This window comes from Streptomyces sp. NPDC090442, assembly GCF_044769405.1.
GTDB lineage: Bacteria > Actinomycetota > Actinomycetes > Streptomycetales > Streptomycetaceae > Streptomyces.
In genome coordinates this window covers 1-112,846 of the sequence record NZ_JBIVXW010000022.1, presented here as the reverse complement: position 1 = coordinate 112,846, position 112,846 = coordinate 1, and the positions used below count along the sequence as shown (strand labels likewise).

General features: G+C 73.0%; 98 protein-coding genes and 1 tRNA gene (1 of these 99 cut by a window edge). 44 read left to right on the top strand and 55 right to left on the bottom strand.

The features are described from left to right. Positions 1-987 carry the 5' portion of an MFS transporter gene (locus ACIQU6_RS17825; RefSeq protein ID WP_403482556.1) on the bottom strand. The gene continues 273 nt to the left of window position 1, outside the view, so the window shows 987 of its 1,260 coding nt (coding positions 1-987); its start codon is at positions 985-987; the stop codon falls past the left edge of the window. A gap of 126 nt (positions 988-1,113) precedes the next feature. Between ACIQU6_RS17825 and ACIQU6_RS17820 the strand changes: the two genes are divergently transcribed. Further along, positions 1,114-2,190, top strand: a complete 1,077-nt coding sequence (locus ACIQU6_RS17820) for a LacI family DNA-binding transcriptional regulator (protein WP_403482555.1) — start codon at positions 1,114-1,116, stop codon at positions 2,188-2,190. Positions 2,191-2,246: 56 nt separating this feature from the next. Here ACIQU6_RS17820 and prcA read toward each other — a convergent pair whose 3' ends face one another. The 5 genes from prcA to arc form a co-directional block, all read right to left on the bottom strand. Then, complete coding sequence (gene prcA, locus ACIQU6_RS17815) at positions 2,247-3,086, bottom strand: proteasome subunit alpha (protein WP_403482554.1); 840 nt, start codon at positions 3,084-3,086, stop codon at positions 2,247-2,249. Positions 3,087-3,157: 71 nt separating this feature from the next. Beyond that, on the bottom strand, positions 3,158-4,003 hold the full coding sequence (gene prcB / locus ACIQU6_RS17810) for a proteasome subunit beta (protein ID WP_403482570.1): 846 nt from the start codon (positions 4,001-4,003) through the stop codon (positions 3,158-3,160). A gap of 271 nt (positions 4,004-4,274) precedes the next feature. Then, positions 4,275-4,493 (bottom strand): ubiquitin-like protein Pup, encoded by a 219-nt coding sequence (locus tag ACIQU6_RS17805; protein ID WP_274916712.1) that lies wholly within the window; start codon positions 4,491-4,493, stop codon positions 4,275-4,277. Positions 4,494-4,681: 188 nt separating this feature from the next. Further along, positions 4,682-6,193, bottom strand: a complete 1,512-nt coding sequence (gene dop / locus ACIQU6_RS17800) for a depupylase/deamidase Dop (protein WP_403482553.1) — start codon at positions 6,191-6,193, stop codon at positions 4,682-4,684. Positions 6,194-6,467: 274 nt separating this feature from the next. Then, on the bottom strand, positions 6,468-8,234 hold the full coding sequence (gene arc / locus ACIQU6_RS17795; protein WP_403482552.1) for a proteasome ATPase: 1,767 nt from the start codon (positions 8,232-8,234) through the stop codon (positions 6,468-6,470). Between the two features lie 249 nt (positions 8,235-8,483). Between arc and ACIQU6_RS17790 the strand changes: the two genes are divergently transcribed. After that, positions 8,484-8,774 (top strand): ferredoxin, encoded by a 291-nt coding sequence (locus ACIQU6_RS17790; protein WP_274916709.1) that lies wholly within the window; start codon positions 8,484-8,486, stop codon positions 8,772-8,774. 93 nt (positions 8,775-8,867) lie between these two features. Here ACIQU6_RS17790 and ACIQU6_RS17785 read toward each other — a convergent pair whose 3' ends face one another. From ACIQU6_RS17785 to ACIQU6_RS17775, 3 genes are all read right to left on the bottom strand, one after another. Next, the gene (locus ACIQU6_RS17785; RefSeq protein ID WP_403482551.1) at positions 8,868-9,455 is read right to left on the bottom strand and encodes a hypothetical protein; all 588 of its coding nucleotides are present in this window, start codon (positions 9,453-9,455) and stop codon (positions 8,868-8,870) included. A 214-nt stretch (positions 9,456-9,669) separates the two neighbouring features. Continuing rightward, positions 9,670-10,689: a tRNA (adenine-N1)-methyltransferase gene (locus ACIQU6_RS17780; RefSeq protein ID WP_403482550.1), complete on the bottom strand. Its 1,020-nt coding sequence runs from the start codon at positions 10,687-10,689 to the stop codon at positions 9,670-9,672. Between the two features lie 114 nt (positions 10,690-10,803). Next, the gene (locus tag ACIQU6_RS17775) at positions 10,804-12,105 is read right to left on the bottom strand and encodes a site-2 protease family protein (protein ID WP_403482549.1); all 1,302 of its coding nucleotides are present in this window, start codon (positions 12,103-12,105) and stop codon (positions 10,804-10,806) included. Between the two features lie 209 nt (positions 12,106-12,314). On the opposite strand from ACIQU6_RS17775, the gene ACIQU6_RS17770 reads away from it, so the two are divergent. Continuing rightward, on the top strand, positions 12,315-13,355 hold the full coding sequence (locus tag ACIQU6_RS17770) for a RecB family exonuclease (RefSeq protein ID WP_403482548.1): 1,041 nt from the start codon (positions 12,315-12,317) through the stop codon (positions 13,353-13,355). Between the two features lie 35 nt (positions 13,356-13,390). Beyond that, entirely contained in the window at positions 13,391-14,062 is a 672-nt protein-coding gene (locus ACIQU6_RS17765; RefSeq protein ID WP_274916703.1) for a response regulator transcription factor, read from the top strand. A 277-nt stretch (positions 14,063-14,339) separates the two neighbouring features. On the opposite strand, the gene ACIQU6_RS17760 is transcribed toward ACIQU6_RS17765, so the two are convergent. The 4 genes from ACIQU6_RS17760 to metH form a co-directional block, all read right to left on the bottom strand. Continuing rightward, a complete protein-coding gene (locus tag ACIQU6_RS17760; protein ID WP_403482547.1) occupies positions 14,340-15,935 on the bottom strand; it encodes an ABC transporter substrate-binding protein in 1,596 nt (531 codons plus the stop codon). Positions 15,936-16,014: 79 nt separating this feature from the next. Beyond that, positions 16,015-17,622: an ABC transporter substrate-binding protein gene (locus ACIQU6_RS17755; protein ID WP_403482546.1), complete on the bottom strand. Its 1,608-nt coding sequence runs from the start codon at positions 17,620-17,622 to the stop codon at positions 16,015-16,017. 359 nt (positions 17,623-17,981) lie between these two features. Next, positions 17,982-18,695: an HAD family hydrolase gene (locus ACIQU6_RS17750; protein WP_403482545.1), complete on the bottom strand. Its 714-nt coding sequence runs from the start codon at positions 18,693-18,695 to the stop codon at positions 17,982-17,984. A gap of 166 nt (positions 18,696-18,861) precedes the next feature. Then, the gene (gene metH / locus ACIQU6_RS17745; protein WP_403482544.1) at positions 18,862-22,371 is read right to left on the bottom strand and encodes a methionine synthase; all 3,510 of its coding nucleotides are present in this window, start codon (positions 22,369-22,371) and stop codon (positions 18,862-18,864) included. A 237-nt stretch (positions 22,372-22,608) separates the two neighbouring features. Between metH and ACIQU6_RS17740 the strand changes: the two genes are divergently transcribed. The 6 genes from ACIQU6_RS17740 (at position 22,609) to ACIQU6_RS17715 (ending at position 29,743) form a co-directional block, all read left to right on the top strand. Beyond that, a complete protein-coding gene (locus ACIQU6_RS17740) occupies positions 22,609-23,373 on the top strand; it encodes an IclR family transcriptional regulator (RefSeq protein ID WP_274916698.1) in 765 nt (254 codons plus the stop codon). Positions 23,374-23,600: 227 nt separating this feature from the next. Then, positions 23,601-24,389, top strand: coding sequence for an MIP/aquaporin family protein (locus tag ACIQU6_RS17735; protein ID WP_403482543.1), 789 nt, complete (start codon positions 23,601-23,603; stop codon positions 24,387-24,389). Positions 24,390-24,435: 46 nt separating this feature from the next. Further along, the gene (glpK, locus tag ACIQU6_RS17730; RefSeq protein WP_403482542.1) at positions 24,436-25,992 is read left to right on the top strand and encodes a glycerol kinase GlpK; all 1,557 of its coding nucleotides are present in this window, start codon (positions 24,436-24,438) and stop codon (positions 25,990-25,992) included. A gap of 14 nt (positions 25,993-26,006) precedes the next feature. Continuing rightward, a complete protein-coding gene (locus ACIQU6_RS17725) occupies positions 26,007-27,611 on the top strand; it encodes an FAD-dependent oxidoreductase (RefSeq protein ID WP_403482541.1) in 1,605 nt (534 codons plus the stop codon). A gap of 270 nt (positions 27,612-27,881) precedes the next feature. After that, positions 27,882-28,964 (top strand): LLM class flavin-dependent oxidoreductase, encoded by a 1,083-nt coding sequence (locus tag ACIQU6_RS17720; protein ID WP_403482540.1) that lies wholly within the window; start codon positions 27,882-27,884, stop codon positions 28,962-28,964. A gap of 107 nt (positions 28,965-29,071) precedes the next feature. Next, entirely contained in the window at positions 29,072-29,743 is a 672-nt protein-coding gene (locus ACIQU6_RS17715; RefSeq protein WP_403482539.1) for a FadR/GntR family transcriptional regulator, read from the top strand. A gap of 27 nt (positions 29,744-29,770) precedes the next feature. Here ACIQU6_RS17715 and ACIQU6_RS17710 read toward each other — a convergent pair whose 3' ends face one another. The 7 genes from ACIQU6_RS17710 to ACIQU6_RS17680 all read right to left on the bottom strand — a co-directional run bounded on the left by ACIQU6_RS17710 (position 29,771) and on the right by ACIQU6_RS17680 (position 37,497). Next, complete coding sequence (locus tag ACIQU6_RS17710) at positions 29,771-30,628, bottom strand: amidohydrolase family protein (protein ID WP_403482538.1); 858 nt, start codon at positions 30,626-30,628, stop codon at positions 29,771-29,773. A 30-nt stretch (positions 30,629-30,658) separates the two neighbouring features. Continuing rightward, entirely contained in the window at positions 30,659-31,660 is a 1,002-nt protein-coding gene (locus ACIQU6_RS17705; RefSeq protein ID WP_403482537.1) for an aldo/keto reductase, read from the bottom strand. A 13-nt stretch (positions 31,661-31,673) separates the two neighbouring features. Beyond that, positions 31,674-32,705, bottom strand: a complete 1,032-nt coding sequence (locus ACIQU6_RS17700; RefSeq protein ID WP_403482536.1) for an ABC transporter permease — start codon at positions 32,703-32,705, stop codon at positions 31,674-31,676. Then, on the bottom strand, positions 32,702-34,273 hold the full coding sequence (locus ACIQU6_RS17695; RefSeq protein ID WP_403482535.1) for a sugar ABC transporter ATP-binding protein: 1,572 nt from the start codon (positions 34,271-34,273) through the stop codon (positions 32,702-32,704). The genes ACIQU6_RS17700 and ACIQU6_RS17695 overlap by 4 nt, the downstream gene beginning before the upstream one ends. Then, positions 34,270-35,316, bottom strand: coding sequence for a sugar ABC transporter substrate-binding protein (locus ACIQU6_RS17690; protein WP_403482534.1), 1,047 nt, complete (start codon positions 35,314-35,316; stop codon positions 34,270-34,272). Before ACIQU6_RS17690 ends, ACIQU6_RS17695 begins: the two co-directional genes overlap by 4 nt. A 67-nt stretch (positions 35,317-35,383) precedes the next feature. Beyond that, entirely contained in the window at positions 35,384-36,169 is a 786-nt protein-coding gene (locus ACIQU6_RS17685) for an SDR family oxidoreductase (protein WP_403482533.1), read from the bottom strand. Next, positions 36,166-37,497 carry an enolase C-terminal domain-like protein gene (locus tag ACIQU6_RS17680; protein ID WP_403482532.1) on the bottom strand — a complete coding sequence of 444 codons (1,332 nt, stop codon included), beginning with the start codon at positions 37,495-37,497 and terminating at the stop codon, positions 36,166-36,168. Before ACIQU6_RS17680 ends, ACIQU6_RS17685 begins: the two co-directional genes overlap by 4 nt. Positions 37,498-37,795: 298 nt before the next feature. On the opposite strand from ACIQU6_RS17680, the gene ACIQU6_RS17675 reads away from it, so the two are divergent. Then, positions 37,796-38,896 carry a PAC2 family protein gene (locus ACIQU6_RS17675; RefSeq protein ID WP_403482531.1) on the top strand — a complete coding sequence of 367 codons (1,101 nt, stop codon included), beginning with the start codon at positions 37,796-37,798 and terminating at the stop codon, positions 38,894-38,896. A gap of 124 nt (positions 38,897-39,020) precedes the next feature. Here the strand turns inward: ACIQU6_RS17675 and mshC are convergent, their stop codons facing one another. The 4 genes from mshC to ACIQU6_RS17655 form a co-directional block, all read right to left on the bottom strand. Further along, on the bottom strand, positions 39,021-40,250 hold the full coding sequence (gene mshC / locus ACIQU6_RS17670; protein ID WP_403482530.1) for a cysteine--1-D-myo-inosityl 2-amino-2-deoxy-alpha-D-glucopyranoside ligase: 1,230 nt from the start codon (positions 40,248-40,250) through the stop codon (positions 39,021-39,023). A 132-nt stretch (positions 40,251-40,382) separates the two neighbouring features. Then, positions 40,383-41,297, bottom strand: coding sequence for an SCO1664 family protein (locus ACIQU6_RS17665; RefSeq protein WP_403482529.1), 915 nt, complete (start codon positions 41,295-41,297; stop codon positions 40,383-40,385). Beyond that, positions 41,261-41,851, bottom strand: a complete 591-nt coding sequence (locus ACIQU6_RS17660) for a DUF3090 domain-containing protein (RefSeq protein ID WP_403482528.1) — start codon at positions 41,849-41,851, stop codon at positions 41,261-41,263. Before ACIQU6_RS17660 ends, ACIQU6_RS17665 begins: the two co-directional genes overlap by 37 nt. A 122-nt stretch (positions 41,852-41,973) precedes the next feature. Continuing rightward, positions 41,974-42,672 (bottom strand): histidine phosphatase family protein, encoded by a 699-nt coding sequence (locus ACIQU6_RS17655; protein ID WP_376568200.1) that lies wholly within the window; start codon positions 42,670-42,672, stop codon positions 41,974-41,976. A 98-nt stretch (positions 42,673-42,770) separates the two neighbouring features. Between ACIQU6_RS17655 and corA the strand changes: the two genes are divergently transcribed. Next, a complete protein-coding gene (gene corA, locus ACIQU6_RS17650; RefSeq protein ID WP_403482527.1) occupies positions 42,771-43,754 on the top strand; it encodes a magnesium/cobalt transporter CorA in 984 nt (327 codons plus the stop codon). Between the two features lie 22 nt (positions 43,755-43,776). Here the strand turns inward: corA and ACIQU6_RS17645 are convergent, their stop codons facing one another. Together ACIQU6_RS17645 and ACIQU6_RS17640 are read right to left on the bottom strand one after the other, a co-directional pair. Next, entirely contained in the window at positions 43,777-44,565 is a 789-nt protein-coding gene (locus tag ACIQU6_RS17645; RefSeq protein ID WP_403482526.1) for a ferritin-like domain-containing protein, read from the bottom strand. 256 nt (positions 44,566-44,821) lie between these two features. Next, a complete protein-coding gene (locus tag ACIQU6_RS17640; protein WP_403482525.1) occupies positions 44,822-45,877 on the bottom strand; it encodes an LLM class F420-dependent oxidoreductase in 1,056 nt (351 codons plus the stop codon). A gap of 161 nt (positions 45,878-46,038) precedes the next feature. Between ACIQU6_RS17640 and ACIQU6_RS17635 the strand changes: the two genes are divergently transcribed. Then, on the top strand, positions 46,039-47,022 hold the full coding sequence (locus tag ACIQU6_RS17635) for an aldo/keto reductase (RefSeq protein ID WP_403482524.1): 984 nt from the start codon (positions 46,039-46,041) through the stop codon (positions 47,020-47,022). Continuing rightward, positions 47,019-49,310, top strand: coding sequence for a helix-hairpin-helix domain-containing protein (locus tag ACIQU6_RS17630; protein ID WP_403482523.1), 2,292 nt, complete (start codon positions 47,019-47,021; stop codon positions 49,308-49,310). Before ACIQU6_RS17635 ends, ACIQU6_RS17630 begins: the two co-directional genes overlap by 4 nt. A 79-nt stretch (positions 49,311-49,389) precedes the next feature. On the opposite strand, the gene ACIQU6_RS17625 is transcribed toward ACIQU6_RS17630, so the two are convergent. Further along, positions 49,390-50,073, bottom strand: coding sequence for a hypothetical protein (locus tag ACIQU6_RS17625; RefSeq protein ID WP_403482522.1), 684 nt, complete (start codon positions 50,071-50,073; stop codon positions 49,390-49,392). A 47-nt stretch (positions 50,074-50,120) separates the two neighbouring features. Between ACIQU6_RS17625 and ACIQU6_RS17620 the strand changes: the two genes are divergently transcribed. After that, complete coding sequence (locus ACIQU6_RS17620; protein ID WP_274916664.1) at positions 50,121-50,309, top strand: DUF5703 family protein; 189 nt, start codon at positions 50,121-50,123, stop codon at positions 50,307-50,309. 83 nt (positions 50,310-50,392) lie between these two features. Here ACIQU6_RS17620 and ACIQU6_RS17615 read toward each other — a convergent pair whose 3' ends face one another. The 3 genes from ACIQU6_RS17615 to ACIQU6_RS17605 all read right to left on the bottom strand — a co-directional run bounded on the left by ACIQU6_RS17615 (position 50,393) and on the right by ACIQU6_RS17605 (position 53,434). Next, entirely contained in the window at positions 50,393-51,343 is a 951-nt protein-coding gene (locus ACIQU6_RS17615) for a chaplin family protein (RefSeq protein ID WP_403482521.1), read from the bottom strand. A 188-nt stretch (positions 51,344-51,531) separates the two neighbouring features. After that, on the bottom strand, positions 51,532-51,765 hold the full coding sequence (locus tag ACIQU6_RS17610; protein WP_403482520.1) for a chaplin: 234 nt from the start codon (positions 51,763-51,765) through the stop codon (positions 51,532-51,534). 343 nt (positions 51,766-52,108) lie between these two features. Continuing rightward, complete coding sequence (locus tag ACIQU6_RS17605) at positions 52,109-53,434, bottom strand: M20/M25/M40 family metallo-hydrolase (RefSeq protein WP_403482519.1); 1,326 nt, start codon at positions 53,432-53,434, stop codon at positions 52,109-52,111. A gap of 329 nt (positions 53,435-53,763) precedes the next feature. Between ACIQU6_RS17605 and ACIQU6_RS17600 the strand changes: the two genes are divergently transcribed. The 3 genes from ACIQU6_RS17600 (at position 53,764) to ACIQU6_RS17590 (ending at position 56,254) form a co-directional block, all read left to right on the top strand. Next, a tRNA-Leu gene (locus ACIQU6_RS17600) sits at positions 53,764-53,848 on the top strand. A 130-nt stretch (positions 53,849-53,978) separates the two neighbouring features. Beyond that, the gene (locus ACIQU6_RS17595; protein ID WP_403482518.1) at positions 53,979-55,472 is read left to right on the top strand and encodes an HNH endonuclease; all 1,494 of its coding nucleotides are present in this window, start codon (positions 53,979-53,981) and stop codon (positions 55,470-55,472) included. A 107-nt stretch (positions 55,473-55,579) separates the two neighbouring features. Then, on the top strand, positions 55,580-56,254 hold the full coding sequence (locus ACIQU6_RS17590) for an HAD family hydrolase (protein WP_403482517.1): 675 nt from the start codon (positions 55,580-55,582) through the stop codon (positions 56,252-56,254). 51 nt (positions 56,255-56,305) lie between these two features. Here the strand turns inward: ACIQU6_RS17590 and ACIQU6_RS17585 are convergent, their stop codons facing one another. Next, positions 56,306-57,982, bottom strand: a complete 1,677-nt coding sequence (locus tag ACIQU6_RS17585) for an ABC-F family ATP-binding cassette domain-containing protein (protein ID WP_403482516.1) — start codon at positions 57,980-57,982, stop codon at positions 56,306-56,308. 374 nt (positions 57,983-58,356) lie between these two features. Continuing rightward, complete coding sequence (locus ACIQU6_RS17580; protein WP_403482515.1) at positions 58,357-59,742, bottom strand: cytochrome P450; 1,386 nt, start codon at positions 59,740-59,742, stop codon at positions 58,357-58,359. A 138-nt stretch (positions 59,743-59,880) separates the two neighbouring features. Here ACIQU6_RS17580 and ACIQU6_RS17575 point away from each other — a divergent pair, with 138 nt between their 5' ends. Then, complete coding sequence (locus ACIQU6_RS17575; protein ID WP_403482514.1) at positions 59,881-60,288, top strand: (2Fe-2S) ferredoxin domain-containing protein; 408 nt, start codon at positions 59,881-59,883, stop codon at positions 60,286-60,288. 95 nt (positions 60,289-60,383) lie between these two features. Then, the gene (locus ACIQU6_RS17570) at positions 60,384-61,115 is read left to right on the top strand and encodes a winged-helix domain-containing protein (RefSeq protein ID WP_403482513.1); all 732 of its coding nucleotides are present in this window, start codon (positions 60,384-60,386) and stop codon (positions 61,113-61,115) included. A 112-nt stretch (positions 61,116-61,227) separates the two neighbouring features. Here the strand turns inward: ACIQU6_RS17570 and ACIQU6_RS17565 are convergent, their stop codons facing one another. Continuing rightward, the gene (locus ACIQU6_RS17565; protein ID WP_403482512.1) at positions 61,228-62,517 is read right to left on the bottom strand and encodes an MFS transporter; all 1,290 of its coding nucleotides are present in this window, start codon (positions 62,515-62,517) and stop codon (positions 61,228-61,230) included. Continuing rightward, on the bottom strand, positions 62,514-63,140 hold the full coding sequence (locus tag ACIQU6_RS17560; protein WP_403482569.1) for a helix-turn-helix domain-containing protein: 627 nt from the start codon (positions 63,138-63,140) through the stop codon (positions 62,514-62,516). Before ACIQU6_RS17560 ends, ACIQU6_RS17565 begins: the two co-directional genes overlap by 4 nt. A 236-nt stretch (positions 63,141-63,376) precedes the next feature. On the opposite strand from ACIQU6_RS17560, the gene ACIQU6_RS17555 reads away from it, so the two are divergent. From ACIQU6_RS17555 to ACIQU6_RS17525, 7 genes are all read left to right on the top strand, one after another. Continuing rightward, a complete protein-coding gene (locus ACIQU6_RS17555; protein WP_403482511.1) occupies positions 63,377-64,273 on the top strand; it encodes a DMT family transporter in 897 nt (298 codons plus the stop codon). 87 nt (positions 64,274-64,360) lie between these two features. After that, a complete protein-coding gene (locus ACIQU6_RS17550; RefSeq protein WP_403482510.1) occupies positions 64,361-65,008 on the top strand; it encodes a TetR/AcrR family transcriptional regulator in 648 nt (215 codons plus the stop codon). After that, on the top strand, positions 65,005-65,790 hold the full coding sequence (locus ACIQU6_RS17545) for a glucose 1-dehydrogenase (protein WP_403482509.1): 786 nt from the start codon (positions 65,005-65,007) through the stop codon (positions 65,788-65,790). The genes ACIQU6_RS17550 and ACIQU6_RS17545 overlap by 4 nt, the downstream gene beginning before the upstream one ends. A 65-nt stretch (positions 65,791-65,855) precedes the next feature. After that, on the top strand, positions 65,856-66,407 hold the full coding sequence (locus ACIQU6_RS17540; RefSeq protein WP_403482508.1) for an NUDIX domain-containing protein: 552 nt from the start codon (positions 65,856-65,858) through the stop codon (positions 66,405-66,407). 176 nt (positions 66,408-66,583) lie between these two features. Next, the gene (locus tag ACIQU6_RS17535) at positions 66,584-67,531 is read left to right on the top strand and encodes an MBL fold metallo-hydrolase (protein ID WP_403482507.1); all 948 of its coding nucleotides are present in this window, start codon (positions 66,584-66,586) and stop codon (positions 67,529-67,531) included. A gap of 164 nt (positions 67,532-67,695) precedes the next feature. Then, the gene (locus ACIQU6_RS17530; protein WP_403482506.1) at positions 67,696-68,745 is read left to right on the top strand and encodes a phosphotransferase family protein; all 1,050 of its coding nucleotides are present in this window, start codon (positions 67,696-67,698) and stop codon (positions 68,743-68,745) included. A gap of 7 nt (positions 68,746-68,752) precedes the next feature. Further along, the gene (locus ACIQU6_RS17525; RefSeq protein WP_403482505.1) at positions 68,753-69,967 is read left to right on the top strand and encodes an acyl-CoA dehydrogenase family protein; all 1,215 of its coding nucleotides are present in this window, start codon (positions 68,753-68,755) and stop codon (positions 69,965-69,967) included. A gap of 94 nt (positions 69,968-70,061) precedes the next feature. Here the strand turns inward: ACIQU6_RS17525 and ACIQU6_RS17520 are convergent, their stop codons facing one another. After that, the gene (locus ACIQU6_RS17520) at positions 70,062-70,268 is read right to left on the bottom strand and encodes a DUF397 domain-containing protein (protein ID WP_403482504.1); all 207 of its coding nucleotides are present in this window, start codon (positions 70,266-70,268) and stop codon (positions 70,062-70,064) included. After that, positions 70,255-71,148 (bottom strand): helix-turn-helix domain-containing protein, encoded by an 894-nt coding sequence (locus ACIQU6_RS17515; protein ID WP_403482503.1) that lies wholly within the window; start codon positions 71,146-71,148, stop codon positions 70,255-70,257. Before ACIQU6_RS17515 ends, ACIQU6_RS17520 begins: the two co-directional genes overlap by 14 nt. Before the next feature lie 534 nt (positions 71,149-71,682). On the opposite strand from ACIQU6_RS17515, the gene ACIQU6_RS17510 reads away from it, so the two are divergent. Then, positions 71,683-71,919, top strand: coding sequence for a hypothetical protein (locus tag ACIQU6_RS17510; protein ID WP_403482502.1), 237 nt, complete (start codon positions 71,683-71,685; stop codon positions 71,917-71,919). A gap of 151 nt (positions 71,920-72,070) precedes the next feature. On the opposite strand, the gene ACIQU6_RS17505 is transcribed toward ACIQU6_RS17510, so the two are convergent. The 3 genes from ACIQU6_RS17505 to ACIQU6_RS17495 form a co-directional block, all read right to left on the bottom strand. Further along, positions 72,071-72,682: a TetR/AcrR family transcriptional regulator gene (locus ACIQU6_RS17505; protein ID WP_403482501.1), complete on the bottom strand. Its 612-nt coding sequence runs from the start codon at positions 72,680-72,682 to the stop codon at positions 72,071-72,073. Positions 72,683-72,758: 76 nt separating this feature from the next. After that, positions 72,759-74,411 (bottom strand): class I adenylate-forming enzyme family protein, encoded by a 1,653-nt coding sequence (locus ACIQU6_RS17500; RefSeq protein ID WP_403482500.1) that lies wholly within the window; start codon positions 74,409-74,411, stop codon positions 72,759-72,761. Beyond that, a complete protein-coding gene (locus ACIQU6_RS17495; protein ID WP_403482499.1) occupies positions 74,408-75,181 on the bottom strand; it encodes an SDR family oxidoreductase in 774 nt (257 codons plus the stop codon). The genes ACIQU6_RS17500 and ACIQU6_RS17495 overlap by 4 nt, the downstream gene beginning before the upstream one ends. A gap of 229 nt (positions 75,182-75,410) precedes the next feature. On the opposite strand from ACIQU6_RS17495, the gene ACIQU6_RS17490 reads away from it, so the two are divergent. Together ACIQU6_RS17490 and ACIQU6_RS17485 are read left to right on the top strand one after the other, a co-directional pair. After that, positions 75,411-76,673, top strand: coding sequence for an exo-beta-N-acetylmuramidase NamZ domain-containing protein (locus ACIQU6_RS17490; RefSeq protein ID WP_403482498.1), 1,263 nt, complete (start codon positions 75,411-75,413; stop codon positions 76,671-76,673). An 87-nt stretch (positions 76,674-76,760) separates the two neighbouring features. Continuing rightward, positions 76,761-78,089: an MFS transporter gene (locus tag ACIQU6_RS17485; RefSeq protein WP_403482497.1), complete on the top strand. Its 1,329-nt coding sequence runs from the start codon at positions 76,761-76,763 to the stop codon at positions 78,087-78,089. Positions 78,090-78,108: 19 nt separating this feature from the next. On the opposite strand, the gene ACIQU6_RS17480 is transcribed toward ACIQU6_RS17485, so the two are convergent. Further along, positions 78,109-79,149 (bottom strand): LysR family transcriptional regulator, encoded by a 1,041-nt coding sequence (locus ACIQU6_RS17480; protein ID WP_403482496.1) that lies wholly within the window; start codon positions 79,147-79,149, stop codon positions 78,109-78,111. A gap of 533 nt (positions 79,150-79,682) precedes the next feature. Here ACIQU6_RS17480 and ACIQU6_RS17475 point away from each other — a divergent pair. Continuing rightward, on the top strand, positions 79,683-79,907 hold the full coding sequence (locus ACIQU6_RS17475; RefSeq protein ID WP_403482495.1) for a hypothetical protein: 225 nt from the start codon (positions 79,683-79,685) through the stop codon (positions 79,905-79,907). Positions 79,908-79,979: 72 nt separating this feature from the next. On the opposite strand, the gene ACIQU6_RS17470 is transcribed toward ACIQU6_RS17475, so the two are convergent. Continuing rightward, positions 79,980-82,802: a penicillin acylase family protein gene (locus ACIQU6_RS17470; protein WP_403482494.1), complete on the bottom strand. Its 2,823-nt coding sequence runs from the start codon at positions 82,800-82,802 to the stop codon at positions 79,980-79,982. A 251-nt stretch (positions 82,803-83,053) separates the two neighbouring features. On the opposite strand from ACIQU6_RS17470, the gene ACIQU6_RS17465 reads away from it, so the two are divergent. From ACIQU6_RS17465 to ACIQU6_RS17455, 3 genes are all read left to right on the top strand, one after another. Continuing rightward, positions 83,054-83,668, top strand: a complete 615-nt coding sequence (locus ACIQU6_RS17465; RefSeq protein ID WP_403482493.1) for a hypothetical protein — start codon at positions 83,054-83,056, stop codon at positions 83,666-83,668. 80 nt (positions 83,669-83,748) lie between these two features. Beyond that, positions 83,749-84,480 (top strand): 3-keto-5-aminohexanoate cleavage protein, encoded by a 732-nt coding sequence (locus tag ACIQU6_RS17460; RefSeq protein ID WP_403482568.1) that lies wholly within the window; start codon positions 83,749-83,751, stop codon positions 84,478-84,480. An 851-nt stretch (positions 84,481-85,331) separates the two neighbouring features. Continuing rightward, entirely contained in the window at positions 85,332-86,774 is a 1,443-nt protein-coding gene (locus ACIQU6_RS17455) for an amidase (protein WP_403482492.1), read from the top strand. Between the two features lie 56 nt (positions 86,775-86,830). Here the strand turns inward: ACIQU6_RS17455 and soxR are convergent, their stop codons facing one another. Further along, on the bottom strand, positions 86,831-87,361 hold the full coding sequence (gene soxR / locus ACIQU6_RS17450; RefSeq protein ID WP_403482491.1) for a redox-sensitive transcriptional activator SoxR: 531 nt from the start codon (positions 87,359-87,361) through the stop codon (positions 86,831-86,833). 132 nt (positions 87,362-87,493) lie between these two features. Between soxR and ACIQU6_RS17445 the strand changes: the two genes are divergently transcribed. After that, positions 87,494-87,955, top strand: coding sequence for a MaoC family dehydratase (locus tag ACIQU6_RS17445; protein WP_403482490.1), 462 nt, complete (start codon positions 87,494-87,496; stop codon positions 87,953-87,955). Positions 87,956-87,976: 21 nt separating this feature from the next. On the opposite strand, the gene ACIQU6_RS17440 is transcribed toward ACIQU6_RS17445, so the two are convergent. Further along, a complete protein-coding gene (locus ACIQU6_RS17440; RefSeq protein ID WP_403482567.1) occupies positions 87,977-88,600 on the bottom strand; it encodes a TetR/AcrR family transcriptional regulator in 624 nt (207 codons plus the stop codon). 275 nt (positions 88,601-88,875) lie between these two features. Between ACIQU6_RS17440 and ACIQU6_RS17435 the strand changes: the two genes are divergently transcribed. Further along, positions 88,876-89,070 carry a DUF6191 domain-containing protein gene (locus tag ACIQU6_RS17435; protein ID WP_403482489.1) on the top strand — a complete coding sequence of 65 codons (195 nt, stop codon included), beginning with the start codon at positions 88,876-88,878 and terminating at the stop codon, positions 89,068-89,070. On the opposite strand, the gene ACIQU6_RS17430 is transcribed toward ACIQU6_RS17435, so the two are convergent. Further along, entirely contained in the window at positions 89,067-90,215 is a 1,149-nt protein-coding gene (locus ACIQU6_RS17430; RefSeq protein WP_403482488.1) for an acyl-CoA dehydrogenase family protein, read from the bottom strand. The two genes, ACIQU6_RS17435 and ACIQU6_RS17430, sit on opposite strands and share 4 nt — an antisense overlap. A 90-nt stretch (positions 90,216-90,305) precedes the next feature. Here ACIQU6_RS17430 and ACIQU6_RS17425 point away from each other — a divergent pair, with 90 nt between their 5' ends. Together ACIQU6_RS17425 and ACIQU6_RS17420 are read left to right on the top strand one after the other, a co-directional pair. Beyond that, the gene (locus tag ACIQU6_RS17425; RefSeq protein WP_383417619.1) at positions 90,306-90,944 is read left to right on the top strand and encodes a TetR/AcrR family transcriptional regulator; all 639 of its coding nucleotides are present in this window, start codon (positions 90,306-90,308) and stop codon (positions 90,942-90,944) included. A 76-nt stretch (positions 90,945-91,020) separates the two neighbouring features. Then, complete coding sequence (locus tag ACIQU6_RS17420) at positions 91,021-92,013, top strand: urea transporter (protein ID WP_403482487.1); 993 nt, start codon at positions 91,021-91,023, stop codon at positions 92,011-92,013. 46 nt (positions 92,014-92,059) lie between these two features. Here the strand turns inward: ACIQU6_RS17420 and ACIQU6_RS17415 are convergent, their stop codons facing one another. The 3 genes from ACIQU6_RS17415 to ACIQU6_RS17405 all read right to left on the bottom strand — a co-directional run bounded on the left by ACIQU6_RS17415 (position 92,060) and on the right by ACIQU6_RS17405 (position 95,578). Then, positions 92,060-93,160 carry a zinc-binding dehydrogenase gene (locus ACIQU6_RS17415; protein WP_403482486.1) on the bottom strand — a complete coding sequence of 367 codons (1,101 nt, stop codon included), beginning with the start codon at positions 93,158-93,160 and terminating at the stop codon, positions 92,060-92,062. Between the two features lie 106 nt (positions 93,161-93,266). Continuing rightward, positions 93,267-94,661, bottom strand: coding sequence for an aldehyde dehydrogenase family protein (locus ACIQU6_RS17410; protein WP_403482485.1), 1,395 nt, complete (start codon positions 94,659-94,661; stop codon positions 93,267-93,269). A 155-nt stretch (positions 94,662-94,816) separates the two neighbouring features. Further along, entirely contained in the window at positions 94,817-95,578 is a 762-nt protein-coding gene (locus ACIQU6_RS17405) for a TetR/AcrR family transcriptional regulator (RefSeq protein WP_403482484.1), read from the bottom strand. Between the two features lie 222 nt (positions 95,579-95,800). On the opposite strand from ACIQU6_RS17405, the gene hmgA reads away from it, so the two are divergent. Both hmgA and ACIQU6_RS17395 read left to right on the top strand, forming a co-directional pair. Further along, complete coding sequence (gene hmgA / locus ACIQU6_RS17400; protein ID WP_403482483.1) at positions 95,801-97,135, top strand: homogentisate 1,2-dioxygenase; 1,335 nt, start codon at positions 95,801-95,803, stop codon at positions 97,133-97,135. A 37-nt stretch (positions 97,136-97,172) separates the two neighbouring features. Beyond that, the gene (locus ACIQU6_RS17395; protein ID WP_403482482.1) at positions 97,173-97,922 is read left to right on the top strand and encodes a GntR family transcriptional regulator; all 750 of its coding nucleotides are present in this window, start codon (positions 97,173-97,175) and stop codon (positions 97,920-97,922) included. 19 nt (positions 97,923-97,941) lie between these two features. Here ACIQU6_RS17395 and ACIQU6_RS17390 read toward each other — a convergent pair whose 3' ends face one another. Beyond that, entirely contained in the window at positions 97,942-99,363 is a 1,422-nt protein-coding gene (locus ACIQU6_RS17390) for an MFS transporter (protein WP_403482481.1), read from the bottom strand. A gap of 168 nt (positions 99,364-99,531) precedes the next feature. On the opposite strand from ACIQU6_RS17390, the gene ACIQU6_RS17385 reads away from it, so the two are divergent. Then, positions 99,532-100,788: a type ISP restriction/modification enzyme gene (locus ACIQU6_RS17385; RefSeq protein ID WP_403482480.1), complete on the top strand. Its 1,257-nt coding sequence runs from the start codon at positions 99,532-99,534 to the stop codon at positions 100,786-100,788. A gap of 156 nt (positions 100,789-100,944) precedes the next feature. Here ACIQU6_RS17385 and ACIQU6_RS17380 read toward each other — a convergent pair whose 3' ends face one another. Then, complete coding sequence (locus ACIQU6_RS17380) at positions 100,945-101,214, bottom strand: hypothetical protein (protein ID WP_274916575.1); 270 nt, start codon at positions 101,212-101,214, stop codon at positions 100,945-100,947. A gap of 241 nt (positions 101,215-101,455) precedes the next feature. Continuing rightward, on the bottom strand, positions 101,456-102,262 hold the full coding sequence (locus ACIQU6_RS17375; RefSeq protein WP_403482479.1) for an SGNH/GDSL hydrolase family protein: 807 nt from the start codon (positions 102,260-102,262) through the stop codon (positions 101,456-101,458). 319 nt (positions 102,263-102,581) lie between these two features. On the opposite strand from ACIQU6_RS17375, the gene ACIQU6_RS17370 reads away from it, so the two are divergent. Continuing rightward, positions 102,582-103,820: a S8 family peptidase gene (locus tag ACIQU6_RS17370; protein ID WP_403482478.1), complete on the top strand. Its 1,239-nt coding sequence runs from the start codon at positions 102,582-102,584 to the stop codon at positions 103,818-103,820. Between the two features lie 112 nt (positions 103,821-103,932). On the opposite strand, the gene ACIQU6_RS17365 is transcribed toward ACIQU6_RS17370, so the two are convergent. Together ACIQU6_RS17365 and ACIQU6_RS17360 are read right to left on the bottom strand one after the other, a co-directional pair. Continuing rightward, positions 103,933-104,640, bottom strand: a complete 708-nt coding sequence (locus ACIQU6_RS17365) for a YoaK family protein (protein WP_403482477.1) — start codon at positions 104,638-104,640, stop codon at positions 103,933-103,935. Next, positions 104,613-104,996 (bottom strand): hypothetical protein, encoded by a 384-nt coding sequence (locus ACIQU6_RS17360; RefSeq protein ID WP_403482476.1) that lies wholly within the window; start codon positions 104,994-104,996, stop codon positions 104,613-104,615. The genes ACIQU6_RS17365 and ACIQU6_RS17360 overlap by 28 nt, the downstream gene beginning before the upstream one ends. A 150-nt stretch (positions 104,997-105,146) precedes the next feature. Here ACIQU6_RS17360 and ACIQU6_RS17355 point away from each other — a divergent pair, with 150 nt between their 5' ends. Beyond that, positions 105,147-106,259 carry a DUF5925 domain-containing protein gene (locus tag ACIQU6_RS17355; RefSeq protein ID WP_403482475.1) on the top strand — a complete coding sequence of 371 codons (1,113 nt, stop codon included), beginning with the start codon at positions 105,147-105,149 and terminating at the stop codon, positions 106,257-106,259. 42 nt (positions 106,260-106,301) lie between these two features. Here the strand turns inward: ACIQU6_RS17355 and ddaH are convergent, their stop codons facing one another. The 3 genes from ddaH to asnB all read right to left on the bottom strand — a co-directional run bounded on the left by ddaH (position 106,302) and on the right by asnB (position 109,501). Then, positions 106,302-107,078: a dimethylargininase gene (ddaH, locus tag ACIQU6_RS17350; RefSeq protein WP_403482474.1), complete on the bottom strand. Its 777-nt coding sequence runs from the start codon at positions 107,076-107,078 to the stop codon at positions 106,302-106,304. Positions 107,079-107,113: 35 nt separating this feature from the next. Further along, a complete protein-coding gene (locus ACIQU6_RS17345) occupies positions 107,114-107,503 on the bottom strand; it encodes a GntR family transcriptional regulator (RefSeq protein WP_403482473.1) in 390 nt (129 codons plus the stop codon). 147 nt (positions 107,504-107,650) lie between these two features. After that, entirely contained in the window at positions 107,651-109,501 is a 1,851-nt protein-coding gene (asnB, locus tag ACIQU6_RS17340) for an asparagine synthase (glutamine-hydrolyzing) (RefSeq protein ID WP_403482472.1), read from the bottom strand. A gap of 451 nt (positions 109,502-109,952) precedes the next feature. On the opposite strand from asnB, the gene ACIQU6_RS17335 reads away from it, so the two are divergent. Continuing rightward, the gene (locus ACIQU6_RS17335) at positions 109,953-112,472 is read left to right on the top strand and encodes a SpoIIE family protein phosphatase (RefSeq protein ID WP_403482471.1); all 2,520 of its coding nucleotides are present in this window, start codon (positions 109,953-109,955) and stop codon (positions 112,470-112,472) included. Positions 112,473-112,846 lie beyond the last annotated feature (374 nt).

Below are 112,846 nucleotides of genomic sequence, written 5' to 3'. Positions count from 1 at the left end.
CTTGGGCGCGTGCCGGTCCACCACCACGAACGCGCAGGCCAACGACGGCGCCAGGAACACCCCGGCGACCCCGGTCAACGCCGTCATCCCCACAACACCCGGCACCAGGAAGAGCGGTAGGTACCCGAGCGCCAACAGCGCGACGAGCAGCCGCAGCCGCGCCTCCGGCCGCCCCGGCCACTGGCGGGCGCCGTAGACCAGCCCCCCGGCCAACGCGCCCACCCCCAGCGCGGAGAGCAGATAGCTGGAGACCATCCCGCCGCCGTGCCGGTCGGCGTACGCCACCGCGGCCACCGCGATCGACCCCAGCGCCAGCCCGACGAAGAAGAACGCACCGATCAACACCAGCATCCCCGGCGAGCGGAGGGCGCCCAGCCAGTGCGCCTCCCGGGGCGCGCTGCGCCACTCCCGGGACGGCGCGGAGACCACGACGGAGAGCGCGCCCAGCACCCCGATCGCGTTGATCACCAGCAGCGCGGCCGCCGCCGACCAGGCCGCCACGCAGAGCGTGACCAACAACGGCCCCACCGCGAACATGACTTCCTGCGCCACCGCGTCCAGCGCGTACGCCGAGTGCACCCGGTCCGGCCGCTTGAGCACGTTCGGCCACAGCGCCCGCAGCCCGCCCTCCAGCGGCGGGGTGCACACCCCGGCGACCACCATGGCGAGCGCGGCGGGCCAGTGTGGCGCGACCCCCACGACGGTCAGCAGCGCCATGCCGAACGCGGAGCACGCCGCCGCGGGCAGCATCACCCTCGGCTGCCCGTACACGTCGACGGCGCGGCCGAGCAGCGGCTGGCCGATGGCGGTGCAGACGCCGTAGACGGCGGACAGCGCGCCGGCGAGCGCGTAACTGCCGCCCTGGTCCCGGACGTAGAGGACCACCGCCAGTCCGGCGGTGGCGTTCGGCAGCCTGCCGACCAGGGTCCCGGCCAGCAGCCGGGCGGCATATCGGGTCCTGAGCAATTCCGCATATCCCGTGGCCACGCCTGCCCCTCTCCGCCCGGTCCGGGTGCCGGGACGTGTTACGTATAACGTGCGGGGTCATACGTACCATGGCGGCAGTGAGCGGGTCCACCCCCGCAGCGCCGGCCCCAAGGAGTGACACACCCGGTGACCAGCAACGAGGCCACCGCGCCCGCCAGCCACCGGGCCGGCGCCCGGGCCACCAGCCGCGACGTCGCCCGCGCCGCCGGCGTCTCGCAGGCCGCGGTCTCCCTGGTCCTCGGCGACAAGTGGCGCGGCCGGGTCTCCGCCGGCAAGGCCGAGGCGGTCCGGGCGGCCGCCCGCGACCTGGGCTACCGCCCCAACCTCGCCGCCCGCAGCCTGCGCACCGGCCGCACCCGCACCGCGCTGCTCGTCGTCCCCGCACTGACCACCGAGTTCTTCGCTCGGGTCTTCACCGGCGCCGCCCGGATCGCCGCCGACCACGACTTCGGTGTGGTCCTCTACCCGTCCCCCCAAGGCACCGGCCCGGCACGCGACCCCTTCGACTCCGCCTCCGCCGCGCTGGACGGCGTCATCGCCTCCTCGATGGCGGCCGACGCCCTCGCCGCGCTGCGCACCGCCGGGCTGCCGCTGGTGATGCTCGACAGCGACCCCGACGACCGCGCCGCCTCCGCCGTCGTCAACCTCGACATCGCCGACGGCGTACGGCAGTTGGTCACCCACCTCACGGGCCTGGGCCACCGCCGGATCACCCATCTCGCGGCCGACGTGGACTCCTGGACCTTCGCCGTCCGCGCCCGGGCGCTGACCGATGCCCTGGCCGGCGTCCCCGACGCGGCGCTGCGCCGGCAGCCCACCGCGCTCAACGTGGACGCCGGCCTGCGCGCCGCGCACGCCGCGCTCACCGCCTCCGGCCCGCGCCCCACCGCGCTGCTGTGCGACGACGACATCATCGCCGCCGGCGCCTGCAAGGCGGTGCGCCGCCTCGGGCTGCGGATCCCCGAGGACATCTCCGTCACCGGCTTCGACGACCTGGCCCTCGCGCTCGCCGTGGAACCGGAGTTGACGACCGTCCGGCTCCCGGCCGAGGAGTTCGGCGAGGCCGGCATGCGGGCCCTGCTGGCCGTCCTCGACGGCACCCCGGCCGACGCCGCCACCCTGCCCGTCACCCTCGTCCCGCGCGGCTCCACGGCGCCGCCGCCGGACGGTGCGCACAACGCCGCGCGCCCCGGCGGGAGTTGACCCACCGGGGCGCGCGGCCCGCACGGCCGGCCGGCCGAACGGCCGGCCGCGAACGGCTACTCCTCCGTGGCGTCGGACTCCTCCGCGCCGTCGGCGCCCTTCTTCCCGGCGTCCTTGCCGCTGCCGCCGGCCCCGGCGGCGTCCGAGGACTCCCCCGCGCCCTCCCCGGACCCGTCCTTCTCCTTCTCCGCGGCGGCGTGCTCGTCCAGCAGACGGGACAGTTGACGCCCCAGGATGCGCTTGAACTTCCGCTTCTGCGGGCGAGTGCGGTCCAGCACCGCGACCTCAAGGTGCTCGGCGGTCAGCGTCCGCTCGCCGCCGTTGGTGTCCCGGGAGAGCGACTCCACCGCCAGCCGCAGCGCCTCGGCCAGGGTCATCCCGTCGCGGTGCCGCTGGTCGAGATAGCTGCTGATCTGGTCGGAGTTGCCGCCCACCGCGACCGAGCCGTGCTCGTCGACGATCGAGCCGTCGTGCGGCAGCCGGTAGATCTGGTCGTCCTCCGGGGCGTTGCCCACCTCGGCGACGATCAACTCGACCTCGTAGGGCTTCTCGGCCGCGCTGGAGAAGATCGTGCCGAGCGTCTGGGCGTAGACGTTGGCCAGCCCGCGGGCGGTCACGTCCTCGCGGTCGTAGGTGTAGCCGCGCAGGTCGGCGTAGCGGACGCCGCCGATCCGCAGGTTCTCGAACTCGTTGTACTTGCCGACCGCCGCGAAGGCGATCCGGTCGTAGATCTCGCTGACCTTGTGCAGGGCCCGGGAGGGATTCTCGGCGACGAAGAGCACGCCGTCGGTGTACTGCAGCACCACGACACTGCGGCCGCGCGCGATGCCCTTGCGGGCGTACTCGGCGCGGTCGGCCATGGCCTGCTGGGGTGAGACATAGAACGGCGTCGACACCGGCTATCCGTCCCTTCCTGTCAAAAGCTCTCTCGCTGTCTGGGGGCGCACCACTACAACCATCCGTCCCGTCAGAGCAGCGCGGCGCGCGGGCCGTCGGGCTGGTCGAGACGGCGTTCGTGCACGGCGCGGGCGATCTCCGAGACCTCCGCCTCGGTCAGCTTCCTGAAGCCCTCTTCGGTGATCACCGTGACGATGGGGTAGATCCGCCGCGCCATGTCGGGACCGCCGGTCGCCGAGTCGTCGTCGGCGGCGTCGTAGAGCGCCTGGACGACGGCGGTAGCGGCCTGGTGCTCCGTGAAGTCCTCCCGGAAGAGCTTCTTCAGCGCGCTGCGCGCGAAGACCGAGCCGGAGCCGGTGGCCGAGAAGCCGTGCTCCTCCGAGCGCCCGCCGGTGACGTCGTACGAGAAGATCCGGCCCTTCTCGCGGTCGAGGTCGTAACCGGCGAACAGTGGCACCACGGCGAGGCCCTGCATGGCCATCCCGAGGTTGCTGCGGATCATCGTCGAGAGCCGGTTCGCCTTGCCCTCCAGGGAGAGTTGGGCCCCCTCGACCTTCTCGAAGTGCTCCAGCTCCAGTTGGAACAGCTTGACCATCTCCACCGCGAGACCGGCCGTGCCCGCGATGCCGACCGCCGAGTACTCGTCGGCCGGGAAGACCTTCTCGATGTCGCGCTGCGCGATGACGTTGCCCATCGTGGCCCGCCGGTCGCCGGCGAGCACCACACCGCCGGGGAACGAGGCCGCCACGATGGTCGTTCCGTGCGGGGCCTCGAAGGCCCCCTGCACGGCCGGCACCGTGCGGTTGCCCGGCAACAGCCCGGGGGCGTGCTGCCCGAGGAAGTCCACGAACGACGAGGATCCAGGCGTCAGGAAGGCAGCCGGCAGACGCCCGGTGCTTGGAGTGTTGGCTTCCACACGTTTCCTTCCGGATTCTCGGCCGCCCGCCCGAGGTACGTCCGGCCGATCCTTGAATTGACCCGAGGCTGCGTTGCAGCCGAAGCAGAGTACGTCTCGGACCCTACCCGCCTTGGCGCCGTGATCCACATGTCGGGATCCGGTATCGGCGGGCCGGGCGGCACCTGCCCGAAGCCACGCTCGCCGGCCGGGCGCCGGGCGCGGGAATTCTCTTCGCACCGCGCACAGCGCGCCGACCGGCGAGCGTCAGAGATAAGCGCCCGATTTGCGCTTACTGTCCGCCTTTTTGGACAAATGACCGCACGAAATCCTCGGCATTTTCCTCAAGGACATCGTCAATCTCGTCCAGAACGGAATCGACGTCGTCCGACAATTTCTCCTGGCGCTCCTTGAGGTCCCCCGAGACCTCCGCGTCCTGGGCCTGCTCCTCGACCTCTTCGGTGGACCGGGTGGCCCGCTGCTGTCCGCCGCCGGTGTCCTTGGTCGCCATATCCCTCACCCCGCTCGGTTTGCCCCGCTCGATGTGACCTTCAAGATCCGACCCTACAAGCAGGGTCCGACATCGGCCCTGCACTTCCTGCAACGCCCGGGAGTCACCTCGATGATTCCCGCACCGCGCCCCTTTCAGCCGTCGAACGACCGTGGATCATGGCTGATTTGCCATGCACCTGCCCCGCCTCAGCGCCCGGACAACGTCCTGACCAGCTCCTCTGCCGTACGGCAACGATCCAGTAGCTCCTTGACGTGCTTACGGGTCCCGCGCAGCGGCTCCAGCGTGGGCACCCGCTGCAGGGAGTCGCGACCGGGCAGGTCGAAGATGACCGAATCCCACGAGGCCGCGGCCACGTCGTCCGCGTACTGCTCCAGGCAACGCCCCCGGAAATAGGCCCTGGTGTCCTCCGGAGGCTTCAGCTCGGCCTGCTCCACCGCGGGCTCGTCCAGCAGCCGCTGGATCCGGCCACGGGCCGCCAGGCGGTTGTACAGGCCCTTCTCGGCGCGCACGTCCGCGTACTGGAGGTCGATGAGGTGCAGCCGCGCGGCGTCCCAGTCCAGGCCGTCACGGCGGCGGTAGCCCTCCATGAGCTCCCGTTTGGCGACCCAGTCCAGCTCCCCGGCCAGGCTCATCGGGTCGTTCTCCAGCCGCCCCAGCACGTCCTCCCACCGGGAGAGCACGTCCCTGGTCTGCTCGTCCGCGTCCGCGCCGTAGCGGTCCTCGACGTACTTGCGGGCCAGCTCGAAGTACTCCATCTGGAGTTGCACCGCGGTCAGCGTGCGGCCGCTGCGGAGCGTGATCAGATGACCCAGCGACGGGTCGTGCGAGACCTGGTGCAGGGCGCGGACCGGCTGGTCGACGGCGAGATCGACGGCGATGAAGCCGTCCTCGATCATGGACAGCACCAGCGCGGTGGTGCCCAGCTTCAGGTACGTCGAGATCTCGGAGAGGTTGGCGTCGCCGATGATCACGTGCAGCCGGCGGTACTTCTCGGCGTCCGCGTGCGGCTCGTCGCGGGTGTTGATGATGGGCCGCTTGAGGGTCGTCTCCAGGCCCACCTCCACCTCGAAGTAGTCGGCGCGCTGGCTGATCTGGAAGCCGTGCTCGTGCCCGTCCTGGCCGATGCCGACCCGTCCGGCGCCGGTGACCACCTGCCGGGAGACGAAGAACGGCGTCAGGTGCCGCACGATGTCCGAAAACGGGGTCTCCCGTTTCATCAGGTAGTTCTCGTGCGTCCCGTAGGAGGCGCCCTTGTTGTCGGTGTTGTTCTTGTAGAGGTGGATGGGCTGGGCGCCGGGCACCTGGGACGCGCGCTCGGCGGCCTCGGCCATGATCCGCTCGCCGGCCTTGTCCCAGAGCACCGCGTCCCGTGGGTTGGTGACCTCGGGGGCGCTGTACTCGGGGTGGGCGTGGTCGACGTAGAGCCTGGCCCCGTTGGTGAGGATGACGTTGGCCAGGCCGATGTCCTCGTCCGTGAGCTGACTGGCGTCGGCGGCCTCGCGGGCGAGGTCGAAGCCGCGGGCGTCCCGCAGCGGGTTCTCCTCCTCGAAGTCCCAGCGAGCACGTCGTGCCCGGTGCATCGCGGCCGCGTAGGCGTTGACGACCTGGGACGAGGTGAGCATGGCATTGGCGTTCGGGTGGCCGGGGACGGAGATCCCGTACTCCGTCTCGATTCCCATTACTCGCCGTACGGTCATGCGGCCCTCCTTGCCCGGCGGCGCCCCCGGATGGGGCAGGCGCTCAAAAACCGCTGCACTTCCGGTCCGTGTGCGTTCCCCGCGTCCGCACAGCGAGACGCAGCGGTACCGAAGAGCCTAGAACGCCTTTGCGGCGCTGGGGAGATCATTACAGTCATTGCTCCAGTCCGGTTTTCCCTGATCCGTCGCTGGCTCACCCGGGCGGTGGGCACGCCCCGGAAAAGCGTCCGGCTGCGGACGCCCCGTGCAGGACATCCGCAGCCGGAGAGCGGTGTTACAGGTATTGGCCGGTATTCGCCACCGTGTCGATGGAGCGGCCGGTGTCCGCGCCCTGCTTTCCGGTGACCAGCGTGCGGATGTAGACGATCCGCTCGCCCTTCTTTCCGGAGATACGGGCCCAGTCGTCCGGGTTGGTGGTGTTGGGCAGGTCCTCGTTCTCCTTGAACTCGTCCACGCATGCCTGGAGGAGGTGGGAGACCCGCAGACCTTTCTGGTTGTGCTCAAGAAAAGCCTTGATGGCCATCTTCTTGGCACGTCCCACGATGTTCTCGATCATCGCGCCGGAGTTGAAGTCCTTGAAGTACAGGACTTCCTTGTCACCATTGGCGTAGGTGACCTCCAGGAAGCGATTTTCCTCGGATTCCGCGTACATCTGCTCGACGACCGACTGGATCATTCCGCTGACCGCCGCCTTACGGGAATTCCCGTGTTCGGCGAGATCGTCGGCGTGCAGCGGAAGCCTTTCGGTCAGGTACTTCGAGAAGATGTCCTTGGCCGCCTCGGCGTCCGGGCGCTCGATCTTGATCTTCACGTCGAGCCGGCCGGGGCGCAGGATCGCGGGGTCGATCATGTCCTCGCGGTTCGAGGCACCGATGACGATCACGTTCTCCAGGCCCTCGACGCCGTCGATCTCGGAGAGCAGCTGCGGGACGATGGTGTTCTCCACGTCCGAGCTGACGCCGGATCCGCGGGTGCGGAAGAGCGAGTCCATCTCGTCGAAGAAGACGATGACGGGCGTGCCCTCGCTCGCCTTCTCCCTGGCGCGTTGGAAGACCAGCCGGATGTGCCGCTCGGTCTCACCGACGTACTTGTTGAGCAGCTCGGGGCCCTTGATGTTCAGGAAGAAGCTCTTCCCCGCGGGCTGCCCGGTCACCTCGGCGACCTTCTTGGCAAGGGAGTTGGCGACCGCCTTGGCGATGAGGGTCTTGCCACAGCCGGGCGGGCCGTAGAGCAAGACGCCCTTGGGCGGGCGGAGTTCGTGCTCCTTGAAGAGGTCGGGGTAGAGGTAGGGGAGCTCGACCGCGTCCCGGATCTGCTCGATCTGACCGCTCAGACCGCCGATCTTGGTGTAGTCGATGTCCGGGACCTCTTCGAGGACCAGTTCCTCGACCTCGCTCTTGGGGATGACCTCGTAGACGTAGCCGGAGCGCGAGTCGAGCAGCAGGGCGTCGCCGGGGCGGATGGTGATGTCCAGCAGCGGCTCGGCGAGCCGCACCACCCGCTCCTCGTCGGTGTGCCCGATCACCAGTGCGCGCTCGCCGTCCTCAAGGATCTCCTTGAGCGTGACGATGTCGCCGGCGGACTCGAACTCCATCGCCGCGACCACGTTGAGCGCTTCGTTGAGCATCACCTCTTGGCCGCGCCGGAGGTCTTCGGCCTCGACGCTGGGGCTGACGTTCACCCGGAGCTTGCGGCCCCCGGTGAAGATGTCGACGGTGTCGTCGTCGTTCGCCTGCAGGAAGACGCCGAATCCTGCCGGCGGCTGCGCGAGTCGGTCGACCTCTTCCTTGAGGGCGACGATCTGATCGCGGGCCTCGCGGAGCGTATTGGCAAGGCGTTCGTTCTGGGCGGAAACGCCGGCCAGGTTGGTCTGCAACTCGACGATCCGCTCTTCGAGAATCCTCGTGTGCCGCGGAGAGTCGGCGAGCTTGCGTCGCAGGACGGCGATCTCCTGCTCAAGATAGGCAACCTGACCGGCTGGATCTTCAGACCCGCGCCCCGGCCGGATGCCGCGGTTGATGTCGTCGTCGTGGGCTGCCACGGTCCTCACCTCCTCCAAGGAGCTGGACGCTTCCAGACCCTACCTGGGCCGGTGCAGGTTGAAACCCCTAGATCGAAAAGACTGTCGGGGTGTGTCCGATCTTCACCCTTGCGCACGTCCTCACGCCAGGGGAATACCCACCCATCAACATCGGAAAGCGAGCGGTTGTATCGTCGAGACGGTCAACACCCGTCAGGGCTGGCGCCACTTAGACAAAAACGGTTCACGTAAGCAGGAACGGCAGGCGAGATGACCGCGCAGGACGAAGCACCGGAGCTCGAAGTCTGGATCGACCAGGATCTGTGCACCGGGGACGGGATCTGCGCGCAATACGCGCCCGAGGTCTTCGAGCTCGACATCGACGGCCTGGCCTACGTGAAGAGCCCCGCCGACGAACTGTTGCAGGAGCAGGGCGCCACAACGCCCGTACCGCTGCCGCTCCTCAACGACGTGCGGGACTCGGCCAACGAGTGCCCCGGCGACTGCATTCACGTGCGCCGGGTCTCGGACGGCGTCGAGGTCTACGGACCGGACGCCTGAGCAACAGGGTTGCTGACAGGGCGTAGACGCTTCGCGGACGCGGCGTAGGCGGGGCGTAGACGAGCCCCGGACGCACACACGTCGCGCGACGGATCAGGCACCCTCGGTCGCCGTAGTGGCGGGGAGTTCGCGCTGGACGAACTTCCCGCCCTGCCATTGCCACTTGAGGGTCCTGTGCACGTCCGGCAGGTAGCGCGGGACGTCGGGCGAGGAGTAGCCCTGGACGGTCGCGGAGACCACCCGGCCCTGGAGGTCGAGGCCCTGGACGGAGAGGCGTTGGGCGGGCGCCAGGAGCGTCGCCACGATGCGGGGCGCGGCCTTGGAACCGGAGGGCTGCGCAAGGACGTAGACGCCGCTGGGCGGGGTGCCGGCCTCGCTGTGACAGCGGACCACGACGACGGTCTCGGTGCTGCCGGCGCCGTCGAGGTCACCGGACACCTTCTCCACCACGTCCACGCGGTTGGGGCCGCAGTTGACCGGGAACGCCACCCGGCTCGGGTCGGGTGCCGCGGTCACCGGGGCGGACTTGGCGGGGGAGTTGCCGGCGGCGGTGGCGGTCGCGCCGACGGGCTGGAACAGGGACGAGACCGCGATCACCGCCGAGACGGCGGTGGCGGTGGCGAGCCAGTGCATGGGGTGGGGCTGGGTGTGCAACAGGTCCTGGCCTGCCAAGGGCTGCACGTGCGGTAACTCCTGTGAGGTGCTGTGGCGGTGGGAGTGCCCAGCATCGTTCCACAGGCGGGGGCGGCAAGGAACCGGCGGGGCGGAGTTCACGCACTTTCCGCACGCGTCCTTTGCACCGGTCTCTGAGGAGAACGAAACGGCGCCGCCGACGGTTCCCGCGCGGGGGAACTCGTCGGCGGCGCCGGTCGGTTCGGGTGGTCGGGCCCTGGCGTCAGTCGCGCTCGGGCGAACCGTCGGTGAGGTCGGTGGCGACGTCCGCGGTGGCGGTGCCGTCGGGCTTGCCGGTGGCGGTCTTCTCCCGCCCGCCCGGCGCAGCAGTCTCCCGCCCGCCCGGCGCAGCTTTCTCCCGCCCGCCCGGCCCGGTGTAGTCCTCCCCATAAGCGCCCTTGGCCGGTCGGCGGCGGCGCAGCGGGGGCTCCACGCCGTCGGCGAGCCGACGGGCGGTGAGCAGGAAGCCGGTGTGGCCGATCATGCGGTGGTCGGGGCGGACGGCGAGGCCCTCCACGTGCCAGGTGCGGACCATGGTCTCCCAGGCCGACGGCTCGTTGAAGGTGCCGTGTTCGCGGATCGCCTCGACGGTGCGGGCCAACTGCGTGGTGGTGGCCACGTAGGCGCACAGGATGCCGCCGGGCACCAGGGCCTTGGAGACGGCCTCCAGGCACTCCCAGGGGGCGAGCATGTCCAGGATGACGCGGTCGACGTCGGTGTCGGACAGGTTGTCCTGGAGGTCGCCGACGGTCAGCGTCCAGGCGGGGTGCGGTTCGCCGAAGTACCGCTCGACGTTCTGGGTGGCGATCTCCGCGAAGTCGGCGCGGCGCTCGTAGGAGTGCAGCATGCCGTGGTCGCCGATGGCGCGCAGCAGGAAGCTGCTCAGCGAGCCGGACCCCACCCCCGCCTCCACGACGCGGGCCCCGGGGAAGATGTCGGCCATCGCCAGGATCTGCCCCGCGTCCTTGGGGTAGACCACGGCGGCACCGCGGGGCATGGACAGGACGTAGTCGGGGAGCAGGGGACGCAGCGCGAGGTAGGCGACGTTTCCGGTGGTACGGACAACACTGCCCTCGGGCGCGCCGATCAGCTCGTCGTGGGGGAAGGCTCCCTTGTGGGTGTGGAAGCTCTTGCCCTCTTCGAGCGTGAACGTGTAGTGGCGTCCCTTGGGGTCGGTGAGCTGGACCTGGTCCCCGACCTTGAAGGGCCCGCGACGGCGGGCGGCACCGGTCGGTTCGGACATGTGACCAGCCTACCGGCCGTTGGCCGTCCTCCGTACCAGGGACGGTTGGCGGGGCGCCTGCCACGGGGGCCGGGGGCCTTCGCCAACCAGCCCCGGCCCCGGCCGCGGCGGCTCTCAGGAAGGCCGCGCCATGGCGGCCACGAAGGCGCGTTCCACGTCGGCGGCGGAGAGGACGCCGTAGATCGCGCCGGTCCGCTCGATGACGAGGTACTCGGTGGCGGGGGTGGCGCGGAGGTGGTCCAGGAGGTCCTCGCCGGCGAGTTCGGCACCGACCCGCATGCCGTCCTTGAGGTCCTGGGCCAGGCTGCCGACGGCTACCCAGGGGCGACGGTGCTCGGGGACACCGACGATGGCGGCCTCGCGGACCAGGGCGGTGGGGAAGCCCTGGCGGTCGACGACGACCAGGGCGCGGGCGCCGGCGTCGTTGGCGCGGCGCAGCGCCTCGGAGAGCGGGGTGTCGGTCTCGATCGGGATGGCGCGCCGGGTGAGCGTACGGGCGGTGAGGTCGGGGAGGCGTTCGCGCAGCCGGGCCATGCGGAGGCTGTTGCCGGCACCGGTCCAGATGATGGCGGCCAGGATGGCGGCGAGCAGCGCGTCGGTGAGCGAGTCGGCGCCGCCGATCTCCTCGGGGGCCCGGCCGAGGGCGCCGGTGTGGGTGAGCAGCGGCAGCCCGATGAGGACGGTGACGGCGAGCGCCCGGCCGACCCAGGCGGCGGCGACGGTGCCGCTCATCGGCCTGCCGGTGATCTTCCAGACGACGGCGCGCAGCATCCGGCCGCCGTCCAGGGGCAGGCCGGGCAGCAGGTTGAAGACCGCGACGATGAGGTTGGAGATCATCAGGCCGGCGAGCAGCACGCCCGGGACGGTGTCCGGTGCGACCAGGCGCATGCCCACGTAGAAGACGCCGGCGAGGACGAGGGAGAGGAGCGGGCCGACGAAGGCCAGCACGAACTCCCGGCCGGGGGTCTCGGATTCCTTCTCTATCTCGGAGACGCCGCCGAAGAACTGGAGCTGGATCCGGCGGACGGGCAGCTTGAAGCGGAGTGCCGCGACGGTGTGGGCGAGTTCGTGGACGAGCACGGAGGCGTAGAAGGCGACCGCGAAGAAGAGCGAGACCAGGTAGCGGGCGGCGCCCAACTCCGGCAGGACCCGCTCCAACTGGCCGCCGAACACCCAGGTGATGAGGGCGGCGACCAGGAACCAGCTGGGCGCCACGTAGACCGGCACGCCGAAGGGCCGGCCCATGAGGATGCCGCCGCCCGGGGCCTTGGGACCGGCGCTCTCCCGGTCGGCGCCCCGCGGGGCGCCCGTTGGGCGCGACGGCGCCCGGGGCCCCTCGGGTGCGCTCTCAGGCGGCTGGGGCGGCCGGTCCTGCCCGGACTCCTGGGGGTCCTGCGGCTTCCCGCTCTCGTCCACGGCGTCCCCTCGTCGAATACGGCTTCCACACCTGCACTGCCCTGCCTGACAACTCGATCATGCAGGGCAAAGGTGCTCGACGTCGATGGTATGCGGAGCTTCCGGCCGTGATCCGTTGCGGGGCGTGAGCGGCCCCGCGCGGGGCGGCGGTGACCTCACCGTTCGTGATCCGACGGCGATTGTCAGTGGTGGGCCGTAGGGTTCTGGGCATGGGATGGAGCACGGAGAAGACCGAGGCGGACGCGCCGGCCGACGGGCCGGGGGCGGCCGCGGTGCCGGCGCAGGGTGCGGCGCCGGCGGGGGCCGCGGTGCCGGTGCGGGGCGGGGCGCGGCCGCCGGAGGCGCTGTCGCCGTCGCGGGCGAGCGACTTCATGCAGTGCCCGCTGCTCTACCGCTTCCGCGTGATCGACAAGCTGCCGGAGAAGCCGAGCCCGGCGGCCACCCGCGGCACGGTCGTGCACGCGGTGCTGGAGCGGCTCTTCGACGCCCCCGCGGCGGAGCGCACCGCGGACGGCGCCCGCGCGCTGGTGCCGGTCGAGTGGGAGAAGCTGCTGGCCAAGCGCCCGGAGCTGGCCGAGCTGTTCGACGAGGACGCGGACGGCGCGCAGTTGGGGCAGTGGTTGACCCAGGCCGCCGAGCTGGTGGAGCGCTGGTTCACGCTGGAGGACCCGACGCGGCTGGAGCCGGCCGACCGCGAGCTGTTCGTGGAGACGGTGCTGGACTCCGGGCTGCGGCTGCGGGGGTTCATCGACCGGGTCGACGTGGCGCCGACGGGCGAGGTCCGCCTGGTCGACTACAAGACCGGGAAGGCGCCCCGGCCGCAGTACGCCGAGGGCGCGCTGTTCCAGATGAAGTTCTACGCGCTGGTGGTCTGGCGGCTGCGGGGCGTGGTGCCGCGCCGGCTCCAACTGGTCTATCTGGGCAGCGGCGACGTGCTCACGTACGACCCGGACGAGCGCGATCTGCGGGGCGTGGAGCGGAAGTTGCTGGCGCTGTGGGAGGCGATCCGACAGGCGACGGAGTCCGGCGACTGGCGGCCGCGGCCGACGAAGCTGTGCGGCTGGTGCGATCACCAGGCGCACTGCCCGGAGTTCGGCGGCACTCCCCCGGTGTACCCGTTGCCGGTGTGGGTGGCGACGGCCGGCCCGGACGGCGGCCCGGGAGCCGCTCCCCGGGAGACGCCCTCGTCGCCGGTGCGCCCGGCGGACGGCGCGGGCGACCCGCAAGGCAGAATGGAGCGGGTCGAATAGGTATCGCATGATCCCGCCCCGTCGAAGGAGAGCTTGTGGCCATCCGCGTCCTGCTGGTCGACGACCAGCCCCTGCTGCGTACGGGTTTCCGGATGATCCTGGAGGCCGAGCAGGATCTGGCGGTCGTCGGTGAGGCGGGCGACGGGCTCCAGGCACTGGAGCAAGTGCGGGCGCTGCAGCCCGATGTGGTGCTGATGGACATCCGGATGCCGCGGATGGACGGCGTCGAGGCGACCCGGCAGATCACCGGCCCGGAGAAGGACGGCCCGGCGAAGGTGCTGGTGCTGACCACCTTCGACCTCGACGAGTACGTCGTCGAGGCGCTGCGCGCCGGGGCCAGCGGCTTCCTGCTCAAGGACGCCCCGGCGGGCGAACTGGTGCAGGCGATCCGGGTGGTGGCGGCGGGCGAGGCGATGCTCGCGCCGAGCATCACCCGCCGGCTGCTGGACAAGTACGCCGGGCATCTGCCGTCCGGCGAGGAGCCGGTGCCGGACACCCTCCACACGCTCACCGAGCGGGAGGTGGAGGTGCTGAAGCTGGTGGCCCGCGGGCTGTCCAACGCCGAGATCGCCGCGGACCTGTTCGTCAGCGAGACGACGGTCAAGACGCACGTCGGTCATGTGCTGACGAAGCTGGGGCTGCGGGATCGGGTGCAGGCGGCGGTCTATGCGTATGAGAGTGGGTTGGTGCGGCCGGGCGCGCAATAGCTGCGCTGGGCTTGCTGCCCACGTTGTCGGCTCTCCCGCCACGGGTCCGCGGCCGGCTGTTCGCCACGTTGTCGGCTCTCCCGCCGTGGCGCCTGCGGCGGGCCGGGCCGCTGCGCGGGCTTCCGGGGGCGGTGACGGGCCTTCGGGGGTGGCATACCCGACTGCTTCGCTGCACCTCCGGCATGCCACCCCCTCCGGCCCGCCCCCTCCCGTTTGTTGGGTGGGGACGGGCCGGAGGGGGTTGCCGTGCTCGGTCGTCGCGGGGCTGGTAACTGGCCTACGCGCCGGCGGACTTGCTGATTTCCCAGAAGCGGAAGACGGTCGAGGAGTCCAGCGTCCATTCCAGGCCGGAGACGCCCTGGCGGGCCACCGCGTACTGCTTGCCCTGCCAGATCGGGATGACCGGCAGGTCCTTGGCGACGATGTCCTGGAGCTCGCGGAAGGCGGGCTTGGTGGCGGCGCGGTTGGGCTGGTCGGCGGTCTGGGGCAGCAGGCGGCCGGTGATGGCCGGGGAGTTGTAGTGGTTGGCCAGCACGCTGTCCCTGCCGAAGAACGGCTGGGTGAAGTTGTCCGGGTCCGGGTAGTCGGGGATCCAGCCCTTGACGTAGACACCGAACCTGCCGGCGGTCACGCCCCGGTCGTACGCGTCGGTGGGCACGCTGCGCACCTGGGCGTCGAACAGGCCGCTGGCGTTGAGCTGTTGGGCGATCTCCCGGACGGCGGGGACGGTGCCGGGGCCGAACCGGTCGGGGGTGGCCCACAGGGTCAGCGGCACCTTGCCCTGGATGCCGGCGTCGCGCAGGGCGGCGGCGGCCTGGTCGGGCTGCGGGCGGTCGCCGTAGGTGTTGAAGAAGGCGGTGTTGTGGCCGGTGATGCCGGCCGGGACGACCGAATAGAGCGGTTCGGCGGTGCGTTGGTAGACGTCCCGGACGAGGGTGGAGCGGTCCAGCAGGTAGGCGATGGCCTTGCGGACGCCCAGCTTGCCGGCGGTGGGGTCGTCGAGGTTGAAGACCAGGTGCATGACCTCGGCGCTGCCGCCCTGGACGACCTGGGTGCCGTGCTGCTGGTGCAGTGAGGCGCGGTCGAGGGCGGCGATGTCCTTCATGGTCAGGCCGCGGTAGGCGACGTCGACGCCGCCGCTCTCGACGGCCTTCTTGAGCTGCGCGCCGCCGGCGAAGAACTTCAGGGTCATCCCGGAGTTCCTGGCGGTGGCGGGGCCCTTGTAGGCGGTGTTGACGGAGAACGTGGCCTGTTCGCGGCCGTAGGAGTCCAGGGCGTAGACGCCGGAGCCGACGGCCTTGCCGTCGGTGCGCAGCCGGTCGGCGGGATAGGCGGCGTGGTCGACGATGGAGCCGGCGCCCGAGGCGATCTTCATGGGGAAGGTGGCGTCGGGCGCCTTGAGGCGGAACACCACGGTCCGGGCGTCCGGGGTCTCCACGGAGTCCAGGGCCGCGAACATCACGGCGGGGCCGTTCTTGTCCTTGATGCGCTGGATGCGGTCGAAGGAGAACTTGACGTCCTTGGAGGTGAGCTTGTCACCGTTGCTGAAGGTCAGGCCGTCCTTGAGGGTGCAGCGGTAGACCTTACTGTCACCGCCGGTGAAGCCGCAGCGCTCGGCTGCCTCCGGTTCGGGGGTGGTGCTGCCCTTGGGAAAACTGAGCAGCGACTGGAAGACGTTGTTGAACAGCAGCCAGGAGCCGGGGTCGTACCCCGACGCCGGGTCGGTGGCGATGACCTTGTCAGTCATCCCCATGACGACGGGTTCGCCGTGCCCGGACGACTCCGAGGCGTCCGTACTGCACCCGGCGACCGTGAGCAGGACGGTCGTGAGCCCCGCTCCGATCGGGGCGGCGAGCCACTGGTCACGCTTCACTCGGTGGTTCCTCACGTTCTGGTGGTGCCGGTCGTGCCGCGGCGGGACTACCGCGGCGGTGAACGGAACGGGACGCGCGTCAGCTTGCGACGCCGCGGCCCAGCTCCCAGATCTGCAGCGCCGAGGAGGAGTTGACGGCCCATTCGGCACCGGTGATGTTGTCACGGGCGGCGACGTACTGCTTGCCCTGCCACAGCGGGAGGAACGGGACGTCGTCGGCGAGGATGTCCTGAACCTGCTTGAAGCCGGCCGCGGCGGCGTTGCGGTCGCTCTGCTGGCGGGTGCCGGGGATGAGCTGGTTCTCGATCTTCTCGTTGTGGTAGGGGGAGTTGAGGAAGTTCCCCTTGCCGACGAACGGTGCGAGGTAGTTGTCCGCGTCCGGGAGGTCCGCGAACCAACCCATGCCGAACACGGCGTACTTGTGGTCCGACTCATCGGTGCGGAACTGCTGCCAGCGGTCGATGCCCTTGATGGTGACGTCGAACAGCTTGGTGCTGTTGAGCTGCTGTTGGAGGGCGGCGAACTCCTTGGCGGTGCTGGACCCGTAGTGGTTCTTGGAGTAGGTCAGCGTGAACTTCACCGGGGTGTTGATGCCGGCCTGCTGGAGGGTCTGGCGGGCGGCGGCGACGTTGGGGTTGCCGTACTTGGTGAAGAAGGAGTTGATGTGCCCGGTGACGCCGGTGGGCACCAGGGAGTAGAGCGGGTCGGCGGTGTAGGAGTAGACGTCGCGCACCAGTTGGGAGCGGTTGACGACCTGGGCTATCGCCTGCCGAACGGCCTTGTTGGAGACGGCCGGGTCGTTGGTGTTGAAGGCGAGGTAGCGGATCTCCTGGCCGGGCATCTCCTGGAGCATCAGGTGCTTGTCCCCGGAGTTCTGGAGGCCCTTGACCTGCTGGGGCGTCAGGCCGCGGCTCAGCAGGTCGATCTCGCCCTTGCGGAGCGCCTGTTCCATGTCCGCGGAGTCGTCGAAGAACCGCATCTCGACCTTGTCGTTCTTCACCGTCAGCCCGCCCTTGTACTCGGGGTTCTTGGTGAAGTCGGCCTTGCTGAGGCGGTCGCCGCTGTGCTCGGTCTTCAGGGTGTACGGGCCCGAACCGGCCGTCTCCCAGCCCTTGTAGAGGGCGTTCTTGGGGTACACCTGGCTGTCGACGATGGCCGCGGCGGGGGTGGCCAGCTTCTGCGGGAAGGTGGCGTCCGGCTTGGTGAGGTGGAAGACCACCTCGCGGTCGCTGGGCGTCTCGACCCGGTCGACGTCGTTGAGCAGCGACACCGGACCGTTGGTGTAGTTGATGGTCCGCAGCCGGTCGATGGAGAACTTCACGTCCTGTGCCGTCAGGGCATGGCCGTTGGAGAACTTCAGGCCGCTGCGCAGGGTGCACCGGTACTGCTCGTTCTGGGTGTCCCGGAAGCCGCAGGACTCGGCGGCCTCGGGCACCGGGGCGGTGCCGGAACGGGGCACCCGCATCAGCGTCTGGAACGTGCTGCGCAACACGTTCCAGGCGTCGATGTCGTACGCCGCCGCGGGGTCGAGCGGCGCGGGGGCCGCCTTGGTGGCCTCGATCTGCGAGGCGACGCCGACGACGATCGGCGAGCCGCCCGAGCCCGAGCCGCCACTGCTGCCACAAGCAGCGAGGGCCGGGGCGAGGAGTCCGGCCAGCGCCGGCAGCACCAAGGTCTTGCGATTCATCGTCGGCAGGTTCCTTATCAGCGCAGAGGTGTTGCTCGCGTCGAGATTAGTAGGCGTCGCCAGTCGGTCATCGACGCAAGGAAGTTACGGCGATATGGCGGAGCGATAACGGGAACAGGGTGATCGATATCCGGACCGCGGAACGTTTCGCACGTTGCTCCACCAATCCGGACACTTACCCCCGTAGAAACCACCGATGGGACCCCCTGGAACACCGACCGGCGCCGCTGTCGACGGCAGCACGCGTGAGAAACGTCACGCATCCTAGCTGCCCGGTGGCCAGCGAATTCCACCGGGTATTCGTCACGGAAAATGAGCGTATCGCTGCCGTGAGTTCCGAAGCATTCACCGCTGTACGCTCAGTGCACGCTTCCCTGGCTTTCCGTGATGAGGGCCTGCAGAAAAGGGAGATCGACTTCTTCGAGGGTCCGCACCACGCGCCGTCCCGGAGCCGGCGGGACCGGCGTCACGGACGGCACCGCCACCACCAGGCAGCCGGCGGCCTCCCCCGCGCGCACCCCGGTCAGGGTGTCCTCGACGACGGCGCACCGGGCCGGGTCCACGCCCAGCCGCGCGGCCGCGGTCAGGTACGGGTCCGGGTGCGGCTTGGTGCGCGCCAGGTCGTCGCCGGCGACGGTGAGGGCGAAGTTCTCCGGGCCGAGGGAGTGCAGCATCTGCTCGATGACGCTGCGGTGCGAGGCGGAGACCAGCGCGGTGGGCACGCGGTGCGCGGCCAGTTCGGACAGCAGGCGGCGGGCGCCGGGCATCAGCGCGACCCCGCGGCTGATCCGGGCCACGAACGCCTCGTTGAGCAGGGTGCTCAGCTCCGCCAGGCCGATGTCGGCGCCGGTCGCCCGGAGCAGATAGCCGGCGCTGCGGGACATCGGTCCGCCGACGACGACCTCCCGATGGCTGTCGTCGAGGACGTGGCCGAGTCCGGCGAAGACCTCCGCCTCGGCCTCCCACCAGAAACCCTCGGTGTCGACGAGGGTGCCGTCCAGATCGAGGAAGACGGCCTGGAGGGTCGCGGCTTCGGCCGTACGCGCACCGACTGCGGGGATGCTGCTGGTCATCCATCCACCTCCGTTGGGACGTCCCCTTGAGGGGCGAAAGGGCCGGCCGCCTCCCCGGGCTGGGGAAACGACCGGCCGCTACCGGACCGACCAGTGTACGACTGTGGCGCCCGGAGCGCCTGGGGTGCGTGCGGGGCGCTCCCCAGGGTCCCGGTGCACCGCCGCGCTACCGCGCGTTGAAGTACTTGGCCTCCGGGTGGTGGAGGACGATGGCGTCGGTGGACTGCTCCGGGTGGAGCTGGAACTCCTCGGAGAGCTGGACCCCGATCCGCTCCGGCTGGAGCAGATCGGCGATCTTGGCCCGGTCTTCGAGGTTGGGGCACGCCCCGTAGCCGAGGGAGAACCGCGCCCCCCGGTACTTCAAGGCGAACATGTCCTCGACGTCGGCCGGGTCCTCGCCGCCGAAGCCGAGCTCACCGCGGACGCGGGCGTGCCAGTACTCGGCCAGGGCCTCGGCCAACTGCACGGACAGGCCGTGGAGTTCGAGGTAGTCGCGGTAGGAGTTGGCCGCGAACAGTTCGGCGGTGGCCTCGCCGATCTTCGAGCCGACGGTGACGACCTGGAGCCCGACGACGTCCGTCTCCCCGCTCTCCTCCGGGCGGAAGAAGTCCGCCAGGCACAGGCGCCGCCCGCGGCGCTGCCGGGGGAAGGTGAACCGGGTGCGCTCCGTTCCGTCCTCGCCGAGCAGGATCAGGTCATCGCCCTTGGCGTGGCAGGGGAAGTAGCCGTAGACCACGGCGGCTTCCAGGAGGTTCTCGGTCTGGAGCTTGTCCAGCCAGCCGCGCAGCCGCGGCCGGCCCTCGCTCTCCACCAGCTCCTCGTAGCTGGGCCCCTCGCCCGTGCGCGTCTGCTTCAGCCCCCACTGCCCCTTGAACAGCGCCCCTTCGTCCAACCAGGAGGCGTAGTCGGCCAGTTGGATGCCCTTGATGACGCGGGTGCCCCAGAACGGCGGGGTGGGCAGCGGGTTGTCGACGGCGACGTCCGAGCGGACGGTGCCCTCCTCCGGCTCGGGCTCGGTGACCTGCGCCTCCCGCTTGGGCACCCGCCGCTGCTTCAGCTCGGGGAGCGTCGCGCCGGGCACGCCGCGCTTGACGGCAATCAGCGCGTCCATCAGGCGCAGGCCCTCGAAGGCGTCGCGGGCGTAGCGGACCTCGCCCTCGTAGATCTCGTGCAGGTCCTGTTCGACATAGGCGCGGGTGAGGGCGGCGCCGCCGAGGATGACGGGGTAGTCCGCCGCCATCTTGCGCTGGTTGAGCTCCTCCAGGTTCTCCTTCATGATCACCGTCGACTTCACCAACAGCCCCGACATCCCGATCACGTCGGCGCGGTGTTCCTCGGCGGCCTCCAGAATGGCGGAGACGGGTTGTTTGATGCCGAGGTTGACGACGTTGTAGCCGTTGTTGGACAGGATGATGTCGACGAGGTTCTTGCCGATGTCGTGCACGTCGCCGCGGACGGTGGCGAGCACGATCGTGCCCTTGCCCTCGTCGTCGGACTTCTCCATGTGCGGCTCCAGATACGCCACCGCACTCTTCATCACCTCGGCCGACTGCAACACGAACGGCAGTTGCATCTGCCCGGAGCCGAACAGCTCGCCCACGACCTTCATGCCCTCCAACAACGTCTCGTTGACGATGTCCAAGGCCGGGCGCTCCCCCAACGCCGTCTCCAGGTCGGCTTCCAGACCGTTCTTCTCGCCGTCGATGATCCGTCGCTGCAACCGCTCGTCCAGCGGCAACGCGGCCAGTTCCGCGGCCTTGTCGGCCTTGAGGGACTTGGCGGTGGCGCCTTCGAAGAGCTCCATGAGCCGTTGCAGCGGGTCGTACCCCTCGCTGCGACGGTCGTAGATCAGGTCCAGCGCGACGGTGACCTGCTCCTCGTCGAACCTCGCGATGGGCAGGATCTTCGACGCGTGGACGATGGCCGAATCGAGGCCCGCCTTCACGCACTCGTCCAGGAACACGGAGTTGAGGACGATGCGCGCGGCCGGGTTCAGGCCGAAGGAGATGTTCGACAGGCCGAGCGTCGTCTGCACGTCGGGATGGCGGCGCTTGAGTTCCCGGATGGCGTCGATGGTGGCGATACCGTCCTTGCGGGACTCCTCCTGCCCCGTGCAGATCGTGAACGTCAGGCAGTCCACGAGGACGTCGGACTCGCGGATGCCGTAGTTCTCCGAGAGATCGGCGATCAGGCGCTCGGCGATCTCCACCTTCTTCTCCGCCGTCCGCGCCTGGCCCTCCTCGTCGATCGTCAACGCGATCAGCGCGGCACCGTGCTCCGCCGCCAACCGCGTGACCTTCACGAAGCGGGATTCGGGGCCGTCGCCGTCCTCGTAGTTGACGGAGTTGATGACCGCACGGCCACCCAGCTTCTCCAACCCGGCCTCAAGGACGTCGAGTTCAGTGGAGTCCAGGACGATGGGGAGGGTGGAGGCGGTGGCGAACCGACCGGCCAGCTCCCGCATGTCGGCGACCCCGTCGCGGCCGACGTAGTCGACGCACAGGTCGAGCATGTGGGCGCCCTCGCGGATCTGGTCGCGCGCCATTTCCACACAGTCGTCCCACCGCCCCTCCAGCATCGCCTCGCGGAACTTCTTCGACCCGTTGGCGTTGGTCCGCTCGCCGATCGCCAGGTACGAGGTGTCCTGGCGGAACGGCACGGTCTGGTACAGCGACGCGGCGCCGGGCTCCGGCCGCGCCTCGCGGACGGGCGGGGTGAGGTCGCGGACGCGCTCGACGACCTGCCGCAGGTGCTCGGGGGTGGTGCCGCAGCAGCCACCGACCAGCGACAGGCCGTACTCGGTGACGAACGTCTGCTGGGCGTCGGCCAGTTCGCCGGCGGTCAGGGGGTAGTGGGCGCCGTCCTTGCCCAACACCGGCAGACCCGCGTTGGGCATGCACGCCAGCGGAATCCGGGAGTGCCGGGCGAGGTAGCGCAGGTGCTCGCTCATCTCGGCCGGGCCCGTGGCGCAGTTCAGCCCGATCATGTCGATGCCCAGCGGCTCCAGCGCCGTCAGCGCCGCACCGATCTCCGACCCCAGCAGCATGGTGCCCGTCGTCTCGACGGTGACCGAGCAGATGACGGGCAGGGCGGTGCCGGTGGCGTCCAGGGCGCGGCGGGCGCCCAGGACGGCGGCCTTGGTCTGGAGCAGGTCCTGGGTGGTCTCCACCAGCAGGGCGTCCGCGCCGCCGGCGATCATGCCCTCGGCGTTCTGCTGGTAGGCGTCGCGCAGGGTCAGGTAGTCGACGTGACCGAGGGTGGGGAGCTTGGTGCCGGGGCCCATCGAGCCGAGCACGTAGCGCTGCTGGCCGGTGGAGGCGGTGAACTCGTCGGCGACCTCGCGGGCGATGGCGGCGCCGGCCTGGGAGAGGTCGAAGACCCGGTCGGGGATGTCGTACTCGGCCAGGGCCGCGTAGTTGGCTCCGAAGGTGTTGGTCTCCACGCAGTCCACGCCGACCGCGAAGTACTCCTCGTGCACCGACCGCACGATGTCGGGGCGGGTGACGTTGAGGATCTCGTTGCAGCCCTCCAGCTGCTGGAAGTCCTCCATGGACGGATCCTGCGCCTGCAGCATCGTGCCCATCGCCCCGTCGGCCACCACCACCCGCGAGGCGAGCGCCTCACGGAATGCGGTGACGCGGGACGGGCTGGTGGACGATGGCGTGTTCGAAGCCATGGAGCTGCTCCCGTGGTTGCGACGGCTGTCGGCTTTGCACCCTCCTGGAGAGGGCGCACCAGGCCAGCGTAGCTAACGGGCCCGGGACAGGGGCTGCCCATTCCACGCCGTGGACACCGGTGCACGGAGCGGCCGGGTCCGCTATCCATGATCCTCGATGGCCCGGCCCCCTCCCTCTGGTCGGCATGGGCCGATATCGTTCAGCATTGTCGAACCAGATACTTCGGAGGTCGCCCGATGGCACGCACCATCCAGTCGCTGGAGCGAGCAGCCGCAATGTTGCGGTTGCTTGCGGGGGGAGAACGGCGGCTGGGCCTCTCCGACATCTCCTCCTCCCTTGGGTTGGCCAAGGGCACCGCCCACGGCATCCTGCGCACGCTCCAGCAGGAGGGCTTCGTGGAGCAGGACCAGACCTCGGGCCGCTACCAGCTCGGCGCCGAGCTGCTGCGCCTGGGCAACAGCTACCTGGACGTCCACGAGCTGCGGGCCCGCGCCCTGGTGTGGACCGACGACCTGGCACGCTCCAGCGGGGAGAGCGTCTACCTCGGCGTGCTGCACCAGCAGGGCGTGCTGATCGTGCACCACGTCTTCCGCCCCGACGACAGCCGGCAGGTGCTGGAGGTCGGCGCGATGCAGCCGCTGCACAGCACCGCGCTGGGGAAGGTGCTGTCGGCGTACGACCCGGTGGCGCACAGCGAGGTCGTGGAGGGCGAGCGGACGGCGTTCACCCCGAAGACCACGACCGGGCTGCCCGACTTCGAGACCCTGCTGGATCTCACCCGGGCCCGCGGCTGGGCCGCGGACGTGGAGGAGACCTGGGAGGGCGTGGCCTCGATCGCGGCGCCGATCCATGACCGGCGGCGGATGCCGGTGGGTGCGGTGGGGGTCACGGGGGCCGTGGAACGGGTGTGCCGGGACGGTGAGCTGCGGCCGGAAATCGTCGCTGCTGTGAGGGATTGCGCACGAGCGGTCTCCCGAGACCTCGGAGCAGGGCGGTTCTGACCGCGTTTGCCCCAAATGTTCACCTAAGTTTTTCGCCATAGAACCCTTGACGAGGTCTGGGAGGTGAAGAAAACTGCCGTTCGTCGGTCGGCATTGTCGAACACCAAACGGCTATACGCGTTAGGGTGTGCAGAGCCGCGGGCCGACCAACGCCCTCTCGGAGGGTGCGGACCACCGGAGGGACCCGGGGTTCGCCTTCCCCTGGACGAAGGACAAAGGAGTCGCGGGTGTCCAGCTCCGAAATCTTCATCAGCGAGACCATCGGTACCGCTGTTCTGATCTTGATGGGCGGCGGGGTCTGCGCCGCCGTTACCTTCAAGCGCTCCAAGGCGTTCAACGCCGGGTGGGTCGCCATCGCCTTCGGGTGGGGCTTCGCCGTCCTCACGGGCGCCTACATCGCCGCCAAGTCCGGCGCGCACCTGAACCCCGCCGTCACCATCGGCATCGCCCTCAAGGGCGGCATCCCCTGGAGCGAGGTCCCGGTGTACTTCGCCGGTGAGTTCCTCGGAGCCATGATCGGCGCGGTGCTGATGTGGCTTGTTTACTACGGGCAGTTCCGGGCGCACCTGACCGACCCGGAGGTGTTGGCCGGCCACAACGGCGAGGAGGGCATGGTCGACCCGGCCGCCGCTCCCAAGGCCGGCCCCGTGCTGGGCATCTTCTCCACCGGTCCGGAGATCCGGCACGCGGTGCAGAACGTTGTGACCGAGATCATCGCCACCACCGTGCTCGTGCTGGCGATCCTCACTCTCGGGCTCAGCGACAACGGCAAGGGCGTCGGCGTCATCGGCACGCTGCTGGTCGCACTGGTGGTCACCGGAATCGGCCTCTCGTTGGGCGGTCCGACCGGGTACGCCATCAACCCCGTCCGCGACCTCGGTCCGCGCATCGTGCACGCGCTGCTGCCGCTGCCGAACAAGGGTGGTTCCGATTGGGGCTACGCCTGGATCCCGGTCGTCGGCCCGCTGATCGGCGGCGCCCTCGCCGGGGGCATCTATCAGATGGCGTTCGCCTGAGCCGCCGGACCACCCAGCCCCCCGCACCGAATTCTTGGAGCACACCATGAGCGACACCCCCAGCACTTCCTCGCACGGGCACGGCCCGTTCATCGCCGCCATCGACCAGGGCACCACGTCCAGCCGCTGCATCGTCTTCGACCGGGACGGCCGGATCGTCTCGGTCGACCAGAAGGAACACGAGCAGATCTTCCCCAAGCCGGGTTGGGTCGAACACGACGCGACCGAGATCTGGTCCAACGTCCAGCGCGTCGTCGCGGGCGCCGTCGACAAGGCCGCGCAGAGCAACCCCGGCTTCACCGCGACCGACGTCAAGGCGATCGGCATCACCAACCAGCGTGAGACCACGCTGCTTTGGGACAAGAACACCGGCGAGCCGGTCTACAACGCCATCGTCTGGCAGGACACCCGCACCGACGGGCTCTGCCGCGAGCTGGGCCGCAACGTCGGCCAGGACCGCTTCCGCAGAGAGACCGGCCTGCCGCTGGCCTCGTACTTCGCCGGCCCGAAGATCCGCTGGCTGCTGGACAACGTCGAGGGCCTGCGCGAGCGCGCCGAGCGCGGCGACATCCTCTTCGGCACCATGGACTCCTGGGTCATCTGGAACCTCACCGGCGGCGTCAACGGCGGCAAGCACGTCACCGACGTCACCAACGCCTCGCGCACCCTCCTGATGAACCTGCACACCCTCCAGTGGGACGAGCGGATCCTGGACTCGCTGGGCATCCCGGCGGCCCTGCTGCCGGAGATCCGGTCCTCCGCCGAGATCTACGGCACCACCACCGCCGGTGCGCTCGCGGGCGTCCCGGTCGCCTCCGCCCTCGGTGACCAGCAGGCCGCGCTCTTCGGCCAGACCTGCTTCGACGAGGGCGAGGCCAAGTCCACCTACGGCACCGGCACCTTCATGCTGATGAACACCGGCCACCAGCCGGTGAACTCCTACAACGGGCTGCTGACCACGGTCGGTTACCGGATCGGCGACGAGCAGCCGGTCTACGCCCTGGAAGGCTCCATCGCCGTCACCGGCTCGCTCGTCCAGTGGATGCGCGACCAGATGGGGCTGATCAACAGCGCGGCCGAGATCGAGACGCTGGCCAGCACCGTCGAGGACAACGGCGGCGCGTACTTCGTGCCGGCCTTCTCCGGTCTGTTCGCCCCGTACTGGCGCTCCGACGCGCGCGGTGTCATCGCGGGCCTGACCCGTTACGTCACCAAGGCGCACATCGCCCGCGCCGTTCTCGAGGCCACCGCCTGGCAGACCCGCGAGATCACCGACGCCATGACCAAGGACTCCGGCGTCGACCTGACCGCGCTCAAGGTCGACGGCGGCATGACCTCCAACAACCTGCTGATGCAGACGATCTCGGACTTCCTGGACGCACCCGTGGTGCGCCCGATGGTCGCCGAGACCACCTGCCTCGGCGCTGCCTACGCGGCCGGACTGGCCGTCGGCTTCTGGTCCAGCACCGACGAGCTGCGCGCCAACTGGCGCCGGGCCGCCGAATGGACCCCCCGCATGGACGCGGCCACCCGTGACCGCGAGTACAAGAACTGGCTCAAGGCCGTGGAGCGGACCATGGGCTGGCTCGACGACGAGAGCTGACTGAGGAGCACATCATGAGCACCCTGCAGAGCGTCCCGGCCCTCGGGACGCACCCGGCCGCCGGTTCCCTGCCGAGCCGCGCCGAAACCCGGGAGCAGCTGTCCAAGGCGACGTACGACCTCCTGGTGATCGGCGGCGGCATCCTGGGCATCTCCACCGCCTGGCATGCCGCGCAGGCCGGACTGCGGGTTGCCCTGGTGGACGCCGGCGACTTCGCCGGCGCCACCTCCTCCGCGTCCTCCAAGCTGCTGCACGGCGGTCTGCGCTACCTGCAGACCGGTGCGGTCAAGCTGGTCGCGGAGAACCACTTCGAGCGGCGCGCGGTCTCCCGTGAGGTGGCCCCGCACCTGGCCAACCCGCTCACCTTCTACCTGCCGGTCTACAAGGGCGGCCCGCACGGCGCGGCCAAGCTGGGCGCGGGCGTCTTCGCCTACTCGGCGCTCTCCGCGTTCGGCGACGGCGTCGGCCACGTCATAACCCCGGCCAAGGCCCAGCGCGACGTCCCGGAGTTGCGGACCGACAACCTCAAGGCCGTTGCCGTGTACGGCGACGACCAGATGAACGACTCCCGGATGGCGCTGATGACCGTCCGCGCCGCGGTCGACGCCGGCGCCACGGTCCTCAACCACTCCGAGGTCACCGGCCTGCGCTTCACCCAGGGTCGGGTCACCGGCGCCGAGCTCCGGGACCGCCTGGACGGCGCCGAGTTCGGCGTCAACGCCCGCCTGGTGCTCAACGCCACCGGCCCGTGGGTGGACCACCTGCGCAAGATGGAGGACCCCAACGCGGCCCCCTCCATCCGCCTGTCCAAGGGCGCGCACCTGGTCCTCAAGCGCACCTCCCCCTGGAAGGCCGCGCTGGCGACCCCGATCGACAAGTACCGCATCACCTTCGCCCTCCCCTGGGAGGACATGCTGCTGCTCGGTACCACCGACGAGGAGTACGAGGGCGACCCGGCGGACGTCTCGGTCAACGAGAAGGACACCGCCCAGATCCTGGACGAGGCCGCCTTCTCCGTCCGTGACCAGCAGCTCTCCCGCGACCTGATCACCTACTCGTTCGCCGGTCTGCGGGTGCTGCCCGGCGGCCCCGGCGACACCTCCAAGGCCAAGCGCGAGACGGTCGTCACCGAGGGCAGCGGCGGGATGCTGTCGGTCGCCGGCGGCAAGTGGACCACTTTCCGCCACATCGGCCGCACGGTGATGAACAAGCTGGCCGCGCTGCCCGGTCACCCGCTGGCCGAGGACATGGAGCCGATCGCGCGGCTGCCGAAGAAGCTCCCGCTGCCCGGCATCGCCAACCCCAACGCGGTCGCCCACCGACTGCTGGTGGACGGCGGCGCCTCCGGCCCGCAGATGTCCACCGACACCGCGCGCCACCTGGCCACCCACTACGGCTCGCTCTCCTTCGACATCGCCCGGCTGGCGAACGAGGACCCCGCACTGGCCGAGCGGATCCACCCGGACGCCCCGGAGATCTGGGCGCAGGTCGCCTACGCCCGGGACCACGAGTGGGCCGAGACCGCGGACGACGTGCTGCGCCGCCGCACCACGCTGACCATCCGCGGGCTGGCCACGGACGACGTGCGGGCCCGGGTCGAGAAGATGCTGGAAGGCTGAGGCCGAGGCTTCGGCGAGATGGCCGACATTTCGTCAGTCAGCTGACAGGGCCACGGTTTCCGGGGCGGTCGATGCGGCCGCCCCGGTGCCGTTGCCGGCGGGCTGCGGCGCGCGTTCCCGGGACGGGGCGCGCGCCGCGGTCGTTCCCGGCGCCGTGCCATGCGGCCGACACACGGCGGCAACGTCCGGCGCGCAGAGTGGGAGGGGCCCCCGCCCTCCGACGCGTCGGAGGGCGGGGGCCTGGGTGGAACCCCACGCCGGAAGGACACCATGAAATTCTCCGTGCTCTCCCTGATCGGCCATGCCCCACACCCGCTCACCGGCCAACTGCCCACCGCCGCCGACCGGTTCGCCGAGGTCGTCGAAACCGGGGCGGTCACCGAGCGGCTCGGGTTCGACGCGTACGCGGTCGGCGAGCGGCACGCCGGGCCGTTCCTCTCCTCCAGCCCCTCGGTGGTGCTGGGCGCGCTGGCCGCCCGGACGTCCCGGATCCGGCTGCTGACCGGGGTCACCGTGGTGGCGATCCTCGACCCGGTGCGGGTCGCCGAGGACTACGCGACCCTCACCCACCTCGCCCGCGGCCGGCTCGAACTGGTCGTCGGCAAGGGCGCGGAGGCCGGCCACTTCGACCTCTTCGGCCTCGACGAGGGGCGGCAGTGGGACCTCCAGGCCGAGAAGTACGCGCTGCTGCGCCGGCTGTGGAGCGAGGAGAACGTCGACTGGGAGGGCGAGTTCCGGCCGCCCCTGAAGAACGTGACGACGGTGCCGCGCCCGTACGACGGGCCGCCGCGGATCTGGCACGGCTCGGCCACCAGCCGCAACTCCCCCGAGCTGGCCGCCAGGTACGGCGACCCGCTGTTCACCGCCAACGCCATCCAACCGCGGTCCGCCTACGCCGAGTTGGTCGCGCACTACCGCGAGCGGTTCGCCGCCCACGGGCACGACCCGGCGCGGGCGCGGGTGGCCGCCGGCTCCGGCGGGCTGCTGATCGCCGACTCCGAACGGGCGGCGATCGCCCGCTACAAGGACCTCTACGAGGCGAAGGTCGCACAGACCTTCAAACCGCACCTGGCGGGCAGGGCCGGCTACAACACCCCGTTCCGCACCATCGAGGACGCCATCGCGGACGGCCCGCAACTGATCGGCTCGCCCCAGCAGATCATCGACAAGCTGCTGGGCTTCCACGCGGCGTACGGGCACGACCTGCAGTCGATCACCGTCGACGGGTTCGGTCTGGAACACGCCGAACAGGTGGAGACGCTCCAGCGGTTCGCGGAGGAGATCGCCCCGGTGGTGCGCCGCGAGGCGCCCAGCACGCTGTGGGAGAACGAGGGGGCGGGGACGGCGCGTTGAACCGGACCGGCGGGTGATAATGGCGCAGACATCGGATGTCTGGGCGGCGTCCGCGGTACGTCGCGGCGCCCGAGGCGTCCGGGCGGGTCCGGACCGGGAGGGCGGCCATGGCGGTCACCGACGAGGCCATCGAGAAGATCAAGGGGATGATCGTCTCCGGTGCGCTGCGGCCGGGCGACCGGCTGCCCAAGGAGAGCGAACTGGCCGCCGAGTTGGGGCTGTCGCGCAATTCCCTGCGGGAGGCGGTGCGGGCGCTGGCGCTGATCCGGATCCTGGACGTCCGCCAGGGCGACGGCACCTATGTGACCAGCCTGGACCCGCAACTGCTGCTGGAGGCGCTGAGCTTCGTGGTGGACTTCCACCGCGACGACACCGTGCTGGAGTTCCTCGCCGTCCGCCGCATCCTGGAGCCGGCCGCCACGGGGATGGCGGCCGGTCGGATCACCGCCGCCGAACTGGACGGGCTCCAGGCCCAGTTGGACGCGCTCGGGACCGACCCGTCGGTCGAGGAGCTGGTCGCCTGCGACCTGGAGTTCCACCGGCGGATCGTGGCCGCGGCCGGCAACTCGGTGCTGTGCTCGCTGCTGGACGGCCTGTCCGGGCCGACCACCCGCGCCCGGGTCTGGCGCGGGCTGACCCAGAAGGACGCGGTGGCCCGCACCCTCACCGAGCACCGGGCGATCCTCGGCGCGCTGCGCGACGCGGACGCGGAGGCGGCCCGCGCCTGGGCGACGGTGCACATCGCCAGCGTGGAGCAGTGGCTGCGGACGTCGCTGTGAGCCCCCGGGGTGGGCCCACGGTGAGCCTCACCTGGGCGGCCGCCCCGTGGTCGGTCGGCCGTCGAGCCCGTACACCCGGAGCGCGGTGCCGCCGAAGACCGCCGCCCGCTCGGGGCCGGTGAGGTGGTCGGTGGCGGTCTCGGCGAGCGCGACCACCTCCGCGTAGGAGGCGGCCAGGGTGCAGACCGGCCAGTCGGAGCCGAACATCACCCGGTCCGGGCCGAAGGCGGCGAGCACGTGCCGGGCGTAGGGCAGGAGTTGCGGCGACCGCCAGGCGGACCAGTCGGCCTCGGTGACCAGGCCGGAGAGCTTGCAGGTGACGTTGGGGAGCCGGGCCAGGTCGGTGAGCGCATCCGCCCAGGGCTGCCAACGCCCGCCGGCGATCGGGGGCTTGGCCGCGTGGTCCAGCACGAAGGAGAGGTCCGGCAGGGCCCGCGCCACGGCGTGCGCGGCGGGCAGTTCGCGCGGGGTGACCAGCAGGTCGTAGACGAGCCCGCGGGCGGCGAGGGTGCGCAGGCCGCGCCGGACGTCGGGGCGGCCGAGCCAGTCCGGGTCGGGCTCGTCCTGGACCTGGTGGCGGAGGCCGACGAGGCCGGCGGGCAGGGCCGCCAGCGCGTCCTCCAGGGCGGCGGCGGTGAGGTCGGCCCAGCCGACGACGCCGCGCACCGGGCCGTCCCCGGCGGCGACGGCGAGGAGTTCGGCGGTCTCCTCGGCGGACGAGGAGGACTGGACGAGGACGGTGCCGGCGATGTCGTGCGCGGCGAGGTGCGGCGCGAGGTCGGCCGGGGCGTAGTTGCGGCGGATCGGGGCGGCCCAGGGGCCGGCCATCCAGGGCTGGTCACGGCGGGTCAGGTCCCACAGGTGGTGGTGGGCGTCGAGGCGCATCGGGCGGCTCCCGGGTCGTAACGGCGGGCGTCAACCGCCCGGCGGCAGCGGCAGATCGGGGTCGAGCAGGCCGCGGGCGACCAGGGCGTGCCACAGGCCGTCCGGGACCGGATGGCGGAAGAGGGCGGCGTTCTCGGCGGCCTCCTCGGGCGAGGCGGCGCCGACCACGGCCGCGGCGACGGCCGGGTGGCCGAACGGGAAGCGCAGCGCGGCCGCCTTGAGGGGGACGTCGAACGCGGCGCAGACCGCGGCCAGTTCGCGGGCCCGGGCCAGGACGGCCGGCGGGGCGGGGGCGTAGTCGTAGCGGGCGCCGGGGGACGGGTCGGCGAGCAGGCCGGAGTTGTAGACCCCGCCGACCACCACCGAGGTGCCGCGCCGGGCGCACACCGGCAGCAGGTCGGCCGCGGCGGTCCGGTCCAGCAGCGTCCAACGGCCGGCGCACAGCACCACGTCGACGTCCAACTCGGCGACCAGGTCGGCCAGTACGCCGCTGTGGTTCATGCCGAAGCCGATGGCGCGGACCGTGCCCTCGGCGCGGAGCTCGGCCAGCGCCGGGTAGCCGGTCTCGTGGACCTCGCGGAGGTGGTGCTCGACGTCGTGGAGGTAGACGATGTCCAGCGCGGGGACGCCGAGCCGTTCCAGGGACGCCTCCAGGGTGGCGCGGATGCCGTCGCGGGTGAGGTCCCAGGTGCGGGCCCGCGCGGGGGTGGCCACGAAGCCCTCGCCGGGCGGCCGTTCACCGGGCGCGAGCGGGCGGAGCCGGCGGCCGACCTTGGTGGAGAGCACGTAGTGCGCCCGGTCCACGCCGCGCAGCGCCCGGCCGAGGCGCTCCTCGGAGAGGCCGACGCCGTAGTGCGGGGCGGTGTCCAGATAGCGGGCGCCGGTGGCCAGGGCCGTGTGGACGACGGCGCGGGCGCGCTCCTCGGGGACGGCGCGGTAGAGGTTGCCCAGGGGCGCGCAGCCCAGGCCCAGCGGCGGGACGGTGACCCCGCTGCGGCCCAGCTCCCGCGGTCCGTCCGGCGGCATGCGCATCGTCGCGACCTCTTCAATCCTGCTTCTCGCCGCTGGTGAAGCGGGAGACGATCAACGCGAGCAGGATGATCGCGCCGTTGAGGAACTGGGTCCACAGCGGCGGCACCCCGCCCAACGTCATCACGTTGATGACGAGTTGCAGGGTCAGCACGCCGGTGAGCGCCCCGAAGAGGGTGCCGCGGCCGCCCTTGAGGCTGATGCCGCCGATCACCGCGGCGGCGAAGACCTGGAAGATCCAGCCGCTGCCCTGGCTGGCGGAGACCGCGCCGTAGTGGCCCGTGTAGAGGACGCCGGCGAAGGCCGCCAGGGTGCCGGCCAGGATCAGCACGACCCAGGTGAGCCGGTCGGTGCGGATGCCGGCCGCCCGGGCCGCCTCCGGGTTGCCGCCGAGCGCGTACAGGGCCCGGCCGTGCCGGAGGTAGCCGAGGGCGGCGCCGCCGAGCGCGTAGAGGGCCAGGCAGATCCAGACGGCGGCCGGGACGCCCAGCCAGGCGGTGCGGCCCAAGTAGGCGAAGGAATCCGGGACGTCGGCGAGCGAGCGGCCCTCGGAGAGGCCCACCTGGAGGCCGCGGAGCATGGTGAGCATGCCGAGGGTGGCGATGAAGCCGTTGACCCGCAGCCGGAGGATGAGGAAGCCGTTGACGGCGCCGACGGCCGCGCCCACGGCCAGGCAGAGCGGGACCGAGGTCCAGGTGGGCAGCAGCTCCAGGCCGGTGAAGCGGCCGCCGTGCGCGGGCAGGACGAGCCAGAGGGCGACCACCGGGGCCAGCCCGATGGTCGACTCCAGCGACAGGTCCATCCGCCCGCTGATCAGCACCAGCGCCTCGCCGAGCACCAACAGGCCTAGCTCGGTGGACTGTTGGACGACGCCGATGAGGTTGTCGCCGGTGAGGAAGGCGGGCGAGACGACGAAGCCGACGACGCCGAGGAGGAGGATCACCGGGACGAGGGAGAGGTCCCGCCAACGGCCCGGGACGCCGCGGGCGCGGCGCGCCGGGCCGGCCGGGGCCGCGTCGGCGGCCGAGGGTGCCGTGGTCTCGGTCATGGCGCGGTCCCTTCCGTCGTGGGGCTGTCCGGCGGGCCGGCGGCGACGCCCTCCATCGCGGCCACCAGCTCCGCGGTGCGCCAGCCGGCGCCGAACTCGGCCCGGACCCGGCCCCGGAAGACCGCCACCACCCGGTCGCAGATCCGCAGGTCGTCGGGTTCGTCGGAGACGATCAGGGCGCCCCGGCCGCCGTCCGCGACCCGCCGCACGATGCCCAACAGGGCCGCCTTCGCCCGCACGTCCACGCCGCCGGTCGGGCGGACCGCGACGAGCACCGCGGGGTCGCGGGCCAGCGCGCGGGCGACCACCACCTTCTGCTGGTTGCCGCCGGAGAGCGCGGCGACCGGCTGGCCGGGGCCGGCGGCCCTGATGTCCAGTTCGGCCATCGCCCGGCGGGCCAACTCCCGGGTCCGGGCCGGCAGTACGGTCCCCCACGGGCCCAGCTCGCCGGTGAGGGCCAGGGTGACGTTGTCGGCGAGGCTGCGCCCGGGTACCAGGCCCTGGCGGTGCCGGTCCTCGGGGACGTAGCCGATGCCGGCGTCCAGGGCGCCCGGGACGCTGCCGGGGCGCACCGGCCGGCCGCGGACGGTGAGCCGCCCGGCGTCCGGGGTGCGCAGCCCCGCCAGCACCTCGGCGAACGCGGTGGTCCCGCCCGCGGCGGCGCCCGCCAGGCCGACCACCTCGCCGGCCCGCACGGTCAGGTCGAGCGGCCCGAAGTGGCCGCCCAGGGCCAGCGCTTCGGCACGCAGCAGCGGCTCCCCGCCCGCGTCCGCGGCGGGCGGCGGCGCGGCGGCCACGGGGCCGGTGGCCCCGCTCCCCTCCCCCGCCATCGCCGTCACCAGGGCGTCCTCGGTCAGCCCGGCGACCGGGGCGGTCAGCACCTGGCGGGCGTCCCGCAGGACGGTGACGGTGTCGCAGCAGGCGAAGACCTCCTGGAGGTGGTGGGAGATGAACAGGAACGCCACGCCCCGGGAGCGCAGGTCCCGCAGCCGGTCGACGAGCCGGTCGATGCCGGCGGCGTCCAGCCGGGCGGTGGGCTCGTCCAGGACGATCAGCCGGGCGCCGCGCGACAGGGCGCGGGCGATCTCCACGAACTGGCGCTGTTCGACGCCCAGTTCGCCGAGGCGGGCGGCCGGGTCGACGTCCACGCCGTAGCCGGCGAGCAGTTCCCGGGCGCGGGCCCGCAGCGTGCGCCAGCGCAGGATGCGGCCGCCGGGGAAGTGGTTGAGGAAGAGGTTCTCGGCCACCGTCAGCCCGGGCACGGTCATCGGCCGCTGGTGGACGCAGGCGACCTCGCGCTGCCAGGCGGCGGGGTCGCCCCAACGGGGCGCGGGCCGGCCCCCGAAGGCGACCCGGCCGGCGTCCGGCCGGACCATCCCGGTCAGCACGGACACCAGGGTCGACTTGCCGGCACCGTTGCGGCCGACCAGGGCGTGCGCCTCGCCGGGCCGGACGGTCAACCGGACCCGGTCGAGGGCGAGGGTGGGGCCGTAGCGCTTGACGATGCCGTCGGCGTGCACCGCCGCCGGCTCCCCGGGCACGGGCCCGCCGGGCGGGGCGGCGCTCACTGCCCCTCCTTCGCGAGCTGATTGGCCCACAGGCGCGGGTCGTCGACGTTGTCCTTGGTGACCAGGGTGGCCGGCAGCTGGTCCTCCAACCCGTTCCTGATCCGCACGACGGTCGAGCCGTGGTCGGTGGGGCCGGGCCGGAAGGTCCGTCCCGCCAGGGCCGCGCGGGCGTAGTACAGGGCGTACTTGGCGTAGAGGTCGGCGGGTTGGGAGAGGGTGGCGTCGAGGGTGCCGGCCCGGATGGCGGTCAGCTCGTCGGGGATGCCGTCGTTGGAGACGAGGGTGAGGTGGCCGGGCGTCCCGGCGGGTGTGAGGAGGCCGCGCTGGCGCAGCAGGGCCAGCACCGGCTGGAGGAAGGCGCCGCCGGCCTGGAGGTAGACGCCGCCCAGGTCGTGGTGTTGGGCGAGCAGGCTCTGCAGCTTGGCGGAGGCGACCTCGCCCTTCCAGTCGGTGGTCAGCTCGTGGACGGTGATGCCCGGGAACCTCCGCTTCATGCAGACCGCGAACGCCTCCGAGCGGTCCCGGCCGTTGATCGAGCTGAGGTCCCCCTGGAGCTCGGCGACCCGGCCGCGGCCGCCGAGCCGTTTGCCGAGGAACTCGCAGGAGCGCTCCCCGTAGGCGCGGTTGTCGGCCCGGACGACCATGTAGACCGGGCCGTCGTCCGGGCGGGTGTCGACGCTGACGACCGGGATCCGCTTGCCGGCCAGCCGCTTGAGTTCGGCGGTGATGGCGCCGGTGTCCTGCGGCGCCATCACGATCGCCCGGGCGCCCTGACCGGTCAGCGCCTCGACGTCGGAGACGACCTTGGAGACGTCGTTCTGCGAGTTGGCCAACGGGAGCGCGGACGGGCGGCCGTGCGCCAGGTCCGCCTGGAGGTACTGCTGGTAGGAGTCCCAGAAGTCGGTGTCGGTGCGGGGCACGTCGATGCCGATCCGGCCCCTGGCGTCGGCGCCGCGGTTGCAGCCGGTCAGCACCAGCGGCACGATCAGCGCCAGCGCCGCGGCGCCGGCCGCCGCACCGGTGCGGCGCACGGGCGGTCTCATGGTGCTCCCTCGCGTGGGGTGGGTGGTTCCTCGGTCGTGGTGCCGTCGGCCCGTCGCACCGGTGCGCTCAGTCGGCCGGGCGCGGGCGCAGCCCCTGCATCCCGCCGTCGACGGCCAGCGCGGTGCCGGTGATGCCGGACGCGGCCGGGGACGCCAGGTGGACGATGGCGGCGGCGACTTCCGCGGCGGTGACCATCCGGCCCAGGGGCTGGCGGGCGTTGAGCGCGGCCCGTTCGGCGGCCGGGTCGGGGGCCCGGTCGAGCAGCCGGGCCACCCAAGGGGTGTCCGCGGTACCGGGGTTGACGCAGTTGACGCGGATGCCGTCCCGGAGGTGGTCGGTGGCCATCGCCAGGGTCAGCGCGAGCACCGCCCCCTTGCTGGCGCTGTAGAGGGCGCGCTGCGGCAGCCCGGCGGTGGCGGCGATGGAGCAGGTGTGGGTGATGGAGACGCTGCCGGGCGCGTCGGCCGCGGCCCGCCGCAGGTGCGGCAGCGCGACCCGGGCGGTGCGCACCAGCCCGAGCACGTTGACGTCCAGGACGTGCCCCCACTCCTCGTCGTCGTTGTCCTCGACGGTGCCCACCGCGCCGGTCCCGGCATTGCCCACGAGGGCGTGCAGGGCGCCCAGTTCGGCCACCGCCGCGGCGACCCCGGCCCGCACGCCGGCGCCGTCGGTGACGTCCGCGGCGATCCGCACCGCCCCGGCGGGCGCCCCGGAGGGATCGCGGTCCAGGACGGCGACGCGGGCGCCGCGGGCCAGCAGCAGCGCGGCGGTGGCCGCCCCGATGCCCGAGCCGCCGCCGGTGACCAGGGCGCCCAGGCCCGCGAAGTCGCCCGTTCCAACAGGCCCGTTCATGCCGGGACCCCGGTCGCCCGGTGCGGTCCGCGGGCCCGCCACACCGGCCCGTCGGGGAAGCGGTACGCGGCCAGCGACGCCGGCTCCATACGGGCCGAGAAGCCGGGCGCGGCGGGCGCCTGGTAGCGGCCGCGCACGACCACGGCCGGCTCGGTGAAGTGCTCGTGCAGGTCGTCGACGTACTCGATCACCCGGTCCTCCCAACTCCCGGACACCGCCACGTAGTCGAACATGGCCAGGTGCTGCACCAGCTCGCACAGCCCCACCCCGCCGGCGTGCGGACACACCGGCACCCCGTACTTCGCGGCCATCAGCAGGACCGCCAGGTTGTCCGGGACCCCGGCCACCCGGGCCGCGTCGATCTGCACGAAGTCCACCGCGCCGGCCTGCAACAACTGTTTGAACACCACCCGGTTGGCGACGTGCTCCCCGGTGGCGACCTTCACCGGCTGCCCGGCGCGCACCGCGGCGTGCCCCAGGACGTCGTCCGGGCTGGTCGGCTCCTCGATCCAGTACGGGGCGTGCGGCGCCAGCGCGGTCATCCACCGGACCGCCTCGGCCACGTCCCAGCGCTGGTTGGCGTCGACCGCGATCCGCACACCGGGCCCGACCGCGGCCCGGACCAGCCCCAACCGCCGCAGGTCGTCGTCGAGATCGGCGCCCACCTTCAGCTTGAGCTGCCCGAAGCCGTCGGCCACCGCCGCCTCGGCGAGCCGGACCACGGTCGCGTCGTCGTGGCCCAACCAGCCGGGCGAGGTGGTGTAGGCGGGGTAGCCCTCGGCCCGGAGACGGGCGGCACGGTCGGCCCGGCCGGGCTCGGCGGCGCGCAGCAGGGCCAGCGCCTCGTCGGGCGTGAGCGCGTCGGAGAGGTAGCGGAAGTCGACCAGCCCGACCAGCTCTTCGGGCGTCAGGCGGGCCAGGAACTCCCAGACGGGCCGCCCGGCGCGGCGTGCGGCGAGGTCGAAGGCGGCGTTGACCACCGCGCCCGCGGCCATCTGCGCCACGCCCTTCTCCGGCCCGAGCCAGCGGAGTTGGGAGTCGTGGGTGAGGGCGCGGTGCAGCGCGCCGAGCCGGGCGGCGGTGACCGGCGCGGGCCGGCCGACGACGTACGGGGCCAGTGCCCGGATCGCGGCGGCCATCACGTCGTTGCCGCGGCCGAGGGTGAAGCAGAAGCCGTGGCCGGCCGGCCCGTCGGCGGTGTGCAGGGTCACGTAGGCGGCGGAGTAGTCGGGGTCGGGGTGCATCGCGTCCGAGCCGTGCAGCCGGTCGGAGGTGGGGAAGCGGACGTCGTGGACCTCCAGCCCGGTGACGGTGTCGCTGACGGCCATGGGCAGGCTCCCTGGGCTGGCGGCGGATGTCACGGGAGAACATCGGACCTTTCCCGGTCCTCCGATGTATAGCCCCGCCCCGAAGTCGGCGTCCAGACCCCGGCACCCGATTCCGTCGCCCGCACCGGCCCCGGGGCCCGGATTCGGCCGTCCTTTGCCACCACAGCTCGGATGTATCCGCACGCACGCTCGTAAAGGGGCTGCAGAACGGCACCGCAGACGCCGTAGGCTGGGGGCGCACGCAACGGAACTGCAGCCGGTGGCCTCACACGCCCGACCGGCCGGAAGGAGGGGCTGGGTGATCGAGCTGGAGGGGGTGCCCGAGCTGATCGACCCGGTCATGGTGGCCGCGTTCGAGGGCTGGAACGACGCCGGCGATGCCGCCTCCGCCGCGGTCGCCCACCTGGACCGCGAGTGGAAGGGCGAGGTCTTCGCCGCGCTCGACGCCGAGGACTACTACGACTTCCAGGTGAACCGCCCGACGGTCTTCCTGGAGAACGGCGTCCGCAAGGTCACCTGGCCCACGACCCGGCTCTCGGTCGTCCGGATCGGCGACGCCGACGGCAAGGGGCGCGCCCGGGACCTGGTGCTGGTCCGCGGCATCGAGCCGAGCATGCGCTGGCGCTCGTTCTGCAACGAACTCCTGGGCTTCGCCCACGAGTTGGGCGTGGAGATGGTGGTGGTGCTGGGCTCGCTGCTGGGCGACACCCCGCACACCAGACCGGTCCCGGTCAGCGGCGTCAGCTCGGACGCGGACCTGGCCCGCCGGCTGGACCTGGAGGAGTCCCGCTACGAGGGCCCGACGGGCATCGTCGGCATCCTCCAGGAGGCGTGCACCCACGCCGGCGTCCCGGCGGTCAGCCTGTGGGCCGCGGTGCCGCACTACGTCTCCCAACCGCCCAACCCCAAGGCCACCCTGGCCCTCCTCAACCGCCTGGAGGACCTGCTCGACCTGCGGATCCCGCTCGGCGAGCTGACCGAGGACGCCCGCGCCTGGCAGTTGGGCGTGGACCAACTCGCCGCGGAGGACAGCGAGGTGGCCGAGTACGTCCAGTCGCTGGAGGAAGCCCGGGACACCGCCGACCTGCCGGAGGCGTCCGGCGAGGCCATCGCCCGCGAGTTCGAGCGGTACCTGCGCCGCCGCGACCCGCAGGCCGGTCCGGGGGTGGCGACCGAGGGCGGCCTCGCCGACGGCCGGGACGGCACCTACCTCCGCGACCCGGCCGGCGGCCGCACCCGGCACCCGCGGAGCACGCCCAAGGAGCCGCGCGAGCCGCGGCCGCCGGAGGAGTCCGGGCCCCCGAAGTCCTCCGGCCCGGAGACCGGCGAGGACGGCGGCGATCCGGGCGAGGGCCGCACCGACGGCGACGGCCCGGAGGAGACCGGCACCGACCGCTGACCCGCCGGCCCGACCCGCCGCGGGCCCCAACTCCCCGGCCTCACAGGGACGAAGGCACACGGCGGCAGAGACGACGAAGGGGCGCCCCCACCATCCGGCGGGGGCGCCCCTTGCGCTGGGTGCCCTACAGCGCGACGCCCAGCAGCGCGTTCACCGCGCGGGAGACGAGCCCGGGAGCGCCCTCGTCCGTGCCGCCGTCCACCTGCTGCTCGGCGGCCCAACGGTCCACCGCCGCCAGCGCGGTGGGCGCGTCGAGGTCGTCGGCCAGCGCGGCGCGGATCTCCGCCAGCAGCTCCTCGGCCGGCGGGCCGTCCGGGCGGGAGACCGCGGCCCGCCAACGGGCCAGCCGGTCCTGAGCCTCGGTCAGCACCGCGTCGGTCCACTCCCAGTTGCTGCGGTAGTGGTGGGCCAGCAGCGTCAGCCGGATCGCGGCCGGATCGACGCCGTCCCGCCGCAGCGCGGAGACGAAGACCAGGTTGCCCTTGGACTTCGACATCTTCTCGCCGTCCAGGGCGACCATCCCGGCGTGCACGTACGCCTTGGCGAAGGGGTGTTCACCGGTCAGCGACTGGGCGTGCGAGGCGCCCATCTCGTGGTGCGGGAAGGCGAGGTCGGAGCCGCCGCCCTGCACGTCGAAGCCCATGCCCAGGTGCTCCAGGGCGATGGCGACGCACTCGATGTGCCAGCCGGGCCGACCGGGGCCCAGCGAGCCGCCGTCCCAACTCGGCTCGCCGTCCCGGGCGGCCATCCACAGCATCGGGTCGAGCGGGTTCTTCTTGCCCTCCCGCTCCGGGTCGCCGCCGCGCTCCGCGGACAGCAGCCGCATGGTCTCGGCGTCCAGGCCGGAGACCCCGCCGAAGTGCGGGTCGGAGGCGACCGAGAAGTAGATGTCGCCGTCCAGTTCGTAGGCCGCACCGGCCTCGCGCAGCCGCTCCACCAGCGGGACGATCCGCGGTATGGCCTCGACGGCGCCGATGTAGTGGCGCGGCGGCAGCATCCGCAGCGCCGTCATGTCCTCGCGGAACAGGGCGGTCTCGCGCTCGGCGAGCGCGGTCCAGTCGACGCCGGTCGCCACCGCCCGCTCCAGCAGCGGGTCGTCGACGTCGGTGACGTTCTGCACGTAGTGCACCTGACGCTTCGTGTCGAGCCACACGCGCTGGACGAGGTCGAACGCGTTGTAGGTCGCCGCGTGTCCCATGTGGGTGGCGTCGTACGGCGTGATGCCGCAGACGTAGATACGGGCGACGGGACCGGGGTCGAGGGCCACCCGTCCGCCGGTCGCGGTGTCGTGGATCCTCAGGTCGCGGCCCTGACCAGGCAGGGCGGGGACCTCAGAAGCGGGCCATCCATGCATGCCTTGAGCGTAACCGGACGCATGTTCCGCATACGAACCGGAGGGGCCTCTCTGGCCGGAAAGGCGGTCTTGCACTCCGCGGCCGGATGTGCAAGAAGACAGCGGCGGTTGGGCGGCCGACGGCACCCCGGATCAGACCGGCGGCCAGGGAATCGCCGGCCACTCCCCGCTCGGCTCCGGGTGCCGCCCGCCGCGCAACAGCCCCTCGATCCGCGCCCGCAACGCCGTGAGCTCGGCGTCCGCGATCAGTTCGGCCATCCGGGCGGCGAGCGGCGCACCCTCGTCCAGCGCCGCCCGGAGGCCGCGCAGCACCCCCAGCGCCTCGTCGGTCAGCGGCTCGCCGGCCCAGCCCCACAGCAGGGTGCGCAGCTTGTCGGCCGAGTTGAACGTCACACCGTGGTCGATCGCGAAGAACGCGCCACCGGCGCCCGGCAACAGGTGCCCGCCCTTGCGGTCCCCGTTGTTGATCACCGCGTCCAGGACGGCGAGCCGGCGCAGCCGCGGGTGGTCGGCGTGGACCAGCAGCGCGGTGCGGCCCGCGCCGATGTCCGCGCGGCCGACCGCCTTCCACCCCGGCTCCGGCTCGTCCTCGGCCACCAGCGCCAGCAGTTCGGGCGCCTCGTCGCCGTCGCCGGGCGGGGCTATCCACTCCTGCACCATGCCGGTGCCGTACGGGCCGTCCCGCAGCACCGTGGTCGGGATCAGGTCCCAGCCGCAGGCCCGGGCGATCTCGTAGGCGGCGACCTCGCGCTGGGCGAGCGTGCCGTCCGGGAAGTCCCACAGCGGGCGCTCGCCGGCGACCGGCTTGTAGACACAGTCGGCGCTGCGCCCGTCGAGTTCGACGGTGCAGTAGAGGACGGCGTTGGAGGCGTCCGGAATCCGGCCGCGGACGGTCAGCTCGCCGTCGGCGAGCAGCGCCGGGGCCAGGCTCCCCACGGGCTCCCGGGCGGCCGCCGCGGCGGGCGGGTCCGCGGGGCCGGGCACCGGTTCGACGGTGGGCTCCATGGGGCTCAGGCGTCCCGCCGGTATCCGTTCTGACGCGGACATACATGTCCCTCCGGGTCGAGCGGCAGGCTGCACAACGGGCACGGCGGGCGGCCGGCGTTGACCACGTCCAGCGCCCGCTTGGCGAACGCCCGCGCCATGGTGCCGGTCAGTCGCACCCGCAGCATCGGCGGGCCGTTCTCGTCGTCCTGGAGCAGCCGCTCCTCGGCGTCGGCAAGGTCCTCGTCGCTGTCGGCCTCCAGCTCCACCAGCGCCTGGGCCTCGACGATCATGCGCTCGTCCTCGCCGTCCCAGGCCAGCGCCATGGTACCGACCCGGAACTCCTCCTCCACCGGCGTCTGGAGCGGCGCGGTGTCGGACATCTCGGTCGGGGAGACCGCGGGCACCGGGGCGCTGCCGCCGCTGCGCCGGACCACCTCGTCCAACAACTCGTCGATCCGCTCGGCGAGCGCCGCCACCTGGGTCTTCTCCAGCGCGACGCTGGTGATGCGGCCGGCCGCGGCGGCCTGGAGGAAGAAGCTACGGCGGCCAGGCAGCCCGACCGTACCGGCCACGAAGCGGTCCGGGAGGTCGTAGAAGAACACCTGACGGGACAACGTCCTGCTCCGATTGTCTCGACTGCTTGGGTCAGTGCGGTCGCTGCGTCCTCAAGGTCAACTGCGCGGATCACAGGGGCGTCGCGGGCAGCGCCGTCGCACCACCCTACTGCGCCCGCTGATCACGCTGCGCCCGCACCGCCCCCGATGGCCGCGTCCCGCTCGCTCCCGGCCCCGCCGCCGTCCTCGCGGGGCACCAGCGACGCGAGGTCACCGGTGTCGCCGAGCCGCACGAGGTAGGGGCGCAGCCGGGTGTAGCGGATCACGGTCACCGAGCACGGCTCCACGGAGATCCGCTGGAAGAGGTCGAGGTGCATGCCGAGGGCGTCGGCGACCAGGGACTTGATGATGTCACCGTGCGAGCACATCAGGTAGGTCGCCTCGGCACCGTCGGACTCCTCGACCCGGGCGTTCCAGTCCCGGACCGCGGCCACCGCCCGGTCCTGCATCTCCCGCATCGCCTCGCCACCGGGGAAGGCGGCCGCGGTGGGGTGCTGCTGGACGGCCTCCATCAGCGGCTCGTCGGCCAGTTCGGCCAACTTGCGGCCGGTCCAGTCGCCGTAGTCGCACTCGGAGATCCGCTCGTCGGGCGCCAGCCGCAGCCCGGGGCGGGCGTCGAGCAGCGGCCCCAGGGTCTCCCGGCAGCGCTGCAACGGGCTGGAGACGGCCACGGCCAGCGGGATCCCCGCGAGCCGGGCGGGCAGCGCCGCGGCCTGGGCGGCGCCCCGTTCGTCGAGGGCCACGTTGGGGGTCCGTCCGGCGAGCACCCCGGCGGTGTTGGCGGTGGAGCGGCCGTGCCGCACCAGGATCAGCGTGGGCATGCCCGCCACCCTAGGCCCTCCCGTCACCACCGTGCCCCCGGCCCCGCTCCGGGTCCGTTTCCCTGGCAAGGGCCCCCGCCGCGGGCGAGAATGCCGATGTGATCGTCGACTTCGCCCTCTACCGCGAGGGCCGCCGCCAGGAATGCCGGGCGGACGTCTCCCGCGCCCTGGACGCGGCGCGACGGACCGGTCGGGACTTCCTGTGGCTCGGCATGCACGAACCCACCCAGGACGAGTTCGACCAGGTCAGCAGCGATTTCGGGCTGCATCCGCTGGCCGTGGAGGACGCCTTGAAGGCGCACCAGCGGCCGAAGCTGGAGGTCTACGACGACTCGCTGTTCATGGTGCTCAAGCCGATCACCTACGACGTGGCGGCGGACACCGTGACCGCGTCGGAACTGATGGTCTTCGTCGGCGACTCGTTCGTGGTCACCGTCCGGCACGGTGCGGCCAGCCCGCTGGCGGCGGTCCGGCAACGGCTGGAGCGGCACCCGGAGATCATGCGGCACGGCCCGGGGGCGGTGCTGTACGCGGTGAGCGACGCGGTGGTGGACCACTACGTCGAGGTCGGCGCCGAACTCCAGGGGGACCTGGAGGAGTTGGAGGCCGAGGCGTTCGCGCCGGTCCGCCGGGAGTCCCGGAACACCGCCGCCCAGATCTACGCGTTCAAACGGGAGATCCTCGAATTCCGGCGCGCCACCGTCCCGTTGGCCGACCCCCTGTCCCGTCTCCAGGGCTCCGGCGTGCCGTTCGTGCACGATCACGCCCGGCCGTTCTTCCGGGACGTCGGCGACCATCTGACCCGCGTCAACGAGCAGGTGGAGGGCCTGGATCGGCTGCTGTCGGACATCCTGGCCGCCCATCTGGCGCAGATGGGGGTCCAACAGAACGACGACATGCGCAAGATCTCGTCGTGGGCGGCGCTGGCCGCGGTGCCGACGCTGATCGCGGGCATCTACGGCATGAACTTCGCCGACATGCCGGAGCTGAAGTGGCCGCTGGGCTATCCCGTGATCCTGCTGTTGATGGCCGCCATCGAGGTCTCGCTGTACCGGCTGTTCAAGCGCCGCGGCTGGCTCTGAGGGAGCGCGAGGGGCCGGTGCGTCAGGCGAACTCCGGTGCGGAGGCGGCCGGTCCGCCGAGCGCGTCGCGCCGCTCGGGCATCCGGAGGCTGACCATCCGCCGCCAGCCGAGCAGCCGCTCGTAGCCGTAGACCGCCAGGATGCCGACCCTGAGCAGCGCGGACCTGGCCGCCGGCCACCCCAGGATGCGGCCCATGTGCGCCATCACGGCCAGGCTGACGTCCCGGTGGACGGCGATCTCGGCCAGCGCGCACTCCCGCAGGGCCCGTTGGATGCGCCGCCCGTGACCGGCCCGGGCCAGCCGCAGCAACTCCTCGTGGCAGTAGGCGAGATGATTCTCCTCGTCCTGGCAGATCATCCGGACCGCCTTGCCGACCTCGGGGTGGTCGCCGAAGAACCGGCGCAGCAGCAGGAGCTGTTCGGCGGCGCGCTGCTCGGTGACCCGGCTGTGCGCGAGGTAGGTGACCACGTCCCGCTCGTCGAGCGGCTCGTCGCGGCGGAGCTTGTCGTGGGTCAGGCCGATGCCCCGCCGCTCCAGCAGCATGGTGTAGTCGGTGGCCGCGGGGACCTCGACGGGCGTCAGTCCGCGCCGGCGCAGCAGGGCGCGGAAGATCCGGCCGTGCTTGTCCTCGTCGGCGCCGTGCCGGGCGACCTTGGGCGCCAAGTCCCGCTGGGATTCCGGGAGCAGCGCGGCGATCCGACCGTTCTCCCACCCTCCCTGGGACTCCCCGCTGGCCGCGATGGAGCAGAACAGGCGGTAGGAGTCGTCGTGGTCGACGATCTCCTGGAACAGGCTCCTGGCCGAGAACATCAGCGTCACCTCCGAACGGACACACCCGTGAAGGGCAAGTCCAGTGCGGTGCTCGGCCGCCGGCAACCGGGGGCCCGGCCCGCTGCGCCCGTTCGCCTGATGCCGCCGGGGCGGGCCCCGTAACCCGCCCGTCCTTCGGGACGTTGAGTTCCGTGACGGCCGTGGCGGGGAAGACCCCCGAGCCCCCACCACGGCCGTAGAGCTCCCGCCCGGCGCCGATGCGCCGGGCTTTCGGCGTCCGCGGGGGCCCTGCGACCTACGCCAGTCCGGCCCGCTCCAGGGCCTCGGTGCCGGCGCGCAGCGAGGCCACCCGCTCCTCCAGGGTGAAGCCGGCCGGCGCCAGCGTCAGGGTGGTCACCCCGGCCGCCGCGTACGCCTGCATCCGCTCGGCGATCCGGTCGACCGAACCCAGCAGCGTGGTCTGGTCGATCAGCCGCTCCGGGATGGCCGCGGCCGCGCCGTTCTTGTCCCCGGACAGGTACTTGTCCTGGATCTCGGCGGCCTCCTTCTCGTATCCCATCCGCTGCGCGAGCTGGTTGTAGAAGTTCTGCTTGCGGCTGCCCATGCCGCCGACGTACAGCGCGGTGTACGGGCGGAACTGGTCGGCGAGGCCGCTGACGTCCTTGTCCTCGCCGACGGCCAGCGGGAGGGTCGGGCAGACGTCGAAGCCGTCCATGGTCTTCCCGGCCGCCTCCCGGCCCGCCCGCAGGTGGGAGAGGGCGGTCTCCTCCAGGTGGTCGGCGGAGGGGAAGATCAGCAGGGCGCCGTCGGCGATCTCGCCGGTCTGCTGGAGGTTCTTGGGGCCGATGGCGGCGATGTAGAGCGGGATGTGCTCGCGCTGCGGGTGGACGGTGAGCTTCAGCGGCTTGCCGGGACCGCCCGGCAGCGGCAGCGTCCAGTGCGCGCCCTCGTAGGAGAGCCGCTCGCGGGTCATCGCCTTGCGGACGATCTCCACGTACTCCCGCGTGCGGGCCAGCGGCTTGTCGAACTTCACGCCGTACCAGCCCTCGGAGACCTGCGGGCCGGAGACGCCCAGGCCGAGCCGGAAGCGGCCGCCGGAGAGCGAGTCCAGGGTCGCCGCGGTCATCGCGGTCATCGCGGGCGTGCGGGCCGGGATCTGGAAGATCGCCGAGCCGACGTCGATCCGCTCGGTCTGCGCGGCCACCCAGGAGAGCACCGTGGGGGCGTCGGAACCGTACGCCTCGGCCGCCCAACAGACCGCATAGCCGAGGCGGTCGGCCTCCTGCGCCACCGCGAGATTGTCGGAGTCCATCCCGGCGCCCCAGTAGCCGAGGTTGATACCAAGCCTCATGCCGCTCCCCTTACCGATCAGTAACGTCGCTGTTCCGGGGACTCTAGCGCGCGGGTGCGGTCGTCGTCACCGGCGGGCCGCGAGCTGTGGACAACGGCCGGCAGCCCGACCGTTGTCCACAGGTCCCCTGATCGCAGGGCACGGCGCGTAGTGTCGGGCCCATGGAGCAAAGGCACCTCGGCCGCACGGGTCTGCGCGTCTCCCGGCTCGGACTGGGCACGTTGAACTGGGCCCGCGACACCGGCGAGCAGGACGCCGCCGAGCAGCTCAAGACCTTCTGGGAAGCCGGCGGCACCCTCGTCGACACCGCCGACATCTACGCCGACGGCGGCGCCGAGTACCTCCTCGGCCGCCTCCTGGAGGGCCTGGTCCCGCGGCAGGACCTGGTGATCGCCACCAAGGCCGGCAGCGTCCTCGCGGCCGACCGCCGGGTCGACGGCTCGCGCCGCCATCTGCTCGCCGCCCTGGACGCCTCCCTGGCCCGTCTGGGCACCGACCACGTCGACCTCTGGCAGCTGCACTCCTTCGACCCGGGCACGCCGTTGGAGGAGACCCTCCAGGCGCTCGACCAGGCGGTGGCCACCGGCCGGGCGCGCTATGTGGGCGTCTCGAACTTCTCCGGCTGGCAGCTCGCCAAGGCCGCCACCTGGCAGTCGGCCGCCCCCGGCGTGCGCACCGCGCTGGCGAGCACGCAGATGGAATACTCCCTCCTCCAGCGCGGCGTCGAGCGCGAAGTGCTGCCCGCCGCCCGGGACTTGGGGCTGGGCCTGCTCCCGTCGTCCCCGCTGGGCCGCGGGGTGCTCACCGCCAAGTACCGCCACGCCACCCCGGCCGACTCCCGCGGCGCCTCGGAGCACCTCGCGGCCTTCGTGGCGCCGTATTTGGACGAGACCGCGAGCCGGGTCGTGGACGCGGTCGCCACCGCCGCCGACGGGTTGGCGGTCACGCCCCTCCACGTCGCGCTCGCCTGGGTCCGGGACCGCCCCGGCGTCAGCGCGCCGATCCTCGGCGCCCGCACGGTGCAGCAGCTCAGAGCCTCGTTGTCAGTGGAGGCGCTTAGTCTTCCTGACGAGATCCGCCGGGCGCTGGACGACGTGTCGGCCCCGGTGCACCACTATCCCGACCACGACTGGAGCACGCTGTGAGTACCGACCGCGCCGGCGACAACCCGCCCGAGCAGAAGGCAGCCGTCCCCGGCGGCCGGGCGGGCGACGGGGACGGCGGCGCGCCGCAGCCCGGCCCCGCCGCGTCCGTGGCGGCGCTGGCGGCGGCGGTGCGGGCCGTGGAGAGCGGGGAGCGTGCCGCCGCGTCGTTCTTCGCCGAGGCCCCGCGGGGCGGCGCGGCCCCGGCCGCCCGCCCGAAGCCGTCCGGCGCCGAGGGCTCCGGCCGGGCCCCGCAGCCCGCGCCGGCGGCCCCGGCACCCGCGGCGGCCGGGCAGCGACCTGACGGACCGTCCGGCGGGCCCGGCCCGTCCCGTCCCACCGGGCCCGACGCCGGCGCCCCGCAGCCCCCGGCCGGCCCCGCGGTCCCGGTGGCCCGTCCCGCCGTCCCGACGGGGCCCGGCGTCGAGGGCGTCCGTCGGGTGCTGGCCGCCGGCGGCGCCCCCGAGGCGCTGGCGGAGAAGGCCGCGGAGGCGCTCGGCCAGCAGGCCGCGGAGGCGCTGGCCGAGGATCCCTGGCAGTTGCTCGCGGTGCCCGGCGTCCGCCCCGAGCAGGCCGACGGCTTCGCCCGCGCGCTGCTCGGCGCCGCCTGCGGGCCGGGCGACGAGCGGCGCGCCCAGGCGCTGATCGGCTGGTTGCTGGAGCAGGCCGCGCTCGCCGGCCACTCCGCCCTGGAGGCGTCCGCGCTGCGCGCCGCCCTCGCCCAACGCTCCGTGCCCGACCCGGACGAGGCCCTCCAGAGCGCCATCGCGGACGGCGCGGTGCTGGTGTTCCAGGACGCGCTGGAGACCCCGGGCCGCCCCCGGAGCGCCGCGGACGAGGACGACGAGGAGGAGCGGCCGGTCCGCGTGCTGCTCGGCCTGGACCGGCTCGCCATGGCCGAGGAGAGCGTCGCCGACGGCCTGGCCCGGCTGCTCAACACCTTCGAGCCACCGGCGGACGAGGCGCCGGCCGGCACCGCTGACGACGCCACGGACGACGAGGCGCAGGACGCCGCGGACGACGGCGCGGAGGGCGACCGGCCCGAGGGCGGCGGCGCCGGCGCGCCGCCCCGTCCCTCCTCCGCCGCCTGGGAGACCGCCGCCGCGGCCGCCCCCTCGCCCTCCGCCGCGGAGCTGATCCGGGCCGCTGCCCAGAGCGGCCTGGTGGCCCACACCGGCGGCGAGGCGGCCCGCGCCGAGCCCGCCGCGCTGCTCGCCGCCGCCCGCGGCCTCGGTCTGCGGGCCGTCGGCGCCGCCCACACCCCCGACGGCCGCCGGCGGCTGGCCGATCAGCTCGCGGCGTCCGCCGCGGCGGACGCCGCGGTGACCGTCGCCGGCCTGCTGTCCGGCCAGGAGGGCCCGGGCCGGGACGCGGACGGCGCCCTCGCGCTCGATCTGCTGGTGGTCCTGGACGCCCCGCAGTTGGACCTGGAGACCGCCGCCCTGCTGGTGGAGTCGCTGGCCGACGGCGCCCGCCTGGTGCTCAGCGGCGACCCGGGCGTGCTCTGGTCCGCGGGCCCCGGGCGGCTCTTCGCGGACGTCCTCCAGGCGCGGTGCTGCCCCCAGGTCGCCTCCCGCACCCCGGACTTCGGCCCGATCGGCGAGCTGGTGTCGGGCATCGGCATCGGCGAGCTGAGCCCGCCCGAGGCGCCCGGCAAGGAGGTGGTGATCGTCCCCGTCCGGGACGCCGGCGAGGCGGTGCACCGCACGGTCCAGTTGGTCGCCGACTCGGTGCCCAGGGCACTGGGCGTCCCCGCGGAGCAGACGCAGGTCATCACGGTCGGCCACGGCGGCGCGGCCGGCACCCGCGCGCTCAACTCCGCGCTCAAGGAACGCCTCAACCCCGGCCCCGGCCGGTTCGGCGGCTTCGACCCGGGCGACCGCATCGCCTACTCCTCCGCGCTGGGCCGTACGCTCACGGGCACCGTCACCGGCGCCGACACCGACGGCCTGCACCTCGACTGCGACGGCACCGCCGTGGTCGTCCCGCGCGAGCAGGTCGGCTCCGGCGCGGTCCGGCACGGCTGGGCGCTCACCGCGCACCAGGCGGCCGGCCGGCGCTGGCCCGCCGCGGTGGTGGTGCTCCCCGGCGACGCCGCCGGCGGCCTGACCCGCTCCTGGGCCTACACCGCCTTCGGCCGCGGCGAGCGCCATCTGTCGGTCGTCCAGGGCGTGGAGCAGGCGCTGGCCCGCGCGGTCGCCGAGGTGCCCGCCAAGGAGCGCACCACCCGGCTGCGGACGCTGCTGCGGCTCCAGGCCGAGGAGCAGGCGGCGGACGGCGCGACGGACTGACCGCACCGCCCGCGGGGCGCCGGCCCGTTGGCCGTCGCCCCGCGGGCACGCCGCGCCGTGCCTCGGCGGCGGCCGTGCCTCACCGACTCCGGTCGGCCGGCTCCAACAGATCGTCGTCGCCGTCGTCGTCGAGCTCCTCGTCGAAGACCGAGCTGACGTCGAAGCGGCACACCACCCGCTGCGGATCGGCCTGGTCGAACGGCGCGGACAGCCACTCCCCCGGCTCGGTCGGCTCGTCGACGGCCGCCACCCACAGCGTGGAGTCGCCCTCCTCCAGGCCGAACTCCTTGTGCCGGGAGGCGATCTCGTCCGGTTCGTACTCCCCGAAGAGCACCCCGAGCGCGGCGTAGACGCTGCTGCCCACCAGCGCGGCGGCGTCCGGGGCGTTGCCCGTCGCGTCGTCGGCTGCGTCCGGGTCCAGGGCCGCGATGCGCTGTGCCTGATGCAGCAGGCGCTGCGGCTTGGCGACGGTGTAGTCGCGCCGGATGAGCACGCTCAGCGCGCTCGGCTCCTCGGGACCCGCATAGGCGGGCAGGGTGTCGTTCCCGGGGATCTCGAAGGGGGTGACCTCGTCGTAGGTGTCGTAGAGCAGCTCGTCATAGCGCTCGGCAGCCGCGGCGAGTTCGTCGAACGCGGCGTAGACGGCGGGATCGTCCGCCCCCGCGCGGCGTTCGACCGCGTCGAGGTGACGGTCCAGCGCGGCTTTGACCGCCTCAGCGGCGGCACGTACCTCGGCAGCGGAAGGCTGCGCAGCATCAGACATAGTGCAGACGCTATCCGTACCGGGGCCGGTCCCGCACAATAGATGCGATGCCGGAATACGAATTCTGCGATGTGTACGTGCCTCGGGGTGTCTCCCGCAAGGCCACCACCCGCCTGCTCACCGACCATGCCGAGTACGGACACTGGGAGTTGGACCGACTTCGGCTCAATCCCGACGGCAGTCGGCGGGTTCGGCTGCGCCGCCGGATCATCCGGCAGCCGCGTCCGACGTGGTGAGCACGGGCCGCGCGTGAGAACGGGAGAGCGGGCCCCGTCGGGGACGGGGCCCGCTCCGTCATGCGGTCACCGGACGCCGGCGATCACCTACCGGCAGTACGCGCCCGGCGGTAGAGGACCGCGCCGCCCAGCAGCATCCCGGCGCTGAGCGGAACCGCGTAACCCAGCGCCCCGGCACCGGTCTGGGCGAGCTGCGGCGCGTGCCGCTCACTCCGCCGCGGGGTGCTGACGACCTCGGTGTGCGGTGCGCGCCCGGTCTGCGTCCGCACCCCCGGGGCCTCCGGCACGGCAGACCGCGGCTCGTGCGGGCTGCCGGGGTGGTGCGGGCGCTCCGGCTGGACCGGGTGTGCCGGTTGGACCGGGTGTGCCGGGTGTGCCGGGTGTGCCGGGTGCGCCTGGTGAACCGGCTGCTCCGGCTTCCCGTTCTGCGGGTGCCCGGGGTGCTCCGGGGTGCCGTGGTCAGGGGGCTGGTGACCCCGCTCCGGCGGCTGCCCGGGCCCCGACGGGTGACCGGGGTGGTGCGGGTAACCCGGGCTCGTCGGCGAGACGTTGGCGCAGTCGTTGCCGAACGCGGGGTTCAGCGCGCCGACCACGTCGACGCTGTTGCCGCACACGTTGACCGGGACATCGATCGGTGCCTGGACGACGTTGCCGGAGCCGACGCCCGGCGAGTTGGTCGCCCCGCCCGCGGCGGTGGCGCCGCCGTGTCCGCCGGCCGTCCGCCGGTGCTTGCCCCCCTGGTCGTGTTCACGACCCTGTCCTGCGTGGTGACCGTGTCCGTGGTGCCCACCCGACACGTTCGCGCACGTGTTGCCGAACGCAGGGTTCAACAGCCCGACCACGTCGACGGTGTTGCCGCACACGTTGACCGGGACGTCGATCGGCGCCTGGACGACGTTGCCGGAGCCGACGCCCGGCGAATGCGCCGCGCCACCCGCGGCCACGGAGTCCGCGTGTGCGTACCCAGCGGCCATGGCGAGCACGCCGCCTGCGGCCGCCATGGTGATCAGGCCTTTTCTTGCGACCTGCCTCATACTTTTCCCCTGCCTTGTGCCTTGCCGGAATGCCGGCGGATGGCAGTCCGTGGAATCACTCTCCGCGGACCGTCTCGTGAGGAGGTTCACCCGCCCGCGAAAATACCCAGAGGCTCCGGAACGCCCAGGGGGCATTCCGGAGCCATACCGGGCCGGCCCTCACGGGGCCGGATACGCCATCGCTAACGTCAGCCGTTCGCGCAGGTGTTGCCGAAGGACGGGTTCAGCAGGCCGACCACGGAGACCGTGTTGCCGCAGATGTTCGCCGGAACGTGTACCGGCGCCTGAACGACGTTGCCGGAGAGCACACCCGGGGAGTGCACCGCGGCACCGTGGGCTCCGGAGTCGGCAACGGCCAGGCCGGCACCGGTGAGTACGAGACCACCGGCGACCGCAACGGCGGCGACGACCTTCTTGATCATGGTTCCTCCTTGTAGGCAATGCGGTCCCAGCCGCGGACCGCAACTACCTCAACGAAGCCGGGCCGTTGAAGCTACGAACACATCGCGACATTCACTCTTTCCGGCGAAGCCCACGCGAAAGGCAGGAAATTCGCGCCGACTTCGCTACTGCACGCCATGCGAAACTCGCCCGACCACCCCGGAAAACCGTTCCACCGCCGCCATTTGACGCCCGGGCACCCCGAACAGCCACACACCTCACGACGACACCCAACGGGCACCCAACGCGCACACGGCGACTCGCAACGCCCCACAACGACTCACACCGGCATCGCCAACTCGCCGACAGGCGCACGGAAAACGGTCAGCTCTGCTCGATGAACCGGTCGAGAACCCGCACGCCGAACTTCAACCCGTCCACCGGCACCCGCTCGTCCACACCGTGGAACATCCCCGCGAAGTCCAGCTCCGGCGGCAGCTTCAGCGGCGCGAAGCCGAACCCGCGGATGCCGAGGTCGTCGAAGGACTTGGCGTCCGTCCCCGCGGAGAGCATGTACGGCACGGCCCGCGCGATCGGGTCCTCGGCCTGGAGCGCCGACTGCATGGCGTCCACCAGGGCGCCGTCGAAGGTGGTCTCCAGCGCCTTGTCGGCGTGAACGTCCTCGCGCCTGACCCGCGGCCCCAGGATGCGGTCCAGGTCCGCCAGGAACTCCTCCTCGTAACCCGGCAGGAAGCGGCCGTCGACGTGCGCGGTGGCCTCGCCCGGGATCACGTTGACCTTGTAACCGGCGCCCAGCTGCGTGGGGTTGGCGGTGTTCCGCAGCGAGGCGCCGATCAGCTTGGCGATCCCGCCCAGCTTGGCCAGCGTCTCGTCCATGTTCTCCGGGTCCAGCTCGGTGCCCAGCGCGTCCCCGAGCTCGTCCAGGAAGGACCGCAGCGTCTTGGTCACCCGCACCGGGAAGTCGTACCGCCCCAACCGGCCGACCGCCTCGGACAGTTCGGTGATGGCGTTGTCCCGGTGGATCATCGAACCGTGCCCGGCCGTGCCGGCGACGGTCAGCTTCATCCAGTGCATGCCCTTCTGCGCGGTCTCCACCAGGTAGAGCCGGAGGTTCTCGTTGACGGTGAACGAGAACCCGCCGACCTCACTGATCGCCTCGGTCACCCCCTCGAACAGCTCGGGGTGGTTGTCGACGAGGTACCGCGCGCCGTAGGTGCCGCCGGCCTCCTCGTCCGCGAGGAACGCCAGCACGATGTCCCGCGGCGGCTTGCGCCCGGTGCGCAGCCGGTCCCGCACCACGGCCAGTGTCATCGCGTCCATGTCCTTCATGTCGACCGCGCCGCGGCCCCAGACGCACCCGTCCGCGATCTCCCCGGAGAACGGGTGGTGGGTCCAGTCGGCCGCGTTGGCCGGCACCACGTCGGTGTGCCCGTGGATCAACAGGGCCGGCCGCGAACGGTCCTCGCCCTCGATCCGCGCGACGGTCGAGGCGCGCCCCTTGTGCGACTCGAAGATCTGCGGCTCCAGGCCGACCTCGGCCAGCTTCTCGGCGACGTACTCGGCGGCGACCCGTTCCCCGGGCCCCGAGTGGTCGCCGTAGTTGCTGGTGTCCATCCTGATCAGGTCGCGGCACAGATCGACGACCTCGTCCTCGCCGGTGACCGTACGGGTCGGCTGCGACTGGCTCATGCTGAAACCTCGCTTCGCTCGGCCCCGCACGCGCGGGGCTCGCACCTCTCGATGGCTCTCCCCCGGCCCTCGGCCGGAGGGACCCCTCTGCCGCGCTCGCTCACAGTGCCTCCTCGTGCGTCACGACCGCGGTGCGCCCGAAAGTCTCCGCGGCGGGGTCCACCGCCATCCTCCACCCCGCGCCCGCTTCGCCCAAGGCCGCAATACTCCCGACATGCCCTGGTCACAGGCGTGCGTCCGCGTCCGGCCACCCGTGATCGACCACCCCCGAAGGTTTGCTATTGTTTTCCTCGTCGGAACGGCCCGGAGGCCGCAACGACAGACACCTTGTCCGGGTGGCGGAATGGCAGACGCGCTAGCTTGAGGTGCTAGTGCCCTTTATCGGGCGTGGGGGTTCAAGTCCCCCCTCGGACACTTACGCAGGTGCTGACTGATCCAGTCAGCACCTGCCGTGTTTTGTACGGACACATCGGCGCGGTCCGAGTTCGCCCTGCACCGGATGCCGCGAACGTCGACTGTCAGTGGCGGCGCTTACCGTGCGTCCATGAACGACGACCCACGAAAGCCGATCGCGGCTCAGCGCTCGATCCGTTCCGAAACCAGGGAGAACGCGACCCCTTCTGAGGGGTCGAGACCCAGGCCCCATGCGAAGCCGCAGGGCATCGCGCTGTATCACGACATGCGGGTCGAAGAGGACTTCACCAAGTGCGCCAACCGCCTCTTCTCGATCCTCAAGAAAGCCGCGGCAACGAGGCCCGGCGTCCCGCGCCTCCTCCACCTCGACGTCCAGGGGCACCGCAACGCCGCCGGCGGCTACGACGCCGATGCCTTGGAGATCATCCACGAGTTCCTGCTGGGATTTCTCGGCCCGTATCTCACGGAGATCAGCACGCCGCTCTACCAGGCGAGGAACCCCGAGCCACAGCGTGAGGACATCCCCGACGTCCTGAACATACGAGACCGCGAACGTGAACACGCTTACGACCACCGCGAGTTACGCGTGCGCAACCGGGAGAGCCAGCCCGACCAGCGCCGGACCAGGCCCTCGGCCCGGGCCATCGCCGACTACCTCGGTCTTGATGAGCCGATCTGCCTGGTCTGCTGGCAGGCGCCCGTGGAAAGGGCCCATGTGGTCCCGGAGTCGCTCGGCGGTTCCAACGATGTGCGCAACTTCGCCCTCCTCTGCCCGCACCACCACCGCGAGGCGCCCGATGTCGCGGACGCCGAGGCCTTCTGGTCCTGGGTCGACTACGCCTGTGAACGCGACGGTCATATGAAGTGGGAGGGCGTGAAGCCGGAGTTCCTGGCGACGGCGGAACGCGTCGGCCTCCGCATCGAGACGTCCGGACCGGCGCGGAAGAGCTTGCACCATTTCGACCAGGTCCGTGGCGAACTCGTGCGTCACTACGGCTGGCGCCTGGAGGACTTCGCCGGCGGCGACCACTGGGGAGCGCTGATGAAGGAGTTCCACACGGTGATGGACGCGGCGACCAGCACTCACTTCAACGTCGCCAAGAAGGCGTCTACCGAGGCATGGGCGTTCGAAGTGGCCCGCAGACGCCTGAGAGACGGAGTCGTGGAACACAAGGCCGGTGATGACCGGCCGGCGGCGGTGTCCAGTCGTCCGTCGGTTGAGTTGGCGGAACGAACGGTGCGGAAGTCGTCTGACAGCGGTGGTGCGCGGAGCCTGGTCGATGCCGCACGGCGTGCCGACATCGCGATCGAGGCGGCGGCGCTCGTGCGCGACCTCATCGGTTCGTCGGGGGTTTCCAGCGCCGAGGAGATACTGCGGGGTATCAAGGAGGAGGTGGCGGACCGTACCACGCAACTGGAGCGGCTGACTGATGAGTTGATGGGGCACACGGACTGCCGGCACCGCGGCCACGCCATCGCCAGGATCGGGGCCGCGCCCTGGCGCCACATCGCCGCGGAGCCCATGTCCCGTGGCTGTCGTGCCGCCAGTTTCGACCGCGACGGCACTTGGGACGATTCCCTCGACCGGGCGTGGAAAGCGAGCCCGCCGAAGGCGGGGCGGTGAGGCGTTGCCTCGTTGCGTGCGTACCGGCGGGCTGGGAATTTCCGGTGCGGGGGCCTCGGGTGCGTGCGTAGGGTGCCCCCGTTCGTGGACGGTGAGAGGGGCCTGGGGTGTTGATTTTCGATGCGGATGACACGTTGTGGGAGAACAACGTGATCTTTGAGCGGGTTATTGCGGAGTTCACGGGGTGGTTGGCGGGGCCGGGGATGGGGCGGGGGGCGGTGCGGGAGGTGTTGGACGGGATCGAGGCGGCGAACGCGGTGACGTTGGGGTACGGGAGCAAGGTGTTCCTGCGGAGCCTCGGGGAGTGTGTGGAGCGGGTGCGGGGGCGGGCGGTGACGGCGGCGGAGCGGGCGCGGATCGCCGGGTGGGGGGCGGCGTTCGCGGGGGATCGGGTGGAGTTGATCGCCGGGGTGGCGGAGACGCTGGCGGAGTTGGCGGGGCGGCACGAGTTGCTGTTGTTGACCAAGGGGGATCGGGAGGAGCAGCAGCGGAAGGTGGACGCGTCGGGGCTGACGGGGCACTTCCGGGGGGTGCACATCGTGCCGGAGAAGAACGTGGCCACGTATGCGGAGCTGACGCGGGCCTACGGGCTGGCGCCGGAGCGGACGTGGATGATCGGGAACTCCCCGAAGTCGGACATCCTGCCGGCCCGTTCGGCGGGGCTGAACGCGGTCTTCATCCCGCACGACCACACCTGGGTGCTGGAGCACGAGGAGTTGGATCCGGGGGACGAGAAGGTGTTGCGGTTGGGGGCGTTCGGGGAGTTGGTGCGGCACTTCTGAGGGCGGGGACGGGACGCGCCGGTCGGCCCGGAGGGGCCGACCGGCCGGCGGTCAGAGCGGGGTGGTGGCGGTGAGTTCGCCGGGGTCGAGGGTCAGCCAGCGGGTGAGGGAGAGCTCGCGGAGGAAGTGCGGGTCGTGGCTGACCACGAGGAGGGCGCCCTCGTAGGAGTGCAGGGCGGTCACCAGGCGGCGGACGGAGGACATGTCGAGGTTGTTGGTCGGTTCGTCGAGGAGCAGGAGTTGGGGGGCCGGCTCGGCGAGCATCAGGGCGCCCAGGGCGGCCCGGAAGCGTTCGCCGCCGGAGAGGGTGCCGGCCCGCTGGTCGGCGCGGGCGCCCTTGAAGAGGAAGCGGGCGAGGCGGGCGCGGATGCGGTTGTTGGTGGCGTCGGGGGCGTAGCGGGCGACGTTCTCGACGACGGTGAGGTCGTCGTCGAGGACCTCGTCGAGGCGCTGCGGCAGGAAGCGGTGCGGGACGTGGACCTCCGCGGTGCCGGCGGCCGGCGGCAGTTCGCCGGTGACGGTGCGCAGCAGGGTGGTCTTGCCGGAGCCGTTGCGGCCGGTGACGGCGATCCGTTCGGGGCCGCGCACGTCCAGGTCGGCGCGGGTGCCGTGGCGGGTGCGCAGGCCGGTGAGGGTGAGGACGGTGCGGCCCGGGGGGACGGCGGTGTGCGGGAGGTCGATGCGGATCTCGTCGTCGTCGCGGACCGCCTCGACGGCCTCGCCCAGCCGGTCCTTGGCCTCTTGGAGGCGTTCGGTGTGCAGGGCGCGGTGTTTGCCGGCCGAGACCTGGGCCTCCCGCTTGCGGAGGTTCATGACGATCTTGGGTTCGCGCTTCTGCGCGTACATCTTGTTGCCATAGCGGACCCGGCGGGCCAACTTGACCTGGGCCTCGGACAGTTCGCGCTGCTGGCGGGCGACATCGGCCTCGGCGGCGCGCACCGTCCGCTCGGCGGCCTCCTGCTCGACGGCGAGGGCCTGTTCGTAGGCGGTGAAGTTGCCGCCGTACCAGTGGACGCCCACCCGTCGCCCACCACCACCCTCGGCCGAGGCGCTGCGCGCCGCCCCTCCCGTCACGCGCAGGTCGGCGATCCGGTCGACGCGTTCGAGGAGTTCGCGGTCGTGGCTGACGACGAGGAGGACGCCGGACCAGGCGGCGACCGCGTCGTAGAGGCGACGGCGGGCGGGCCGGTCGAGGTTGTTGGTGGGCTCGTCGAGGAGCAGGACGTCGGGGCGGCGGAGCAGCAGGGCGGCCAGGCGGAGCAGGACGGACTCGCCGCCGGAGACCTCGCCGATGGTGCGGTCGAGTTCGAGGGCGGACAGGCCGAGTTGGTCGAGGGTGGCGCGGGCGCGCTCCTCGACGTCCCAGTCGTCGCCGACGGCGGTGAAGTGCTCCTCACCGGGGTCGCCGTTCTCGATGGCGTGCAGGGCGGCGCGGGTGGCGGCGATGCCGAGCGCCTCGTCGACCTTGAGGTGGGTGTCGAGGGAGGCGTGCTGCGGGAGGTAGCCGACCTCGCCGACGGCCTTGACGCTGCCGGCGGTCGGGGTCAGCTCGCCGGCGATCAGCTTCAACAGGGTCGACTTTCCCGACCCGTTGAGGCCGACCAGACCGGTGCGGCCGGGGCCGACGGAGAACTGGAAGCCGTCCAGGACGGGGGTGCCGTCGGGCCAGGCGAAGCCGGTGTCGGTGCAGACGACGGCCGCGGCGGGGCTGGTGGCGGGCTTTGACATGCGGGTCTCCTGGGAGGTGTGCGCGAGGTGGGGTGCGAACTGCGCAGAGGGAGACACCGCGACAGGGGCCGGGGTACGGGTACGCCGTGCGTACGCCGAGGTCACGGACGGGCCGCGCGGGGCTGGTTCGCTGGGCGAATCGCCGATCGCGGGCGCGGTGTCTTCCGGACCTCAGACGAGCAACGGCCTTCTCCTGTCGGGAGGGAACCCACCGGGACGCTGCCCGGGCGGGGTGGACGTCTACGACCGTAGAGGGTCGCGACCGGGAATGCAAACGCTATTTTCGTTGCGTTTGAGTCGGCGGAGGCTTGGCCGGGCCAGTTCGGCGCCTGCCCGTCGGGGGTGGGGCGGGCAGGCGCCGAGCCAGAAGCGCCCTAGAGCGCGCGAAGGCGGATGCGGGCGGGGCCGGTGGCCTGGAGGGTGATGCCGGCGGCGACCGGGACGTGCTGGTCGACGGCGGTCAGTTCGTAGGAGCGGAGCAGCGTCGCCAGGGCCAGGACGGACTCCAGCATCGAGAAGTGCTGGCCTATGCAGGCGCGCGGGCCGCCGCCGAACGGGAACCAGGCGTACCGGTGCCGCGCCGCCTCGCGTTCGGGGGTGAAGCGGTCCGGGTCGAACCGCTCGGGGTCCGTCCAGAGGCCCGGGTGGCGGTGGGTGACCCAGGGGGCGACGACGACGTCGGCGCCGGCCGGGAGGGGGAAGCCGGCGACCTCGGTGGCCGCCACGGCCCGCCGACTGACGATCGGCGCCGCCGGGTAGAGCCGCATGGACTCCTTCAACGCCCGGGTGAGCAGCGGCAGTTGGTCCAGGTCGGCGGCGGTGGGGGCGCGCTCGCCAAGGACCTCGGTCAACTCGGCGCGGACCCGGCCCTGTTCGTCGGGGTGGCGGGCGAGGAGGTGGAGGGCGAAGGCCATGGAGGTGGCGGTGGTCTCGTGGCCGGCCAGCAGGAATATCAGGACCTGTTCGCGGACCTCGGTGGCGTCCAGGGTGCCGTCCTCGTCGTTGCCGGCGGCGGCGAGCAGGGAGAGCAGGTCGTCGTGGTCGCCGGCCCCGGTGGCGCCGGCGGCCGTGCGGCGCTCGGCGACGATGCGGTCGCACAGCGCGTTGAGTTCGGCGGTGACCCGGCGGTTGTGGAGGTTCCTGGGGGTGGGCCAGTCGCGCGGGAACTTCAGGGGGGTGTAGGCGCGGCTGACGACGTAGTCGTTGATCACCGGGGCGCAGCGGTGGATGGCGTCGACCGCGGCCTCCACGTCGACGCCGAAGAGGATGCGGGCGACGGTGCGCAGGGCGAGCCGGTTCATCTCGGGGACGAGGTCGACCACGCCGTCCCCGACCGAGCGCCAGCGGGCGGTGACCGCGTCGGCCTCGGTGGTCACGGCCGAGGCGTAGCCGTCGACCCGGCGCTTGGTGAACAGCGGCTGCACCAGCCGGCGTTGCCGGAGGTAGTCGTCGTCCTGGCTGGTGAGCAGGCCGTTGCCGAACGACTGGCGGACCTCCTCGTAGAAGGGGTGGTCCTTGCGGAAGTTGGCGGCCTGGGTGGCGAGGATCTGCTGGGCGCCCTCGGGCGCGAAGACGGCGTAGAAGACGCTGCGGAGCCCGGGCGGGCCGGCCTCCAGCCGGACCACGTCGCCGTGTTCGCGCTGGGCGTCTAAGAAGGTGCTCAGGGGGTCGCGGCGCAGGTCGAGCAGGGAACCGATCACGGGCAGGCCGGCCGGGCCGGGGACCGTGGGTCGGACGGTGCTGGAGTTGGTCAGGGACATGCCCCGATCCCTATCCAGGAACGGCCGGGACATGTCGTGGCCCACCGTGGCGTGGGCAACGCGAGGGGCGGCGGGGACCTGAGGGGTGGATGGCCGGGAGCGGGCGGGCGGTGCGGCGCGGCCACGTAGCATGAACGCATGATCGAAAAGCGTTCCAGAGGGGCGGCGCGGGCCGCCGGGCGGCAGTGCCGGGTCACCGTCTGCCGCGGCTGCTGCTGCGGGGACGCGGCGAAGCTGCCGGGGGTCGACCACGCCGGGCAGATCCCCCGGCTGCGGGCGGCGCTTGAGGAGGCGGCGCCGGTCCGCGCCTCGGAGTGCCTGGACGTCTGCGACCAGGCGAACGTGGTCGTGGTGCAGCCGTCGCCGGCCGGGCGGGCCGCGGGCGGGCGGCCGGTGTGGCTGGGGCTGGTCAACGACGACGACGCGCTGGCGGACATCGCGGCCTGGATACGGGCCGGCGGGCCGGGGATCGCGGAGCCGCCCGGGGTGTTGGACCTCTATGCGTTCACGGTGTCGCGGCGGGTGCGGGAGCAGTTGGAGAAGTAGCGGGGCGGCCTCGCCGGGTGGCCGCACGGGGGCCTCTCCCCGGGCGGTGGTGGCTTCGGCGCGCGGGGGCGCGCGGGCGGGTGTTGGCTGGGGGTATGGGATCGCTCCTGCCGGGGCCGCCGCACCGCGTCCTGGTCGTCGCGGCCGACCCCGCGCGCGCCGCGGCCGTCGCCGACGGGCTGGCCCGCGCCGGCCACCCCACCGCCTGCGCCACCGACGCCTTCACCGCCCTCGACCTGGTCGCGGACTTCGCCCCGCACGCCGTCGTCCTCGATCCGGCGCTGCCCGGCATCGACGGGCTGGGGCTGCGCCGCCGGCTGGGGCGGGGTGACGGCAGACCGCCGGTCCCGGTGGTGCCGTTGACCGCGGAGGCCGAGGGGACCGCGGGGGTGCGGGAGTTGGTGGCACGGGTGAACGAGGCACTGGGCGGCGCCGGGGAGACGGGAGCGGCCGCCGGGGCCGGTGCCGTGCTGCGGATCGGGGAGCTGACCGTCGACCCCGGAGCCGGACGGGCGTCCCGCGGCGGCCGTGAACTCTCCCTGACCGCACACGAGTTGGCGCTGCTGGTGTTTCTGATGCGGCACCCAGGAAGGGTGTTCTCGCGGGAGCAACTGCTCAAGCGGGTCTGGGGGCGGGACTTCGGCGATCTGTCGGCGGTGGCCGCGCGGGTGGCGCGCCTCCAGGCCGAGCTCGCACCGGACCCGGCGGCGCCGCGGCTGCTGACGGAGGTGTGGGGGTCCGGTTACCGCCTCGATCCTGGGGGTGGCGAGGCGGCGGGGACGGGCATGACGGTCGGGGAGGCGATGGCGACGGATGGGGCGCCGTAGGACGCGGCGCGGGGTGGGTCGGGTCGGGTCGGGAGGCGCACGCGCACGCAGACCGAGCGGAATCGCAACTCCCCCGTATGCCAACGCCGTTGTGCCACCGGCGGCCAGGCGCTCACGGCGACGTGAGCAGGTCGTCGGCGGCCTCCGCGGCGTCCGGCCGTCGTGGCTGGTGGCGGGTCGGCAGGTCACGGGCGGTGCCAAGCGGCGAGGCGAGGAGGATCAGGGCGGCCAGCGGGACGCCGGCGGTGGTGATCCACATGGCCGTCCGGACGCCCAGTGCGGCGCCGAGGGCGCCGCCGAGCAGGGCGCCCAGCGGCAGCGTGCCGTAGTTGAGGAAGGCGGCACTGGCGGTCACCCGGCCGAGCAGTGCGGGCGGGCAGTACGCCTGTTGGAAGCCGGCCTTGAGGACGTTGCCGCCGACCACACCGACGGAGACGCCGAAGCTGCCGACGACGAACAGCGCGGCACCGGGCCCCGCGGTGGTGAGCGGGATGAGCAACGCCGTTGTCGGCAGGGCGAGTTCGAAGAGCAGGCTGGCGCGGGCGGTGCCGATCCGGGCGGCGGCGCGGCGGGCCGCGAAGGCGCCCGCGATGCCGCCGGTGCCGGCCACCGCCAGCAGGGTGCCGACGGTGCCCGGCGGCAGCCCGGCCTCGCGGACCAGGAAGACGGGCAGGATCGACTGGTATCCCATCAGGGCGAGGTTGGAGGCGGCGCCGAAGAGGGTCAGGGTGCGCAGCCAGACGTCCCCGGCCACCAGGCGCAGCCCCTCGGTGACCTCGGCGCGCAGCGGCCGCGCGGGGCGCTCGCCGGCGTCCGGGCGGGGTTCGCGGTGCCGGATGCCGAGCAGGCAGAGGACGGAGACCAGGAAGGTGGCGGCGTTGGCGAGCAACCCGTTGGCGGCGCCGGCGAGTTGGACCAGGAAACCGCCCGCGCCCTGGCCGACGAGTTGTGCCGCCGAGGCGCTGCCGTGCAGCTTGGCGTTGCCCTCGGGCTGGTCGGCGGGGGCCAGCAGCCCGGGGAGGTAGGCGCTGTAGGCGGTCTGGAAGACCACCGCGGCGGCGCCGCTCAGCAGGGCCGCGCCGGTCAACAGGCCGAGGCTCAGCCCGCCGCACCAGGCGACGACGGGGACGGCGGTGAACACCGCGGCCGACAGCGCGGCGGCGCCCAGCATCAGGGGCCGGCGGCGCGTCCGGTCCACCCAGACGCCGACCGGCAGCCCGATCAGCAGCCAGGGCAGCCAGCCGCAGGCGCTCAACAGCCCGACGGCGAAGGTGTCGGCGTGCAGGGCGGCGACGGCGGTCAGCGGCATCGCCACCCCGGTCACCGCGGCGCCAAACCTGCCCGCGGTCTCGCCGCACCACAGCAGCCGGAAGTCGCGGTGGCGCCGGAGCAGACCGCTCATCGCCCGGCCCGACCGGCGCCGTCCGGCCGGCCGGCATCGTCCGACCGGCCGTCGACGGCCGGTCCGTCGGTGCGGTCCGGGCGCGGCCTGCGGGGGAAGGACTGGAGTTGGACGATGACGGGCTGCGCGGCGCGGTCGACCGCGCCCGCGGCGGCGGCCCGGTGCCGGTTCACGACACTCTCCAACTCCGCGTTCAACGCGGTCAGTTGATCGGGCGTCAGGGTCAGGTCGTGCCACTGGGTGAGGGTGCCGGCGTCCCGCCACTGGGGTCCCCAGTCCTCGGCGAGGTAGTCGACGACCCGGTTGAAGTGCTGCTGGACGATCTCGTGGACGTAGACGGTGAGCGGGCCGCGGGCGTCCGGATCGTCGCGGAAGTCGGTGGTGTTGAGCTGGCGGGTGGCCGCCGCGGCCCGCCACCAGCGCTCGCGCCGGGTGCCGCGGCCGGCCTCCTCCTCGATGAAGTCGTGGTCGGCGAGGTGGCGCAGGTGCCAGCTCACCGTGCCGGTGTTCTCGCCGAGCCGGCGCGAGAGGCCGGTGGCGGTGTCCGGGCCGTCCAGCGTCAGCAGCTCCAGGATGCGCATCCGCAGCGGGTGGGCGAGTCCGCGCAGGCTGCGGGCGTCCATCCGTCGGACGGGGCGCGGCGCGGGGGTCGCGGGGGCGTCGGGCGCGGCCGACCGGTCGTCGTGCGGCACGTCGTCGTGGGGCATGGCCGTCAGCGTAGAGATGCAGAGAGTTCTCTGCAGAGGTTTCTCTGTAATCGGAGAAGTGGGATTCCGCGGCGGTGGCGCACCGGTTTCGGCCACCGTGGCTGACTATCCTCGGGCGCATCCCCCGCCCCGCGCGATACGAGGTGTGCGACGTGACGGTGATCCTGCTCGCCCTTGCCGCGGCATGCTGTCTGGGCACCGGGTTCGTCCTCCAGCAACTCGCGGCGCAGCACGCCCCGCCCCAGGACTACCTCTCGCTGCGGCTGCTGCTCGACCTGGTCCGGATGCCCCGCTGGGTGGCCGGGATCGCGTTGATGGTGGCGGGGATGGCGCTGGGCGCGGTGGCGCTGGGGATGGGCGACCTCACGCTGGTCGAGCCGCTGATGGCGACCAATCTGCTGTTCGCGATGGCGCTGGCGCGGCGGATCTCCCGGCAGCGGCTGGGCCGCACCGGCTGGGCCGGGTTGGCGCTGCTGGCCGGCGGGGTGACCCTGTTCATCGTGGCCGGGCAGCCGCACGGCGGGCGGAACAGCGAGGTGGGGCAGCTCGCCCAGTGGCTGATCATGGGCAGCGTGCTCTCGGTCGCCCTGGTGCTGGCGGCGGTCGCCAAGCGGGAACGGACGCACATCAGCCTGGAGGCCGCGCTGCTGGGGGTGGCGGCCGGACTGCTGTACGGGTTGCAGGACGCGCTGACCCGGATCAGCGGCCTCCGCTTCACCGCGGGCGGCTGGCGCGCACTCCTCACCAGTTGGCAGCCGTACGCGATCGTGGTGCTCGGGGTGGTGGCGCTGGTGATGGTGCAGAGCGCGTTCGAGTCGGCGCCGCTGCGGCTGTCGCTGCCGGCGCTGACCGCCGCCCAGCCGTTGGCCGGGATCATCTGCGGGGTGGGGTTTCTGGGCGACCGGCTGCGGGTGACACCGGGGGCGCTGGCCTTCGAGGCGGCCGGGATCGCCGCGGTGGTGACGGGGATCGTGCTGATCGGCAGCCATCCGCTGATGCCACCGGGGGCCAGGGGCGCCGAGGGCGCGCACGAGCTCCAGCCCCACTGAGGCCGCGGGCGCCGCGCGCGGACCGCCCGTACGGGGTGGGCCGCACCGCCCCTCCCGGTTGTTAATGCTTGGCATTACTATGGGGCCATGCCCAGGACATCAGGCCCCGAGACCCGCGAGAAGTTGATCCGCGCCGCCGAGCAGGTCTTCGCCGGGCACGGCGTGGACGGCGCCCAGCTCCGCGACGTCGTCGCGCTGGCCGGCCAGAGCAACCCGTCGGCGGTGCAGTACCACTTCGGCTCGCGGGCCGGGCTGTTGGACGCGGTGATGGCCGGCCGGCTGTCCCGTACGGAGGCGGCGCTGACGCCGCTGCTGACCGCGGCGGAGGCCGGCGAGCCGACGCTGCGGGAGCTGCTCGGGCTGCTGGTCACCGCGGAGGCGACCGAGCTGCGGACCGACCGGGGGCGGCGCTGCCTGCGGATCTCCGCCCAGCTCAGCCACGAGAGCGGGGTCCGCACCCGGGTCCCGCACCCGACCCTCGACGGGACCGCGTACTGGCGGCTGATCCGCCGGATCGAGGGCGCACTGGCGGCGGCCGGGTTGCCGGAGGCGGTGCGGCTGGAGCGGCTGGACCTCGCGCTGACGCTGATCGGCGCGGCCTTCGCCGACCGGGCCCGGCACTACCTCGACGGCGCCACACCCCTGACGGACGAGGAGCTGTTCCTCGTCGACCTCACCGGGACGACGACGGCGTTCCTGCTGGCCGCCGCCCCCGAACAAAGGAGTTCACCATGACCGCATCCACCCCCGCGACCGCGGAGCTGACCGGCAAGACCGTCGTCCTCACCGGCGCGGCCCGCGGGCTGGGCGCCGCGGCCGCCGAGCGGGCCGTCGCGGCCGGCGCCAACGTCGTCGTCACCGACGTCCTTGAGGAGGAGGGCACGGCGACCGCGGCCCGGCTCGGCGAGCGGGCCCGGTTCCTGGCCCACGACGTCACCTCCGAGGAGGACTGGCAGCGGGTCGCGGACTTCGCGGTGGCGGAGTTCGGCGGGCTCGACGGGCTGGTGAACAACGCCGGGATATCGAGCGGCGCGCCGCTGGAGACGCTCTCCGCCGACGCCTTCCGCAAGGTCCTCGACGTCAATCTCACCGGCGTCTTCATCGGCATGAAGACCGTGCTGCCGGCCATGAAGGAGCGCGGCGCCGGCTCGATCGTGAACATCTCCTCGGCGGCCGGGCTGATGGGGCTGGCGCTGACCGGCGGCTACGGCGCGTCGAAGTGGGGCGTCCGCGGCCTGACCAAGATCGGCGCGGTGGAGTGGGGCGCCGCGCGGGTGCGGGTGAACTCCGTCCACCCCGGCATGACCTACACCCCGATGACCGCGCAGGTCGGCATCGAGCGGGGCGAGGGCAGGTACCCCAACACCCCGATGGCCCGGGTCGGTGAGGCGCACGAGATCGCCGGCGCGGTGGTCTTCCTGCTCTCCGACGCCGCCTCCTACATCACCGGCGCCGAGCTGGCGGTGGACGGCGGCTGGACCACCGGGCCGACGGTGAAGTACGTCATGGGGCAGTGAGCCGACGGCCGTTGGACGACGTCCCCAACGGGTGCGCGCGCCGCGTCCGGTGGTTCCATGGCCCCATGACCGAGCAACGACCGGACCACGCGCCGGAGCCGCTCAACGCGGACGAGATCCTGGACGTCGTCGACGAGCACGACCGGGTGGTGGGGCAGGCCCCGCGAGCCGAGACCTACGCCCGCCGGCTGCGCACCCGGTGCGCGTTCGTCCTGGTCCGGGACGCCGAGGACCGGATCTTCGTGCACCGGCGGACGCCCCGGAAGCTGGTGTTCCCCTCGCACTACGACATGTTCGTCGGCGGTGTGGTGGGCGCCGGCGAGGGCTACGACGAGGCGGCGCTGCGGGAGGCGGAGGAGGAGCTGGGGGTGTCCGGACTGGCCCGCCCGGAGCCGCTGTTCCGCTTCCTGTACGAGACGCCGGAGCACACCTGGTGGTCTGCGGTATACCAAGTGCGCTGCACGCTGCCGGTGGCGCCCCAGGAGTCGGAGATCGACTGGCACGCCTTCCTGACCCAGGAGGAGCTGGACCGGCGGCTCGGCCAGTGGCCGTGGACGCCCGACGGGCTGGCCGCCTACCGGGAGTTGACGGCCCGGCGGGCGGCCGGGGAGCTCTGAGGCGGCGGGCGCGGGCCGGCCCGCGGAGTCGCTCGGCGGCGGTGACCTGCGGTGCGGTGCCGCGGCCGCCCGTCCGGTACGGCGCGGCCGGAGGTACCGTTGATCGGGTCCGCGCGGCCAGGGCCGGCGCGCCGGCCGGCCGTCGGACCGACCGAACCCCCACCCGAAAGCGGACCATGACGGACCACCAGCACCCCACGGGGAGCGACACCCACGCCCTCCCCGAGCCCTACCTCACCGAACTCGCCCCGGGCGTCCACGCGTTCATCCAGCCGGACGGCGGCTGGTGCCTGAACAACGCGGGCTTCGTCACCGACGGCACGGCGACCCTGGTGGTGGACACCGCCGCCACCGAGCGGCGGGCGCGACTGCTGCGCCGCCGGATCGAGGAGAGCGGCGCGCCCGCGCCCCGCACCGTCGTCAACACCCACCACCACGGCGACCACACCTACGGCAACGGCGTGTTCGCCCCCGAGGCCACCGTCATCGGGCACGCGGCCTGCCGCCGGGAGCTGCTGGCCGCCGGCTACCAACTGCACGCCGTGTGGCCCGAGGTGCCCTACGGCGAGATCGCGCTCACCCCGCCGGAGATCACCTTCGAGGACCGGCTGACCGTCCACGTGGGCGCGATCGAGGTGCAGCTGATCCACCCCGGCGTGGCGCACACGCCCGGCGACGCCATCGTCTGGCTGCCGGAGCAGCGGGTGGTCTTCACCGGCGACCTGATCTTCAACGGGGGCACCCCGTTCCTCTTCATGGGCTCGCTGAGCGGCTCGTTGCGGGCCATCGAGACACTGCGGTCGCTGGGCGCCACGACCGTGGTGCCCGGGCACGGCCCGGTGGCCGGCCCCGAGGTCTACGACGGCGTCGAGCGCTATCTGCGGTTCGTCCAGGAGCTGGCCCGCGAGGGGCGGGCGGCCGGGCGGACGCCGTTGGAGGTGGCCAGGGAGGCGGAGCTCGGCGAGTTCGCGGAGCTGGCCGAGCACGAGCGGCTGGTGGCCAACCTCCTGCGGGCGTACGCCGAGTTGGACGGGGCGGCGCCCGGTTCGCCGCTGGACGCGGTGGCCGGCTTCGGGGCGATGGCGGAGCTGAACGGCGGGGTGCCGCCGGCCTGTCACGCCTGAGGGCCGGTCCGGATCAGGGGCGTCGGTGGCGCAAACACGTCGGGTGACCGACGCCCCACCGCCGGGCACTGGACGCCATACCGACTAGTCGGCATGATCGGGCGGAACGGGCCCCGCCGGCCCCGGACCGTCCGACCGTCCACGCTCCCTACGGAGGAAGCACGATGAGCAACGGCACCCCGCCCTCGCCGGCCACCGGTGCGGCACCACCCGGTCTCGATCTGGCGCGCCTGCGGGAGCACCTGGACCGGGAACGGCCGGGCCTGGCGTCCGGGCCGCTGCGCGCGGAGCTGATCGAGGGCGGGCGGTCCAACCTCACCTACCGGGTCACCGACGGCGCCGCCTCCTGGGTCGTGCGCCGCCCGCCGCTCGGGCACGTCCTGGCCACCGCGCACGACATGCGGCGCGAGCACCGGGTGATCAGCGCGCTGCACGGCACCGCGGTGCCAGTGCCCGAGGCGCTGCTCCTGTGCGAGGACGAGGCGGTCATCGGCGCGCCGTTCTACGTGATGGAGCTGGTGGCGGGCACCCCCTACCGGAGCGCCGCGCAACTGGCGCCGCTCGGCGCGGAGCGGACCCGGGCGGTGGTGCTGTCCCTCGTCGACACACTGGTGGCGCTGCACGCGGTGGATCCGCAGGCGGCCGGGCTGGCCGACTTCGGCCGCCCGGACGGCTTCCTGGAGCGTCAACTGCGGCGCTGGGGCAAGCAGCTGGCGGCCTCCAAGAACCGCGACCTGCCGGGCGTCGACGCGCTCCACGAGGCGCTGGGCCGGGCGCTGCCCGCCTCCCCCGCGCCGACCGTGGTGCACGGCGACTACCGGCTGGACAACGTCCTGGTGGGCGAGGACGACGCCATCAACGCCGTGCTGGACTGGGAGATGTCCACCCTCGGCGACCCGCTGACCGACCTCGGGCTGCTGGCGATGTACTGCACCGACCTGGGGCTGCCGCGGTCGCCGGTCAGCACCACCTCCGGCGCGCCCGGCCACCCCGATCCGGACGAACTGATCGCCCGCTATGCCGAGCGCTCCGGCCGGGACGTCTCGGGGATCGCCTGGTACGCCGCGTTCGCGTGGTTCAAGCTCGCGGTGATCCTCGAAGGCATCCACTACCGCTACACGCTCGGCCAGACCGTCGGCGCCGGCTTCGACCGGATCGGCGAGCTGGTGCCCGTCTTCATCGACCGCGGACTGACCACTCTCAAGGAAGGCTGAGGCAGCGATGGACTTCGCATTCGACGCCCGTACCGAGGAACTGCGGGCGCGGCTCCAGGCGTTCATGGCCGAGCACGTGTACCCGGCCGAGCGCGTCGTCGAGGAGCAGCGGGCCGCGCTGGCCTCGCCGTGGGACACCCCGCCGGTGGTGGAGGAGCTCAAGGCCGAGGCCCGTCGGCAGGGGCTGTGGAACCTCTTCCTGCCCGACGCGGAGCACGGGGCGGGGCTGACCAACCTCCAGTACGCGCCGCTGGCCGAACTCACCGGCCACAGCCCCCAGTTGGCGCCGACCGCGCTGAACTGCGCGGCGCCGGACACCGGCAACATGGAGGTGCTCGCGCAGTTCGGCGACCCCGAGCAGCAGAAGCGGTGGCTGGAGCCGCTGTTGGCGGGCGAGATCCGGTCGGCGTTCGCGATGACCGAGCCGGAGGTGGCCTCGTCGGACGCCACCAACATCGAGACCCGGATCGAGCGGGACGGCGACCACTACGTCATCAACGGCCGCAAGTGGTACATCTCCGGGGCGATGAACCCGCTGTGCCGCATCTTCATCGTGATGGGCAAGACCGACCCGGACGGCCCGGACATCCGCCGCCAGCAGTCGATGGTGCTGGTGCCGCGGGACACCCCGGGCCTGACGGTCAGGCGCGCGATGCAGGTCTACGGCTACGAGGACCACTACCACGGCGGGCACGCGGAGGTGGTCTTCGAGGACGTCCGGGTGCCGGTGGGCAACCTGGTCGGCGAGGAGGGCGGCGGCTTCGCCATCGCGCAGGCGCGGTTGGGGCCCGGCCGGATCCACCACTGCATGCGGCTCATCGGGATGGCCGAGCGGGCGATCGAGCTGATGTGCCGGCGGGCGGTGGCCCGTACCGCGTTCGGGAAGCCGCTGGCCGGGCAGGGCGTGGTCCAGGAGTGGATCGCGGACGCCCGGGTGGCGGTGGAGCAGCTGCGGCTGCTGGTGCTGAAGACCGCCTGGCTGATGGACACCGTCGGCAACAAGGGCGCGCACACCGAGATCCAGGCCATCAAGATCGCCACCCCGCGCACGGTCGTGGACATCCTCGACAAGGCGGTGCAGTTGCACGGCGCCGGCGGGGTCAGCCAGGACTTCCCGCTGGCCGAACTGTGGGCCGGCGCCCGCACGCTGCGACTGGCGGACGGCCCCGACGAGGTCCACCAACGGTCGCTGGCCCGGCGGGAGATCAAGCGGTACCAGTAGGCGGGGCTGCACCCGTCCACCACTCCGACGCTCTCGGGCATACGAACGGCCACCCTCCGTGCTGCTATTGGGGGTGGCCGTTGCGCTTGTGGCCTCAGCGGTGGAACGCTCCGCCCTTGAGGGCGGTGACGAACGACGACCAGTCGTCGGCCGAGAACATCAGCGCCGGGCCGTGCGGGTCTTTGCTGTCACGGACGGGGACGGTTCCGGGGAAGCCGTCGGAGACTTCGACGCAGCTGGATTGCCCATTGCTGTAGCTGGACTTTCGCCACGCTACGCGGTTCAGGTCAGCCCTGTTCATAGTGTCCTGCCATTTCGAGTATCAGACGTCGTGACGCTTCTTCGGGCATTGCCTTGGCCCAGATGTCGCGGAACGCGTTGTCATAGCGTTCAACCTCTCGGGGCTTATCCAAGTAGAGGTCCCCCGTGTAGCCGTCTGCGTAGACGGTCGGGGGTTCCGTTTCTCTCCCATTACCGGTAAGCGGAAATCGGAGAATCTGGAACTGGCCCGACATGACGCCTCGGTGCAAGCCGGCACTGAACGGGACTACCTTGATGGTCACCGTGGGCAGGTGGCTCACCTTCCCCAGGTGTCGGAGTTGCCCCGCCATCGCGTTGTTCCCGCCGACGGGACGCCTCAATACAGCTTCGTTGAGAGCAACATTGAGCGTGGGTGGCTGCGTCACTCGGGTCAGAAGGGTCTGACGCTTGATGCGTACTTGAACCCGTCGAGCGGTCTCACCCGGTTCCTCGTCGGGGTTGTCGCCTTGAATGACCGCGTGGGCGTACTCGCCGGTTTGGAGCAGACCGGGGATCAACTCCGGTTCGTACCAGTCAAGGTGCGTCGCTGTCTCCTCCAATCCGATGTAGAGATCAAAACCTTCGGGGATCGCATCCCCGTACGCGTGCCACCATCCTTTTGCCTTCGTTTCGTGTGCGAGCCCCACAAGCGCCTCAGTGAGTGCTGGTGATGCGCCGTAAAGCTCGCACATGGCCTTCACCTCGACGGCGCGAGAAGAGACCTTCCCTTGTTCCACGCGCCACATGGTCGTTGGCGAACGCTCCAGCAGCTTGGCCGCTGCGTTCACCTTGAGTCCTGCGCGTTCGCGTAACTCGCCCAGAATTCGCCCTAGTTGTCGCCTCGGCACTGTTGATCCGGTCGGACCGTCCGGTTCAGCCACACCTACCCCCTCCGGTCGGAGTGAAAGACTCCCGCGCCCTGAATGAAAGCATCACTTGATGCCGACTGCAATGCACGTCAACTACCTGAAAAACCACTACATGAAAGGTTGCACACGGGCATGTGACCGGAGCATTCTGGCACCCCCGGTCCGCCCAACTGCTGTACGTGGAGCGGGAGAAGAGCGACCGATGACGCAGTCATGCACCGACCGCTGAAGACCACGCCACGTAAAGACCCCCGCGACGGGGCGAACGTCCGGGGGCGTGGCCATCAACCGCTTGGAGGTTGACGACAGTGCTGCACACTATCCGAACGATCTTCGAACCGCTGGCGCAGGCGTTACTGGCTTGAGCCACCCCGTCCACCTGTCGGACCCTACGGCGCGGCCTGATCCTCAGCCCGTTGCCGGGTGTGACGTGTGCGGGGCGCTGGACCGCCAGCGCACGCGTGCGCGAGCGACCGGGGACCACTCGAAGGCGACCGACTGCAATGTCGAGATGCGTGACCATCCCCACGGGCAGGCGGTGCGCTGATGGGCTGGGCGCGGTGGTGCTGGAAGGCAGCGGAATGGTGGAACCGGCACGTCAGGTATCGGGCGTTTTACCGCCAACTCGACGCCTGGCGGGAGGACTTCAAGGCCCGTACCGCATGGGTGGATGAGCTGACCGACGAGGAGCTGGAGGAGATGCAGCGCCGTCTCGACGCCTGCATCGATGCCGTACGAGGCGCGGCCGGCGAAGCGTCGGGGCGCGCGGACGGTGCGTCATGACGGTGCAGCGCGGGTCGCGGAAATGGGGGCTCCACGACCGTGGGGAGGGCGGCCTCCGGGCCCGTAGGGTGCGGTCGAACGGACCACCCCGTAGGGGTCGGGCGCGCCCCCTGCGGGGCCACAACGGGGGCTGGGGTGGGGGTATTCCCGCTTACGGTCGCAGGGCGCGCAGCAGGAGGTCGGCCAGGTGGTCGGCGACCTGGTGGGGGGTGAGGGGGCCGTTCTCGCGGTACCAGGTGCCCAGATGGTGGACCGAGCCGAAGTGGTAGTCGACGACCAGGTCGGCGGGGACGTCCGCGGTGAAGACGCCGGTGCGCTGGCCCTCTTCGACCAGGGCGCGGAACCGCTCGTGGTAGCGGCGCCGTTCGGCCCGCACCTGCTTGTCCTTCTCCGGGCTCAGGTGGTGCATCGAGCGGAAGAAGATCTTGGTGTCGTCGAGGTTCTGGAGAGTGGTGACCACCACGTCCGCGGCGGCGTCCCGCAGCCGCCGCTCCACCGGCGCGTCGGCGTCCGCGAAGTGGTCCAGCCGCTCCTGCTGGAGCCGCAGCACCCGCCCGTAGACCTCGTGCAGCAGGTCCTCCTTGGAGCCGAAGTAGTGGTACAGCGCGCCCTTGGTGACGCCCGCCGCGTCCACGATCTCCTGGACGGAGGTGCGGTCGTAGCCCTGCTCCGCGAAGAGCCGGGTGGCGGTGGCCAGCAGCCGCTGCGCCACCGGCTTCGCCGTGCCGTTGCCGCCACTGGTGCCGCCCTTGTTGCCGGCCATCGCCCTCACCCGTTCCTTACGTTCCTCAACCGCGTCGGCACTGCGCGCCGGCCGCCCGTCCGTCGTCCGCCGTCGGTCAGCCGCGCCCGCGCAGTTCCCGTCGGAGGATCTTGCCACTCGTGGTCTTGGGAAGCTCCGGCAGGACCTCCACCGCGCGGGGGTACTTGTACGCGGCGAGCCGTTCCCTGCAGTAGTCGGCCAACTCGTCGGGGGCGCAGTCTGCGCCCGGGCGCAGACTGACGTACGCCTTGACGGTCTCCCCGCGGTAGGGGTCCGGCACCCCGACCACGGCCGCCTCGCGCACCGCGGGGTGGGTGTAGAGGACGTCCTCGACCTCGCGCGGCCACACCTTGAAGCCGGACGCGTTGATCATGTCCTTCTTGCGGTCGACGACGTAGAGCCAGCCGTCGGGGTCCATGAACCCGATGTCGCCGGTGCGCAGTTCGCCGCCCGGGATGGCCTCGGCGGTGGCGTCCGGGCGGCGCCAGTAGCCGGGCACCACCTGGGGGCCGCGGACGGTGATCTCGCCCTGCGCGCCGAACGGCAGGGCGCGGCCGGCCTCGTCGACGATCCGCACGACGGTGTCGGGGGCGGGGACGCCGACCGCGAGGGTGCCGGAGGTCTCGTCGACCGGCGCCTCCCTCCCCGGCGGGACGGAGGCGCAGGGGGCGGTGCACTCGGTCAGGCCGTAGCCGTTGTGGAGGTAGCGGCCGAAGGCGGTGCGGAAGGCCTCGACGAGGGCGGGCGGCAGCGGGGCGCCGCCCGAGCTCAGCACCCGGAAGGAGGCGAAGTGCTCGGGGGTGACGTCGGGGTGGGCCATGAGCGCCATGAAGGCGGTGGAGGGACCCACGGTGAAGGCCGGGCGGTGCTCCCGGAAGGCGTCCAGGACGGTGCCGGCCTCGAAGCGGTAGGCCAGCGCGAGGGTGCCGGCGCCGGCCAGGCAGGCGGCCAGTTCGCAGACCATGCCGGTGATGTGGAAGAGCGGGGCGAGCGCGAAGTAGGCGGAACCTTCGGGGAGTTCGAGGCCGGTACGCTGCCGTTCGGCGTTGTGGCTGATGTTGCCGTGGGTGTTGGTGGCGCCCTTGGGGGTGCCGCTGGTGCCGGAGGTGTAGCTGATGAGGGCGATGTCGGAGGCGGCCGGTGCGGGGACGGCGGGGGCCGGGGCGCCGGCGCGGGCCGCGGTGAGCAGGTCGTCGGCGCCCTCCTGGGGGCCGGCCGGTTCGGCGGGCAGCACCCGGGGGTCGCCGCGGGTCTGCAGGCCGCGCTCGTCGGCGGTCAGCGCGACGGTGACGGAGGGCGCCTCGGCGGCGGTGGCCCGCAGGAACGCCGCCCAGGTGCGGTCCGCGCAGATCACCGCGGTGGCCTCGGCGTCGTCCAGGACGTGCCGGGTCTCGGCCGCCTTGTACATGGGGTTGACCGGGACGACCACGCCGCCGGCCTTCCAGACGGCGAGCACGGCGAGCACGTGGTGCGGGGTGTTCTGGAGCATCACCACGGCGCGGTCGCCGGGGCGCAGGCCGCGGGCGGCGAGGTGGCCGGCGAGGCCGTCGGAGAGCGCGTCGGTCTCGGCGTAGGTGAGGCGGCCGTCGAAGTAGGCGAGCGCGGTGCGGTCGGGGGCGCGGCGGACCGCGGCCCGGAAGGCGTGCAGGACGGAGGGCGGGGCCTGGACGGGGGCCCGTTGGGCGTCGGTGAGTTGGGCCAGCCACGGCTTGTCCTCGTAAGCGGTCACCGGGCCTCCTCCGTGCGCGCCTCCAGCTTCTGCTGGAGCTGGTTCATGCCGGTGAGCCAGCGGTCCGGGTCGGTGGACCGGGCGGTGTAGTAGTCGGCGACCTCGGGGTGCGGCAGGACCAGGAAGCGGCCGGCTTCCATGGCCGCGAAGAGGGCGTCGGCGACGGCGTCCGGTTCGATGGCGGTCGGGGTCAGCACGAGGTCGCCGGCGGCCCCGGTGGCGGCGAGCATGTCGGTGCGCACGCCCTGCGGACAGACGGCGTGCACCTCGATGCCGCGGTGGCGGTAGGTCAGCGACAGCCACTCGGCGAAGGCGTAGGCGCCGTGCTTGGTGACGCTGTAGGGGGCCGCGGCGACCATGGTGAGCAGGCCGGCGGCGGAGACCGTGGAGACGAACCGGCCGCTGCCGCGCGCCAGCCACTCCGGAAGCAGTTCGCGGGCCGCCCGGACGTGCGCCATGACGTTGACGTCCCAGGCCAACGCCCACTCGTCCTCGGGGGCTTCGGGTCCGCCGCCGGTGCCGACGCCGGCGTTGGCGCAGAAGACGTCGATGGTGCCGCCGAGCGCCTCACGGGCCGGGCCGACGACGGCGGAGGCGTCCCCGGGGACGGCGAGGGCCCCGATCTCCTCGGCGGTCTTGCGGGCCTTGGCCTCGTCCAGGTCGTTGACCACGACCCGGGCGCCCTCGGCGGCGAACCGGCGGGCCAGTGCGGCGCCGATCCCCCCGCCCGCTCCGGTCACGACAACGCCCTTGTCCCGTACGGCTGCCACGCTGCGTCTCCCTCGGTCGCCTGACTTCACCGGGTCACCGGCAGGGGCAGACTAACCAGTCGGTATGTCCGAGCGGAAGACTCCTTTTCGACGCGGAACCACCGGTGTTCGGCCGTCGGGCGGGGGACGCACGGGGCCGGTGCGGCCGGGCGCGTTCCGCACCGGGCCGGTGGGCGTTAGCGTGCGCACGACACGTATCCGGTCGGCGACCGATCACGGAGGTGTGCGGATGGCTCTGTCGAGACGCGTTCTGCTGGGGCGGTTGGCGGCGGGCGGGGCGGCCGCGGCGGCGGGCGGCGCGGGCCCCGCGCAGGCCGCGCCGCGGGTGGGCGGCCGGCGGGTGCGCACCGGCTTCGACCACCTGGCCGCGGACGGCTACCGGCTGTTGGACGGCCAACGGGTCGGCGTCGTCACCAATCCCACCGGCGTCACCCACGACGTGCGGCACATCGTGGACGTGATGCACGCCGACCCTCGGGTCCGTCTCACCGCGGTCTTCGGCCCGGAGCACGGCTTCCGGGGCACCGCGCAGGCCGGCGGCTCCGAGGGGCGCTACCGGGACCCGGCCACCGGCCTGACGGTCTACGACACCTACGACAAGACCGTCCGCGAACTGACCGGCATCTTCGCCCAATCCGGCGTGGACACCGTCCTGTTCGACATCCAGGACGTCGGCGCCCGCTTCTACACCTACATCTGGACGCTCTACGACTGCATGGTGGCGGCCGCCCTGGCGGGCCTGCGGTTCGTGGTGCTGGACCGCCCCAACCCGGTGACCGGGCAGGCCGCGACCGGACCCGTCCTGGACCGGCGCTGCGCCTCGTTCGTCGGCCGGGAGCCGATCGCGCAGGCGCACGGGATGACGGTGACGGAGCTGGCGCGGCTGTTCAACGGCGAGTTCGTGCCGCGGACCGCCGGGCGGCCGGTGGAGCTGGCGACGGTCGCGATGACGCACTGGCGGCGCGCGGACTTCTTCGACGCGACCGGGCTGCCCTGGGTGCCGCCCAGCCCCAACATGCCCACCCCCGACACCGCGCTGGCCTACGCCGGCACCGGCCTGTTCGAGGGCACCAACCTCTCCGAGGGCCGGGGCACCACCCGGCCCTTCGAACTCCTCGGCGCGGAGGGCCTGGACCGCCGGTGGGCGCAGGCCGCGGGCGAACTCGACCTGCCCGGCGTGCACTTCCGGGAGGCGTACTTCGTGCCGACCTTCTCCAAGTTCCAGGGCAAGACGGTCGGCGGCCTGCAACTGCACGTCCACGACCGGGCCGCGTTCGACCCGGTACGGACCGGCATCGGCCTGCTGGTCACCGCCAAGCGGCTCTGGCCGCACTTCGCCTGGCGCGCCGACCACTTCGACCACCTGGCGGGCACCACCACTGTCCGCACGATGATCGACGCCGGCGCCGGCGCGGACGAGGTGGTGGGGGCGTGGCGGGCGGAGCTGGCGCGCTTCCGGGCGGTGCGGGAGCGGTATCTGCGGTACCGGTAGGCGGGGACCCCGGCGCCCCATCTCGCCATCCGGGACACGCCGTTGCGTCTCTTGACTGCCCTCTCCACCGACCGTGAGAGTGCGCAGGTGCACACAGACACGACAGCAGCAGCGGAGGCGGCCGACGAGCCGACCGGGGAGCCGGCCGGCGGCGAGCGCCTGCGGCGGGTGGCGGTGGCCTCGTTCATCGGGACGGCCATCGAGTTCTACGACTTCTACATCTACGGGACCGCCGCCGCCCTGGTGCTCAACACGGCGTTCTTCCCGACCCTCGACCCGGTCAACGCCACCCTGGCGTCGTTCTCCACCTACGCGGTGGCGTTCGCCGCCCGGCCGTTGGGCTCGGTGGTCTTCGGGCACTTCGGCGACCGGGTCGGCCGGAAGTCGGTCCTGGTGGCCTCGCTGCTGCTGATGGGCCTGTCCACGGCGTGCGTCGGGCTGCTGCCCGGCTACGGCACGCTGGGCCTGTGGGCCCCGTTGCTGCTGATCCTGCTGCGCTTCCTCCAGGGCATCGGGCTCGGCGGCGAGTGGGGCGGGGCGGCGCTGCTGGCGGTCGAGCACGCGCCGCGCGGCCGCCGCGGGCTGTACGCCGCGTTCCCGCAACTCGGGCCGTCCGTGGGGTTCTTCGCGGCGACCGGGGTGTTCTGGCTGCTGTCGGAGGCGATGAGCGACGCGGCGTTTCGGTCGTGGGGCTGGCGGGTGCCGTTCCTGCTGTCGTTCCTGCTGGTGGGGGTGGGGCTGTTCGTCCGGCTGAAGATCAGCGAGACACCGGTCTTCGCGCGGGTGTTGGACGCGCAGGAGGCCAGCCGGGTCCCGGTACTGGACGTGCTGCGGCGCCATCCGCGCCAACTCCTGCTGGGGGCCGGCGGGATGGTGATCGCCTACGGCCTGTTCTACACCGCGACGACCTACTGCCTCTCCTACGCCACCGGCACCCTGGGCATCTCCCGCACCACCATGCTCGGACTGTCGCTGGTGGCCTGCCTGTTCCTGGCCGCGGGCACCTGGTTGGCGGCCACCCGCTCCGACGCGTGGGGCCGCCGGAAGCTGGTGCTGGGCGGCTCCGGGCTCGCGCTGGTGTGGGGGCTGGCCCTCTTCCCGCTGCTGGACACCCGGCAGCCGGTGCTGATCGCGCTGGGCATCGGCGGCGCGCTGTTCTGCATGGGCGTGGTCTACGGGCCGATGGGCGCCTATCTGCCGGAGCTGTTCGGGGCCACGGTGCGCTACTCGGGCGCCTCGCTCGCCTACAACCTCGGCGGGGTGCTGGGCGGGGCGGTCGCGCCGCTGGTCGCCACCCGGCTCCAGGCGGCGTTCGGCTCGGCGTCGGTGGGCTGGTACGTGAGCGCGATGGCGCTGGTGTCGCTGGCGTGCGTGCTGGCGCTGCCGGAGACCCGGGAGCGGGAACTGCTCGGCTGAGCCGGGACGTTGGATAGGGTCAGGGCCGCAGCCACCAGCGCTCGCTCTCCCAGGAGAGCGCCTCCCACAGCCGGTTGAGGGGGTGCTCGGGGCCGTAGGAGGCCCGTTCGCCGCGCCGGGTGAAGACGCCGACCAGGACCTCCGTGCGGGGGCCAACGTCGCCGGTGACCTCCAGGGTGCGCAGCCCGTCGGCCTCCGGGAGGTGCCCGTCCGACGCGGCCTCGCCCAGGCCCCGGGTGACCAGCATCGCGCCGCTGACCACGCCCGAGCGCAGCAGCTCGAAGCCGTAGTGCGCGGCCTCTATCTCGGCCGCGACGGTCAGCCGCTGGCGGTAGTCACTGCCGTACCAGGCGGTCAGGAAGCGGCCGATCAGCCCGCCGGTGGAGACCACCAGCGGAAGCCGCGGCAGGTCGCGGGCGTGCACGGTGCCGCCGGGCAGCCGTTCCGGCGGGAGGTTGGTGAGCAGGGCCAGTCCGGTGCGCCGCCACTCCAGCACCTCGAACGGGGCGAGTTGGGCGGCCTCCTCGCCCTCGGTGACTACCACGCTGCCGCAGACCAGGTCCAGTTCCTTGGAGCGGAGCTTGGTGAAGAGGTCGCCGGTGCGGACGTGGGTGATCTTCAGGTCGACGCCCTCGCGGTCGAAGTCCTCGCTGACGTACTCCACGGCGTCCAGGAGGAAGCCGAGGGTGTAGCGGGTGGTGCCGACGGAGAGCGTGCGGCCGAGCCGGCGGCGGGCGTCGTGGACGCCCTCGGTCCAGGCGCCGAGGGTGCGCCGGGCCAGCTCGACCAGTGCCTCGCCGGTGGCGGTGAAGAGGGCGTCGCGGCCGCGGCCCTGTTTGCGGACCAACTCCTCGCCGCACAGCGCCGCGAACGTGCGGTTCATGGTGTCGAGTTGCTTCTGCACGCTGGACTGCTCGCGGCCCAGCCGGCGGGCGGCCGCCAGCGCGGTGCCCGTCTCGTGCACCGTGATCAGCGTGCGCAACTGGTCCATCGTGGTGTCGAGCAGCCCGGACGGGTACTGCTGCGGAATCGGCTGTGGCTGCGGACCGGACACGACCATGGCCCTACTCGCTTTCCCTTCCCCCGAATTCAGGAATGAGCAGCATAGCCGCACCCGAAAACCGCTCCGGAGATCACCGGGGATTATCTGCGGATTTCTTCCGGAAAATACTGGATGCGTTAGCGGTACCCGTGGAATGGTCGAGGCAATCCCGAACCGCACAACCACGTTCTTCACAAGGGGAGTTACGCTCGTGAGTCATTCCCAGGCCGCCCTTCGGCGGCCCGGTGCCCTCGTCGCCGCCGTGGCCTGCTCGGTGGCGTCGGCGCTGGCCGCTTTCGCCGGTGCGCTCGTCGTCCTCACCCGGGGCCGCGGCCTCGCGGCCGAGAACATCGAGCAGCTCACCCGGGACGCCCCGGAAGAGGTCGGGCTGCGCGTCGGCACGACGCCGGCCGCGTTCAAGGCGATGTCCGGCCCCCTGTGGGACGGGCTGGTGGACGACCGCTACGGCACGTTGCTGGCCCGTGGCGTGCTGGCCGCGATCCTCGGGCTGTGCCTGCTGGTCCTCGGCCTGTACGCCGGGATGGGCGCGGGTGCTGGTGACCGTCTGCGCGGTGCTGGCGGCGCCGGCGCACGCCCTCGTCTGGTTCGACCACGCGCCGACCGCGCTCCTGGTGCCGACGCTGCTCGCACCGGTGGCCGCGCTGGCCGCGGTGGTGCTCGCCTGGTTGCCGTCCAACGGGCGTTATGCCGTGCAGCGCAGGGAACAGAAGCGGAATGCGGCGGTGCCACAGCCGACCGGGGCGGTTTCCGCTTAATCCGCGGAAAACGGAGGGGAATTGGCGCGGCCCCGGGGTGCGGACACCCCGGGGCCGGGCCCTTACCCGCTCCTACCTATGGGCGGGGAATTCCACCACCTGCTGATAGGTGGGGCGGTTCTGCCAGGTCATCTTGGCGTGGGTCAGGCCGCCCACCGCGCGGTGGACGATCGCGTCGGCGCACCACTGGTCGCCGGCCTTGCAGTTGTCGTCGCCCGGGTAAACCTGGGCGGCGGTCTTGGCGTTGGCCTGTTGGAGGGTGGCCAGCAGGGTGTCCCGGCAGGCGGACAGGTCGCCGTTGCCGCAGTAGCGGACGGCGAGCGGCCCCTGGACCCGGTCGCCGAGCACCGCGCGCAGGTCCTTGTCGACGTAGGACCACCAGCCGTACTGGAAGGCCGATCCGGCGTGCGCCCCGGTGGGGCCGTGGCCGGCGGACGGGGACTCGTCGATGGCGAGGTTGGCGCCCAGCGCGCCGTACAGGTCGGCACCCAGGCCCGGTCGGAAGACGCCCTTGACCATCAACGGCCACCAGGCGTCCATCAGTTGGACGGCGTCGGCGTGGGCGTAGCTGCCCGAGCCGGGGGTGGTCTCGCGGCGCTGAGCGCCGTCCTTGCGCCAGGCGTCCAGCCGCTGCACCGCGGTGCGCAGTGCGGGGTCGGCGATCGGCTTGCTGCCCAGGACCCGCAGCAGGTCGGGCAGCACGTCCTCGCCGCGCAGGTCGGTGAGGGCGGCGTCGGCCATCGCCCGGGTCAGGGCGGCGCGGGTGACGCCGCCGTCCTTGGTGAGCGCGCGGACCCGGTCGTCCAGGAGGTTGGCGCGGTGCACCGAGCCGTTGCCGAAGCCGGCCGAGTCGTAGTCCTTGGCCTGCTTGTTGTTCCAGGAGACGTAGTAGTCCTGGTCGATCGACTGCGGGTGCTGGGCCGGCGGGGTGTAGGCGGTGGTGTTGGTGGCGGGGTCGAAGTCCTTCCACTCGTAGGCCGGTTCGGCCCGGACGGGCAGCGCGGGGTCGACGTCGGGGTTGCGGACGGGGTTGAGGCCGCTGTTGAAGTACGCGATGTCGCGGGAGTCGGCGTAGAACCAGTTGAAGGCGTAGCCGATGTGCGCGGCGGCCCGTTGGAAGCTCTTGGCGTCGCGGACGTAGGAGGGGTCGTTGAGCATCTGGAAGCCGATGATGGAGTCGGCCTCGTGGCGGTAGGTGGAGCGCAGCGCGGCGTAGGCGACCGGCTTGCCGCCGACGGTGGCGCGGTGGGTGACGATGCCGTACTTGGTGCGGAAGACCTGCATCCGGTAGGAGCCGGCCGCGGTGGGGTCGGCGATGGTGGGCTTCCAGGAGGTGGTGCGCTCCAGCTTCTCCATCGGCAGGCACCGGCCGTGGTAGCGGTACGAGGTGGACTCCTTGGTGGGCGTGGAGCCGTCCGCGTTGCACAGGTCCAGGGCGTAGGTGTCGGTGATGTCCTGGCCGGCGGAGGTGGCGCTCCAGGCGTAGTCCTGGCCGCGGCCGAGCTGGACGTACATCCCGACGCCGGCGAACGAGGCGCCGCGGGCGCTGATGCCGGGCCCCTGGATCTCCTGGAGCATCAGCAGTTGGGGCGCGAAGTAGCCGGTCTGCGGGCCGAAGACGGCGACCGGGTGGCCGCTGGCGGTGTGCTTGCCGGAGACCAGCAGGGCGTTGGACATCCCGCGGTGCTGGGTCGGGTCGAAGCTCCCCTTGGGCAGCACGCCGTCCTTGAAGAGCCCCTCCAACTTCCGGTACTTCTCCGGGGCCTTGACCGGGTCCCGGGGCGGGGTGGCGCTCTTGGAGGCGGCGGCGCCGGTGCGGTCGAAGACCAGCGGCTCGGGGGTGACGCTGCCGGGGTCGGGCAGGGCGGTGCCCCGGGCCTTGGCGGGCTTGACGGCGTAGGGGAAACTCTGGCCGTCGTGCAGGGTCTTGACCGCCTCGGGGTCGTTCCGCTCGCGGAAGGACTCCCAGACCTCGGTGCCCTTCTCCAGGCCGTACTTGTGCTGGGCGGAGAGCAGGGCGAGGGCGGACGGCACCTCTCCCCCGCCGCCGTTGCCGAAGAGGCCGCCGACGACGGAGGCCAGGGCTATCAGGTCGGTGAGCTTGAACGGCTGGATCTCGCCGGCGTTGGTGAGCGCGTCGACGTGGCCGGTGACGACGTACTCGCCGGGGAAGTAGCGGCCCTTCTTGGACTGTTCGCGGTAGGAGTTGATGCCGTCCACATACGCCTGGGCGTCGGCCATGGCCTGTTTGCCGCGGGCGCCGTTGTCGTCGCGGATGGCGTCGACCTGTGCCTGGAGGTCGGCCTCGGTGTACGGGGCGGAGGGCCAGAACTGTTGCTCCAGGCCCTGGTTGGCGGGGGCGCCGCCGGCGAACGAGGTCAGCTCGCCGCGGCCGATGTGGCGGAAGAGGTCCATCAGCCACAGCCGGTCCTGGCCCGCGGCGTAGCCGGCGCCGTACTCGGTGCCGTAGCGGGTGGTGCCCTTGATGTGCGGGACGCCGGTCTTCTTGTCGCGGGTGATGGTGACGTCGGGGCGCGGTGTGGTCACCGAGCCGACCTGGTCCTTCGGGACGCCGAAGGAGGCGTCGTTGTAGAAGTCGGTGAGGGTGGCGTCGGTGAGCGAACGGTAGCCGCCGGCCAGGGCGTTGTAGGGGGCGATCTGGTCGGTGGTGTGCGGCGGGTGGGTGCCGAACAGTTTGTTGCCGAGGATCTGCACCAGGGTGGCGTTGCCCGTCGCGCCCGGCGGGAGGATGTCCGCGCACTGGCCCTGACAGTAGTCCTCGGAAGTCTGCGGTGCGGCCGCGGCCGCGGTGGGGGGCGGTGCCAAGAACGTGGCACCCAAGGCGAACAGGGCTGCCGTGGCGGCGGTCCTGAGCCTTCCGGTACGTCGTCGCATTCCTGCTCCTCGAAGGGGTCCCTGCTCGCCACGAGCTCGGGGAGGCTGCGCCGGACGTTACCGTCGGTTACCCGTTACCGGAAGATGAACAACAGTCACCTTTTCGTATTGCCCACCGTGGGCAGGAGGTTGGGGCCGGACACCCCGGCACATCGCCACCCAAAACCGCAAGAGAATTCGATGGATCCGGGTGGCGGCCGGTTACGTCCATTCCGTGTCCAGTCGGGATCCTCCTCGGAGGTGGAAGCATCATGGCCAGTTTCAGAGCCCTCGCAGAACAGGTCCGCAATCCGCGCCTCGCCACCGTTCGGCGACGCACCGCACTGCGCAAGTGCCTTGAGCGCTTCGCCCCTTACGGGCACCGCGCCACCTGGCACCACCTGTGTACCCGGGCCGGGTTCGCCACACAGGACCGCGATCCGGATCCGGCGCGGCTGGTGGCCGCGCTCGCCGAGCTGGAGGAGGCACGCGCCCTCTGGCTCGCCTACGAGCAGGAGTTCGCGGCCCGCCGCCGCCGCGAGAAGCACGAGGGCATCCGCCAGCCCAGCGCCCTCGACGACTGGCACCGCCGCACCTGGGGCGGCTGCGACATCGTGCCCTGCGCGTCCCCGCAGCGACACCCGGTGGCCCGCCTCTCCGAGGTGCTGCGCCGCATGATCGCGGCGATGGAGGCGGGCACCCCGCGCCACGACTGCCCGGTCTGCGGCGGCACCGGCTTCGCGTGGGTCCCCGGCCAGGACGGCTGCCCGGCGAACGGCCCGGCCTGCCGGGACTGCGGGGCACTCGCCCCGGCGTCCGTCCTGACCCCCGAGGCGCTGCACACCGCCGCCGCCCTGGCCGGCGGGCCGGCCTTCGCGGCGGCCTGATCCCCGCTCCCCGCGGCACCGCATCCCCCTCCCACCGCGGAGTGTCAGACCCGCCTGCCATCATCGGAACCATGCTCCAGATGCTTCAGGTCTGTCTCAACGGCCCCCGGACGGCGGCCGATTCCGGTGCGGTGCCACTGTCGCCGGCCGCGCTCGCCCAGGCGGCGCGGCGGGCGGTCGCGGCCGGCGCCCAGGACGTCCACGTCCACCCCAAGACCCCCTGCGGGCAGGACTCCCTCTCGCCGCGGGTGGTCGGCCCGGCCCTCGAAGCGATACGGGAGGCGGTGGACGTGCCGGTGGGCGTGACGACCGGCGCCTGGGCCGAGCCGGACCCCGAGCGCCGGGCGGAGCGGATCGCGTCCTGGACGGTCCTGCCCGACCATGCCTCGGTCAACTGGCACGAGCCGGGCGCCGATGCGGTCGCCGCCGCGCTGCTGGCGCGCGGCGTCGGCGTCGAGGCGGGCATCTGGGCCGGCACGGCGGCCGCCGCCCGCTTCGCCGCCTCCCCGCTGGCCCCGCGCGTGCTGCGGGTGCTGGCCGAGGTCATCGACGACACCGACCCCCGCTCCGCGCCCCGCACGGCCCGTCAGCTCCTCGCCGAGCTGGCCGAAATACCGCACGGCCGCCCGGTGTTGCTGCACGGCCAGAACGGCGGCGCCTGGCCGGTGCTGCGGCTGGCCGCCGAGCTGGGCCTGGCCAGCCGGATCGGCATCGAGGACGCCCTCGCCCTGCCGGACGGCTCACCGGCGCCCGACAACGCCGAACTGATACGCCACGCCATCGAGTTGGCGGGCCCCCTCCCGACCACCTGACCGGCCCGGCCCGTTCCGCCGCCCAGGACGGAGCCGCTGGCGCGCGACGGCCGCCGCCCCCGCGGCCCCACCTCGCCGTCGGCCGGGTGTGGGGCCGGAGCGCGTTCGGGCCGTCGCTGGAGGGGCGCGGGGGCGAGACTCCGGCGCGATCGGCCGGAAGCGCGTCCGCCGCCACCTCGCCGCCGGCGCCCTGCCGTGTGCACAGGGGCGCCGATCCCGGTGGCGGGCGGCGACGCTTCCCAGCCAATGTTCCTCGACTGCGCGGCGGTTGCCTTCCCTCTCAATGAGACGAATTCGCCACCATTCGGGTCTATTTGCGCGTCCTGTTCGGCGCCTCACGGGCCGGCGCGGTCCACGGCCGGCGGCTCACCGTCCGGCCCCCGCGTGCTCCGTCGCCCGGTCCGCCGACGGCGCTCTCGGCCCGCCGATCGTCGACGCCGTCGCGGGCGCACGCAGGGTCCGCCGGCCTCCGCGTCCGGGAGCTCGGCACCACCTCACTTCCTCACTTCGCCCGCGGGGTCGGCCCGTTGGTGGTGGGTTCGTCGCCACGGGGCCGACCCGCCCCGCCGCTCCCCGGTGCCACGAACCCCCGCGCCCGAGGGGCCGCCGGCCCGTCGACGCCGCCGGTGCCGGCCGGCGCGGCAGGCGCCGACCGGTGAACCCCGCCGCGCCGCCCCCGTGATCGTCGACTGGCCGTGGGGGGCCGTCCCGCGCGCGTACGGCCTTTACGGGCCGACCGGGAAGCTGACACAACTGTTCAGGGGCTGATCGTCGGCGGACCGCCCGGCGCCGGCCCGTTCCGCCGGTGCGGCACCCGGGCCGCGCCGGCACCGACGAGAGGGTGGCCCTCCATGGCCGAACTGCACGACCTGACCGCGCTCGAACAGGCCGCGGGGATCCGGTCGGGGGAGCTGTCCCCGGTCGAGCTCACCGAGCACTACCTCGCGCGGATCGAGCGGCTGGACGACACCCTGGGCGCCTTCCTCACCCGCACCCCGGAGCTCGCCCGCGAGCAGGCCGCCAGAGCCGAGGCCGAGGCCACCGCGGCCCGCCGCGAGGACCGCGCGCTGCCGCCGCTGCACGGCGTCCCGGTGCCCGTGAAGGACCTCAGCCGGGTCGCCGGGGTGCGCTGCACGATGGGCTCGGCCGCCCTGGCCGACCACGTCCCGGACACCGACGACCACGTCGTCACCGCGCTGCGCCGGGCCGGCACCGTCATGCTGGGCAAGACCAACACCCCCGAATTCGGGCTGCCTTGCTACACCGAGAACCGGCTCGCCCCGCCCGCCCGCACCCCCTGGGACCCGGAACGCTCGGCGGGCGGCTCCAGCGGCGGCGCGGCCGCGGCGGTCGCCGGCGGCCTGGCGCCGGTCGCGCACGCCAGCGACGGCGGCGGCTCGATCCGCATCCCGGCGTCCTCGTGCGGGCTCTACGGCATCAAGCCCAGCCGCGGCCGGATCAGCGGCGGCCCGCTGCTGCACGACGTGACGGGCCTGAGCACCTCGGGCCCGCTGGCCCGTACGGTCGCCGACGCGGCCGCGCTGCTGGACGCGATGGCCGGCACCCGGCCCGGCGACCCGTACACCGCGCCCCCGCTGCCGCCCGGCGAGACCTTCGTCGACCAGGCCCGCCGGGACCCGGGGCGGCTGCGGATCGGGGTGCTCACCCAGGCCCCGCTCCCGGACACCGCGGTGCACCCCGACTGCCGCACCGCGGTCGCCGAGACCGTCGCCCTGCTCGGCGAACTCGGCCACGAGACCGCGGAGTTGTCCCTGCCGGCGGACGACGAGATCCTGCACGCCTTCACCCGGGTCTGGTCGGTGATGGCCGCCAACCGGCCCGTCCCGCCGGGCGGCGAGGAGCTGCTGATGCCGCTCTCCCGCCATCTGCGGGCCCGCGGCCGGGAGGTCTCCGGCACCGCCTTCGCCAGCGCCCTGTACGCCTTCCGGGCGCTGGCGCAGACCCTCACCGACGACCTGCTGTCACCGGGCACCGGCTACGACGTGCTCCTCTCCCCCACCCTGGCCGCGCCGCCGGCGCCGGTCGGCGGACTGCGCAACGACGCCGATCCGCAGGCCGAGTTCGCCGCGGTCGGCCGCTTCACGCCGTTCACCGCCTTCTACAACGCCACCGGCCAGCCCGCGGTCAGCGTGCCGCTGCACTGGAACGACCAGGGGCTGCCGATCGGCGTCATGCTGGGCGGCCGCTACGGCGACGAGGCCACCCTGATCGCGCTCTCCGCCCAGTTGGAGGCGGCCCGCCCGTGGGCGCACCGCAAGCCGCCGGCGTGGTGAACGGCCGGCCGAAGGCCGGCTGGGGCGCGACGCCGCGGAGATCCGTCAGCAGCGCCCTAGCTCCGCTCGCCGGGGCGGCCCGTCCCGGTGCCGGCGCGCTTCTCCGGCGCCGGCACCGGGTCCGTGGCGCGCCGGTCCACCCGCAACCGGCGGGCGCCCGGGCCCTGTTGGCCGAGGCTGTCGTCGGGGTTGGACAGCGCGCAGCGCGACAGCGAGAGGCAGCCGCAGCCGATGCAGTCGGTCAAGTGGTCGCGCAGTTCGACGAGTTGCTTGATCCGCTCGTCGAGCTCGGTGCGCCAGACCTCGGAGAGCCGGGCCCAGTCCTCGCGGGTGGGGGTCCGCTCGTCCGGCAGCTCCGCCAGCGCGTCCCGGATCACCGCGAGCGGGATGCCGACCCGTTGGGCGGCCCGGATGAACGCGACCCGGCGCAGCGTCTCGCGGGTGTAGCGGCGCTGGTTGCCGGCGGTGCGGGTGCTGCCGATCAGTCCCTTGGACTCGTAGAAGTGCAGGGCCGACACGGCCGCACCGCTGCGCGCGGAGAGCTGGCCGACGGAGAGCTCATGGACCTTGAACGGGATCTGGGGCACGCCGTCAACCCTACGGCCCCGTGCGGCCGGTCCCCGGGGCGGTCCGTGGCGGGGCGTTGACAGCGGGCAGCCGCCCTCGCATGCTGAGCAAGCGCTTAGAAATCCTGCTGAGGCTGAGGAGGCGGACGACGAATGGCTGAGCCCCGGGTGTTCGGGTCGGTGGAGGAGCTGCGCGCGGCGGTCGGCGAGGAGCTGGGTCCCAGCGACTGGCTGGAGATCGACCAGCGGCGGATCGACCTGTTCGCGGACGCCACCGGCGACCACCAGTGGATCCACGTCGATCAGGAGAAGGCCGCCGCCGGCCCGTTCGGCACCACCATCGCGCACGGCTACCTCACGCTGTCGCTGCTGCTGGTCCTCGTCCCGCAGTTGCTGCGGGTGGACAACGTGAAGATGGGCATCAACTACGGCACCAACAAGGTGCGCTTCCCGGCCCCGGTCCCGGTCGGCTCGCGGCTGCGCGCCCGGGCCACGGTCGCGGAGGTCGCCGAGGTGACCGGCGGGGTGCAGCTCACCACGGTGGTGACGGTCGAGCGGGAGGGCGGCGAGAAGCCGGTCTGCGTGGCGGAGTCGGTCAGCCGCTTCCACCTGTAGCCCGGGGGCCGGGTCGAACGGTCAGGCCGGCCCGCCCACCATCCGCAGCACGAGGTCGGCGTAGAGCGCGCCGACCTCGTCGGGCGTGCGCGGGCCCGCCGCGGAGAACCAGCGGGCGACGTCCACGCACAGCGACAGCACCGCCAGGGTGGTGCCGGGGACGTCGTCCACGGAGAACTCCCCGCTGTCCGCGCCGTCCTGGATGATCTGGCGGAGCAGCCGGTCGGTGCGGCGGCGCAGCCCGGCGACCTCGGCGTAGTGCTCCTCGCTGAGCGCCTGGAGCTCGTACTGGATGACCCGGGCGGTGGTGTGGTGCTCGGCGTGCCAGCGGGCGAAGGTGCGCACCGCGTCGCGGAGCCGGTCGGTGGCGCTGCCCGGGGCCGCGGCGGCCGCGGCCATGATGTGCAGCGCCTTCTCGTGGCCGATGCCGCTGATGCGGTAGAGCAGCTCCTCCTTGGTCTTGTAGTGGATGTAGAGGGCGGCCGGGCTCATCCCGGCGCGGCCGGCGATGTCGCGGGTGGTGGTGGCGTGGTAGCCGCGCTCGGCGAACGCCCGGACGGCGGCGCCGACCAGTCGCCGCGCGGCGTCCGGGGTCACCCCGGACCACTCGTCGCCCGCCTCCACCGCCCGCTCGGCCGCACCCATCGCCGCTCCCCGCTCCTCGATCCGCCAGGGGCCTTCCGCTGCCCGGCCGTCCACCATACCGCGCTACTGAGCAAGCGCTTAGAGGTTCGGGCGGGACGGGGGTTCCTCGGGCGGGACGGCGCGGGCGGCGGCGTCGGGGCGGTCCGGGGGCCGGCCCGCGCGGGAGTTGACCGGATTCTCCGGCCCGCGGCGAGCCGGTCCCCTTTCGGGCGGCCTGCTTACACTTGGCGCCGGGGGACGGGTCGATCCGAGCGGATCACGCCGAAGGGGGCGCCGTGTTCAACGTCGTGGAAGAGCTGTTCGCACCCGGCCGGAAGCGCGCCGACGAGGAGCGGCAGCGGATGTCGCTGGTGGTGGACGACGTCGGCGACGGGGACGCCGGGGACGGGCCGATAGACCTCGCCTCCGGGACCGTCGTCATCAGGCTGCGGGCACCGCAGCCCCCAGCGGGACCGGCGGACGGGCGCTAGAAGGCGGAGACCCCGGTCAGCGCGCGGCCGATGAGCAGCTTCTGGATCTGGCTGGTGCCCTCGTAGAGGGTCATCACCCGGGCGTCCCGCAGCAGTTTGCCGACCGGGTACTCGTCGATGTAGCCGTAACCGCCGAAGACCTGGAGGGCGTTGCTCGCGGCGCGCACCGCGGCCTCGGAGGCGAACAGCTTCGCCTTGGACGCCTCGGTGGCGAACGGTTCGCCGCGGTCGATCAGATCGGCCACCCGCCAGGTCAGCAGCCGCGCCGCGTCCACATCCACCGCGATGTCGCTGATCAGCTCCTGGACGAGTTGCCGGCCGGCGATCGGGGCGCCGAACTGCTCGCGCTGGCCGGCGTATTCGAGGGCGGCGTCCAGCGCGGCCTGGGCGATGCCGACGCAGCCGGCGGCGACCGACATCCGCCCCTTGGCCAGCGCGGACATCGCGACCGAGAAGCCCTTGCCCTCGGGGCCGAGCAGGGCGGCGGCGGGCACCCGCACGCCCTCCAGGACGAGTTCGGCGGTGGCCTGGCCGCGCAGCCCCAGCTTGCCGTGGATCGGGCGGCGGGTCAGGCCCGGGGTGTCGGTGGGTATCAGGAAGGCGCTGATCCCCTTGTGGCCGGGGCCGCCGGTCCGGGCGAAGAGCAGGACGACGTCCGCCACGGTGCCGTTGGTGATGAACATCTTGCCGCCGTCGACGACCCAGTCGTCGCCGTCCCGGACCGCACGGGTGGTCAGGGCGGCGGCGTCGGAGCCGGTGCCGGGCTCGGTCAGGCCGAAGCAGCCGAGCGCCTCGCCGGCGGTCAGCCGGGGCAGCCAGGCGCGCTTCTGCTCCTCGTCGCCCCAGGCCGCGAGGGTCTTGGCGACCAGTCCGAGCGAGACCGAGACGAGGCCGCGGACCGCGGAGTCGCCGCGCCCCAACTCCTCGGTGACCAGGGCGTAGGCGAGGTGGTCGCCGCCGGAGCCGCCGTACTCCTCGGGGAGGGTCAGCCCCAGGAAGCCGAGGTCGCCGAGCTTGCGGACGATGCCCGGGTCGACCCGTTCGGCGCGGTCCCAGTCCCTGGCGTGCGGGGCGATCTCGCGGGCGGTGAAGTCCGCGGCGAGCCGGCGCACCGCGGTCTGCTCTTCAGTGAGCTCCAGGTTCATCTCGGGCCCCTTGTCGACGGGAACGGGAGCGCACGAGGCGCATTAATTAGCACTGCTAGTTTCTTGCGGGCAGCCCCTACTATGTGCGGCATGGCCCGACCCCGCAAGCCCCTGCTGAGCCGCGAGCGCATCGTCACCACCGCACTGGCGCTGATCGACGCGGAGGGGCTGGCGGCACTCTCCACCCGGCGGCTGGCGGCGGAGTTGGGGGTGAGCGGCCCCTCGCTCTACAACCACTTCACGACCAAGGACGAGATCCTCGACGCGGTGGCCGACACCGTCATCGCCCAGGTCGACGTCTCCACCCTGGCCACCGGCGCCGACTGGCGCGCCGGGCTGCTGGACTGGGCCCGCTCCTACCGCGCGGCGCTGGCCGCCCATCCGCACATCGTGCCGTTCCTCGCCCAGGGCCCGGGCCGTCGGCCGGCCGGGCTGAAGATGGCCGACGCGGCGTTCGGCGGCATGGTGGAGGCCGGCTGGCCGCCGGCCCTGGCCACCAAGGTGTGCGCGATGGTGCGGTACTTCGTCGCCGGCTCGGCGCTCGGCTCGTTCGCCCGCGGCTTCGTGGACGACCCCGGGGCCTACGACCCGGCCGACTATCCGCACCTGGGCCAGGCGCACCTGCTGGCCGAGCACCAACGCCGGGTGGACGAGGGCGCGTTCGAGGCCGGGCTGCTGGCACTGGTGGACGGCCTGGGCCTGCACCACCCCGAACTGGCACCTGGCTGAGGCGATTTCACGACACGCATGTACAGTGCACCAGTCCCTGGCGGGCAGGGACGATGTGCGTCCTGCGGAGGCGGAAATGCGCCAACCCAGCACGGCCGAGGGCGGGCCGGTTGCGAAGAGCTTCGACGTGTCGACGACCCGCTGGGGGCGAGGGCTCGCGGCGGTGCTGCGCGGCCAGGCGCAGGTCGACTTCCTGCCCAGCGCCCCGGCCGGGCTGGTGTTCTCGGTGGCGCTGTTCGCCGCGGGCTGGCAGTACGGCCTCTACGGGCTGCTCGGCGCGGCCGTCGGCACCGGCACCGCGCACCTGCTGGGCGTGGACCGCGGCCGGATAGCGGCCGGGCTGGAGGGCTTCAACGCCTGCCTGGTCGGCGTCGCCTGCGCGGTCTTCCTCGACGCCGACCACCTCTCCACGCTGCTGATCGCGGTGGCCGCCAGCGCGGCCGTGACCGTCGTCACGGCGGCCGCCGCGCGGGTGTTGGGGACCTGGGACCTGCCCACCTTCACCCTGCCGTTCTGCCTGGCGGCCAGCGCGCTGACCGTCGCCGCACCCGGCTTCCAGCACGTCTGGCACCTGTCCGACGACCTCGCCGCGCTGCCCAGGACGGCGTCCGGGCCGACCGCGCTCAGCCTCACCGACCTCTGGCACGCCTTCTTCACCAACATCGGTGAGATCTTCCTGATGCCGCAGTGGTACGTCGGCCTCGTCTTCCTGATCGGCATCTTCCTGGCCGACCGCCGGCTGGGCCTGCTGGCCTGCGCCGGCAGCGCCGTGGCCATCGCCACGTCCTGGGCGCTCGGCGCCCCCGCCGACCAGGTGCGGCAGGGCCTGATGGGCTACGACGCGGTGCTGGTCGCCATGGCGCTGGGCGGGGTCTTCCTGGTCACCGACGCCTGGAGCGTGGGGTACGCGATGGTCGGTGCGGTCACCTCCACCGTGCTCAGCCCGGCCCTCGGCGCGCTCTTCGCACCGTCCGGCGGGCACGCCTTCACCTGGCCGTTCGTGCTGGTGGCGCTGGTGTTCCTGGCGGCCGCGCCGGCCTTCCCGCGGCTGCGCCGGGCCGCGGGCTGACGCGCCGGGCGCCCGCCCCGTCGCGGGACGGGCGCCCGACCCGGCCTCAGAAGACGACCAGCGCCCGGCCGCCCTTCCCGGCGAGCATCGCCTCGAACGCGGCCGGGATGCCGTCCAGTTCGATCCGCTCGGTGATCAGCCCGGAGAGGTCCAGCGCCCCGGAGCGGACGTGCTCGGCGATCACCGGCAGGTCGCGCGCGGGATCGCTGTTGCCGTAGACGCAGCCGGCCAGCGTCCGGCCGAAGTGGAACAACTCCAGGGCGGAGAAGGCGACCTGCTGGTCCCTGCCGCCGATGCCCACCACCGTCGTCCGGCCGCCGCGGCGGGTGGCGGACCAGGCCGCGCGGATGGTCTCCGCCCGCCCCACGCACTCCACCGCGACATCGGCGCCCACACCGCCGGTGAGGGCCCGGACCCGCCGGGCACCCTCCTTCTCGAAGAACGCCGGGCCGTCGGCGAGCAGGAAGTCGGTGGCACCGGCCGCGCGGGCCAACTCCTCCTTCGCCGGGGAGACGTCCACCGCCACGATCGGGCCGGCCCCGGCGATCCGCGCCGCCTGGAGGGTCGCCAGGCCCACCCCGCCGACGCCGTAGACCACCACCGACTCCCCCGTCCGCACCCGGGCGCTGTGGTGGATCGCGCCCCAGCCGGTGAGCACCGCGCAGCCGAGCAGCGCCGCGTCGACCAGCGGCACCCCGGCCGGCAGCGGCAGCGCGGCACGCGCCGGCACCAGGGTCTCCTCGGCGAACGCGGCGGTGCCCAGGCCCGGGTAGAGCGCGCTGCCGTCGGCGCCGAGGGTGGCGTAGGGGGTGCCGGCGGCCCGTCCGGCGTGTGCGCACAGCCACGGCTCGGCCAGCCCGCAGAAGTGGCAGTCGCCGCAGGACGGCGCCCAGTTGAGGACCACCGGGTCGCCAGGGGCGACCCCGGTCACCTCCGGCCCCACCGCGGTGACGGTGCCGGCGCCCTCGTGGCCGAGCACCGCGGGCGCGGGCTGCCGCAGCGTCCCGTTGGACAGCGACAGGTCGGAGTGGCAGACCCCGGCGGCGGCGAGCCGGACCCGGACCTGACCCGGGCCCGGCTCGGGCAGCTCGATCTCGGCGACCTCCAGCGGGGCGTTGACGGCGGGCAGAACGGCGGCGCGGACCACGGGGACTCCTCGGGCGACGGCGGGACGGGGCGTACGGGGCGACGCGGGGCATGCGGGGCATCGAGGCCAGGCGGCCCCGGACCGGGTGGGAGTTGCTCGAAACCGCTCAGAACTGGAGGGACTTGGTCTGGAGGTACTCGGCCAGGCCGTGCGGCCCCAGCTCGCGGCCGGTCCCGGACTTCTTGTAACCGCCGAACGGGGCAAGGGGGTTGAAGCGGCCGCCGTTGATGTCGACCTGGCCGGTGTCCAGGCGGCGGGCGAAGGCGACCGCCGTGGCGTCGTCGGCCGCCCAGACCGCGCCGGCCAGCCCGTAGACGGTGCCGTTGGCGATCCGCACGGCGTCGTCCTCGTCCTCGTAGCGCAGGAGCGACAGGACCGGGCCGAAGATCTCCTCCTGGGCGATCGTCATCTCCGGGGTGACGTCGGCGAAGACGGTGGGGTGGACGTAGAAGCCGGGCCCCTCGGGCGTCCGCGGGCCGCCGATGACGGGCCGGGCGCCCTCGGCGACGCCCGCTTCGAGGTAGCCGACCACCCGGTCCCGCTGGCGGGCGCTGACCAGCGGGCCGATCCGCTCGCCGGGGACGTACTTGGCGGCCGCGGCCGCGGCCAGCTCCTCCGCCTCGTCGTACTGGTCGCGGTGGACCAGCATCCGGGTCCAGGCGCTGCACGTCTGGCCGGAGTTGGCCATGACGTTGGCGACGCCGACCGCCACCGCCCGGCCGAGGTCGGCGCCGGGCAGGATCACGTTGGCGGACTTGCCGCCGAGTTCCAGCGCCACCCGCTTGACCGCGCCGCCGGCGAGCGCGCCGATGCGCTGCCCCACCGCGGTCGAGCCGGTGAAGGAGACCAGGTCGACGCCGTCGTGCGCGGCGAGGGCGTGGCCGGCGACCGGGCCGCGGCCGGTGACGAGGTTGACCACACCGGCCGGTATGCCGGCCGCCGCGACGCACTCGACGAACAGCTGGGCCACCAACGGGGTGTCCTCGGCGGGCTTGAGGACGACGGTGCAGCCCGCCGCCAGCGCCGGGGCGACCTTGGCGACGATCTGGTGCAGCGGGTAGTTCCACGGCGTGATCGCGCCCACCACGCCGACCGGTTCGTGCAGCACCGTGGAGGTGCCGAGGGTCTCCTCGAAGGCGTGGGTGCGGGCGAGTTCGGCGTAGGAGCCGCAGACCGTGACCGGGAGCCCGGCGTGCACGGTGCGGCTGAAGGCCAGCGGCGCGCCCAGTTCGGCGGTGACCGTCCGGGCGATCTCCTCGGCGCGGTCGGCGAGTTGGTCGCGCAGCGCGGCCAGCAGGTCGGCGCGGGCGGCGGGCGGGGTGGCGGCCCAGTTGGGCAGCGCCGCGCGGGCGGCCCGCACCGCGGCGTCCACGTCGGCCGCGGAGCCGGCCGGGACGGTGGCGATGACCCGTTCGTCGGCCGGGTTGACGACCTCGATGGTCTCGCCGCCGGCGGCGGGCCGCCAGTCTCCGTCGATGAACAACGCCTCGTGGTGCTTCACGTCGCGGTCCTCCCGGGCCGGCTGGGAACGGTGGTCGGCCACCCTAGGGGCGCCCCGGGGCACTTCCTAGGGGGACACCGTCCAAACTAGCGCCGGTAGTTTCGTGGCCGCCAGCGGCACTTCGCGCCCGCCGTGGCCGAATGCCGCGGCGCACCTCAGGGCGCACCCTCGCCGGCCCCCTCCGCGCCGCCTGCCGGACCGGGCCCCGCGGGCCGCTCCCCCGCGCCCTCCGGGACGCCGCCCTCCGCCCCGTCCAGATAGCGCGCCAGATACGCCCGCAGCAGTTCCTTGGTCTCGGTGACGATCGCCGGATCGCCCGACGGGTCGGTGCGGAAGGCGAGTTGGAGCAGCGCGTCGGCGGTCTCCACGCCGACCAGGAAGGCGGTGCGCAGGCGGGGGTCGGCGGGGTCCAGGCGGAGCCGGCCGGCGAGCAGCTGCAGCAGTCGGTCGGCGACCTCGTAGTTGGCCTGCCGGGACTCGCGCGGGGCGGGGACGGTGAACTCCACCAGGGCGAAGCCGGAGACCGTCCGCTTCATGGCGAGGTATTCGTCGATCACCACGTCCATCGCGCCGCGCCAGCCCGGCGGTTGGTCCGGGGCGGTGAGTCGGCTCGTGATGCGCTGCGCGTAGGCGTCGAGGTTGCGGCGGGCCAGCGCCTCGGCCATCGCCCGCTTGTTGGGGAAGAAGCGGTAGACGGAGCCGATCGGGACCCCGGCGCGACCGGCCACCGCGCGGGTGCTCAGGTCCTCGTAGCCGGTCTCGTCGAGCAGTTCGGCGCAGGCGTCGAGGATCCGGGCCAGGCGCTGGGCGCTGCGCCGCTGGACGGGCGCGCGGCGGAGCAGGGGCGGGGCGGGCGGTCCTGCGGGGGTGGTGGGGGTGGTGGGCCGAGGGGCGGGCGGGGGCGTCGAAGGCTGCACATGGTCATCTTGCCCGGCACACGGGCCGGGGATGGCGGGGCGGGGCGATCCGGCCACCGCGGCCGGTATCCGCCGGGTTTCCGGCCAGGCTCGGCCGGGGCGGCGCTCTTCTCGTTGACGCCGCTGCCCGCCAAATCCTAATGTCCTGCATAGGATTCGCTGAGATTCCTGTGGTGCCCTGGATTCCGTGGACGTCTGGTTCGTGAGCGGCGGGAGCGTGTGATGACAGGTACGACCAACGAGCGGGCGAGGAAGGCGGCGGAGGGGCTCGCCTACGCGTCCGGTTTCGGCAACGAGCACAGCTCGGAGGCGGTTCCCGGCGCGCTGCCGGTGGGCCGCAATTCCCCCCAACGAGCCCCCCTCGGGCTCTACGCGGAGCAGCTCAGCGGCTCCGCCTTCACCGAACCGCGCCGGCACAACCGCCGGTCCTGGCTCTACCGCATCCGGCCGTCGGCCGCGCATCCGCCGTTCGCCCGCGCCAACCGCGGCGAGATCCGCTCGGCGCCGTTCACCGAGTGCCTGCCCGACCCCAACCGGCTGCGCTGGAACCCGCTCCCCGAGCCCGCCGACCCGACGGACTTCGTCGACGGCCTGTGGACGCTGGGCGGCAACGGCGACGCCACCCAGCGCGCCGGCATGGCGGTGCACCTCTACCACATCAACGCCCCCATGGAACGGCGGGTGTTCAGCGACGCGGACGGCGAGCTGCTGATCGTGCCGGAGCGCGGCGGGCTGCTGCTGCGCACCGAATTCGGCCTGCTGCGGGTCGAACCGGGCCATGTGGCGCTGATCCCGCGCGGGGTCCGCTTCCGGGTGGAGCTGCTGGCCGACACCGCCCGCGGCTACGTCTGCGAGAACTACGGCCGGCCCTTCGAGCTGCCCGACCTCGGCCCGATCGGCGCCAACGGCCTGGCGAACGCCCGGGACTTCCTCGCCCCGACCGCCGCCTACGAGGACGTCGAGGGCCCGGTCGAGGTGGTCAACAAGTTCGGCGGCCACCTGTGGGCCGCGACCTACGACCACTCCCCCCTGGACGTCGTCGCCTGGCACGGCAACCACGTCCCCTACGTCTACGACCTGCGGCGCTTCAACGTCATCGGCTCGATCAGCTACGACCACCCGGACCCGTCGATCTTCACGGTGCTGACCTCGCCCTCGGACACCCCGGGGCTGGCCGGCGTCGACTTCGTGGTGTTCGCGCCGCGCTGGCTGGTCGGCGAGGACACCTTCCGCCCGCCCTACTTCCACCGCAATGTGATGACCGAGTACATGGGCCTGATCGAGGGCGCCTACGACGCCAAGGCCGGCGGCAAGGGGGGTTTCGTGCCCGGCGGCGGCTCGTTGCACAACATGATGTCGGCGCACGGTCCGGACCGGGAGACCTTCGAGCGGGCCAGCGCCGCCGAGTTGGCCCCGCAGAAGATCGACGACGGGCTGGCCTTCATGTTCGAGACCCGCTGGCCGCTGACGCTCACCCCGCAGGCCCGGGACGCCGGCCATCTCCAGCGCGGCTACGACGACGTGTGGCAGGGTCTGCAGCGCCATTTCCGCCCGTAGGCACCGCCGACCAGCTCCGCAGACCGGGGAACCCGCCGTGACCACCTTCGCTCCCGACTCGCTCGCCCTGAACCGCAAGCTGCCGCTGTGGTACCAGGTCTCGCAGTCCCTGCGCGCCTCCATATTGGGCCGCTCGCCCGACGCACCGCTGCGGCTGCCCACCGAGGACGCGCTCGCCGCGCACTACGGCGTCAGCGTCCTGACGATGCGCCAGGCGCTCAAGGAGCTGGAGACGGAGGGGTTGATCAGCCGGCACCGGCGCCGGGGCACCTTCATCGAGCCGCACGCGCGGCGCGGGGCGCCGGTGCGGCTGTTGGGGTCGGTGGACGCGATCGTGGCCCAGCAGTCCGGGATGCGCACCGCACTGCTGGAACACGGGCCGGTCCCCGTTCCCGCCGAACTGTCCGAATACTTTCCCGAGACGGCGGAAGTCACCGGTTTTCGGCGGTTGCGCAGCGACGAGGCGACGGACGAGCCGACCAACCACGCGCGCAACTACGTGCGCCCCGACGTCGCGGCCCGGATCGACCCCGCCGACCTCGCCCGGTGGCCGATGACGAAGGTGCTGCGGGACGCGGTGGGCGTGCGGATCGGGCGGATCACTGACACCGTCGAGGCGCGGCTGGCCGACCCCGAGACCGCCCGGCTGCTGCGGGTGCCGCTGCTCAGCCCGATCCTGCACTACACCGGCGTCACCTACGACGCGTCCGGGCGGGTGCTCGACGTCGCGCTGATCCACTACCGGGGCGACCGGTTCTCGTTCACGGTGACGCTGGACGCGCACTGAGGGCCCGGCGGGCCGCCGCTCAGATCCGCTCCAGGCTCCGCCCGGTGGTGCGCGGCCCCAGCAGCGCCACGTCCAGGCAGAGCAGCACCAGCAGCACCGCGGACCCGGTGAAGACGGCGACCGGCCCGAGGGCGGTCAGCACCGACAGCGCCACGAACGGCAGCACGACCGAGGTGAGTCGGGACAGCGAGTAGGCGATACCGATGGCGCTGCTGCGCAGCGCGGTGGGGAACAGCTCGGTCTGGTAGACGTGGAAGGCGTTGGAGAAGACGTTGCTGCACACCGTCAGCAGGAAGCCGAAGGTGATGATCGCCCAGGGGGCGGTGGCGAAGCCGAAGGCCAGGCCGCAGGCGGCCATGCCCAGCGCCGAGGCGATGATCAGGGTGCGGCGCTCGACCCGGTCGATCAGCGGGACGGAGAGCGCGGAGCCGATCGGATAGCCGCAGTAGCCGAGCGCCGCGTACAGCAGCGAGTCGGTGACGGTGTGTCCCTTGGCGGTGAGCACCACCGGCGCCAGCGAGCCGAAGCCGTAGTAGCCGACGGTCTGGAGCACCTGGAAGATCCACCACATCAGGGTCCGGCGCCGGTGCTCGCCGTGGAACATCTCGCCCAGTGGCACCCGCCGCTCCGGGACGGGCTCGACGTCCGGGACGGACGGCAGGCTGGTGCCGGTCTCCGCCGCCACCCGCCGCTCGATGTCGGTGACGATCCGGTCCGCCTCCCCGGTCCGCCCCTGGACGCTCAACCACCGCGGCGACTCCGGCAGTTGCCGGCGCATCACCTGAAGGAACGCGGCCCCCAGCGCGCCGGCGACCAGCAGCCAGCGCCAGCCGTCGACGCCCAGCAGCTGGTGCCCGGCCACCAGGCGGGCGCCGAGCAGCGCCGCCACCGGGACGCCGACGAAGCCCAGGGTGTAGGCGTGCGCGAGGTAGCGGCCGCGGACCGCCCGCGGCAGGAGCTCCGCCAAGTAGGTGTCCACCAGGACGAGTTCGGCGCCGAGCCCGAGCCCGGCCAGGAAGCGCAGGCCCAGCAGCCAGCCGAGGTCGGGGGCGGCCGCGGCGGCGAGCGAGAACAGCGCGTAGCCGCCGAGGTTCACCAGGAACATCCGGCGCCGGCCCAGCCGGTCGGCGAGGACCGACAGCACGTTGGCGCCGACGAACATCCCCAGGAACCCGGCGGCGATCACCGAGGACTTCGCGAGGTGCCCCAGGCCCCACCGGTCGGCCAGCACCGCGGCGAGCACCCCGCCCAGGAAGACCTCGTAGAGGTCGAAGAAGGCACCGACGCCGACGACCAGCGTGACCCGGCGGTGCCAGCGGGACGCCGGCAGCCGGTCCAGGCGCGCGGCGACCCTGGTCGCGGCGGGGTTCCCCCCGGGCCGTTGGGCCGCGGGGACGGGGGTCCGCCCGCACCGTTCGGGCCTGGGTGCGGCGTCCGTCATGCCGGTCCTCCCTTGGCAGGTGTCCGAACGGGGACCGTACTGCGCCAAGATCAGCAGGCGGAAGACCGTGTCACCCGCTGGGCTGGAGCGGGGTGGGTGCGGTGAACGGGCGCAGCGCCCGCCGTTACCATGCCGGGGGTCAACCATCGGTCCGGGGAGGGGCTCCGCGTGACGGCGAAGCAGGGCGCGCCGGTTCCGACCGCGCCACGGCTGTCCGATCTGATGCCGTGGTCCGTGGCGCCGCTACGGCTCGGCCGCTCCTGGGTGCGGGACCCGGATCCGGCCGCGCTGCGCGCCCGTTGGCGGGCCCTGGCCGACGCCGACCCGGCCGCCCGCGCGCTGCTGTTCCGCCCGTCCCGGGCCCGCACCGTGACGTCGTCGGTCGCCCAACTCCCCGGTGTGGACACCCCGACCGCGCGGCTGTCCCGGGCGGTCGGCCGGTGCCCGGAGCCGGTGCGGGTGCTGCACGGCCCGTTCGACCGGCAGTGGTTGCTGCCCGACCACCGGCTGATCGACGCCGCCCGCCCGGAGTTGTGGCGGGTCGCCGACGAACACCAGCTCTTCCTGGTCGAGTTGGGGCACGTCCCGCAGGCCGCCGGCCCCGCGGTGGTGTGCTCCGCGCTGCTCCCGGACGGGCGCTCGCCGGCCGGGCGGCCCGGCCGGATCCATCCGCTCTACCGCCGGCCCGGCGGCACCGAGCCCAACCTCGCCCCCGGCCTGGCCGCGCTCCTCGCCGACCGCCTGGGCCGCCCGGTCACCCCGCCCGCCCTACTGGCCTGGATCGCGGCCGCCGCGGAACACTCCCCCGACGGCACCGCGGTGCCGCTCACCGCCGACCCGGCGCTCTGGGACCACGGGGTGGCGCTCGGCAGCCGCCTGCGGTGGCTGCACACCTGGGGCGGCGGCGCCGACGGCCCCGACGGGCGGCCCCGGTTGCCCGGCGGCCGGCGCCCCTACGTACGGGCCGCGCTGCCGGCCCGCGGGCTGCCGCCGACCCTGGACTACGACCCCGAGGACGAGGCGCTGCTGCTCGGCGACGGCCGGATCTCGCCGGTCCCGGCGGGCGCCTGGGAGTTCCACGCCGGGGGCACCCGGGTGCTGGCGGAGTGGTTCGCGCACCGCGCCGCGGCCGGCGCCACCGGCGCGGAGCCCGCCGAGCCCGGTTCCCTGGCGGCGCTGCGCCCGGTGACCTGGCCCAGGGAGTGGACCTCGGAACTCCTGGAACTGGTCACGGTGTTGGCGCTGCTGGCCGAACTGGCGCCGGAGGTCGCACAGTTGGCGCGGGAGGTCGCGGACGGGCCGCGGCTCGGGACGGCGGAGCTGCGGGCCGCGGGGGTGCTGCCGGCGCCGGCCGCGGCGGCCCGGCCGGCGTCCGTGCTCGATCACCAGGAGGAGGGCCCGGAGGGCCAGTTCGCGCTGCTGTGACCCCGCGGCGCCGGCCGCGCTGCGGGGCGTGCGGGCGGACGCAAAGAACCACCCGCCACGAAGTGACGGGTGGTGAGGGGGAGGCACCGAGCGGCGTTGAGGCGGAGCCGGGACATTGGGTCGCCTGGAGCCGGTGGTGCCACCGTGCGGGGTGGCTCAGCCGTGGCCGTGGCCACCGAAGAGCGAGCGGCGCAGCCGGCGCAGCGGCGCGAACAGCGACACCCGGTGACCGCGGCTCTTCCTCATGCGTGTGTGGTCACGCGCGGTGAGCTCCTGCATCAGCGATGTGGCGCCCGCCACGTCGCGCTGCGGGATGGCGGGACCACCGAGCACCGCGAGATGACGGTCGAGCCGCGCGCTGGACGCGCCGCTCCCGCATGTGATGGCAGGGACCCGCGCCCTGCTGCGCACTGTTATCTGTTCCATGACTCTCCCCACCCGTACGAGGGCACCCGGCCAACGGGCAGGGTAACCCTATCTCTCTTGGAGGACACGCGTGCATACCGGTCAACGGATTCACCTGCCATGCCTTGACGTTGACGAACACCATACGGAATGTCACGTACAGCGCGCGTAACAGGGCGAGTTGAGCGACCGGCGGGGAGGTCCGGGAGCGCGGGGCGCAGGGGAGTGAGGGGGCTCTCCTCCGCGCCCCGTGCACGGAAGATCACGCAGCGGAGCCGAACACCGGGAGATAGCCGTCGGCTTGGCCGGCGGCGGTGGGGTGGTAGGACTCGTCGACGGGATAGGTCACGCTGTGCAACCACGGGCTGCCGGAGCACAGCTCGTGGCCGGTGAAGGTCGAGTTGACATCGGCGAAGGTGAAGCCGTGCGCGGCGGCGCGCTGGGAGATCACGCCATTGATGTCGTCGGCGGCGGCGTCGACGGCGGCCCGGGACTTCTCGCTGAGGCCGACCGAGCAGCTGCCGTCGAGCTTGTAGAAGTGCGGGTACCCCAGGGCGACGACGCGGGCGGACGGGGCCTTGTCGGCGATGGCCGCGTACACCGTGTCCAGTTTCCCGGGGAGGGTGTTGTCGATGTAGCTGCGGGCCTGGGCGATCCGGGCCAGGCAGGCGCTCTCGCCCTGGAGGGCGCAGGTGGTCATGGTGTTGGCGAATCCGGCGTCGTTGCCGCCGATGGTGATGCTGACCAGGCTCGTGGCCGAGTTCAACGGGCCGAGCTGGCCGCTGACCACATCACCCGTACGGGCCCCGGAGCAGGCGGTGAAGGAGAAGGACGAGGGGGAGTGCGCGGCCGCCCAGAGGGCCGGGTACGCCTTGGTGCTGCGCTTGCAGGAGCCGCTGCCGCTGTCGTAGCTGCCGGCGCCGACGCCGGCGGAGTAGGAGTCACCGAGGGCCACATAGCCCCCGTTGGCGGTGAGTTGGGTCGCCCCGGCGGCGGTCGCGCCGGTGAGCGCGAGTGACGACGCGACGAAGAAGGCGGCTGTCAAGGCCGCAAAACGGGACACTCTCATGGAACCTCCCATAGCAGGATCTCTGCGTGATCTGTTGGTACCAGCAGTCCCGCGTGGCCGGTAGTGTCCATGCCAAAAGTCGTCAAGAATTCACGGCAAATCCGCCGATCTGTCAGCTTCTTCACTGCCGCGCCATTGCCTTTCCATGACGCGTATATGACATCCCGTTGGAACTCTTGATACCGAGCCGCCGCTCGCGGAAGTCTTTTGACGGTCGGTCACGGTCATTTCCGAAACGACCGGTTGCGTACCGCTCGTACGTCCCGCACGTCCACCCCCGCGCGCACCACCGCGCGCCACCGAAGGAGGACCTCCCGCGATGGCAGTGATGCGTTCCACCACCCCCGGCACCACCCGGCGGCGTTCCACCACCCTGCGGATCGCCGCGGCGACCGCCGCGGTCGCGGCGGCGACCACGCTCGGCGCCCTCTCCCTGCCCGCCCAGGCGGCGCCCGCCCAGGGCGCCGTCGTCGGCGCCGGCGCCGCGGAAGCGGTGCACGGCAGCTACCTCGTCACGCTCAAGCCGTCCGCCGGCCTGAAGTCCGCCTCGGCGGACGGCCGCGGCCTGATATCCAGCTACGGGGGCACCGTCCGGCGCACCTACACGGCCGCGCTCAACGGCTACGCCGCCACCCTCTCCGAGGCCCAGGCGAGACGACTGGCGGCCGACCCCGCCGTCGACCGCGTCTACCAGGACCGCACGGTGCACGCCCTGGACACCCAGACCAACCCGCCGTCCTGGGGCCTGGACCGGATCGACCAGGCCAAGCTCCCGCTGGACAAGAAGTACGCCTACCCCGCCACCGCCGGCTCCGGCGTCACCGCGTACGTCATCGACACCGGAGTGCGGGTCTCCCACCGGGAGTTCGGCGGCCGGGCGGCCAACGGCTACGACGCGATCGACAACGACAACGTCGCCCAGGACGGCAACGGCCACGGCACCCACGTCGCGGCGAACATCGCCGGCTCCTCGTACGGCGTCGCCAAGAAGGCCAAGGTCGTCGCGGTGCGGGTGCTGGACGACTCCGGCTCCGGCACCACCGCCCAGGTGGTCGCGGGCATCGACTGGGTCACCAAGAACCACAAGGGCCCGTCGGTGGCCAACGTCTCGCTGGGCGGCGGCCCGGACGCGGCGCTGGACACCGCCGTGCGCAACTCCATCAAGAGCGGCGTGACCTACGCGGTCGCGGCCGGCAATTCCGGGGACAACGCGCAGAACTACTCCCCCGCGCGGGTCGCCGAGGCGCTCACCGTCGGCGCGACCACCTCCACCGACGCCCGCGCCTCGTACTCCAACTACGGCTCCCGGGTGGACCTCTTCGCCCCCGGCAGCTCCATCACCAGCGCCTGGAACACCAGCGACACCGCCACCAACACCATCTCCGGCACCTCGATGGCCACCCCGCACGTCGCCGGCGCCGCCGCGGTCTACCTCGCCGGGCACCCCACCGCCACCCCGGCCCAGGTCGCCACGGCCCTGGTGAACGGCGCCACTTCGGGCGTGGTGACCAACCCCGGCAGCGGCTCGCCCGACAAGCTGCTGAAGATCGTCCCGTGAGGGGGCGCGTCCCCCGTGGACGCCGCCCGCCCTCCCGGGCCGCGCAGGGCCACCCGGTGAACGGCCGCGTCCCATAAGGGCCGTCGGGTACGGGACGTCGACGACTGGCCGGTCAGCCGTCGGCGTCCCGCCCGTGGGCGAGCCCGGGGACGAGGAAGGCGGTGGCCGCGACGGTGACCGCGGCCAGCAGCACCACCAGCGACGTCCGGGTGCCCAGCCCGATCAGCCAGGCCCCCAGCAGTCCGCCGCCGAGCATCCCGCCCACCGAGCCCAGCCGGCGGGGCACGGCGCCGCCGCCGTAGCCCAACCGTCGGTCGCCGCCCAACGCCGAGCCGCTCACCAGGGCCGTCAGCGCCCGGGTCTCCACCGTCGTGGACAGGTCCGGGGCGGCCACCCGCATCGCGGTGACGTTGCGCAGGCCCATCGCCACCGCCATCAACGCGACCACCACATCGCGCTGACCGGTCGCCAACTCCCGGGCCGGACCGGTCTCCCAGCCGGCCGCCGCGGCGCCGACCAGCAGCGCCGCCTCGACCAGCAGCGCGACCGGGAACCACGGCCGCCGGCGGGCGGCCAGCCTCGACTCCAGCCGGGCCCCGAGCACCGCCCCGATCAGGAACGCCCCGAGCGAGACCACCGGCATCACCACCGACAGCCCGCCCTGCCCGGCGATGCCGAAGCCCAGGAAGAGCAGGTTCCCGGTCTGGGTCGCGGTGAAGACATGACCGAGGGTCAGGAAGCTGGCGGCGTCGAGCACGCCGGTGACCACCGTCAGGCACACCATCACCACCGTCAGGGCGGTTCCGCTCGGCGGCTCCACGGATCCGGCTCCTTCCGGTGGGCGCCCGGGGTCGGCGTGCTGCCAGTCTCCGGACGGCCGGCGCGGCGGAGGACCATTGCGCCGTCCGTGGGCGCCCCGACGGCCTGACGCACCCTCAACTCCGGTGCGACGGGGCTCGACCGCGCCCGCTCCGTCCACCGGGTCGGCACGCCGGACCCGGCCCCCGCCACCCGCTCGCCGCCCGCCCCGCACATCACCAGCAGCAGCGCCAGCGCCGCCACCCCGACCACCACCGCCACCCCAAAGGCCGTCCCCCGACGCCCCGGCAGGTGCCCACCGCGCGCCTGCTCCGGCCCGCCCGGCCGTCCCTGACGTTCCCCACCGCGTCGTCGCACGGCGGACCACCCTAGGGCGGGTCCGGCGGGCGCGCACAGGGCGCGTCCCGGCGCGCGCACCGCCCGCGGACAACCGGCCCGGACGACGCGTACGGCGCGACCCTTGATATTCCGTGTACGCGGGCGGCCGCTCTGGCGGATCATGACGGCATGTGTGCCGACCGGGTCCCGCCCTCCCCCGCCGCCGAGGCGCTGCCGCTCCGGCTGACCATGGACGACAGCGACTCCCCGTCCGACGTCATCGACGCGCTCTTCCTGGGCCGGTTCGCCAACGGCGAGCAGCCCTATGCCCGGAGCCGCACGGTGGACCGGGTGAAGTCCGGGCTGACGCTGCTGCCGCCCGGGGTGCGGATCCTGCGCTCGGCCCGGGACGACGACCGCAGCGCCGTCCTCGCCGAGGGCGACGGCTACACCCTGCTGGTCTCCCGTTGGAACCGCGGCGCCGACGTGACGGTCACCGCGGTCACCGACGCGCTCGCCGAGCAGGTGCTCGGGCAGGCCGCGGACGGCGCCGAGGACGAGCCCCCGCCGCAGCCGGAGAACGTCCCGATGGGCTTCTGGTACTTCTCCCCGCGCCGCGGCCCGCACCGCACCTCCCGGCAGATCTCCGCGGGGTCCTGGGAGGACGTCCGGGCCAACTACACCGCCCCGGTGGCGACCGCGCTGGACCGCCTGATGAAGGTCTCCCCCGAAGAGATCGCCGGCCGGCTGCTGTTGCTGCACGGCCCGCCCGGCACCGGCAAGACCTCCGCGCTGCGCACCCTCGCCCGGTCCTGGCGGGAGTGGTGCCAGGTGGACTGCGTGCTGGACCCCGAGCGGCTCTTCTCCGACGTCGGGTACCTGATGGACATCGCCATCGGGGAGGACGACCCCACCGGCCGGAGCCGTTGGCGGCTGCTCCTGCTGGAGGACTGCGACGAGCTGATCCGCGGCGAGGCCAAGCACACCGCCGGCCAGGCGCTCTCCCGTCTGCTCAACCTCACCGACGGCCTGTTGGGCCAGGGCCGCAACGTCCTGGTCGGCGTCACCACCAACGAGGACCTGGAGCGGATGCACCCCGCGGTGGTCCGCCCCGGCCGCTGCCTGGCCCGCGTCGAGGTCGGACCGCTGACGCAGCCGGAGGCCGTCGCCTGGCTCGGCACCGAGGACGGCATCGGCCGCGACGGCGCCACCCTCGCCGAGCTCTACGCCCTCCGCCGCGGCACCCGCCCCACCGCGCTCCCCACCCAACCCCAGGGCACGACCTCGGGGTTGTACCTCTGACGCGGCGCCGCCCCGCCGAAGTGGCGTGCGCCGCGCCGGTGTTCACTCCACGAGCTCGCGCAGCCGCACCGACAGGCAGGTGACGCAGCCCTCCCGCTTCTCGAACTCGCCGATGTCGACGGGGACCGGGCGGTAGCCGAGGCGGGCGAAGAGCTGGGCGGTGCGCGGCGCGGAGGCGGCCAGCAACAGCGCGTCGTCGCCCAGGAGGACGACGTGCGCACCGGACTCCTCCAGGACGGGCCGGAAGTGCGGGAAGACCGACGGGTCGTCGACCAGCGGCGGGTAGCCGACGACGGAGCCGTCGGGGAGGGCGCTGACCGCCGAGGTCAGGTGCAGCACCCGGCTGATCGGTACCGGGACGACCCGGGCCCCCAACGGCTCGAAGGCGGACCGGAGTTGCCGCACCCCCTCGGCGTTGGTGCGGCAGCCGCGGCCCACGTACACCGTGTCGCCGACCGTGAGGACGTCGCCGCCGTCGAGCGTGCCGGGGGCGCGCACCGCGTTGAGGGAGCAGCCGAGCGCCTCGGCGGCCTCCCGTGCGCCGGGGAGCTCGGGCCGGCGGGCGTCGGCGCCGGAGCGGGCGAGCAGCGCGACGTTGCGGAAGACGGCCATGGTGTCCTCGACGAAGACCGCGTCGGGGCAGTCGTCGGCGGGGGCCACCTCGGTGGTCCGCCAGCCGTGGTCGCGCAGCGCCCGGACGTACCCCTCCCACTGGCGCAGCGCCAACGCGGTGTCCACCGGCCGCCGGTCGAGATGGCTGACCAGGCCCTCGGCCAGGCGGGGGCCGGGGCGTCGGACGAGGGCGTGCCGGCTGGTCATGGGCTCCTCCCGGGGCGGGCGCGGGCCGGTTGCGGTCAGGAGTCGCCGTCGTACGTGGCGCGCAGGGCGTCGGTGACGGCGGCGAGGGCGGCGACGCGGTCCAGGCCGAGGCGGTGGGCGCGCCGGGCGTAGGTCGCGGCGGCCGCGGCGGCCTCCTTGTCGGCGGCGTCGCCGGCCGCGGCGACGAAGCTGCCGTTGCGGCCGCGGGTCTCGATCACGCCGTCGGTCTCCAGGGCGCGGTACGCCTTGGCGACGGTGTTGGCGGCCAGGCCCAACTCCTCGGCGAGACCGCGGACGGTGGGGAGCTTGTGACCGACCGGCAGGGTGCCCGTCCGGGCCTGGTCGGCGATCTGGGTGCGGACCTGCTCGAACGGGGCCTCGGCCGCCGCCGGGTCGATGGTGATGGTCAGGGGCTGGGGGGACACGGTGGCGCTCCTGGTGCTGGTGCGGTGGTGGCGCGGCGGGTGCGCGGGTGCGCGGATCCGCCGGCGCGCTGCGCGGTTTTGTCGCATCCATTGTGCGCCAGGAGCGGCCATCGTGCCCGGGAGACGGGCACCCCGGCGGGCCTCGCCCTACAGCTCCAGGCGCGTGCCGGTGGTGCGCAGCCAGGCGTTCATGCCGAGGACCAGCTCGGCGCTGGGGCGGACGTCTCCGGTGGCGCCGTCGGCGGTGGCCTCGGCGAGCACCCCGGAGTCCAGCAGCGGGCGGACCGGGGCGTCCCGGTCGGCGGCCAGCGTCCGCAGCTCGCCGCGGAGCGCCTCGTTGTAGCCCGGGTCCTGGGTGCTGGGGTAGGGGCTCTTGACGCGCTCGGCGACCAGGTCGGGCAGCACGTCACGGGCGGCGGCGCGCAGCAGCGACTTCTCCCGGCCGTCGAAGGTCTTCATCGCCCAGGGGGTGTTGAAGACGTACTCGACCAGCCGGTGATCGCAGAACGGGACCCGGACCTCCAGGCCGACGGCCATGCTGGCGCGGTCCTTGCGATCCAGCAGGATCTGCACGAACCGGGTCAGGTGCAGATAGCTGACCTCGCGCATCCGGCGCTGGTGGCCGATGTCGCTGTCCAGGTACGGGACTTCGGCGAGCGCCTCCCGGTAGCGACGGTGCTCGTAGCCGGGCAGGTCCAGCTTCTGCAGCAGCGCGCGGTCCAGCAGCGCCTCGCGGACCGCGTTGCCGCCGGAGAACCGGCCGGACACGCCGGCGGCGACCCAGGGGAAGGTGTCGGCGTCGACCGACTCCGGGTCGTGGAACCAGCGGTAGCCGCCGAAGATCTCGTCCGCCGACTCGCCGGACAGGGCGACCGTGGACTGCTCGCGGACCGCCTTGAACAGCAGGTAGAGCGAGGTGTCGCCGTCGCCGAAGCCGTTGGGCAGGTCGCGGGCGGCCAGCACCGCGGCGCGGTGCGCGGGGTCCATCAGGGCGGCGGTGTCCAGCATGATGTCGCGGTGGTCGGAGCGGACGTGCTCGGCCAGCGCGTGCGCGTAGGGGCCGTCGGGGGTGCCGCGCAGGTCGTCGGGGGTGAAGTTCTCGGTGTAGCCGGTGAAGTCGACGGCGAACGAGCGGACCGGGCCGCTGCCCTGTTCGGCCAGCGCCTTGGCGGCGAGCGCGGTGATGGCCGAGGAGTCCAGGCCGCCGGAGAGCAGGGTGCACAGCGGGACGTCGGCGATCAGCTGGCGGGCGACGATGTCGTCGAGCAGCTCGCGGACGTGGCCGACGGTGGTGTCGAGGTCGTCGGTGTGCTCGCGGGCCTCAAGGGCCCAATAGCGGCTGACGTGCACGCCGTTGCGGTCCACCCGCACCAGGTGCCCGGGCCGCACCTCGTGCAGTCCCCTGTAGACGCCGTGACCGGGCGTCTTGGTGAAGGTGATCAGCTCGGCGAGGCCCTCGGCGTCGACGGTCGGGCGGACGTCGGGGTGGGCGTGCACCGCCTTGGGCTCGGAGCCGAACAGCACGCCGTCGCGGGTCGGGTAGTAGTAGAGCGGCTTGATGCCCATCCGGTCGCGGACCAGCAGGAGTTGCTCGGTGCGCGGGTCCCACAGCGCGAAGGCGTACATGCCGTTGAGGCGCTCGGCGAACTGCTCGCCCCACTGGAGGTAGGCGTGCAGCACCACCTCGGTGTCGCTGCTGGTCCGGAAGGCGTGGCCGAGCTGCTCCAACTCGGCGCGCAGCTCGCGGTAGTTGTAGACCTCGCCGCTGTAGGTGGTGACGAGCAGGGTGCGGCCGTCCCGTTCGACGCTCATCGGCTGTTTGCCGCCATCGATGTCGATGACCGCGAGCCGGCGGTGGCCGAACGCGGCGTGCGGGTCGAGCCATATGCCGCCGGCGTCCGGGCCGCGGCAGGTCATGGTCCGGGTCATCGCCTCAAGGACGGGGCGCCGGGTGGTGAGGTCGTTGTCGTAGGAGATCCATCCGGTGATTCCGCACATCGTGGCGGCTCCTCCCTCGGGTTACGGCGGGCCGCCGGGGTCCCTCCGACGGCTCGCGCGAGCACCGTACGCCCAGATAGTTGCATCAGCCACCTAAACTTCGGGCGGGGCACCGGATTGAGCCACGCCTCTACCGGGCGCCGGGAAAGCCACGGCAATCCGCGCACCGCCCACCGGGAAAGCCGCGGCAAAGCAGGCGAGTTGGGCCCGCCGTCCGCGCCCATGACACCCATGGTGCGCGCCGCCCGCACCGTGCGCCGACGGGCCGGACGCGACGGCGGGTGATCGGCCGGATCCGGGCCGGGGCGGCGCCCTGCGGGGCGCTGCGGGGCACCGTAGGGCAGGCGCCCCGGCCGACCGCGGGAGTACCGTGGAAAGGGCCGGTGGGACGCGGGGGCGGGCCGGTGGCCGGCCCGCACAGGGTGTTGAGCCGGCATGGGAACGGTCTTGTATGAGCGCCTCCCCGAGCAGCCGCCTCCCCGGCAACGGAGCCTTCGACCTCACCCGGACCGCCGTGGTGCTGGCCGATCGCACCGGGGTGGTGCGCGGCTGGACCGCCGGCGCCGAGCGGCTGCTGGGCCATCCGACCTCCGCGGCGCTGGGCCGGCCGCTGGCCGAGCTGTTCGCCCCGGCGAACCCCGACGCGGCACCCGGCGGACCGACCTGGCGGGCGCGGCTCGCGGCGGCGGACGGCTGGAGCGGCCTGACCGCGGTGCAGGACGCCACCGGGCACCGGCTCGACCTGGAGGTGCGGGTACTGCCGGTCCGCACCGGACCGGACCCGGACACCCGGCTGGTGCTGGCCACCGAGATGGCGCGGACGCCCTGGTCGGGCGCCGGCCGCTCGCTGCTGAACGGGATCCTCGGGGCGTCGCCGTTCGGGGTGGCGATGCTCGACCCCGAACTCCGCTACGTCTGGGTCAACGACGCCCTGGAACGGATGGGCGGCGCCCTGCGCGCCGAGCGGTTGGGCAGGCGGCTGGGCGAGGTGCTGCCGGGCCTGGCGGTGGAGTCCATCGAGACGGAGATGCGCCGGGTGCTGCGCACCGGCCACCCCTCCCTCGGCTACGAGTACCTCGGCCGCCCGGAGTCCGACCCCCGGCACGAACACGCCTACTCCACGTCGTTCTTCCGGCTGGAGGACGAGTCCGGCCGGGTGCTCGGCGTCTGCTACATGGTCCTGGACGTCACCGAGAGCTATCGCGCCCGGCAGCGGATGGCGCTGCTCAACCGCGCCGGCGAGCGGATCGGCGGCTCCCTCGACGTCTGGCAGACCGCCCAGGAGTTGGCCGACGTGGCGGTGCCGGACCTCGCCGACTTCGTCACCGTCGACCTGCTCGACGCGATGGTCAGCGGCGCCGAGCCGGCGCCCGGACCGGTCGAGCCCGCCGACCTGTTCAGCGTGCGCCGGGCCGCGCAGCAGTCCGTGCGGGACGGCTGCCCGGAGGCGCTGATCCCGATCGGGGAGCGGACCGGCTACCCGCCGTCGGCGCCGGTGGTGCTGAGCCTGACCGAGGGCGAGTCGGTACTGATCCCGGACCTCGATCTGGACCACGCGGACTGGGCGGCCGACGACCCGGTCCGGGCCGGGCAGTTGCGGGCGCTCGGATTCCACTCGCTGATGGTGGTGCCGCTGCGGGCCCGGGGCAGCTTCCTGGGCGCGGCCGCGTTCGCCCGCTGGCGGCCGACCGGCCCGTTCCAGCCCGACGACCTGGTCCTGGCCGAGGAGTTCGTCACCCGCGCGGCGATCTCGATCGACAACGCCCGCCGGTACACCCGCGAGCACGCCGCGGCGCTCACCCTCCAGCGCAGCCTGCTGCCGCGCGAACTGCCCGAGCAGAGCGCGGTGGAGGCCGCGTACCGCTATCTGCCGGCCGATTCCCGGTCCGGGGTGGGCGGCGACTGGTTCGACGTGATCCCGCTGTCGGGCGCGCGGGTGGCGCTGGTGGTCGGCGACGTGGTCGGGCACGGGGTGCACGCCGCGGCCACCATGGGCCGGCTGCGGGCCGCCGTGCAGGCGCTGGCCGACCTCGACCTGTCCCCGGAGGAGGTGTTGGCGCACCTGGACGACATGGTCAACCGGGTCGCGCACGACGCGCACAGCGACGACGGGGTGGTCGGCGCGACCTGTCTGTACGCGGTCTACGACCCGGTCGCCTGCTGCTGCACCCTGGCCCGGGCCGGGCACCCCGCACCGCTGCTGGTCAGCCCGGCGGGCGGCTGCCAGATGCTGGAGCTGCCCACCGGACCGCCACTGGGGCTGGGCGGGATGCCCTTCGAGTCCGCCGAACTGCCGCTGGCCGAGGGGAGCTTGCTGGCGCTCTACACCAACGGGCTGCTGCTGGGAAAGGCCCTCGACCTGGACGGCGGGATCACCCGGCTGCGCACCGCGCTGTCCGATCCGCAGGCCCCGTTGGAGGAGATCTGCGAGACGGTCATCAGCACCCTGCCGGGCCCCCGCCCGGTGGACGACGTGGCGCTGCTGCTGGCCCGCACCCGGGCCCTGCCGCAGGAGCAGCTGGCCACCTGGGACATCGCCGCGGACCCGTCGGCGGTCGGCGAGGCCCGGCGGTCCGCCGCCGCCCAACTGTCCCAATGGGGGCTGCCGCAACTGGAGTTCTCCACCGAGCTGATCGTCAGCGAGCTGGTCACCAACGCCCTCCGGCACGCCTCCGGGCCGATCGGGCTGCGGATGATCCGGGCGGAGACGCTGATCTGCGAGGTGTCCGACGGCAGCAGCACCGCGCCGCACCTGCGGCACGCCCGGACCACCGACGAGGGCGGCCGGGGGCTGTTCCTGATCGCCCGTTATGCCAGCCGGTGGGGCACCCGCTACACCCCGCACGGCAAGTTCATCTGGGCCGAACTCCCGCTGGACGCCGCCCCCGAGGCGCTGACCGCGGCGGCGCTCGGCGCGCTCACCGACGAGCTGGACGACCCGGCGGCCCCGCTCGCCGACACGGGCCGGTGAGGCACCCCCACCGCGAAGACGCCCCGGGAGGCGCCCCAACTCCCCTCCCCCGGCCCGGGGACACCCCTCGCGGGCCGCCTTCCCGCGCCCCCGCTTAGCGGCTCCTTACCCGCCCCTTAAGCGCGCCATAAAGATCCACGAGATCGCCCGTTCGTCCCCGATTCCGCTGCTCAGAGCGGTTAGCGTCGCTTCCGCGAGGCGGGGTTCGGGAGTCCGCCGGTGCCGTTCACCGGGAGACGGCACCGCTACCGGACGGACCCCCCCCCCCCCCCCCCCCCCCCTCCCCCCCCCCCCCCGGGGGGGGCGCCCCCGCGGGCCCCCGCCCCCCCCCCCCCCCCCCCCCCCCCCCCCCCCCCCCCCCCCCCCCCCCCCCC

What these genes read in the sequence shown, in the direction of transcription:
- ACIQU6_RS17805 (WP_274916712.1), bottom strand. Translation starts at nt 4,493, where the DNA reads ATGGCGACCAAGGACACCGGCGGCGGACAGCAGCGGGCCACCCGGTCC.
- dop (WP_403482553.1), bottom strand. Translation starts at nt 6,193, where the DNA reads ATGACCGTACGGCGAGTAATGGGAATCGAGACGGAGTACGGGATCTCC.
- ACIQU6_RS17790 (WP_274916709.1), top strand. Translation starts at nt 8,484, where the DNA reads ATGACCGCGCAGGACGAAGCACCGGAGCTCGAAGTCTGGATCGACCAG.
- ACIQU6_RS17780 (WP_403482550.1), bottom strand. Translation starts at nt 10,689, where the DNA reads ATGTCCGAACCGACCGGTGCCGCCCGCCGTCGCGGGCCCTTCAAGGTC.
- ACIQU6_RS17770 (WP_403482548.1), top strand. Translation starts at nt 12,315, where the DNA reads ATGGGATGGAGCACGGAGAAGACCGAGGCGGACGCGCCGGCCGACGGG.
- ACIQU6_RS17755 (WP_403482546.1), bottom strand. Translation starts at nt 17,622, where the DNA reads ATGAATCGCAAGACCTTGGTGCTGCCGGCGCTGGCCGGACTCCTCGCC.
- ACIQU6_RS17750 (WP_403482545.1), bottom strand. Translation starts at nt 18,695, where the DNA reads ATGACCAGCAGCATCCCCGCAGTCGGTGCGCGTACGGCCGAAGCCGCG.
- metH (WP_403482544.1), bottom strand. Translation starts at nt 22,371, where the DNA reads ATGGCTTCGAACACGCCATCGTCCACCAGCCCGTCCCGCGTCACCGCA.
- ACIQU6_RS17740 (WP_274916698.1), top strand. Translation starts at nt 22,609, where the DNA reads ATGGCACGCACCATCCAGTCGCTGGAGCGAGCAGCCGCAATGTTGCGG.
- glpK (WP_403482542.1), top strand. Translation starts at nt 24,436, where the DNA reads ATGAGCGACACCCCCAGCACTTCCTCGCACGGGCACGGCCCGTTCATC.
- ACIQU6_RS17725 (WP_403482541.1), top strand. Translation starts at nt 26,007, where the DNA reads ATGAGCACCCTGCAGAGCGTCCCGGCCCTCGGGACGCACCCGGCCGCC.
- ACIQU6_RS17720 (WP_403482540.1), top strand. Translation starts at nt 27,882, where the DNA reads ATGAAATTCTCCGTGCTCTCCCTGATCGGCCATGCCCCACACCCGCTC.
- ACIQU6_RS17715 (WP_403482539.1), top strand. Translation starts at nt 29,072, where the DNA reads ATGGCGGTCACCGACGAGGCCATCGAGAAGATCAAGGGGATGATCGTC.
- ACIQU6_RS17710 (WP_403482538.1), bottom strand. Translation starts at nt 30,628, where the DNA reads ATGCGCCTCGACGCCCACCACCACCTGTGGGACCTGACCCGCCGTGAC.
- ACIQU6_RS17705 (WP_403482537.1), bottom strand. Translation starts at nt 31,660, where the DNA reads ATGCGCATGCCGCCGGACGGACCGCGGGAGCTGGGCCGCAGCGGGGTC.
- ACIQU6_RS17700 (WP_403482536.1), bottom strand. Translation starts at nt 32,705, where the DNA reads ATGACCGAGACCACGGCACCCTCGGCCGCCGACGCGGCCCCGGCCGGC.
- ACIQU6_RS17690 (WP_403482534.1), bottom strand. Translation starts at nt 35,316, where the DNA reads ATGAGACCGCCCGTGCGCCGCACCGGTGCGGCGGCCGGCGCCGCGGCG.
- ACIQU6_RS17685 (WP_403482533.1), bottom strand. Translation starts at nt 36,169, where the DNA reads ATGAACGGGCCTGTTGGAACGGGCGACTTCGCGGGCCTGGGCGCCCTG.
- ACIQU6_RS17680 (WP_403482532.1), bottom strand. Translation starts at nt 37,497, where the DNA reads ATGGCCGTCAGCGACACCGTCACCGGGCTGGAGGTCCACGACGTCCGC.
- mshC (WP_403482530.1), bottom strand. Translation starts at nt 40,250, where the DNA reads ATGCATGGATGGCCCGCTTCTGAGGTCCCCGCCCTGCCTGGTCAGGGC.
- ACIQU6_RS17665 (WP_403482529.1), bottom strand. Translation starts at nt 41,297, where the DNA reads ATGTCCGCGTCAGAACGGATACCGGCGGGACGCCTGAGCCCCATGGAG.
- ACIQU6_RS17655 (WP_376568200.1), bottom strand. Translation starts at nt 42,672, where the DNA reads ATGCCCACGCTGATCCTGGTGCGGCACGGCCGCTCCACCGCCAACACC.
- ACIQU6_RS17645 (WP_403482526.1), bottom strand. Translation starts at nt 44,565, where the DNA reads ATGTTCTCGGCCAGGAGCCTGTTCCAGGAGATCGTCGACCACGACGAC.
- ACIQU6_RS17640 (WP_403482525.1), bottom strand. Translation starts at nt 45,877, where the DNA reads ATGAGGCTTGGTATCAACCTCGGCTACTGGGGCGCCGGGATGGACTCC.
- ACIQU6_RS17635 (WP_403482524.1), top strand. Translation starts at nt 46,039, where the DNA reads ATGGAGCAAAGGCACCTCGGCCGCACGGGTCTGCGCGTCTCCCGGCTC.
- ACIQU6_RS17625 (WP_403482522.1), bottom strand. Translation starts at nt 50,073, where the DNA reads ATGTCTGATGCTGCGCAGCCTTCCGCTGCCGAGGTACGTGCCGCCGCT.
- ACIQU6_RS17620 (WP_274916664.1), top strand. Translation starts at nt 50,121, where the DNA reads ATGCCGGAATACGAATTCTGCGATGTGTACGTGCCTCGGGGTGTCTCC.
- ACIQU6_RS17615 (WP_403482521.1), bottom strand. Translation starts at nt 51,343, where the DNA reads ATGAGGCAGGTCGCAAGAAAAGGCCTGATCACCATGGCGGCCGCAGGC.
- ACIQU6_RS17610 (WP_403482520.1), bottom strand. Translation starts at nt 51,765, where the DNA reads ATGATCAAGAAGGTCGTCGCCGCCGTTGCGGTCGCCGGTGGTCTCGTA.
- ACIQU6_RS17605 (WP_403482519.1), bottom strand. Translation starts at nt 53,434, where the DNA reads ATGAGCCAGTCGCAGCCGACCCGTACGGTCACCGGCGAGGACGAGGTC.
- ACIQU6_RS17595 (WP_403482518.1), top strand. Translation starts at nt 53,979, where the DNA reads ATGAACGACGACCCACGAAAGCCGATCGCGGCTCAGCGCTCGATCCGT.
- ACIQU6_RS17585 (WP_403482516.1), bottom strand. Translation starts at nt 57,982, where the DNA reads ATGTCAAAGCCCGCCACCAGCCCCGCCGCGGCCGTCGTCTGCACCGAC.
- ACIQU6_RS17580 (WP_403482515.1), bottom strand. Translation starts at nt 59,742, where the DNA reads ATGTCCCTGACCAACTCCAGCACCGTCCGACCCACGGTCCCCGGCCCG.
- ACIQU6_RS17575 (WP_403482514.1), top strand. Translation starts at nt 59,881, where the DNA reads ATGATCGAAAAGCGTTCCAGAGGGGCGGCGCGGGCCGCCGGGCGGCAG.
- ACIQU6_RS17570 (WP_403482513.1), top strand. Translation starts at nt 60,384, where the DNA reads ATGGGATCGCTCCTGCCGGGGCCGCCGCACCGCGTCCTGGTCGTCGCG.
- ACIQU6_RS17565 (WP_403482512.1), bottom strand. Translation starts at nt 62,517, where the DNA reads ATGAGCGGTCTGCTCCGGCGCCACCGCGACTTCCGGCTGCTGTGGTGC.
- ACIQU6_RS17560 (WP_403482569.1), bottom strand. Translation starts at nt 63,140, where the DNA reads ATGGACGCCCGCAGCCTGCGCGGACTCGCCCACCCGCTGCGGATGCGC.
- ACIQU6_RS17550 (WP_403482510.1), top strand. Translation starts at nt 64,361, where the DNA reads ATGCCCAGGACATCAGGCCCCGAGACCCGCGAGAAGTTGATCCGCGCC.
- ACIQU6_RS17545 (WP_403482509.1), top strand. Translation starts at nt 65,005, where the DNA reads ATGACCGCATCCACCCCCGCGACCGCGGAGCTGACCGGCAAGACCGTC.
- ACIQU6_RS17540 (WP_403482508.1), top strand. Translation starts at nt 65,856, where the DNA reads ATGACCGAGCAACGACCGGACCACGCGCCGGAGCCGCTCAACGCGGAC.
- ACIQU6_RS17535 (WP_403482507.1), top strand. Translation starts at nt 66,584, where the DNA reads ATGACGGACCACCAGCACCCCACGGGGAGCGACACCCACGCCCTCCCC.
- ACIQU6_RS17530 (WP_403482506.1), top strand. Translation starts at nt 67,696, where the DNA reads ATGAGCAACGGCACCCCGCCCTCGCCGGCCACCGGTGCGGCACCACCC.
- ACIQU6_RS17525 (WP_403482505.1), top strand. Translation starts at nt 68,753, where the DNA reads ATGGACTTCGCATTCGACGCCCGTACCGAGGAACTGCGGGCGCGGCTC.
- ACIQU6_RS17520 (WP_403482504.1), bottom strand. Translation starts at nt 70,268, where the DNA reads ATGAACAGGGCTGACCTGAACCGCGTAGCGTGGCGAAAGTCCAGCTAC.
- ACIQU6_RS17510 (WP_403482502.1), top strand. Translation starts at nt 71,683, where the DNA reads ATGGGCTGGGCGCGGTGGTGCTGGAAGGCAGCGGAATGGTGGAACCGG.
- ACIQU6_RS17505 (WP_403482501.1), bottom strand. Translation starts at nt 72,682, where the DNA reads ATGGCCGGCAACAAGGGCGGCACCAGTGGCGGCAACGGCACGGCGAAG.
- ACIQU6_RS17490 (WP_403482498.1), top strand. Translation starts at nt 75,411, where the DNA reads ATGGCTCTGTCGAGACGCGTTCTGCTGGGGCGGTTGGCGGCGGGCGGG.
- ACIQU6_RS17480 (WP_403482496.1), bottom strand. Translation starts at nt 79,149, where the DNA reads ATGGTCGTGTCCGGTCCGCAGCCACAGCCGATTCCGCAGCAGTACCCG.
- ACIQU6_RS17470 (WP_403482494.1), bottom strand. Translation starts at nt 82,802, where the DNA reads ATGCGACGACGTACCGGAAGGCTCAGGACCGCCGCCACGGCAGCCCTG.
- ACIQU6_RS17465 (WP_403482493.1), top strand. Translation starts at nt 83,054, where the DNA reads ATGGCCAGTTTCAGAGCCCTCGCAGAACAGGTCCGCAATCCGCGCCTC.
- ACIQU6_RS17460 (WP_403482568.1), top strand. Translation starts at nt 83,749, where the DNA reads ATGCTTCAGGTCTGTCTCAACGGCCCCCGGACGGCGGCCGATTCCGGT.
- ACIQU6_RS17455 (WP_403482492.1), top strand. Translation starts at nt 85,332, where the DNA reads ATGGCCGAACTGCACGACCTGACCGCGCTCGAACAGGCCGCGGGGATC.
- ACIQU6_RS17445 (WP_403482490.1), top strand. Translation starts at nt 87,494, where the DNA reads ATGGCTGAGCCCCGGGTGTTCGGGTCGGTGGAGGAGCTGCGCGCGGCG.
- ACIQU6_RS17440 (WP_403482567.1), bottom strand. Translation starts at nt 88,600, where the DNA reads ATGGGTGCGGCCGAGCGGGCGGTGGAGGCGGGCGACGAGTGGTCCGGG.
- ACIQU6_RS17430 (WP_403482488.1), bottom strand. Translation starts at nt 90,215, where the DNA reads ATGAACCTGGAGCTCACTGAAGAGCAGACCGCGGTGCGCCGGCTCGCC.
- ACIQU6_RS17425 (WP_383417619.1), top strand. Translation starts at nt 90,306, where the DNA reads ATGGCCCGACCCCGCAAGCCCCTGCTGAGCCGCGAGCGCATCGTCACC.
- ACIQU6_RS17420 (WP_403482487.1), top strand. Translation starts at nt 91,021, where the DNA reads ATGCGCCAACCCAGCACGGCCGAGGGCGGGCCGGTTGCGAAGAGCTTC.
- hmgA (WP_403482483.1), top strand. Translation starts at nt 95,801, where the DNA reads ATGACAGGTACGACCAACGAGCGGGCGAGGAAGGCGGCGGAGGGGCTC.
- ACIQU6_RS17390 (WP_403482481.1), bottom strand. Translation starts at nt 99,363, where the DNA reads ATGACGGACGCCGCACCCAGGCCCGAACGGTGCGGGCGGACCCCCGTC.
- ACIQU6_RS17380 (WP_274916575.1), bottom strand. Translation starts at nt 101,214, where the DNA reads ATGGAACAGATAACAGTGCGCAGCAGGGCGCGGGTCCCTGCCATCACA.
- ACIQU6_RS17375 (WP_403482479.1), bottom strand. Translation starts at nt 102,262, where the DNA reads ATGAGAGTGTCCCGTTTTGCGGCCTTGACAGCCGCCTTCTTCGTCGCG.
- ACIQU6_RS17370 (WP_403482478.1), top strand. Translation starts at nt 102,582, where the DNA reads ATGGCAGTGATGCGTTCCACCACCCCCGGCACCACCCGGCGGCGTTCC.
- ACIQU6_RS17355 (WP_403482475.1), top strand. Translation starts at nt 105,147, where the DNA reads ATGTGTGCCGACCGGGTCCCGCCCTCCCCCGCCGCCGAGGCGCTGCCG.
- ddaH (WP_403482474.1), bottom strand. Translation starts at nt 107,078, where the DNA reads ATGACCAGCCGGCACGCCCTCGTCCGACGCCCCGGCCCCCGCCTGGCC.
- asnB (WP_403482472.1), bottom strand. Translation starts at nt 109,501, where the DNA reads ATGTGCGGAATCACCGGATGGATCTCCTACGACAACGACCTCACCACC.
- ACIQU6_RS17335 (WP_403482471.1), top strand. Translation starts at nt 109,953, where the DNA reads ATGAGCGCCTCCCCGAGCAGCCGCCTCCCCGGCAACGGAGCCTTCGAC.